We start from the raw sequence: 113,441 nt of genomic DNA, 5'->3' as shown, positions 1-113,441 counted from the left end.
AACTATATTCGTCACGCCGTCTCGGAAGCGGTGCGTGACCGCAGCATCAAAGATATTCAAAGCAATCAGAGCATCACCATTCCGCGCAAGGACATCGCCGAGCCTTCGTTCCGGCACGGCCCGGGCGGGCGGCGCGAAATGGTCCATCCCGGCAACGAGGATTACATTCGCGGCGACCGTATCGCGCGCCCGCAGGGCGGCGGAGGCGGTGGCGGCAGCCAGGCGAGCAACGAGGGCGAAGGTCAGGATGACTTCGTGTTCGAGCTCTCCCGCGAAGAATTCATGCAGTACTTCTTCGACGACCTCGAACTGCCGCGCCTCGTCAAAACCCATCTGATGGCGGTGCCCACGTGGAAGAGTATCCGCGCGGGCTGGGCGGCCGAAGGCACGCCCAATAATATCGACGTGGTGCGCTCGCTGCGCAGCGCGCTGGGCCGCCGTATCGCGCTGGGCGCGCCGCTCGTGAACGAGCTGCATGCGCTCGAAGAGCAGCTCGAAGCGCTGATGTCCGATACGACCGATCGCCGCGACGACATCAAGATTCTCGAAGACGAGATCCACCATCTGCGCGGGCGCATCTGGCGCATTCCGTTTATCGATCCATTCGATCTGCGTTACGTGAACCGCGTGAAGCAGCCGCAGCCGTCCAGCCAGGCCGTGATGTTCTGTCTGATGGATGTGTCCGGGTCGATGGACGAGCAGCGCAAGGATCTGTCCAAGCGCTTCTTCATCCTGCTGTACCTGTTCCTCAAGCGCAACTACGAGAAGATCGAGGTGGTGTTCATCCGTCACCACACGCGCGCCGAGGAAGTGGACGAAGACACCTTTTTCCATTCGACGGAAAGCGGCGGCACGGTGGTTTCGAGTGCGCTGGAACTGATGAAGAAGGTGATCGAGGACCGTTATTCGCCGAGCGAATGGAACATCTACGGCGCGCAGGCGTCCGACGGCGACAACTGGACCGACGATTCGCCGAAGTGCCGCAAGCTGCTTGCGGATGACATCCTGCCCAAGGTGCGCTATTTTGCCTATATTCAGGTGACGCCGGAGGAGCAGAATCTCTGGCTCGAATATGCGCAACTGGCGCTTTCCGAGCCGGCGCTCGCGATGAAGAAAGTCGACACGGCGGCGGATATCTACCCCGTGTTCCGGGAGCTTTTTGAAAAACAGGTAGAGCGATCATGACGACGCGACACCTGCACAACGAGGCGCGCGGCTATGAGCCGGAGCGCCGGAAAACGGGCGGCCGCGGAACCGGGCAGCATGGCGATCACGACGCCGCCGCCGGAATGGGGGGACATGACGCCGATCCCGCGCGCAGCGATGCGCCCGGGGCCGGCGGGCACGAGCTCCCTCCTGAGCGGCGGTTTGCGCAGAATAGGGAAGTGCATATGAACGTAGCCGATAGACGGCCGTTGCCGTGCCCATCCGACTGGACCTTCGATCTGATTGAAGAGTACGACACCCATATCTCGCATGTTGCAGAGCAATACGAACTGGACACTTACCCTATCCAGCTCGAATTGATCAGCGCCGAGCAGATGATGGATGCCTATGCCTCCGTCGGCATGCCGGTCAATTATCGCCACTGGTCGTTCGGCAAGCATTTTCTCTCCACGGAGAAAAGCTATCGCCGGGGCCAGATGGGTCTCGCTTACGAGATCGTCATCAACTCGAATCCCTGCATCGCGTATCTCATGGAAGAAAACACCATGACGATGCAGGCGCTCGTGATCGCGCACGCGGCTTACGGCCACAACTCGTTCTTCAAGGGCAACTATCTGTTCCGCCTCTGGACGGACGCGCACGCGATCGTCGATTACCTCGTCTACGCGAAGAATTACATCGCCGAATGCGAGGAGCGTTTTGGGCTCGATCGGGTGGAGGAACTGCTCGACTCGTGCCACGCGCTGATGAATTACGGCGTCGATCGTTACAAGCGCCCGCAAAAGCTTTCGCTCGAACGCGAGGCCGCGATGCGCCGCGAACGCGAGGCGTATCTGCAATCGCAGGTCAACGAACTCTGGCGCACGCTGCCGAAAACGCAGCAGCCGATCGCCGAAGAAACCGACGAACGCTATCCGCCCGAGCCGCAGGAAAACCTGCTGTATTTCGCGGAAAAGAACGCGCCGCTGCTGGAGCCCTGGGAGCGCGAAGTCATTCGCATCGTGCGCAAGGTGGGGCAGTATTTTTATCCGCAACGTCAGACTCAGGTGATGAACGAAGGCTGGGCGACCTTCTGGCATTACACGCTGCTCAACACGCTGTATGCGCAAGGCAAGCTGGAAGACGGCTTCATGATGGAGTTCCTGCATTCGCATAGCAATGTGGTCTATCAGCCGCCTGTCACCAAGCCTTACTACAGCGGGATCAATCCGTATGCGCTGGGCTTTTCGATGATGAGCGACATTCGCCGCATCTGCGAAAACCCCACCGACGAAGACCGCCGGTGGTTCCCGGAACTCGCGGGCAGTCCGTGGCTGAAGGCGCTGCACTACGCAATGCGCAATTTCAAGGACGAGAGCTTTGTTGCGCAGTATCTGTCGCCGCATCTGATCCGGGAAATGCGCCTCTTTTCCGTGCTCGACGACGATATGCGCGATGCGCTCGAAGTCTCGGCGATTCACGACGACAGCGGTTATCAGTACGTGCGTCAGGCGCTTTCGCGCCAGTACGACATGCATCATCGCGAGCCGAATATCCAGGTGTGGTCGGTGAATACGCGCGGCGACCGTAGCCTCACGCTGCGTCACTTCATGAGCGACAACCGCCACCTTTCCGGCGATACCGATGAAGTTTTGCGGCACATGGCGCGCCTCTGGCAGTTCGACGTGTATCTGGAGAGCGTCGATGAAAACGGCACGGTCAGGAAGCGCTATGACTGCCGTTACGTGCCGCCGGCGGTGAGGGTTTAACACTCACTCGCGTTCTCCCTGCGATGCGGTAACCGAAGGCCAGCCTGAGCGCTGGCCTTTTTTCTTGCTCGCGCTTTCAAGTGCCTTTTAGTCGGCGAGGCAGAAGGGGCCGCGCTAAGATACGTCGCTATTCGTGCTGTGTATTTTTCATCGAGGATTCACGGAGGAGACGTTGCGGATGCAAGAATCGAAAGGACGCTGCCATGGCGCTTGACCTGTTCAGAGGCGTGCGGCCGATCACGCGCGAAGGTGCATTGCGCGATGCCAAAGCGGGCGTGCTGCTCGCGTCGATGAATATCCCCCAGTTGCTTGGCTACGCGCGCATTGCGGGCATGCCTGCGGTGACCGGCATTTACACGGGCTTTTTGCCGCTGATTGCGTTTGCGTTGTTTGGCGCTTCGCGTCATCTGGTGGTGGCGGCCGATTCGGCCACGGCGACCATTTTCGCCAGCAAGCTCTCGACGATGGCCGCGCCCTCCAGCGCGGAATATGTCGCGCTGGCCGGCATGACGGCCTTGCTCACGGCCGCGATGCTCTTGCTCGCGCGCATCTTCAAACTGGGCTTTCTCGCGGACTTTCTCTCGCGCACCGTGCTGGTGGGTTTCCTCACCGGCGTGGGCATGCAGGTTGGCGTGGCGATGCTCGGCGATATGCTGGGCATTCCGTTTACCTCGCGGCGCACAGTGCTGCAGATCAAGCAGATCGTCCTGCAATTCAACACGATTCACTGGCAGCCGCTCGCCATTTCCGCTCTGGTCGTCGCGACGATTCTGCTTTTCAAACGTTTGAAGCCCGGCTGGCCGGTGCCTTTGCTTGCGGTCGTGGGCGGCATCGCAGCGAGTGCGAGCTTCGATTTCGCGGGCCACGGCATTGCCATTACAGGTCCGGTGGAAGGCGGTTTGCCGCATATCGACTTCCCCGGCGTGGGCTGGTTTCAGATGATCGATCTGCTGCAGGTGGCGGCGTCGTGCTTCGTCATCATCGTCGCGCAGAGTGCTGCGACGAGTCGCGCTTTCGCGGAAAAATACGGCGAACGTGTTGATGAAGACCGCAATCTGCTCGGTCTCGCAGCAGCGAATGCAACCGCCGCAATCAGCGGCGCTTTCGTGGTCAATGGCAGTCCTACGCAAACGGCAATGGGCGATCAGGCCGGTGCACGCAGCCAGTTTGCGCAGCTTGTATTTGCGGGCGTCGTGGTGGTCGTGTTGCTGTTTTTTAGCCGCTGGTTGCAGTATTTGCCGCGTTGTGTGCTGGCTGCGATCGTCTTCACGATTGCCGTGGGTCTCGTGCATATCGGCCAGTTGATCGACATGCGCGCGGAAAGCCGTGGCGAATTCCGGCTTGCCGTCGTGACGGCGATTTCGGTCGTGGTGATCGGCGTGGAGAACGGCATTCTGATTGCGATCGGGCTGTCCTTGCTGCGTCATGTCCGTCATAGCTATCGCCCGCATACGATGGTGCTGATGCCGAACGAGGCGGGCCGCTGGATGCCCATGCCCGCGCAAGCGGGGCAGATGACCGCGCCCGGTTTGATCGTTTACCGCTTTGGCGCAGACCTTTTCTACGCAAACGATCATTTTTTCGTCGACGATTTGCGGCGTTTGATCGACGGTGCGCCTGCGCCCGTGCGTTGGCTGGTGATCGATGCCGCAGCCATTACCGATGTCGATTATTCCGCGGGTCGTTCGGTCAACGAATTGTGTGAATCGCTGCGCAATAGCGGCGTGCACGTAATTTTCGGCCGCGTGAACCGCTATCTGCGCGCCGATATGGACCGCCACGGCATCACGCCCGTGATCGGCGCGGAAAACATCTACACGACCCTGCACGAGGCGCTCGCCGCCGTGCATCCCGAACTCGACGCGCACGCCGACGCCTGACACGCGCATCGAACCAATCCGCATAAATCCAGACGAGCGGCGGCGGCAAGGCCAGCCGCCGCTCTTGCGCGCCTACACGCAAACTACTTAAAAAGCTCCAGAAAAACCCTGATTGCCCGCGCGTTTTGGCGGCTGATATCGTGCGCCTCAAGCGCTGTGGAAGCGCTTCCACTCCAACCACCGGAAGGCCGGAACCATCGCGGCGCGCCTCGCGCTACGATGGACTGGCCAGACTTCGCGCAGGAGCATTCGTGACACACGATTCATCCGCTTCGCTGCATTCCGCCTCAACCGCCACGCTCGAAGACGACGCCTTCACGCCGTCGCCCGACTCCGCGCTCTGGCGCCGCGACTTCCTGCTCGGCGCGGCCACCGCCTCGTATCAGATCGAAGGCGCCGCAACCGAAGACGGCCGTCTGCCGTCGATCTGGGACACCTTCAGCGCCACGCCCGGCAAGGTGCTGGCCGGCGACACGGGCGCCGTCGCCTGCGATCACTATCACCGCTGGGCGGGCGATCTCGATCTGCTCAAGGAGCTGAATTTCGAGGCTTATCGCTTTTCGATCGCCTGGCCGCGCGTGATGGATGCGTCGGGCCGCCCGAACCCGAAAGGCATCGCGTTTTACAAGCGCCTGCTCGAACGCCTCAAAGAGCAGGGCATCCAGACCTTCGCGACGCTCTATCACTGGGACTTGCCGCAGCATCTGGAAGATCGCGGCGGCTGGCTCAATCGCGACACCGCCTACCGTTTCGCCGATTACGCCGATCTGATGAGCCGCGAACTGCGTGGTCTGGTCGATTCCTGGATGACGCTCAACGAGCCGTGGTGCTCGGCCTATCTGGGCTACGGCAACGGCCATCATGCGCCGGGCCTGGCGAACCCGCGTTATCCGACCCAGGCGATGCACCATCTGCTGCTCGGCCACGGTCTCGCGACGCAGGTGTTGCGCGCCAACGATGCGAAATCGGCCAAAGGCATCGTCGCGAACGTCGGGCGCGGCACGCCCAATTCGAACAGCGCAGCCGATATCACCGCCGCGCGCCGCTTCGAAGTGCAGCACAACGCGTGGATTCTCGATCCCTTGCTCAAGGGCGAATATCCGGCGGAACTGTTCGAACTCTGGCCGGGCACCGAGCCCTTGATTCTCGATGGCGATATGGAAACGATCGCCACGCCGCTCGATTTCCTCGGCATCAACTACTATTTCCGCACCAACGTGAAAAGCGACGGCGCGCACGGCTACACCGAAGTGCCGCTGCCCGATGTCGAGCGCACGCAGATGGGCTGGGAAGTTTACCCGGACGGCCTGCGCGATCTGCTGGTCGGCTTTCACGACACCTATGACAAGCTGCCGCCGGTCTACATCACCGAAAACGGCATGGCGTCGGACGATAGCGTGCAGGACGGCGAAGTCGTCGACGCGCAGCGCATCGCGTTTCTCAAGCGCCATCTGGCGGCCGTCGATGCGGCGATCAAAAAGGGCGTCGATATTCGCGGCTATTTCGTCTGGTCGCTGCTCGACAACTTCGAATGGGCCTTCGGCTACGAGCGGCGCTTTGGCGTCGTGCACGTGGATTACGACACGCAAAAGCGCACCAAAAAGCGCAGCGCCGAATTGATCGCGCGCTTTATCGCCGAGCGCAACGCACGCGAAGGCCATTAATCAGAGAACGGTATTAACCGTAATTGCAGTACCGGCTGCGCGCCGCGAGAATGCGTCAACAGGGGAAGTCACAAGCCGCAGGACCGCGCGCGCCAGCCACCCGTAACACCGCGATAGTTTGACTTCATGTACCCGCAGATAAAGCCGGCATAACCGGAGGAGACGTAATGAAGCAAAACGCACCTGTCCTGCGCGCCATCGCGGCCGCGCTGGCATTGGCCGGAGCGCTCGCCGCCCACGCCGCGGACGCGCCGCTCAAGGCCAATGTGATTCACTGGTGGACCTCGGGCGGCGAATCGGCTGCCATCAAGCAGTTCGCGCAAGCCTACGATCAGGCGGGCGGCCAGTGGGTCGACAACGCAATCGCGGGCGCCGACCAGGCGCGCGCCACGGCCATCAACCGCATCGTCGGCGGCGATCCGCCCACCGCCGCGCAATTCAATACGTCGAAGCAGTTTCACGACCTGATCGACCAGGGACTCCTGAATAATGTCGATGCGGTCGCCACGAAGGAAAACTGGAACGCCATCCTGCCGGATTCGGTGCTCAACCAGATCAAGGTCAATGGTCACTTCTACGCCGCGCCGGTCGATATTCACATGCAGGACTGGTTCTTCTACTCGAAGCCGGTATTCGCCAAAGCGGGCATCGCCAACGAGCCGAAGAGCATGGACGAACTGTTCAGCGATCTCGACAAACTCAAGGCAGCGGGCGTGATTCCGCTCGCGCTGGGCGGCCAGGCGTGGCAGGAAAAGATCACTTTCGATGCGATCTTCGCCGACATGGACCGCAATCTGTACATGAAGGTCTATCGCGATCGCGACGCCAATGCGGTCAATTCGCCGGCCTTCAAGAACGTGCTCGCCACCTTCAAGCGCCTGCATAACTACGTCGATTCCGGCTCGCCGGGCCGCAACTGGAACGATGCGACAGCGCTGGTGATTTCGGGCAAGGCCGGCATGCAGATCATGGGCGACTGGGCCAAGGGCGAGTTCTCGAACGCGAAGCAGGTTGCGGGCAAGGACTTCGGCTGCTTCCCGGGTTTTGCGAATTCGCCGTACATGATCGCGGGCGATGCCTTCGTGTTCCCGAAGACCGACAATCCGCAGGCCGTGAAGGCACAGCAACTGCTGGCGTCGGTGATGACATCGCCGAAAGCGCAGGCCGCGTTCAGCGAAAAGAAAGGCTCGATTCCGATTCGCCTCGACGTGGATACCGCCGGTTTCGACGTCTGCGCGAAGGAGGGCATGGCGATCATGAAGGACAAGACGCGTCAGTTGCCCAACCCGGAAATGCTGATTCCGCCCGATGTGCAGGGCTCGCTCCAGGACGTCATCACCAACTTCTGGAACAAGAACCAGTCGGTCGAGGACGCGCAGAAGGCGTTCGCCACGGCCATCAAGAGCTAGATGCCCATGTACGCGCTCAAGCTGGACGAAGCCAAACAACGGTCTAAACGGCAGGCGCGTGCAGTGCGCCCCATGCGGCGGCGCGTCTCGCTCGCCGCATGGATCGCGCTGCTGCCGATGGCGGCCACCGTCGTGTTCGCGTATCTGGGCACGATGTTGTGGACCGCACGCGTGTCGATGAGCTATTCGCGCTCGCTGCCGTCGAACACTTTCGCGGGCGTCACGCAGTATGTGCGCCTGTTCGAAACCGAACGCTGGATCGTGTCGCTGCAAAACCTGGCGATCTACGGCGTCTGCTTTATCGTCGCCTGTCTCGTGATCGGTTTGCTGCTGGCGATTTTCATCGATCAGCGCGTGGCCGCCGAAGGCGCGCTGCGCACGATCTTTCTCTATCCGTATGCCATGTCGTTCGTGGCGACCGGCCTGGTGTGGCAGTGGATTCTGAACCCTGAACTCGGCGTGCAGGCGGTGTTGCGGCACATGGGTTTCGAGCACGCGCAGTTCGACTGGATCGTTTCGCAACGCTTCGCGATCTATACGCTCGTGATCGCGACCGTCTGGCAGGCGTCGGGACTGGTGATGGCGCTGCTGCTCGCGGGCCTGCGCGGCATCGACGAAGAAATCTGGAAGGCCGCGCGCCTCGACGGCATTCCGCGCTGGCGCGTCTACGCGAGCATCGTCGTGCCGATGCTGAAAACGTCGATGTCCACCGCCTTCGTGCTGCTCTTCGTGATGGTCGTGAAGCTCTACGACGCCGTGGTCGCGATGACGCAAGGCGGTCCCGGCACGGCCAGCGAAGTGCCCGGCAAGTTCATCATGGATTATCTGTTCAACCGCGCGAATATCGGCCTGGCTTCGGCCGCGTCGATCGTGCTGCTCGCCACCGTGCTCGCGATTCTCGCGCCGGTGCTCTATGCGAGAAACCGCATGGCCAGCAAAGGAGAACGAGCATGAGCGCGCCGTTGACCGATTCATCCGGCGCCATTCCGCGCGTTAAACGCGCGACGCCTGGCACGAAAGGAAAACCCAGGCGCAGCCGTTTGACACCGGCCCGCCTGGGTATCTACGGATTCCTGATTATCGCCGCGTTGTTCTTCCTGTTACCGCTCTACGTGATGCTCGTCACGTCGGTCAAGCCGATGGAGGAAATCCGCCTCGGTCATCTGCTGGCATTGCCGCGCCATTTGACGCTTGCGCCGTGGCAGGACGCCTGGTCATCGGCGTGCACGGGGCTCGAATGCGCGGGCATTCGCGTGGGCTTCTGGAATTCCGTGCGCATCGTCGTGCCCAGCACGATCATCTCGATCGTCGTGGGTGCGGTGAACGGCTATGCGCTGTCGTTCTGGAAACCGCGCGGCGCGGGCCTGCTGTTCGCCGTGCTGCTCGCGGGCGCGTTCATTCCGGTGCAGGTGATGGTGTATCCGCTCGTGCGCGTGCTGGCGACCGTGCATCTGTTCAGTTCGCTGCCCGGCATCGTGGTGATCCACACGATCTTTGGCATGCCGGTGATGACGCTGCTGTTCCGCAATTACTATGCGTCGCTGCCGCAGGAACTGTTCAAGGCGGCGCGCATCGACGGCGGCGGCTTCTGGCGCATCTTCGCGCAATTGATGTTGCCGATGTCGGTGCCCATCATCGTGGTGGCGATCATCATGCAGGTCACGGGCATCTGGAACGACTACATTCTGGGCCTCGTCTTCGCCGGCACCCGCAATCTGCCGATGACCGTGCAGCTCAACAACATCATCAACACCACCACCGGCGAGCGGCTCTACAACGTCAACATGGCCGCGACGATCCTCACTTCGCTCGTGCCGCTGGCGATCTATTTCGTGTCGGGGCGCTGGTTCGTGCGCGGTATCGCGTCGGGCGCGGTGAAGGGCTAAATCAGGCACTAGGCGTAATACAAGCGAGACATTAGCGATGACGAACCTGGCAAACGTATCGGTGCGCAATCTGCGCATCGAGCTTGGCGCGAACACCGTGATCGAGGACCTCGACCTCGACGTGCGCGCGGGCGAATTCGTAGTGCTGCTCGGCCCTTCGGGTTGCGGCAAATCCACCTTGCTGCACAGCATCGCGGGCCTGATCGACGTGACGGACGGCAGCATCGAGATCGGCGGCGAGGACATGACCTGGGCCGACCCGAAAGATCGTGGCGTGGCGCTCGTGTTCCAGTCCTACGCGCTTTATCCGACCATGAACGTCGAGCGCAATATGTCGTTCGCCTTGCGCATCAACGGCACGCCCAGGCCGGAAATCGAGCGCCGCGTCAAACGCGCCGCCGACATGCTCCAGCTCGGCCCGCTGCTCGCGCGCCGTCCCGCGCAGCTCTCGGGCGGCCAGCGCCAGCGCGTGGCGATCGGCCGGGCGCTGGTGCGCGAAGCCGATGTGTTCCTGTTCGACGAACCGCTGTCGAATCTCGATGCCAAGCTGCGCACGGAACTGCGCCGCGAACTCAAGCAACTGCACCAGCAGCTAGGCGCGACGATGATCTACGTGACGCACGATCAGGTCGAAGCGATGACGCTCGCCACGCGCATGGCCGTGATGAAGGGCGGCGTGATCCAGCAGTTCGGCACGCCCGCCGAAGTCTATGCACGCCCGGAAAATCTGTTCGTGGCGACCTTCCTTGGCACGCCGCCGATGAACCTGTTGCGCGGCACGCTCGAAGCCGACGAAGGCAAGCTCTGGTTCCGCGGCCCGCAACTTTCCGTCGATGTCACGAATTACGCGTTCAAGGGCGCGCCAGATCTGACAAAGCCCTGCATACTGGGCGTGCGTCCCGAGGACGTGCGCGCGGGCGCGGGCGCGCGCGGTGATGCGCTGCAAGGTAAGGTCACCCTGCTGGAACCGATGGGTAATCATCGTGTGCTCTGGCTCGATTATCATGGCGCGCAGATCGCATCGATCGATCAGGACAAGGCGCCGCTCGCAGGCGGGGCGCCGGTGCCGTTCGAGATCGATGCATCGCAGGTATCGCTGTTCGACGAAGCGAACTCGGAGCGGCTGTAAGCAGGTCGCAAGCACGCTGCGACACGACAAAAAGACCAAGGGACGAACCAGACGTGGCAACCCTCAAAGACGTGGCAACACTCGCCGGCGTGGGCCTTTCCACCGCCTCGCGCGCGATCTCGGGCAAGGGTCCGGTATCGGCCGAGGCGGCCGCGCGCGTACAGGCGGCGATCGATCAGCTGAACTTCCGGCCATCGTCGATCGGCCGGGCGATGGCAACGCAGTCGCTCGGCATCATCGGCATCTTTGTGCCGACGTTCTTCGGCTCGTACTACGGCACGATACTCAAGGAAACCGATACCGAGCTGCGCGCGGTGCGCCGTCACGTGGTCGTGGCGACGGGCTGCGGCGAAGCCTCGCCGCGCGAGCAGGCGATTGAGGCGGTGCGCTTTCTGATCGGCCGCGATTGCGACGGCGTGGTGGTCATCAGCCACGATCTGCACGACGACGATCTGGGCATGCTGCACGCGCTGCATCCGCGCATGGCGTTTTTGAACCGCGCGTTCGACCAGTTGCCCGATGCATCGTTTTGCGCCGACCACTTTCACGGCGGCGAACTGGCGGCCCGCACGCTGATCGAGCACGGCCACCGCGAGATTGCGGCGATCGGCGGTACGGCGAGTTCCTCGGACAACCAGGCGCGTCTGGATGGTTTTTTCGCCGAACTCGAACGCCACGGCATCGAACGCGAGCGCGTGCCGCTCATCATGTCGGACTTCTCGCCCGAAGGCGGCTATGCGGCAGCGGGGCGGCTGCTCGATTCGAAACGGCGCTTCACGGGCCTGTTCTGCGCGAACGACACCATGGCGATGTCGGCGCTTGCGCGGCTGCAGCATGCGGGTATTTCGGTGCCGCGCGATGTGTCCGTGATCGGCTACGACGATGATTATTCGGCGGCCTATATGGCGCCTGCGCTCACATCCGTCCACATTCCCACGGCCGAACTCACGCGCAATGCCGTGCGCTGGCTGATCAACCAGTGCTACGGCACGGAGTGGGACATCGAACGGCGCTTCGACGTGAGCGTGACGATGCGCGCGTCGGTCGCGCAGGCGAACCCGGCGCGCACAAAGTAAAAAGCAAAACCCAGGCAAAGTCAGTACTGCAACGGCACGTGCCGATACGCGTAATCGGGTTCCACGTAGCCGTTCGGCTTCTGGCGGTGCGGCAGCTTGACCTTGTCGCGCGGCACCGCCTCATAAGGCACCTTGCTCAGCAGATGCGCGATGATGTTCAGGCGCGCGCGCTGCTTGTCGTCCGAGTGCACATAGAACCACGGCGCGAAATTCGTATCGGTTTTCTCGAACATCTCGTCGCGGGCGCGCGAGTAGTCGAACCAGCGATGGTAAGACTCCAGATCCATCGGCGAGAGTTTCCAGATCTTGCGCTCGTCGGTGATACGCGCTTCGAGGCGGCGCGTCTGTTCTTCCGGGCTGACTTCGAGCCAGTACTTGAGCAGGATGATGCCCGAGTGCACGATGGCGCGCTCGATCAACGGCACCGTGGTGAGAAACTCCTGCACCTGTTCTTCGGTGCAAAAACCCATCACGCGTTCGACGCCCGCACGGTTGTACCAGCTGCGGTCGAAGATCACGACTTCGCCCGCCGCAGGCAGATGCGGCAGATAGCGCTGGAAATACATCTGGCTCTTCTCGCGCTCGGTGGGCGCGGGCGTGGTCACGACGCGAAACACGCGCGGATTCACCCGTTCCGTGATGGCCTTGATGGTGCCGCCTTTGCCCGCGCCGTCACGGCCTTCGAACAGCACGCAGACTTTCGCGCCGCTTTTGACCACCCACTCCTGCATTTTCACGAGTTCCTCGTGCAGATGACGCAGCGTTTTCTCGTAGGCTTTGTCGCTGAGTTTGTCGTCGGGCTTGCCGTTGGGCTTCTCGTCAGATTTCGGCGCAACGTCTTTCGATGCCTTCTTCGTCTTAGTATCGGACATGGCGTTCCTTTCCATCGGACTGGTTGAGAGAGCATGCGGCGACGAAGCAGCCCGTGCCGCGCGCAAGTCGCAGGGTAGTCGACGTGTCTGCGCCGGAGCAACGCGATTCAGGCATCCGTCCGGCATACATCAAGGTAAGTGCAAAACATGTGCAAACGGACAAGGTCGCAGCTTGCACGGGGGATCGCGTAAAATCAGGCTCGTTCCCATCCCGCTTCGATCGTCATGTCCGCGGACTCATCCGTCCAACCTGCGCCCAAAAAAGAAGAAGGCGTCGCCGTCATCGACCGTGCGTGCGCCATCCTGTTTGCGTTCCGTCCCGAGGATAGCGCGCTCACGCTTGCCGAGCTTGCTGCGCGCACAGGGCTCTACAAGAGCACGCTGCTGCGCCTGGCCGGCGCGTTGATCCAGCATCGGCTGCTGCTGCGTCTGGACGATGGCCGCTACCAGCTCGGCCCGGCGACGTTCGCGCTGGGCGCGCTTTATCAACGCGGCCTGAATCTCGGCGATATCCTGCTGCCGCTGATGCGCGAACTGATGGAGAAAAGCGGGGAGAGCGTCTCGTTCTACGTGCGCGACAACGCGGTGCGCGTGTGCCTGCATCGCGTCGATTCGAAACATGTCGTGCGCCATCATGTGCGTGAAGGCGACGTGCTGCCGCTCGAAACCGGTTCGGGCGGGCGCGCGCTGCTCGCCTTCGGCGGCGAGCCGGGCGAGAGCCACGATCAGACGAGGCGCGATTTTTACTGCATGTCGGTGGGCGAGCGCGATCGGGAGACCTCGGGCGTATCGATGCCGGTGTTCGGCGTGCACGACACGCTGCGCGGCGTGCTCACGCTCGCGGGGCCGAGTTCGCGCATCGACCATGCATTCGTCGAGGCGAATCTCGATGCGCTATTCGATTGCGCCGCCCGCGCAACCGATGCGCTGGGCGGCGATTCGCGTGCGCTGCGCGCCGCGCAGCAGCGCGCGCGCGCCTGAACACGTTTAAGCGTCTGCAGAATCAGCGTTTGTTGTCGTTGTCGTGTTCGTTATCGCGCTGGAGATGACGCTCCGCCGGGCCGGTGTACGCGTAAGCCATCTGGCGCGGCATCGGTCCTTTATTGCGCTCGCCGCGGCCGCGCTGCTCCCATGCATGCGCGAGAATGCCCACCGCCCGCGACAGGCAGAACACACCTCGCGCAAGCTCGGGCGCAAAGCCCAGTTCGGCATAGATCACGGCGGTCGCGCCGTCGATATTCATCGGCACCGGCGTGTCCTTGCGCTTTTTCAGCAGCGCTTCGATACCGCGCGCGATCGCTGCATAACGTCCGCCGATCACGCCGCGTTCGACGCGGACATCGACCATTTCCAGCAGACGTCCCGCACGCGGATCGACCGGATGAAAGCGGTGCCCGAAACCCGGCAGATATTTGCCGTGTTCGGCGATAAAGGCATCGACGCCTTGTTCGACCGCGTCGTCCAGCGTGCTGCCCGCATCGATGCGCTCGCCGATCGCCGCGTAAAGCTCGACCGCCTGCTGGCCCGCGCCGCCATGCACATCGTCGAGCGCGTTGAGCGCCGACGCCATCGCGCCATTGAGCGGCAGCCCGCAACTCGTGGCGATACGCGAAATCGCAATCGACGGCGCGTGCGGGCCATGATCGACCGAGGCCACCAGCGCCGCTTCGAGCAGCGCGGCTTCGTCGTCGCTGGGCAGGTCGCCGCGCAGCATCAGCCAGATCATCTGCGGAAAACTCACGCGGCCGATCAGTTCCTGGATCGGGTAGCCGCGGACCTTGATCGAGCCCGGATGAATATCGATGATGGAGGTGCGCCAGTAGTCGGCGCACAGCGCGGCGAGGTCGGCGTTGCGGTTGTCTTGCGTCGTGGACATGTTCAGATCACTCCTTGCGCGCGCAACGTTTCCACCTGCGCGGCGTCGTAACCGAGTTGCGCGAGCGTTTCGCGCGTGTGAGCGCCCAGCGTGGGCGCGGGCGTGGTGGGCGCGGCATCGGCGTCGGACAGGCGCAGGCCGGCACGCGTGACGCGTTGACCCGCCTCGCCATGCGCAGGCGCGAATTCGCGCACGAAGCGCCGTTCGGCCAGATGCGGATGCGCCAGAACCTGCGGCACCGTGAGCACGCGGCCCACCGGCACGCCGCGCGCGAGCAGACGCGTTTCCCAGTTCGCGGCGCTATCGGCGGCGAGCGCGGCTTCGATATCGGCCTTGAGTTCGGCGCGATGCTGTTTGCGCAGATGGCGCGCGGCATAGCGTGCGTCTTGCGGCAGGTCCGGGCGGCCGATCACCTCGCACAGGCTCTCGAACTGACGCGTTTCGTTGGCGGCGATGTTGAGCAGGCCGTCGCCGGTTGCGAAGGTGCCGGAGGGCGCGGCGGTGAAGTTTTCGTTGCCCATCGGCGTGGGCTCGACGCCGGCGTTCAGATAGTTCGACACGGCCCAGCCCATGCTGGCCAGCGTCGATTCGAGCATCGACACGTCGAGCCGTCGGCCACGCCCGCTCGTGCGCGCATCGACCAGCGCCGCGCAGATGCCGAACGCAGCGGTGAGGCCGCCCACCGTATCCGAGACCGGATAACCCACGCGCAACGGCGCGCTTTCGGCATCGCCGGTCACGCTCATCACGCCCGCCATGCCCTGAATGATCTGATCGTAGGCAGGGCGGGGCGCCAGTTCGCCGCTATCGCCGAAACCGGAAATCGCGCAATACACCAGCCGCGGATTTGCTTCGGATAGCTGATCAAATCCCAAACCGAGGCGATCCATCACGCCGGGGCGGAAATTCTCGACCAGCACGTCGGCGTCCTTGACGAGTTCGAGCAGGATCGCCTTGCCGCGCGCGTCCTTGAGATTGAGCGTGATCGAGCGCTTGCCCGCATTCACGGCCACGAAGGACGCGCCCATATTGCGCGCGGCGGCGTCCTTGTCGGCGCCCAGACGGCGCGCGAGATCGCCGCCTTCGGGGTGCTCGACCTTGGTGACATCGGCGCCGAGCAGCGCGAGTTGATAGGCGCAGAACGGGCCCGCAAGCACGTTCGACAGATCGAGAACGCGTACTCCAGAGAGAGGCAACATCGTGATTCCAGCCTGTTTTTAAAGCATCAATGGGAAATTTCTTCGAGCGAGCGCTGCGTAGTGCGCGGGCCGAACAGGCCGATCGCCGCCATCACCATGACCATCGCGCCGGTGATCAGCGCGAAGACGCCCGGGACGCCGAAATGACGCAGCGCGAACGCAATCATGAAACCCGAGAACATCGCGGAAAGGCGCGACATCGAATAGACAAAGCCCACCGCCGTGGCGCGCATGCGCGTGGGAAAGAGTTCGACCTGATAGGCGTGATAGCCGACCGATAGCAGCGTGCCGCCCAGCGTGATGAGCACGCCGAGCAACATCAGCATCGCGGGCGCGGTCTGGAACGCGAACAGCGTGCCGAACACCGCAATGGCGAGCGCGGCCAGCACGATCAGCGTCTTGCGCTCGATGCGGTCGGCGATCGCCATGCCGATCAGCGGACCGAACGGATTCGACGCGGCAATCACGAAGGAATAGAGCAGGCTGTGCGTGACCGTCACGCCTTTGGAGACGAGCAGCGTCGGCACCCAGGAAGCGAAGCCATAGAAGCCGATCGCCTGAAACAGGTTGAAGACGAGCAGGGTGATCGTGCGGCGGCGATACGGCGGCTGCCAGAATTCGGCGAAACGCGCTTTGGCGGGCGTTGCGTGCGCCGTGCTTGCCGTATCGAAGGAAGGCGCGGGCAGCGCGCGGCCGTATTGCGCCTCGACTTTGGCTTCGAGTGTCGCGAGCACGCGTGCGGCTTCCTCGTAGCGTCCGCGCTGTGCGAGCCAGCGCGCGCTTTCGGGCACGCGGCGGCGAATCGCCCACGCAATCAGCGCACCGCACGCGCCGAACATCACGACCCAGCGCCAGCCGTCGAAACCGAGTGGCGTGCGCGGCACGAACCACCACGCGAGCAGCGCCACCGCTGGCACCGCCGTGTACTGCACGAGATGCACGAAGGCGAAGGCGCGCCCGCGCATGTGTTTGGGCACGAGTTCGCTCACATAGGTGTCGATGGTGACCAGTTCGATCCCCACGCCGATGCCCGCGATCAGACGCCAGAGGTTGATCGCCGGGGCGCTGGTCTGCATCGCCATGACAAACGTGGCCGCCGAATACCAGAGCAGCGAGGCCGTGAACATCGTGCGGCGGCCATAGCGGTCGGCGAGTCTCGTGAAGCAGAAGGTGCCGATAAAGAGGCCCGCGAACGAAGCCGCCACGAAGGCGCCAAGACCCGAAAAGCCGAAGAACGACGCCGTGGTGGTCGAATAAAGCCCGCTTTTGACGAGGCCCGGGCCGACGTAGGCCGTGAAGAACAGATCGTAGAACTCGAACCAGCCGCCCAGCGAGAGCAGCAGCACGAGCGACCAGACCGCGCGCGTGGCCGGCAGTCGGTCGATGCGCGCGTTGATCTGTGCCGCGGAGCTGGGCGCGGCGGCATCGCGAGGCGGCGCGTGGGTCGCGCGTAGCGGCAGACTGGACATGGTGGCGTCTCCTGAGCAGAAGCTGCGGCATGACGTCCGCAGTTCGCGTTGTGTGATGTGTCGTTGCGTTTCGGCGATCGTTCTATCTGGTAGAACGTCGTTCTATAAATCGCAAACGGATGATAACGCGAGGTTTTATCGACACCGACCAGGGGTTTTACGGAGCACCTCACCTGGCAACGCCATCGGCGTGAAGCTCGGCACGCAGTTCGACATGAAGCCCGACATGAAGCCCGCCACGCACCCGCGCGAGCGCGCGCATTCATGTGACGAAGTTTTGGGAACTGCTAAGCTCGGCGTTATGAAGCGTGCGCGACGCTGTGCGGCGTCGATGCGCTTCGCCGGCCGTCATCGCCGTCCGTGCAAAAGTGCATCGATGCAGGGAAGCACGGCGAGACAGGAGAACGAGGGAACGGCGGTCGGATCAAGCGATCTTTCAGTCAGGAGACGATGTGAATAAAAGAGTCTTCCCTGGAGTCAATCGGCGCGCGCTGCCTCGATTTAACGGCACGAAGTTATCGCTTTCGATGGGCGTGGCGCTGCTCGGCGCCGTCACGCTCGCGGGCTGCGCGCATCAGGAAACGTCGGGCGAGCGAGCGCCAGCGCAATCGAACGTGCCTTCGCCGCTCAACGATCTGGGCACCGACAGCACGGAGAACGGCGGCGCGTCGAGCGCGATCGATGCGCACGCAACCGATGCGCTCGATGCAATGGGCACGTATCTGCGCACCTTGCACGCGTTCGAAGTCGATGCCGATTCGGCCACCGACGCCGTGCTCGACAACGGCCAGAACGCCGCGCTGCTGCGCCATACAGTGCTCAAGGTCAAGCGCCCCGACCGTCTGCGCGCCGATATCACCGGCGATGGCAATGTGCGCGGCATCTTTTACGACGGCCGCCGCTTCACGATCTACAACCAGAAAAAGGGCTTTTACGCGCGACGCGATGCGCCGCCCACGCTCGACGGTCTGGTCCACGACCTGGCCGCGAACTGGCACATCGAAACACCGCTCGTCGATCTGTTTTACTGGGGCAACGGCAAATCGGACGATCTGGCGATTACGTCGGCGCAGACGATCGGCGTCGAGAAAGTCGATACGCGCAGTTGCACGCATTACGCCTACCGCCAGCAGGGCGTGGATTGGGAACTGTGGATCGAAGCGGGGCGCCGGCCGCTGCCGTGCAAGATGATCATCACCGATACGACCCAGACTTCGCGCCCGCGCCATGAAGTGACGTATCACTGGCGGCTGAATCCGGTGTTCGCGCCTTCGACGTTCGTGTTCCGGCCGCGTGCCGGCGCGCGCCAGATCGAGCTCCAGCCTGCCGACGCGACGTCGGGACAAACGTCCGATGTGGAGGCTCAATGATGCGCGGCCAGACTACGCAACGTGCAATCGCGGCGGCGCTGACGATGTCGATGGCGCTGGCCTCGGGTGAGGCGCTGGCGTTTCGCGGCATGGCGCGCACGAGCATCCATCCGATGGGCGGGAATTTTGGCGGCGGCGGGATGCATACGCGGCCTGGATTCAACGGCGGCGGCGAGCAGATGCATACGCGCCCAGGCGCCAATGGCGGTGGCGAGCAGTTTCATGGCGGACAACCGGGGCCTGGGCCGCAGCCCCATCCGCCGGGGCCTCAGCCGAATCCGAATCCCAATCCGCATCCGCCAGGGCCGCAACCTGGTCCTGGACCCGCGCCAGCACCGCATCCTCCTGGGCCAGGGCCTGGACCCGGCCCAGGCCCGGGTCCGGGACCGCATCCGCCCGGGCCGCCGCCACCTCCGCCGCCTTACTGGGGCGGCGGCTGGTACGTCGATCCGGTTGCCGCGGCGGTGACGGTCGGCGTGACGGCGGCCGTGGTCGGCTCGATGGTCGCGACGCTGCCGCCATCGTGCACGGCCGTCGTGGTCGGCGGCGCGACTTACGAGCAGTGCGGCGCGACCTGGTATCAGCCGCAGTATGTGGGCACGCAGGTGCAGTACGTCGTCGTGACAGCGCCTCGATAAACGCCGGGGCAGGGAAGCCGGCGGACGCGCGTCCGCCGGTGTAACGCGAGCACGAACAGGCGCCAACAAACGTGATCCGGCAACGATCACACGTCATCGGAATGAAAGCTTCGGACCCGCAGATCTCATAAACCGCAGCGCATCGCGGGGGCTTAAGCAAGCCTTAAGCAAGCGCCGACGAGACTGTCGGTCAGGTCCGAAAATGTATCCGATGTAATGAGAGCGATCTACGCAGATCTGAAACGTGCCCGCATGCGTCCGACGTCGAGTCGGGTCGCCGTGCTGCAGCTGTTTCACGAAAATCCGAACGAACACATGACCGCCGATCAGGTGTTCCGGCGCGTCCCGCCGGACACCGAGCAATGCAGCCTCGCGAGCGTCTACCGCGCGCTGGCGCAGTTGCTGGAGGCCGGGCTGATCACCAATGCGTGGATCGGCGAGCAACGCGTCGTGTATGAACTGAACCGTGGCACGCGCCATTCGCATCTGGTCTGCAACGACTGCGGCACGATCCGCGATATCGACGACAGCGAACTCGAGGCGCAGCACGCGACGATCGCAGCCGCGCGCGAATTCACGTACACGAGCGCGAGTCTGGTGATCTTCGGACGATGCGCGCATTGTGCGGCGGCGATCGAGGCTGGCGCGCGGCGCATTCCGGCGCGAGCCGTTGCGCATCGCATGGAATAAGGTGCGGGAGAAGCAAACCCAGCGCGGTTTGAAGGCGCTGGGACGCAGGGCGAGAGGCGGTTTGACGGCTTCATCGCCGTGTTTTTGTGATTTGACATAACATAAATTATCGAACTTTTATTTGAGGTAGCTAAGCCCTTCTTAGCCACCTCAAATCGCCGCAAATTTACTCCTTCGCGTAATTGAACTCCGGCATCGCCTTCAACGAAGACTTATCCGTCTGCAGCACGATCTGCTTGGCGCTGATCTGCAGATCGTTGAACGGCACGGCAACAAGATGTTTGCCCATGCCCAGAAAGCCGCCCACCGAAAGAATCGCAAACGCGCCGGCATTCGGCGACTCGAGCACGATATCGTCGATTTCGCCGATCTTGTTGCCGTTGTTGTCATACACGTCCGAGCCGACCAGTTTCGACGCTCTAAAACCCGTCCCGGACTGAACCGTTGCCAGGCGTTGCACGGCGATCGATTGCGGCGTGCCCTGGCCATAAGCGAGCGACGAACCGGCCAGGCCCGAAGCCGCGATCATCAGCGCAAACGCGAGCGAACTGGCGCGAGTTTTCATGATGTTTTCCCCCTCGACGATGGTTGTGGATGTTTGTCGTCCGAGCGTTGCCAGACTTCAAACACCCCAGAGCAAGCCACATGCCCGTCGCCGGTCGGACATGCTTTGCGCAACCGCCGTTCCAGCCACGGCACGCGCCTTGCAACCGACATTGGCACTCGCAGGCATCGCATCGTCAGGAGGATGCCTATGCCGCTCGCCTCGCCGCTTGCCTCGTTTGCCGCTATCCACGCGCATCTGCCCACCGAGGAGCCGCTCGATCCGCATCCCAAGCCGCCGCCGCCCTTGCCCGACGGCGACGTCCCTCCGCCTCCGCCGCTTGGCGATCCGCCCTCGGATGCGCCGCCGGAGCGCGCCTGGCATTGAAGCGCAGCGTATGCCTCAAAGTCCACGCCGCGCCACCGGCACGCCCGCGCCGCGTTCGCCCAGCAATTCGCGGCGCGAGCGCGTGAGCAGCAGCATGATCTGGTCGGGGTCGGCGGGTTTGGTGATGTGCCAGTCGAAGCCCGCCGCGACGGTCTTTTTGCGATCTTCTTCCTGTCCCCAGCCCGTTAGCGCCACGACCACCATCTCGGACGAATCGGGCATCGCGCGCAGCGCACGCGCCACGTCGTAACCGCTCAATCCCGGCATGCCGAGATCGAGCAGCACCGTCTGCGGACGAAACACCGCCGCGAGCGCCAGCGCCTCTTCGCCCGCGTGCGCCACGCGCACATCGTGGCCCGAGATCGACAGCAGCAACGCGAGGCTTTCCGCCGCGTCCCGGTTATCGTCGACAACGAGCACGCGGCGCGTGCTGCGCGCCGCGTCACCCGGCTCATCGGCCGCGACGCGCTCGGGCTGTGTCGGCACGACGATCGGCAGAATCACGCGGAATTCGCTGCCCAGATTCGCCCCGGCCGAGCGCGCGTGGATCGTGCCGCCGTGCAGCCGCACAAGCCCCTTCGAGAGCGCGAGGCCGATACCCAGCCCGCCTTCGGTACGCGTCGAGCGCGCGTCGATCTGCGAAAACATCGCGAACAGGCGCTCGTGCGCGTCGGGCGGCAGACCGATGCCGTCGTCCTTCACCGCGAGTTCGACCGAGTCGCCGGACACCGTGATCGTCAGTTCGATATGGCCGCCCGGATCGGTGTATTTCCCGGCGTTATTGAGCAGATTCGATACGACCTGGGCCAGCCGCAGCGCATCGGCGTCGATCAGCACATCGGGCAGCGGCGCATGCACGACAAGCGCGTGACGCTTGCGCTCCAGCAAGGGCCGCGACGCTTCCACGGCGGTCTGGATCACGCCCGCGAGACTCACCACGTCGCGGCGCAGCTCGAGCTTGCCGCAGGTGATGCGCGCGAGGTCGAGCAGATCGTCAAGCAGTCCCGACATATGCGTGACCTGACGGCGGATCACGTCGGTGGCCCACGCCAGCTGCCCGGGCGTGAGCGACGCCGAAGCCAGAATCGCCGCTGCGCTGCGGATCGGCGCAAGCGGGTTGCGCAGTTCGTGCGAGAGCGTGGCGAGAAACGCGTCCTTCTGATGATCGGCTTCTTCTAGCTGCTGACGCACGCGCACATGCGCCGAAATATCGCGGAAATAGCAGACCAGGCCGAACTGATCGTCGGGCAACGGCGTGCGGTGCACTTCCCATTCGTAGCATTCGCTGCCTTCGCGGTCGCGCCGCGCCTCGATGCGCTCGGGCGTGTGATACGGCTGCCCGGTTTCGAGCGTGCGCCGGAAAATATCGACGATTTCCTCGGCGTACGGCGCGTTCCAGACCCGCCGCATCACGGCGCTCACGTCCTCGCCGATCAATTCGGCCGCATCGCCGAAAAACGGCCGCGCGGCCGGATTCACTTCGCGTATGCGCAGGTCGCGATCGACCAGATAGACGCCCAGCGGCGCCTCGTTCATGAGCGTTTCGAATTGCGCGGTGCGCAGACGGATCGATTCCTGGGCGTCCTTGCGCTCGGTCACATCGGTCATCAGCACGGCGGCGCCTTCGGCCGCCGGATAGATGCGCGTCTCGAACCAGCGGCCCGTGTGGAGGCAGCGCGTTTCGAACTGGCGCGCCTCGCGCGCGACCAGCGCGGCTTGCAAGGCTTCGGCAAAACCGTTGGTCGCGGCTTCGGGACAGACATCGACGAGCCGTTGGCCAAGCGCCTGCGTCGCGGTTTTGCCGGCCAGTTCCAGAAAGCGCGGATTCACCAGCGTCAGCCGCGCGTCCTGATCGAGCAGGAAGAACTGATCCTGAATGCTCGAGAGCGCCAGTTCGAGCAGTTGTTCGTTGGCGCGGCGAATCTGCGTGCGTTCGAGCAGCGCGCCCACCCGCGCCGCCAGTTCGCGCGCGGAAAACGGCTTGACGAGATAGTCGTCGGCGCCGGCGTCGAGGCCTTCGAGGCGCGACTCTTCGCCCGCGCGCGCCGACAGCAGGATCACCGGCACGCCGCGCAAGGCCGCATCGCGGCGCACGTCGGCGAGCAGGCCGAAGCCGTCGAGGCGCGGCATCATCACGTCGGAAACGATCAGGTCGGGCCGATGGCGGCGCGCCATCTCCAGCGCCTGCACGCCGTCCGCGGCGAGATCGACCTGATAGGCGCTGGCGAGCAAAGTGCCGACATAGGCGCGCATATCGGCGTTATCGTCGACCAGCAGAATGCGCGAGCCGAAGGTCATCGCGAAACGCCGGTCGCGCAAGCCCGTGAACGCCGCGCTCGCCGCCGGTTCCGCCGGTTCCGCTGGTTCCATGCGCAGGCCGTCGGTTTCGCCGATGGCGGCTTTGTCCGCCGACGCCGCCTGGCCGTCCGCCTTCCCTACGCCTGGCGTGCCCAGCCAGCCTGCGGCCTCCGCCGCAAACGCGGCGGCAAAGTTCGACGCGCCTGGCGTGGCGGCGCGCAGATGCGCCGCATCCAGATGCGCGCTGCCAAGCGGCACGCTCACCGTGAAGCGCGACCCGTGCCCCGGCTCGCTCCACGCCTCGATGCGCCCGCCATGCAGCTTGACCAGTTCGTAGACCAGCGCGAGACCGATGCCCGAGCCTTCCTGCGTGCGCCCTTGCGTGCCCTCTACGCGATGAAAGCGCTCGAACAGGCGCGGCATTTCGTGGGCCGGAATTCCGCTGCCGCTGTCTTCGACCGTGAGCAGCGCATCCGCGCCATGACGCGCGAGACTCACGCCGATGCGCCCGGCCAGCGTGAACTTGAAGGCATTCGAGAGCAGATTCAGGACGATTTTTTCCCACATCTGCCGGTCGACATAGACCGCTTCGTCGAGCCGGCACTGCACGCGAAACGCCAGCCCGCCGCGCTCGATCGCCGACCGGAACGTGCTCGCCACGTCCTGGGTCAGGCGCGCCAGATCGGTCGGCTCGTAGCAGACGTCGATGCGCCCTGCTTCGATCCGCGCGAAATCGAGCAGCGAATTCACGAGGCGCAACAGCCGGTGACCGCTGCGGCGCGCGAGACGCAGCAAGGCCAGTTGCGCGGGATCGTGATTGGCGGCAACGAGATCGTCGAGCGGCGAAAGCATCAGCATGAGCGGCGTGCGCAGTTCGTGGCTGACGTTGGAGAAAAACGTGGTTTTGGCGCGATCGAGCGCGGCCAGTTGCTCGACGCGCCGACGTTCGTTTTCGACCGCGCGCGCCGCTTCGACAATGCTGCCCGCCTGCGCCGAGACCAGTTCGATAAAGCGGCGGTAATCGTCGTCGAATCGCAGCCGCGGGCTCAGACCCGCGACGAGAAAGCCGATACAGCCGTTCGCGTCAGCGGGCGCGGCGGAATCTGCACGACCGGTTGCACGCATCAAGGGCACGACGGCGGCGCGGCTCACCGGCTCGGGCCAGACCGAAGGCGCAGGCAGCAAGCCAGCGAGCGCGTCAGCCTCCAGCGGCGCGCCCGAGCGCGCGGCTTCGGCGAATGCGAGCCCGAGGGTGCCGGCATGCGCACCGTGCAGCGGCACATCAGCGGCGAGATGCGGAGAATCGGCGTGACTGGACGCCGTGCGGTGCGCGAGCGCGCCATCCTCGCCCAGCAGATAGAGCGCGACAAACGGCAGATCGTGCCGGTTGGCGTCGAGCGCGGCGACGATCTCGTCGCACGCACCCGCGACCGACTGCGCGCTGCGCGCCGCGCCCGACAGTTGCGCCACAGACGCAAGGCGACGTTCGGAGAGGATTCGCCGCGTGTCTTCGGTCACGACGCACAGCATGCCTTCGACCGCGCCGTCGTCGCCATGAACCGGGCCGTAGGAAAACGTGTGATACGTCTCTTCCTTGAAACCGTTGCGCTCGAGGAACAGCAGCAGGCTTTCGTCCCAGGTCGCTTCGCCGGTGGTGAGCACGTGCTGGATGCGCGAACCCGCCTCGGCCCACACTTCCGCCCAGACTTCGCGCGCGGGCAAGCCAATGAATTGCTGCTTGCCGCCGAGCGTCGGCCGGTAAGCGTCGTTGCAGAGAAACGTGAGATCGGGCCCGTAGGCGAGCCACATCGCGTAGCGCGAAGCGAGCATCAGGCGCACGACGCTCTTGAGGCTATGCGACCAGTTTGCGTAGGCGCCGAGCGGCGTGCCGGACCAGTCGAAAGCGCCGACGAGCGCGGCCATGCCCACGCCGGCGTCCAGCGGCTGCGTGCGCTGCTGGACGCCCTGCCCGACCGCCGCAATGGCCTCCTCCACGACAGTGCGGATGGCGTGCTGGCGCGCCTCGCTCCCGTCGTCGCGCTCTGCTTCACCGGTCATGAGGTCTCCCGTGGGGGCTGGGTCTGGCTTGCCGCCTGGTATGTCGCCTGGCCTGCTGCTGGGTTTGCCACATCGGTTTGCCGCATGGGTTCGCCGAATGGGTTCGCCACCATCAGTGCCCGTTGCGGACAGTGCCTCATAGCAGCAATTTGCGCGCCTGATGCCGATCCGTTCGAGAGTGCGCCCTGCCCGCGCGCCGTGTCAACGCTCCCGCACCCGCATTCCGAAGACGAATCGCTTGCGGCACATCGCTGCCGACGGGGGCGCCAGGAAGCGCGTCAGCCGCTACAATCGCGCACTGGCTGCGGCTGATTGCCTCAGGTGGGCGATCCGACCCCGCCGCACACCGCCCGCAGTCAAGCACAACACCGAGACAAACCCCGCATCAGTTCAGGCAACGCGTCATGGCCCGCATCGAGCTCCATTTTCCCGAAGACCAGTATTACTACTCGACCCACCTCACCGTGCGCGTCACCGATATCAACTCGGCCAATCACCTCGCGAACGATTCGATGATCTCGATGATTTCGGAGGCCCGCGCGCGCTTCCTGTTCGACGCCGGTATCGAGGACATGAAGGACGCGCACACGAGCATCATCGTCACGGATCTGGCGACCACCTACCGCGCCGAAGCCTATGCGCGCGACCAGTTGTGCTTCGAAGTCGGCATCATGGATTTCAACAAATACGGCGGCGACATCATTTTTCGCATCACGCGCCCCACGGACGGCGCGCTGATCGCGATGGCGAAATCGGGCTTCGTGTTTTTCGACTACGAGGCAAAGAAGGTCGTGCCGATGCCGAAGGCGTTCCGCGCGAAATTCCCCGAGGTCAATACGTTGGCCTGAGCGCTGGCTGGAACGCTGGCCTGAGCGCCAGCGTCATGCGTTTTCAGCGCGGCTGAAACGCAATCAGGGCCATGCCGGCGAGCGTGAACGCGATGCCGGCCCAATCCCACGGGCTCGGGCGGATCGCTTCAACGCCCCACAGCCAGAGAATCGCCACGAACACGTAGACGCCGCCATACGCGGCATACGTGCGACCGGCCGCGCTCGGGTGCAGCGTCAGCAGCCAGGCGAACAGCGCGAGCGATGCGGCCGCGGGCACCAACAACCAGACGCTCGCGCCTTCGCGCAGCCAGCGATACGGCAGATAGCAACCGACGATCTCGGCGAGCGCGGTGGCGACAAAGAGCAGAAACGTCTTCATGGGCGAGGTTCGATCCAGGGGCGCTCATGGTAACGCAGGCCATCGTTACACGTAAAAATCATCATCTATTGCGCATGGGATTTTTCACTCGCCGCAATCTGGAAGGCAGATTTTCTGTATTGCGGATGATTAAATGGTGAGCGTCGTTATTCATGTTTCAAAGCGACAAAATGAATAAATCCGGTTCCATTGCGTCGAATTACGTAAACGATTGCGAAGAATATCAACCTGCGTGTTGTCACTCACGCTGAATTCCTTTGCCCAACGTATGTTTTCGCTGTTATTTCCCGGCGGCAAAAAATCGCACTTCATCAATGCGATATTGCATTTATCGGTAAATGACAAATAATCGATTGGCGCAGTGCGCGCCTTGAATATCGATTATCGAAATATCAAAGGAAAAATCATGCGACACGCCGTTTATGCCCGCTATTTCGCCACGCTGTTATTCCTCGTTTCCGCGTTAATTCCCCCCGCCGCTTTCGCCGCCGATACCGCCTTGCCGCGCGTCGCCGTGCTCGCCACCGGCGGCACCATCGCCGGTCAGGCCGATGCGCGCGCGGCCAACGCCTACAACGCGGGCGCAGTGGGCGCCCAGCAACTCGTGCAGGCCGTGCCCGGCATCGAAAAACTCGCGCAACTGAGCACCGAACAGGTCGCCTCGATTGGCTCGCAGGACATGAACGACAAGGTCTGGTTCGCGCTGGCGCGGCGCATCCAGCAGATATTCGATCGCAACGAGGCCGATGCCGTCGTCATCACCCACGGCACGGACACGCTCGAAGAAACCGCCTTCTTCCTCGACAACGTACTGCACACCGACAAACCCGTCGTGCTGGTCGGCTCGATGCGGCCGTCCACGGCCACCAGCGCCGACGGCCCGAGCAATCTCTACGAAGCGGTGGAAGTGGCGGCGAGTCCTTCCGCGCGCGGGCGCGGCGTGATGGTCGTGCTCAACGACACGATCCAGTCGGCACGGGCGACGACCAAAACCAACACCACGAGCGTGCAGACCTTCGTGTCGCCCAACAGCGGGCCGATCGGTTATGTCGATCCGGCGAGCGTGCGCTTTCTCGCGCCGGCGTTCCAGCCAGATAGCCACAAGTACACCCTGCCCTCGGGCGAAGCGCTGCCGCGCGTTGCCATCGTCTACTCGCACGCGAATATGGACGGCGTGGAGATCGACAGCGCGATCGCCAGCAAGGCAAAGGGCATCGTGCTCGCGGGCGTCGGCGACGGCAATACGTCGAAGACGGCGCTGGATGCGCTCGAACGGGCCGCGAAACAGGGCATCGTCGTGGTGCGCGCGTCGCGCGTGGGATCGGGCTTCGTGAATCGCAATGTCGAGGTCAACGACGACCAGAACGGTTTCGTCGTTTCGCTCGATCTCAATGCGCAGAAGGCGCGCATTCTCACGCAACTGCTGATCGCGAACGGCATCACAGCGCCTGCGCAGGTGCAAAAGGCGTTCGCCGCGACCTGGTGATCGCGCGCGCGAAAAAACGGGCGGCATCGCGCCGCCCGCTCACATCGAAGGCTTGATCAGGGACGCTCGCCGCGCGCCAGACGCGTTTCGATTTCCGTAACCACAGGCAGCAGATCGGCCACGCTGTCGATCACGTAATGCGCGCCCGCCGCACGCAGACGCTCGACCGCCGCGGCACGGCGCAGCGCGAATTCGTCGGGCGCGAGCGCGTGCACTTCGTCCTCGGTCATGCCGAAGGCGTTGCCGCTCACCGCCACGCCCACGGCCCACGTGCCGCCGTTCAGACCTTCTTCGATGCCGACTTCGGTGTCGTCCACCTTGATCGCATCGCGTGCGAGCCACACGCCCAGCTGCGGCAGCGTGCGATAGATCATGTACGGCGACGGACGGCCTTCCGGCGTGTCGCCCGTGCAGACGATGCTGTCCGCCTCGAAGCCTTGCGCAGCCGCGCCCGGCACGATCTGATCGATGATTTCGCGCGTATAGCCCGTGGTGGAGCCGATGCGCACGCCATCGGCGCGCAGTTGCTTCGTCACGGCCGCGACGCCCGGAATCACGTCGCTGTACTGGGCGGCCACGGCGACGTTCTTCGGCACGAAGACGTCATAAACCGCGTCGATATCGGCTTCGCCCGGCAGATGGCCGTGGCGCGCCTGCCAGGCTTGGGCCACGCGCGGCAACGCCATCAGCGCGGCAATATGCGGACGCTTGGCCATGCCCATCGGACCGCGTGCCTCGTCGATCGTGATCGGCACGCCGAACTGCTCGAAGGTTTCGACGAAAGCGCCCATCGGCGCGCGCGAACCGTAGTCCACCACCGTGCCGGCCCAGTCGAAAATCACTGCCTTGACGTGTTTCATTTCCCTTTGTCCTTCGAATGACGCTACGTGTATCGATCAATCAGGCTGCCAGCGCCTCGCGGGCGTCCAGCGAAGCGTGTTCCGGCGCGCCGTCGGGCACGCCCAGGGTGCGCAGGGCCGTGCCGCAGGCTTCGACCACGCGGCGCATCACCGCTTCGTCGAGCGCGCCGATACAGCCGATGCGGAAGCTTTCGACGTTCGTGAGCTTGCCCGGATAGATGATGAAACCCTGCTCTTTCATCAGCTCGTAAAAGCGCGTGAAACTGAAGTTCGCATGCGCAGGCGAAAAGAACGTGACAATGATCGGCGAGCGCCAGTTTTGCGTGAGCAGCGGCTCGAAACCGAGCGCCTGCATGCCCGCCACCATCACATCGCGATTGCGCGTGTAGCGCGCGAGCCGCCCCGGCTGGCCGCCCTGTTCCGCATAGAGGCGCAACGCTTCGAGAAAGGCCGCCACGGCATGCGTCGGCGGCGTGAAGCGCCACTGGCCGGTGCGGTTCATCACGTCCCATTGATCGTGCAAATCGAGCGCGAGCGAGTGACTGACGCCCTTGGCCGCTTCCAGCGCGCTTTTCTTCGCGATCACGAAACCGAAGCCCGGCACGCCCTCGATACATTTATTCGCCGACGAAACGAACGCCTCGCACGGCAGCGTGCGCATATCGAGCGGCACGGCGCCGAACGCGCTCATCGAATCGATCAGCAGACGGCGGCCATGACGCGCGACCAGTTCGGCGATTTCCTCGACCGGATTGAGAATGCCCGAACTGGTTTCGCAATGAACGACCACGACATGCGTGATATCCGCGTGTTCGACGAGCAGTCGCTCCACATCGGCGGCGCGCGGCGGCAGGTAGTCGCCGGTGTCGTGCACCGTATGGCGGCGCCCCAGATAGCGCAGCGTGGTCGCGATGCGCTTGCCGTACGCGCCGTTGGCCAGCACCAGCACATGGCCGTCGCGCGGCACGAAGCTGCCGAGCATCGCTTCGACGCAGTAGCTGCCGCTGCCCTGCAAGGGCACGCAGTCGTAATCGAGATCCGTGGCGCCGGCGATCTCCAGCAACGCGGCGCGCAGGCGCGCGGTCATGGCGCGGAAATCGGTGTCCCACGATCCCCAGTCGCGCTGCATGGCGGCCTTGGTCGAAGCGGCCGTGGTCAGCGGGCCGGGGGTCAGCAGGTAAGGATCTGCGGCGGTGGTCATGCGGGCTGCTCCAGTCGGTGTTCAGCGTGATGGCGCTACGGTACTGGAACGGTGAGCATCGGTAAAATCGATATAATCGATGTCGATATCAGTAAAACTTATAGCAACGTAGAGGTCAGCCGCCATGCAATACGCGCAGCTTCGCGCCTTCCACGCCGTCGCCGAACACGGCGGCTTTTCGCGCGCCGCACAGGCGCTTTCGCTGACCCAGCCCGCCGTGTCCGACCACGTGCGGCGGCTGGAAGCCGATTTCGGCGTGAAGCTGTTCGAGCGCGCGCCGCGCGGCGTCGAGCTGACCGAACTCGGCCGCAGGCTCTATGCGGTGACGCGGCAGATGGTGGGCTGCGAGCGCGACGCGCGGCGGCTGCTGGAATCGGCGGGCGCGCTGGAATCGGGCGAACTGGCGCTGGTCGCCGATGCGCCCGATCTGGCGATCAAACTCGTCGGCGCGTTCCGGCGCCGTTTTCCGGGCGTGGTGGTGAAGCTCGGCATTGCGAACGCGACCGAATGTATGCGGCGCGTGCTGTCGAGCGAAGTCGACGCGGCGATTACCGCCGCGCATCAGGTGCATAGCCGCCTGCAGACGCGCGTGCTACGCGAGGAGCCGCTCGTGGCGGTCGTGCCCGCCGACAGCCCGGCCGCGAAAAAGCGCCGCATGACCTACGAGGAACTGGTGCGCGAACCGATGATCTTCCGCGAGGCGCACTCGGTCACGCAGCAACTGCTCGAAGCCGAACTGGTGCGCAAGGGGCTGCAGGTGCAGCCGGTGCTTTACGTGGATGGCCGCGAGGCGCTGCAGACCGCCATCGCGCAAGGCGTGGGCGCGGGCGTGATCGCGGGCGCGGAATTCGGCGAATCGCGGCGCATTCGCGCGATTCCGCTCGTGGATTGCCAGGTGCGTATGGTGGAGTCGCTCACGCGTCTGGCCGATTCCTCATCGTCCAATCTGCTCGACGCGCTGTTCGCGACGCCGCTCGACTAGGCGCTGCGCTCACGACACGACGCTCAGGACACGACAATATCCGCGCCCACTTCATGCAGCAGGTCGCGCAGCGTCTCCGCCTGATCCATACGCGCGCCGCGCCGCAGGTGAATGCGCAGCGCGTGACCCGCAATGCCGTCGATGGGCCGCGCGAGCCGCAGCTCCAGGGCGAGGCCAAGGCCTTCGGGGGCATCGGCTTCGGCGGGTTCGACCACACGCGGCGAAAAACAGGCGGTTTCGGACATGGCATGGACCTCGTCGGTAAAAGGCACGGTGCCATGCTAACCACGCGCGCGGGCCGCGCCAAACGAGAAATCCGCGTATGCAAATGAGTGCGCGGCGGGAGACCTTTGCGCCCGTCGGGCTATGCAGCACGCCTGAACGACATTCATTCCTGGCTCGGGTTTTGAGCGCGGTTTTTATCGCGTATTTTCCCGCCGAGTGTGCGCCGGGTTCAGCCCGTGCGTGGCACACTGGACACCTCTCTTCTTCGCTGCCGAGCGCCGGAAAATCGCTTCCGGGTCGACACTACGCGCCATGAATCGCCCATTCACCGATCGCCGCGAGGCGGGGCGTCAACTCGCCGCGCAACTCGTCGCGCCTTATGGCGGGCGGCGCGATGTGGTCGTGCTCGCATTGCCGCGCGGCGGCGTGCCGGTCGCGTTTGACGTGGCGCAAGCGCTGGGCGCGCCGCTCGACGTCTTGCCCGTGTGCAAGCTCGGCGTGCCGTGGCAACCCGAACTGGCGATGGGCGCCCTCTCCTCGAACGGCGCGCAATACGTGGACGAAGCGCTGATCCGCGAAGCCGGCGTGAGCGAGGCGCAATTGCAGAGCGCGCTGGCGCTCGCGCGCATCGAACTGGGGCGGCGCGAGGCGCGTTATCGCGGCGAGCGCGCGGCCGTGCCGGTAGCGGGCTGCGTGGCGCTGCTCATCGACGACGGCATGGCCACCGGCGCGTCGCTCAAGGCCGCTGCGCTGGCGCTGGCCTCGCTTGGACCCGCGCGCATCGTGGCCGCGCTGCCGGTTGCGCCTGCGGGCGCACGCGCGCGGCTGGACGGCACCGTCGACGATTTCGTCTGCGTGCAGACGCCCGCGTCGTTCATGAGCGTGGGCCAGTTCTACGCCGATTTCACTCAGGTCGATGACGAAACCGTGCGCGATCTGCTCGATCGCGCCGCGGCCGGCTCGTCAGACGAATCGCATTAGACGCGACCGCTCGACCTCGATCGTTGTGCGGGCATCGGCATTCAACGCACCGGGCTTGCCGCGTGTTCGCCCACCACGGTTTGCCACGGCCGCACGCGCCATGCTTTCACGAGCCCGGCCTGCACATAGGGATCGGCGTGCGCGAAGGCTTCGGCGGCGGCCGGGCTGTCTCCCTGGAACAGCAGCAGCGCATTGTCGACGGGATCGGCGATCGCGCCTGCGAGCAGCAATTCGCCGCGCTCCGCCGCCGCCCACGCGAGCGCGAGATGCGCGTGGCGATGTTCGGCGCGCCGGTCGAGGTAATCGTCGGCGAGTTCGTACATCAAGAGGTAATGCATGGCCTGTCTCCTTGTGCGTGCGATGCAGATAGATCGCATTGTGCCGTAGCGCACGTCAACCGAAGCGTGCGCCGGTCCGTTTTCAGGTTGGCTTTGCCATAATGGTTGCGGCGATGGGCAAGGATGTGACGAACCAGCGGCCTGCGCGCACGACTACCGACAATGTCGATATCCCATGGGAGTGAACGATGAAGATCCAATCCGTCATTGCTGCAATCGTGCTGGGCGGCGTGTTCGCCGCACCGGCGTTCGCACAGACCGCTGCTCCGGCCGCCGCTTCGGGCGCTGCCATGAATAGCCAGCAGTCGAAAATGAAGACCTGCAACACGCAGGCCGCCGACAAGAAAGGCGACGACCGCAAGGCCTTCATGAAGCAATGTCTGTCGGCAAGCGGCGCGGCCCCGGCCACCAAGATGACGCAACAGGAACGCATGAAGTCCTGCAACACGCAAGCCGCCGACAAGAAAGGCGACGACCGTAAAGCCTTCATGAAGACCTGCCTCTCGACCAAGAGCTGATTCGATGCCATCGGCATCCGCCAGGGATTCCTGATCAACCTGGCGAAGCATCGCGCAGTGCATCGGCAAACGACGCGCCCCGGCATTTTGCTGCGGCGCGTCGTTTTTTATGGTGTGGTTCGTGCAACGCGAACCGCCAGGACCTCGCGCCGGCGCGCCATTTTTCTCCTATGATGGCTCCAGCGGCCCCTTCCCTTATACGAAAACGTCTATCGCCATCGGGCCGACCTACACAGGCTGATCCTGCTTGATGCCATCGGCATCGAACGGAGGCGCAGATGGCATGGAGACACAAGAATCGCTGGTTTCGCCGCTGGATGCTGGTGATGGTGTTCTGGCTCGTGCCGGTGATGATCGTCGCGGTGCGCGAGATCCAGGAGGAAATGGCCTATAACCGCGCGGATCTGCAGCGCGCGCTCACCTCGTGGACCTTCACCGACGCCGAACGCAACGCCGGCGCCCCGCTGCACTGCCAGGGCACGCCCGGGAGCGCGGGCGCCTCGGCTTGCCCGCAGGCCGTGCTGGCCGAAAACGCCGCCGTCTGGCAAACCGCTCGCGACGAATACGCGCAACGCCGCATGACGCTCGTGCGCTATCTCTGGCATGCGTTTGTCGGTTACTGGGTCGTGCCGGCCGTCGGGCTGCTCGTGTTCGGCATCGTGATCGGCGCGATTCGCCGCGCGCTACGGCGCCCGCCGGCCGCCAAAATCGTGCCGGAACCCTGATTTTCCCCGCTCTCGTTTGCTTTCCTCCACCCCGCCAGGCCTTGCTGGTGGCGGCGCGCGGCCGCTGCGCGATTTCCGTGCCCGCTCCGAATGGTCATTTGAAAGCCTGTGCTATAACGACGAGGCTGATTCGTCATCGGCAGCGCCGCGGCGGTTCGGCTTTCCGGAAAACAGAACGGAGAACAACATGCAAGGACGTCGCTTCATCCTGAGAGCATCGGTTGCCATCGCACTCGCCAGTGCGGCTCTCGCAGGCTGCTCGACCACCGGCAGCACGCCACCCACCGATCAAACCAACGACGCGCGCCGCCAGTCGATCGACGCCAGCGTCGACGGCACGATGTCGCGCCTGTTCCAGACCGTGCCGGGCGCGCGCGAGCTGGTCGGCAAGGCGCGTGGCGTGCTGGTGTTCCCGCAGGTGATTCAGGCCGGTATCGGCATCGGTGGCGAGCACGGCGACGGCGCGTTGCGCGTCGGCGGCAGCACGGTGGGCTACTACAGCACGACGGGCGCGTCGGTGGGCGCGACGCTCGGCATGCAGTCGAAAGCCGTGGTGTATCTGTTCATGACCGAAGACGCGCTCGAGCGGCTGCGGACCTCGGAAGGCTGGTCGGTGGGCGGCGACGCCTCGGTGGCCGCCGTCAAGGTGGGCGCCAACGGCAAGATCGACACCACCACCGCCGTCAAACCCGTCGAAGTCTTCGTGCTGACCAACAGCGGGTTGATCGGCGATCTGTCGCTCGGCACCACCAAGATCACGCAACTGAAGCTGTAACGCGCTGCGGATCGACGTCCGCGCTCAGGTCGCGGACGTATCGATCACCTTGAAACGCGAACGCCGGTTCGCGCGAATCACCGCCTGATACGCCTCCACATACTGCTGCGCCATGCGATGCGAGGTGAAGCGTTCCTCGAAGCGGCGGCGCACACCGTCACGCGGCACGCGCGCGAGACGATTGATGGCGGCCACCGCGCCAATCTCGTCTTCGACGATAAAACCCGATACGCCGTCGTCCACCACTTCCGGCACCGCGCCGCGATTGAAGGCGATCACCGGCGTGCCGCAGGCCATCGCCTCGATCATCACCAGACCGAACGGCTCCGGCCAGTCGATCGGGAACAGCAGCGCATGGGCGCCCGAAAGAAACTCGGCTTTCTGGCTGTCGTTGATCTCGCCGACGAAATCGACGTTCGGCAATGCGAACAGCGGCTTGATCTCGCGCTCGAAATACTCGCGGTCGGCTTCGTCGACCTTGGCGGCGATGCGGATCGGCAGGCCGCAACGCTGGGCAATGCGGATCGCCGTATCGACGCGCTTTTCCGGCGAAATGCGCCCGAGAAACGCCAGATAGCGCTGCTCGACCGGCTGCGGCGTGTAGAGATTTTCGGGCAGGCCGTGATAGACCGTGCGCAGCCATTTGGCCTGCGGGATCGGCTGGCGCTGCGAGTTGGAGATCGAGATGACCGGCGCGGTGTTGAAGGTGTCGAACACCGGCTGCTGCTCGGGCAGATCCAGACGGCCATGCAGCGTGGTCACGAACGGCGTTTCCTGGCGCTTGAACACCGAAAACGAGTAGTAGTCCATATGGAAGTGCAGCACGTCGAACTGATCGGCCTGGCGGCGCACCAGTTCCATCAGCAGCATGTGCGGCGCCACGCGGTCGCGAATCGCGGGATCGAGACGCAGCGCGCGCGGCCAGACCGGTTCGAGCTTCGCGCTCGTGACGGAATCGCCGCTGGCGAACAGCGTCACGTCATGGCCGAGCTCGACCAGCGCCTCGGTGATGTACGACACGGCGCGTTCCGTGCCGCCATAGAGCTTGGGCGGGACCGATTCGGTCAGCGGAGCGATCTGCGCAATTCTCATCGGGGTGTCTCCAGTGTTCGGCAGCGATGCCTGGGCCCATCGGGTCAAGCAAACGGGTAACGCATGGGTAACACGTGAGTGACGCACATTGCGCGCCCGTTGCCTCGGGAACCTCGTGAGGCATTGTAAGCGAGGTGTCACAAAGCGCACACGCAGCGGGCGTTCCGGGGACCGAACGCGCCCGCTTTTGCTGGCGTACCAGCGATCCATTATTCGGCAATCGACGCCGCCTCGCCCCCGCTCTTGCAATTTTTCATACTGATTTACATGCGGATACAACGGCGCCCGGGCGAGCCATGCTCAGCGCGTCGGCCACTTCCATGCGGGCACGTCGAGGGAATCGGGATCGGCAAAGCTGGTGGCGCCCAGACGCCGCTCCAGCACGATCGACTGGCTGCCCGCTTCGCGCTCCAGCGCCGCCACGAGCCGCGCCGCGTGCGAGACGACCAGCACCTGCGATTGCGTCGACGCCCGCGCAATCAGGCGCGCGAGCGACGGCAGCAGATCGGGATGCAGGCTGGTTTCCGGCTCGTCGAGCACCAGCAGCGCGGGCGGACGCGGGCTCAGCAGCGCCGCTGCAAGCAGCAGATAGCGCAGCGTGCCGTCGGAAAGCTCCGCGCCGCGCAAGGGCCGCAACAGCCCTTCCTGGCGCAGCGCCACTTCGAACCGCCCTTCGTGATTGACGATCTCGACGCGCGCGCCCGGAAACGCATCGCCGATGGCGTTATCGAGCGCCGCGCCATCGCCGATCTCGCGGATCGTCTGCAAGGCCGCCGCCAGATTCGCGCCATCGTCGGCGAGTACGGGGGAATGCGTGCCGATCTGCACCTGGCGCGCGCTCGCGTGCTGGTCGGTGCGGAAGTGGTCGTAGAAGCGCCACGAGCGGATCTGCTCGCGCACCGCGATCATCTCGGGCGCGCTGCGCGGGTCGGCGTACTCGGTCATCATGCTGTCGAAACTCGCCACCGGCTGCGCGAGCGTGGACCATTCGCCGCGCCGGCCGTCTTCATCGTCGCGGATGCGGATCATCGGCCCCTGGCGATCCACCAGCAGCGCGGACGGACGCAGCACCGGCCCGCTCCAGATGCACTCGCGCTTGATGACCGGATCGAGCGAAAACTGCGAGGTGGACGCGGGCGGCGGCAAGCCCAGATCGATCGCGTAACCAAAGGTCTCGCCCGCAAAGCCGAGCTTGAGACTCACCGCGTCCTTGCGCACCGTGCCCTGCACTGCGTGCTCGCCCGCGGTCACGGCGCGCGAAAAGCGCTCGGGACCCGCCCAGAGCGTCGATTGCAGCCCGCCTTCGCGCGCCAGCGACGGAATCACGCCACCGCGCGCCGTGAGCGCGAGCAGACGCAGCGCGCGATAGAGATTGGATTTGCCGCTGCCGTTCGGACCGGTAATCACGTTGAGCGGTCCAAGCGGCACGATAAGCTCGCGCAGCGAGCGGTAATTGGCGATGGCGAGCGTGGTGAGCATGAGGCGTAGACGACGTGAATGACGGGCGGCGCGCTGGCCGAAGATCAACGCCGGATCATACGCAATCCTCTACGCCTCATCGCGCAAGCTGCGTCAACGCGGCTGCGGCACGCTCGCCAGATCGCGCAAGAAACGGTCGCGCCACACGCCCAGATCGTTGCGGCGCAGCGCCGCCATATTGGTTTCGTGGCGCTCCCGGCGCTCGGCGAGCGGCATCGCCAACGCGCGCTCCAGCGCTTCGGACATGCCCGTCGCGTCGTGCGGATTCACCAGCAGCGCGCCGCTCAGCTCCGCCGCCGCGCCCGCGAAAATCGACAGCACCAGCACGCCGGGATCGTCGGGATTCTGTGCGGCCACGTATTCCTTCGCGACCAGATTCATGCCGTCGTGCAGCGGCGTGACATAGCCGATCTGCGATTCGCGAAACAGCGACATCAGCTTCCAGCGGTCGTACTGCTGGCTCAGATAGCGGATCGGCGTGTAATCGAGGCCCGAATAGCGGCCATTGATGCGCCCGGCCTCGCGCTCCAGTTCCTCGCGGATCACCTTGTAGCTGGCCACATCCGAGCGCGTTGGCGGCGCGATCTGCACGAGCGTGACCTTGCCGCGCCATTCGGGCGAATGTTCGAGCAACTGTTCGAACGCGTGAAAGCGCTCGACCAGCCCCTTCGAATAATCGAGCCGATCCACGCTCATAATGAGCTTGCGCCCTTCGAGGCTCTGCTTGAGATCGAGCACATGCTGGCGGCTTTCGTAGCGCGCGGCCTGTTCGGCGATTTCGTCGGGAAACACGCCGATGCGATACACGCCCGTGCGCAGCTTGCGCCCGTAGGCTTCGATTTCGCCTTCGTGCTCGCCCTGCCGGCCCTTCTCGCCCGTCTTCTCGCCCGTCTTCTCACCCAGTTCGCGCACGACGCCGCGCGCCTCGCGCGCCATGTAGTCGTGAAACGCCTGCTGGTCGTTGCGGGTCTGGAAACCGAGCAGGTCGTAACAGCACAGCGATTTGACGAGTTCGTCGTGCGGCGGAATCGTCTGCAGCACCTGCGGCGACGGAAACGGAATATGCAGAAAGAAGCCGATGCGGTTGCGCAGGCCTTCCGAACGCAGCGCCTCCGCGAACGGAATCAGATGGTAGTCGTGGACCCAGATGATGTCGTCGGGCTCGATCAGCTTCATCAGCTTGTGGGCGAGCCACGCATTGACGCGTCGATAACCGGCGTATTCGTCGCGCTCGTAACGCGCCAGGTCGTTGCGATAGTGGAACACCGGCCAGAGCGTCGCGTTCGAAAACCCGCGGTAGTACTGGTCGTAATCCTTTTTCGTGAGGCCGACCGTCGCGAACGTCACCGCGCCTTCCTGCACGAGCGTGGGGCCGGCGTTGGCGACCGTCTCGCTCACCACATCGCCGCTCCAGCCGAACCACACCCCGCCCGCGTCCTTGAGCGCGCCGAACACGCCAACCGCCAGGCCGCCCGCCGAGCCTTTGGTTTCCGTGGGCGTCGCCACGCGGTTCGAGACGACTATCAGTCTGGCCATCGTTGCGCTCCTTCTTCTTTCATCTGCATGCTTCCTCTGTCTCTGTTATAGGTTCTGGGCGCGCACGGTGGGCAATCAACGTCCTGGGCGGTCCTCCAGCAAGGCTTCGGCTTCGCTCTCTTCGTGCTCGCTGCCTGCGCGCGTGCTGCTGCCCGCCACCGGGTCCGCCGCGGTATGCGCGGCGGTGCTCGAGGCCGGCGCAGCAGCCGGACGCCACGGCGGCATCGGACGCTGCGCGCCGCCCGCCTGAGCGCTCGTGCCGCCTGCGCCGAACCCATCGAACCCGCCGCCTTCGAGTTGCGCCGCGACCTCGGCGCGCGACTTCGGCAAGTACTCGGGATAGCGCGCGTTGACGAAATCGAGCAGCCCTTCGCGCACCCGGCAACGCAGATCCCAGTTCAGCCCCGAGTCCTGCGAGCTCACCAGCACGCGCAACTGCATCGCGCGCTCGTTCGCGTCCGTGACCTGCAGCACCTGCACGCGCTTGTCCCACTCCGGCGCATGCTCGACGATGCGCGCCAGTTCTTCGCGCAGCGGCGCGAGCGGCATGCGGTAATCGAGCCACAAAAACACCGTGCCGATGATCTGCGAACTGCTGCGCGTCCAGTTGGTGAACGGATTCTCGATAAACCACTGCAGCGGCACGATCAGCCGCCGCTGGTCCCAGATGCGCACCGACACATACGTGCCGGTGATTTCCTCGATCCGCCCCCACTCGCCCTGAATCACGACCACATCGTCGATACGGATCGGCTGCGAAATCGCAATCTGCAAACCCGCAATCAGATTGCCTAGCACGGGGCGTGCCGCGATACCGGCGACCAGACCGGCCACGCCCGCCGAGGCCAGCAGACTCGCCCCGATCTGCCGCACGCTCGGAAAGGTCATGAGCGCGGCGCCCACGCCCAGAATGACGATGAGGACCATCACCGTGCGCGCCAGCACACGCGCCTGCGTGTGGATACGGCGCGCTTCGAGGTTATCGGCGATATCGAGCGGATGCGCGGCGATGATGGCCTCGCCGATCGCCGCCGCGCAGCGCACCGAAAGCCACGTGATCGCGCCCACCAGCGCGAACGCGCACAGCTCGCGCAAGGTGCCGATAAAACGCAGCGTGTCGGGCGCCTGCCACCAGACGAACTCCAGCGCCATCACGGCCAGCAGCACGCGCGCGGGCTGATGGACATAGCGCACGCACACGCTCGCATGCGGATACGGCCGCGCGATCCTGCGCACCACGCGCGCGCCGATCCAGTGGATGCTCAGCGCAATCAAGAGCGCCAGCGCGCTGACGATCAGCGTGCCGGGCCAGGTTTGTAGTGGCGCGTCGGCGGCATCGGCCAGACGCGCGCTGAAGACGGAAAGGGAATCGAAGTTGGGCATCGGCGGCCAGTTCCTCCTGAACGTGACGGAATCGATGAAAACGAGGAAAAGATCGGAGCGGACGCGGCAGCGAAGTACGGCAATGCGCGTCAAAAAACGCCAAAGATTGCGGTGAACGCTATGGAAACAGCAGGCGCGAGGTCGTAAAAAACGTCCCGCAGGTGAATCGACTGAGGATTTCGCCGTTGGTTCAACGGCAGGTTCGAGTGCGGATAAAAGCGGCTGCACGGTCGTGCGTACAGCCGCCTGGACGCTCCAGCAGAGCATCCGAAGCGCGGACGGAAAGCCCGTCCGGCTCAAGACATGCGTTCAGCCAGTCAGATCAACTAGCGAGATTAACTAGCGAGATCAACTTCCCGTCTTGCAGGGAAACGCCTTCCCCAGACCCAGCGAAATCGCCGTGCTGGCGTTGTAGCCGGCCACGTTCGGGTTATCGGCGATGTATTTGCGCACGGCGTCGGTCAGTTGCGCCGAGCGCGCGTCCGCCGGCAGGCAGAAGTACTGGCCAACCCGCGGCCCGGTCGTGCCGCCGATTGCGTCGATGGTGTTGAAGATGCCGTCGGCGGCCCCTTCGATATAGGCCGCGCAGGCGCTACGCGAGGCCACGTCGGTCTTCGAGCAAAGGCGGTTGAGGTCGCTGGCGGTGAATGCGAAAGCCGAGAGCGGCAACATGAGCGCGCCGGCGCAGAACAGAGCCCGCAGCATGGTTCTCCTTGAATCGTCGTGTGGGGCGGCGCCCCCGCGCCGCTCGCCGCCCGCTGGTGCGAGCCGTTGGAGGCGTCGTCAGCAAGGGGCAATCCCGCTATTGTGCACTGTTTTCCGGGACAGCCGTGCGGCGCGCTGCGCGCGGCGCCATCTGCGCCGTCAAACGCGGGCTGCGAGCCTGGGCTCGAGCCCGTCCTGCGTGGTGATAATGAGCCGAATTATTGCGCGGCCTGACCCATGCGCGCCGACAGATCCTTGATCGCATCCGGCGCCTTGTACTGCTTGGCGAAATCGAGCGCGTTCATGCCGATCTGGTTCTTGGTCTGCAGATTCGCGCCATGGTCGAGCAGCAGCTTCGCGGTGGTCATATGGTCGCCGCGCGCGGCCATCATCAGCGGCGTGGTGCCGTTGGGCGACGGCGCGTTCACATCGGCCGAATAGCCGATCAGCAGCTTCGCCACGTCGTCGTTGCCGTTTGCAGCGGCGTAATGCAGCGGCGTCCAGCCCGGTTTATTGACGTTCGCGCCCTTGGTGATGAGCAGCTTGACGAGATCGACGTCGCCGTTGAGCGAGGCCAGCATCAGCGCGTTTTCGCCGGCCTTGTCTTCGATATTGATCTTGGTGTTCGGATTGTCGAGCAGCAGCGCGGCAACCTTGTCCGACTTTTCGCGCGCAGCCAGCACGAGCAGCGGCATGCCCTGGTCGTCGGTGGCGTTCGGGTCCTGGCCGTTGGCGATGTCCTTGGCGACGCCCTTGTCGTCGTCGAACTTCACGCCCTTCACGAGCGAGTCGATCGGCGCGGCATAGGCCGGCGCGCTCGCGAAGAAGGCGGCACCCATGCCGATGGCGAGCGCGGCAGCGAGGCTGCGCAGGCCGGCGGCGCGCGGTGCGGACGTGGCGTGGACGGTGGACGTCAGCGAATTCAGGTTCATGTCAGGCCTTTACGTTATTCGATATCTGATTGATAACAAACGAAATACAAGCAACATTGCCGGCACGCGGGCCGCTGCGGTCCCGTTTCAGACCGGAGCCGGAATCTTGAACAGCCGGAAAAAATTCTGCGTGGTAGCAGCGCCGAGTTCGGCGTCCGGCAATCCGCGTTGCTGGGCAATGTATCTTCCGACATGGCTTACGTACGCAGGTTCATTCGGTTTGCCGCGATACGGCACCGGCGCCAGATACGGCGAGTCCGTTTCGATCAGCAAACGCTCGATCGGCACGCGGCGCGCCACGTCCTGCACCTCGGTCGCGCTCTTGAACGTCACGATACCCGACAGCGAAATGTAAAAATTCTGGGCGATTGCGCGTTCGGCGATGGCCCACGGTTCCGTGAAGCAGTGCATCACGCCGCCTGGCACGCCCGCCTGCTCTTCTTCCATGATCCGCAGCGTGTCGTCGGAAGACGCGCGCGTGTGGATGATCAGCGGCTTGCCGGTCGCGTGCGCCGCGCGGATGTGATTGCGAAAACGCTCGCGCTGCCATTCCATATCGTCGATGGTGCGCTCGCCCAGCCGGTAGTAATCGAGCCCCGTTTCGCCGATCGCCACCACTTTCGGATGCTTCGCCAGTTCCACGAGATCGGCGACCGAGGGTTCCTGCACGTCTTCGTGGTCGGGATGCACGCCCACCGAGGCGTAGACGTTCTCGAAACGGCTGGCGATATCGAGCACCGAAGGCAGCGTCTCCAGATCGACCGAGACGCACAGCGCGTGCGTCACGTCCTGCGCGCGCATGTTCTCGAGCACCTCGGGCAGGCGGTCGGCCAGGCCCTCGAAATTGATGTGGCAATGCGAATCGACAAACATGGGCGGTCCTGCGAATAAAGACTGAAAACGACGAAAAAAACGGTGAAAAGCGCCGAGCCGCGCTCAGGCGAACATCTCACGATAGCCGAGAAAAAGCTCCTCGAACACGAGGCGCGCATTCAGCGGATGGTTCTCGACGGCGCGTTGCCGCGTCACGGTCTTGAGATAGCGCGCGAGTGCGGGCGCGTCGAGCTTCGCCGCGCAGCGCGCCAGCGCATCGGCCGATTGCGGGTAATAGCGCGGGCGTCCCGCCGTGCGTTCGGCGAGCAGATCGTAGGCCCAGCGTTGCAGCCAGCCCAGCACGAGCGGCACCGGCAGCTTTTGCAGCGTTTCGCCACAGGCGAAGGCGTCGCAGTTCGGGCCGGCAGCCAGTTGCGTGAGCGTCCAGTCGCGCAGCGTGCGGTTTTCGTCGCTGGCGAGCGCAAGCGCCGCGAGCGGCGCGCCGCCCGCTTCCGCGAGCAGACCGGCCGGATCGTCCACGCCCTGCTGCGCGAGCCACGCCTGCGCTTCCTGCGGCGCGGGCGTGCCCATCGGCCACTGGCGGCATCGGCTGATGATGGTGGGCAGCAAGCGGTCGATGCGCGCCGACACCAGCACGAACACCACGCTCGCAGGCGGCTCTTCGAGCGTCTTCAGCAGCGCGTTGGCGGCCGCGACGTTGAGCGCTTCCGCCGGATACAGCACGACCACGCGCGAGCCGCCGCGATGCGACCCCACGCTCGTGAAGTCCAGCAGCGCACGCACCTGCTCGATGCGGATTTCCTTGCTGGGCGTGCGCGTTTTCTTGCCTTCGTCGCCATCGGCCTTATCGGCCTTCGCGTCGCTTTCATCCGCGGCCGACGGGCCGACCAGACCGGCCAGCGCCTCGGGCACCACCACGCGGTAATCGGGGTGATTGCCCTGCGCGAACCAGGTGCAGGCGGGGCACGTCCCGCACGGCTGGCCGTCCGCGTGCGCCGCTTCGCACAGCAGCCCTTTGGCCAGATGCTGAGCGAACTGGAGCTTGCCGATGCCGGCCTGGCCGTGCAGCAGCAGCGCGTGCGGCCAGTGGCTGCGCAGTTGCTGGAGGCGCTGCCAGTCTCCGGTTTGCCAGGGATAGATCATGTGTCGAATCAACCAGTTAGGCGAATGAAGCCGCGTGTGAAGCCGTGTGTGGAGCCGCGTGACAGCGCGCTCAGAGCGTGCCGATCACCTGTTCGAGCTTGCGGCGGATGTCTTCGATGCTCTGCGACGAATCGACGATCGCAAAGCGGTACGGCGCTTCTTCGGCACGGCGCAGATACTCGGTGCGCGTACGCGTGAAAAACGCATCGGTTTCGCTTTCGAAGCGATCCGGCGCGCGCGCGGCGCCACGACGCTCGCTGGCGGTTTCCGGTTCGATATCGAACAGGATCGTCAGATCGGGCTGAAAGCCGCCCTGCACCCAGCGCTCCAGCGTTTCGAGCTTGTCGCGCGGCAGACCGCGCCCGCCGCCCTGGTAGGCGAAGGTCGCGTCGGTGAAGCGGTCGGACAGCACCCAGTCGCCGCGTGCGAGCGCCGGCTCGATCACGCGGGCCAGATGCTCGCGGCGCGCCGCGAACATCAGCAGCGCCTCGGTTTCGAGGTCCATCGGCTCGTTGAGCAGGATGTCGCGCAACTTCTCGCCCATCTCCGTGCCGCCCGGCTCGCGCGTCATGACGACCGTGCGGCCGGCGGCCGCGAGCTTCTGCTCGAGCTGTTCGCGAAACCAGGCCAGATGCGTGGTCTTGCCCGCACCGTCAATGCCTTCGAACGTGATGAATCGGCCCCGCGCCATTTAGTTACCCCGGATGTACTTATCGACGGCCTTGTTATGGTCGACGAGATTGTCAGAAAAAACGCTGCTGCCATCCCCGCGCGCCACGAAATAGAGCGCGGCGGTCGCGGCGGGATTGAGCGCCGCCTGTAGCGAGGCGGCGCCGGGCAGCGCGATTGGAGTCGGCGGCAGCCCGAGGCGCAGGTACGTATTGTAAAGAGTGTCGATCTGCAGATCGCGCTTGTGCAGACGCCCCATGTAGCTCTCGCCCATCCCGTAGATCACGGACGGATCGGTCTGCAGCGGCATGCCTACCTTCAGACGATTGGTGAACACCGCGGCCACCTGGGCGCGATCGCCCGCCTTGCCGGTTTCCTTTTCGACCAGCGACGCCAGCGTGAGCGCCTCGTAAGGCGACTTCAGCGGCAGACCCGGCGCGCGCGCGGCCCAGACTTCGTTCAGATGCGTCTGCATCACCTTGTAGGCGCGGCGGTAGACGTCGAGATCGCTCGAACCCTTGTCGAACAGATACGTATCCGGGAAGAACAGGCCTTCGCCGCTGCCCTGCGGTGCGGGCGGCGCGCCGATCGCGGCAAGCAGCTGCGCGTCGGTCATGGCGGCGGTGTCGTGGCTCAGCGCCGGATTGGCGTCGAGTTCCTGGCGCATATGTTTGAAGGTCCAGCCTTCGATGATGGTCGCGACATATTCGTTGACGTCGCCAAGCGCCATCTTCTGCAGCACTTCATAAGGCGTGATGCCCGCCTTGAACTCGTAATTGCCCGATTTGAGCTGGCTTTGCAGCCCGAGCACGCGCGTCATCAGCACGAACAACTGGGGCTGGACCGGTACGCCGCCGCGCCGCAACTGCGTGGTGACGCTGCGCACCGAACTGTGCGGCTTGATGGTGACGTCGAGCTGCTGGACGGCCAGCGGAATCGGCCGCGTGGCCCAATATGCAACGCCGCCCGCGGCGGCTGCGCCGAGCACGACGAGCGCTGCGCCCGCGGCAAGGCATTTCTTCAGGAGGGACATGGAAACATGACTCTGGGGGACCTCATATAATAACCGCTTGCCCTCGCTAAAGTCAGGATTGACTGTTCCCCGAATCCATGAACGCACCGCTCGCTCACGTAACCCCGGACGCCCCGTCCGCAGCCGATTTCGACGCCGTCCTCCAGGGCGGCGCCTACGCGATACTGCCGCAGTTCGGCGTGATCGACGCCAATGGCGACGACGCTGCCAGCTTCCTGCACGGCCAGCTCACCAACGACGTCCAGCATCTCGATGTCGCGGGCGCGCGCCTCGCCGGCTACTGCTCGGCCAAAGGCCGCCTGCTCGCCTCGTTTCTCACCTGGAAAAGCGGCGAAACGATCCGCCTGATGCTTTCGAAGGACGTGCAGGCCAGCGTGCAAAAGCGCCTGTCGATGTTCGTGCTGCGCGCCAAAGCCAAACTCACCGACGATACCGACAAGCTGCTCGTGGTCGGTCTGGCCGGTGACGTGCGCGGCGCGCTGGCGCGCGTGTTCGACGCGCTGCCCGATGGCGTGCACGTGAAAGTGGACGATCCGGCCGGTACGCTGATCCGCCTGCCCGATGCGGCTGGCCGTCTGCGCTATCTGTGGGTTGGCCCGAAGGAAGCCGTCGAGGCGAAACTCGCCACGCTCGAAGGCGAACTCAAGGCCGTGCCGTCCACGGTGTGGGACTGGCTCGACATCCGCGCGGGCGAGCCGCGCATCACCCAGGCGGTCAGCGAACAGTTCGTCCCGCAGATGGTGAACTACGACGTGCTCGGCGGCGTGAACTTCAAGAAAGGCTGCTATCCGGGCCAGGAAGTGGTCGCGCGCAGCCAGTATCGCGGCACCATCAAGCGCCGCACGGCCCTGGCGAGCGTCGCGGCCGGTCTCGACGCCGCGCATGCGGGCGTCGAACTGTTCCACTCGGATGATCCGGGCCAGCCCTGCGGCATGATCGTGAACGCAGCGGCCGCGCCGGAAGGCCTCGTCGATCTGCTCGCCGAGATCAAGCTGGCGGCGCTCGAATCGGGCAGCGTGCATCTGGGTTCGGCCGAAGGCCCGGCGCTGCGCATCCTGCCGCTGCCCTACGCGCTGCCCACGGAAGTCTGAGTTTTTGACGGCGGTATCACTCGTGCGCCGGGCGCGCTTTACAGCTTGCCCGCGCACGGGTTGGTTCGCGCAAAAAAATAGCCATCGAGGAGACCGCGCGCGATGTGCCTGATCGTTTTTGACTGGCGGCCGCGCGCAAGCGACGGCGCGCTCTTCACGCTCGCGGCCAACCGCGACGAATTCCTGCGCCGTACCGCCGCACCGCTGCAATGGTGGGACGACGCGCCCGACGTGCTGGCGGGCCGCGATCTGGTCGGTGGCGGCACGTGGCTCGGCATGACGCGCGGCGGGCGCTTCGCCGCCCTCACCAATTACCGCGCGCCGCATGAAATGCGCCCCGACGCGCCCACGCGCGGCACGCTGGTCTCGCGCTGGCTGACCGGCGCGCCCGATCTCGCCGATACCCCGCTCGGTTATCTCGAAGCCGTGGCGCGCGACGGCGACATGTACAACGGCTTCAATCTGGTGATCGGCGACTGGACGCGGCGCGAACTCGCCTGGTACTGCAATCGCGGCGAGCGTGTGCCCACGCTGCTGCCCGAAGGCACCCACGGGATTTCCAACGCCGTGCTCGATACGCCCTGGCCCAAGCTCGTGCACAAGCGCGCCGAACTCGCGCAGCAGGTCGCGAACGGTCCAGAGGTTCCGCTAGATCAGTTGATCGACATGATGCGCGACCCGCGCATCGCACCCGACGCCGACTTGCCCGCCACCGGCATTCCGCTGGAGCGCGAGCGCGCGCTTTCAGCGGCGTTTATCGATACACCCGACTACGGCACGCGCGGCACCACGGCGCTGCGCGTGCGCGTGAACGGCGATCGGCTCGATGTGCAAACCTGCGAGCGCAGCGACGACGATGGCTCGCATCGCATCAAGCGTCCGGGCGGCTTCGAGCGCCGCGAACGCTATACGGTGAACGCGACCGTCGCCAGTTTCGATCAAGCCTGAACGACTACGCCGCGCGCTCGAACGCTTCTACCAGCGCCTGCGCGGCGTCGCCTTGCGCGCGCCGCGCTTCGTCCACGAAAGCGCCCAGCTTGAAGAACTCGTGGACCATGCCGTCGTAGTGCACGAGCGTCACATCGTTGCCGGCGGCGCGCAGCTTCTGCGCATACGCAACACCTTCATCGACGAGCGGATCGAACTCCGCCACCGCGATCCACGCGGGCGGCACGCCATGAAAATCGGGCGCGCCGCGCGTACCGTCGAGCGGCGCGAAACGCCAGTCCTCGCGATCGGACGCATCGCGCACGTAATGATTGAAGAACCACTGGATCGTGGGCGCTTCCAGCAGATAACCTTGCGCCAGACGCCGATGCGACTGCGTTTGCTGATGGCTGTCCGTGCCCGGATAGATCAGCATTTGCAGCCGCGGCGCGATGCCCGCGTCGCGTGCGAGCACGGCGCACACCGTCGCGAGCGTGCCGCCCGCGCTGTCGCCGCCTACGGCCAGGCGCGCCGGATCGATCGCGAATTCGGCAGCATGCGCGTGCAGCCACGCGTATGCGTCGAAGGCGTCGTTCACTGCGGTGGGGAAACGGTGCTCCGGCGCGAGCCGGTAATCGACCGACAGCACCGCGCAACGCGCGTCGCGCGCGAACATGCGGCACAGCGCGTCGTGCGTATCGACGCTGCCGACCGTGAAGCCGCCGCCGTGAAAATACACCAGCGCCGGCAACGGCTCGGACCATTGCGGCTCGGCGGGCTGATAAAGCCGTGCGCGGATCGTCGCGCCATCGCGCACCGGCACATCGATATCTTCGACCGAATGCATCGGCGCGGCAGGAATCTCCAGCACCGATGCGCTCTTTTCGTAAGCTGCGCGTGCCGCCTGCGGCGTGAGTTCGTGATACGGCTTGCGGCCCGCGCGGGCCACCATGTCGAGAACGAGCGCGATCTTCGCGTTGAGCGGCATAGGCTTACGGTGAGTCCAGTCTGAACGCTGCTACGCGCGCGCCTCCTTGACTTCGGGCTTGAGCGAGAGCGGATCGGTGGGATTGCGCAGCGTCTCGATATCTTCGTGACGCAGCTTGACCGAAGCGAGTATGCCCGGATGCGTGAGGATATAAAAGCGGCCGTCGCGCACGGCATCGAAGGTGGCCTTGGCGACGTCGTCGGGCGTGAGGCGGCCCGAGCGCACCGCGCGCTGCAGTTGCAGATCGGCGGCCTGCTGCGAGCGCGTGGGCGGCGCGTCGTTGCGCAGATCGTCGGGACGGCTGCGCTCGGCGTGGGCGATGCCGGTCGGCACGAAGGCCGGACACAGCAGCGAACAACTGACCTGCGTGCCCACATTTCTCAGGTCGTGATAGAGCGTTTCGGTCAACGCCACCACCGCGTGCTTGGAGGCGTTATAAACGGCCATCGCCGATGGCGCGAGCAGCCCGGCCACCGAAGCCGTATTGACGATATGCGCGCGCTCGCCCTGCGCGAGCATTGCGGGCGTGAAGCTGCGCACGCCGTTGGCCACGCCCATCACGTTGACGCCGAACACCCAGTCCCAGTCCTTCGCGCTGCTTTCCCACACGAAGCCGCCCGTGCCCACGCCCGCGTTGTTGAAGAGCAGATGAACCTTGCCGTAGGTATCGAGCGTGGCCTTGGCGAGCGCATCGACTTGCGCCGGATCGCGCACATCGGTACGCACGCCGATCGCCTCGGCGCCCTGCTCGCGCATCGTGGTCACGACGGCGTCGAGCGCGTCGGCATCGACATCGGCGAGCACGAGCTTCATGCCGAGCGCCGCGGCCTGTTGCGCGAACGCGCGGCCAAAACCGCTGGCGGCGCCGGTGATGACGGCCACGCGGCCTTCGAACTGGAACGGATCGGACATCGCGTCTCCTTGTGATTGGTTAGCACTACATAGGCAATAAAAAGAACAAGCCGGCGTATCCGGCCGACCTGTTCCGTGCGCGCTGCGTCAGATCAGCTTGACGAGCTGCTTGCCGAAGTTCTGCCCCTTGAGCATGCCGAGGAATGCGCTGGGCGCGTTTTCCAGGCCTTCGGCCACGGTCTCGCGATAAACCAGCTTTTTCTGCGCGACAAGGCCGCCGAGTTCGGACAGCGCCTTCGCCCACACATCCATATGTTCGGAGACGATAAAGCCCTGCACCAGCAGACGCTGCGTGAGGATCAGTTGCGGATACTTGAGCGGCACCGGCTCGCCGTCGTAGCCCGCGATCATGCCGCACACGGCGATGCGGCCGAACGCGTTCATGCGGGCGAGCGTGGCGTCGAGCACCGCGCCGCCGACGTTCTCGAAGTAGCCGTCCACGCCGTCGGGCGTCGCGTTCTTGAGATCCTGATAGAGATTGCCGGCCTTGTAGTCGACGCAGGCGTCGAAGCCCAATTCTTCCACCACATAGCGGCATTTTTCCGCGCCGCCCGCGATACCCACCGCACGGCAGCCCGCGCGCTTGGCCAGTTGACCGACGACGCTACCCACCGCGCCGCTGGCTGCGCTCACCACCACGGTCTGCCCGGCCTGCGGCGCGATGATGCCGTTCAGGCCATACCAGGCGGTCACGCCCGGCATGCCGACCGGCCCGAGATACGCGGACAGCGGCACGTGCGTCGTATCGACGACATGCATATCGCTGCCGTCCGAGGTGCCGAATTCCTGCCAGCCGGCCATGCCGACCACCTTGTCGCCCACCTTGAACTTCGGGTTCAGCGATTCGACCACTTCGCCCGAGGTCCCGCCGATCATCACGGCATCGAGCGGTTGCGGCGCGGCGTAGGACTTGCTGTCGCTCATGCGCCCGCGCATATACGGGTCGAGCGAGAGCCAGTGATTGCGCACGCGCACCTGACCCTGCGCGAGCGGCGCGAGCGGCGTTTCGACGAGACGGAAGTTATCGACGCTGGCAACGCCTTCGGGGCGCGACGCGAGCAGGATCTGGCGATTGGTCTGGGTCATGGGATCGGTGATGGAAAGCGCGGCGCTTGCCGCGCGGTTTGGAAACGGAACGAACGCGCGGCTCAGCCGTCGCTCGGGCCAGGCGTGGCGTCGGGGTCGCTGCGCAGGCGCTGGCGCACGACGTCGCGGCCCACGGCCAGACGCCGCATGTACTTGAACGTGCCGAGCGCCTTGGCGACGAAATGGCCTTCGCTATCGCGGATCTCGCCTTCGCAATAGGCCATCGTGGTCGAGCGGTGCAGCACGCGGCCGAACGCGCGCAATTCGCCGCGCCCGGGCTGCATGAAGTTCACTTTCATTTCGACGGTGACGACGCCCACGCCATCGCCAGCCACGCTGCGCGCGGCCATGGCCAGCGCGATATCGGCGAGCGTCATGGTCACGCCGCCGTGCACGACCTGCCACGTATTCATGTGGCGCGGCGCGAGCGTCAGCAGCACTTCGCTTGCGCCGTCGCGCGCGCTCACGAGTTGCGCGCCCAGTTCATCGACGAACGGGCTTTCGATCGTGGGCGGCGGGTTTGCGGATTGCGTATCGACAGTCATGGCGGGCATCACGCGTTGTAATCGACGCACTGGCGCGTCTCGACCACGCGCTTCGCGAAGTCTTTGACCTTCTGATGCTCGGGGTGAACCTGGTAGGCGTCGAGTGCGGCCTTATCGGCGAAATCGGAGACGAGCACGAGGTCGTAAGTCGATTCGAGGCCCTCGCCTGCGAGACCCACTTCGAGATGGAGCGTGCCGGGCACGAGATCGCGGCAACCTTCGAGCAGCGTGCGGAACTTCGCGACGTTTTCCGCGCGCGACGCGCCTTCGGCCGATTCCTTGAGCTTCCACATCACGATATGACGAATCACGTAATCACCTTTTCTGTCTGACTTGAACGGAAACCGCGCCATCGAGGCGCGAAACTGCCGTCATCATAACCGCGCATAGCGCGAGGCGAAGGCCATGGCTTCAGCGTCCCTGCGCCGCGAGGCGATGCGCAATCGCACCGATGCGCGCCAGCGCGGCATCGGCGCTTTGCGGGTCGGGACCCGGACAACTGATGCGGATAAACCGGTCGAATCGGCCCGAATTCGAGAACACCGTACCGGGCATGATGCGGATGCGTTCGGCCAATGCGGCGTCGAAGAGCGCCATCGACTCGACGCCTTTCGGCAACTCGATCCAGAACGCCATGCCGCCGGCCGGCGGCGTGAAGCGCGTGCCGTCGGGAAACCCAGCGCCGATGCCCTGCGCCATGCGCGCGCGTTGCAGCGCAAGGCGTTCGCGCAAGCGGCGCAGATGGCGTTCGTGCGCCTGGCTCTGCAAAAATTCGGCGAGCACCGCTTGCGACAGCGGCTCGTTCAGGCGCGACTGCGCGAACTTGAGCATCGCGATGCGCGAATGCCAGCGGCCGCCCGCCATCCAGCCCACCCGCATGCCAGGCGCAAGCGTCTTGTTGAACGACGTGCAATGGATCACGACACCCTGCGTGTCCCAGGACTTGAGCGCGCGCGGCGGCGTTTCGCTTTCCACCAGTTCGCGATACGGATCGTCCTCGATCACGGCCACGCCCGCCTGCGCGCATAGCTCGACGATGCGCTGCTTGTGCGCGTCGGGCATCACGCAGCCCAGCGGATTCTGCAGATGCGGCACCACCACCAGCGCTTTCACGCCCGCCTGCTGGCGCAGCGCGAAATCGAGCGCGTCGACCGACAAACCAGTGGTCGGGCTCGCGGGAATTTCGAGTGCGCGCAGGCCGAGGCTTTCGAGCACCTGCAACAGCCCGTAGAAACACGGCGATTCGACGGCGACCGTATCGCCGGGCTGCGTGACGGCGCGCAGCGCGAGATTGACGGCCTCGATGCCGCCGTGGGTCATGACGATCTCGTCGGGATGGACGGTGAAGCCAGCGGCGAGCGCGCGGCGAGCGATCACGGCGCGCAGACGCGGATCGCCGCGCTCGTGGCCGGGCGAAGTCAGCAGATCGGGCCGATGGCGCAGCGTGCGCACGGCGATCTTCTGCAGCGCTTCGCCGGGAAAGAGCGCGTCGGCGGCGGTGACGCCGCCCAGATTGAGCGCATCCGGCACCTGCTGCCAGCGCGCGACGAGCGCCGAAATATTCGCGTGAATGCCGACGAATTGCGCCACGAACTGCGGTTCGGCGGCGCTTTCCTGCCAGTTGGGCTCGCGCGCGGCAGGCAGCGTGCTGGCCGTGGCGCGCACGAAATAACCCGCGCGCGGACGCGCCTCGATCAGCGCTTCGCGCTCCAGCACGCGATAGCTTTCGGTGGCCGTGGCGAGGCTGACGTCGTGCTGGCGCATGAAGGCGCGCATCGACGGCATGCGGTCGCCGGGACGCAGCACGCCGCTTTCGATACTGCGCCGGTAATGTCCGGCCAGTTGCCGGTAGAGAGGCTGGTCGGAGACGTTCATCGATCGATGATGCCAGAGGCGCGACGTACCGCGACAGATACACGCCAGCGCCGATTGCACCGGTACAGCCCGCGCCGCGCGTGCGCTGTAGCGCAACGATTGGCCCCGCCCTGCGGCTGTTGCGGCTGAGCGCGCATCCCTAAGCTGGGAGCCTGACTTCGCTTCACCGACCGGATATCGACCATGCACGACTCGTCACGCTCCGAAAATTGCGTTCCCGCTCTCCAGACCCGCCCCATCGCGCTGACGCGCGGCGCGCGCCACGCCCTCGTATTGCGGCGCGGTGCGGCGATCGTGGCGGTGGAGGGGGAACTGCTCATCAGCTATCGCGATCGGGCGCTTGCTTCGCTCGGCCAGCTTGCGCCCGAACAGACGCTGCTTGTGCATGAAGGCGAGCGCTATATCGCCAGCGAACGCAACCACTATGCGATCCGCGCGGCGCAGCCGCATGGCGCGCGTCTGCTGGTGCAGGCGCCGCCGCAAACTGCGCTCATCGCCTGGATAACGATGGCGGCTCGCCTGCTGCGAGCGGGCGCGTGGCTGCGCGCCCGCTCGCCGCGAAGCGATATCGCCTCGCGTTAGGCCTTAGACGACTTCGAACAGGCCCGCTGCGCCCTGCCCGCCGCCGATACACATCGTCACGACGACGAACTTCGCGCCACGGCGCTTGCCTTCGATCAGCGCATGGCCCGTGAGACGCGCGCCCGACACGCCATACGGGTGACCGACCGCGATCGCGCCGCCGTTCACGTTGAGGCGATCGGCGGGAATGCCGAGCTTGTCGCGGCAATACAGCACCTGCACGGCGAACGCTTCGTTCAGTTCCCACAGGCCGATGTCCTCGACCTTCAGGCCTGCCTGCTTGAGCAGTTTGGGCACTGCGAACACCGGGCCGATACCCATTTCGTCCGGCTCGCAGCCAGCCACCGCGAAGCCGCGGAAGATGCCGAGCGGCTGCAGGCCTTCGCGCTCCGCCACCTTGGCGTTCATCACCACGCAGGCGCTCGCGCCATCCGAGAACTGGCTGGCGTTGCCCGCCGTGATCACGCCGCCGGGCATCGCCGTGCGGATCTTCGACACGCCTTCGAGCGTGGTGTCGCCGCGAATGCCTTCGTCGGCGGAAATCGTCACTTCCTTCGTGACCAGCTGGCCCGTGGCCTTGTCGCCGACACCGGCGAGCACCGTCATCGGCACGATTTCGTCGTTGAAGAGACCGGCGGCCTGAGCGGCCGCTGCGCGCAGTTGCGACTGCACGCCGTACTCGTCCTGACGGTCGCGCGAAATCTCGTAGCGCTTCGCGACGTTTTCGGCCGTCTGCAGCATGCTCCAGTAGATTTCCGGCTTGTGCTGGTTGAGCCAGCCTTCGGCCATCATGTGGCGGTTCATCTCGTTCTGCACGCACGAGATCGACTCCACGCCGCCTGCCACGAACACATCGCCCTCACCGGCGATCACGCGTTGCGCGGCCAGCGCAATGGTTTGCAGTCCCGACGAACAGAAGCGGTTCACCGTCATGCCCGGCACCGAAACCGGCAGGCCTGCGCGCAGCGCGATCTGGCGCGCGATATTGGCGCCCGTCGCGCCTTCGGGATTGGCGCAGCCCATGATCACGTCTTCGATGCGCGCGGGGTCGATCTTCGCGCGCTCGACGGCGGCTTGCGTGACATGGCCACCGAGCGTGGCGCCATGCGTCATGTTGAAAGCGCCCTTCCAGGATTTGGCGAGGGCCGTGCGGGCAGTCGAAACGATTACGGCGTCAGTCATGCGTGTCTCCAGCAGAATTTTGGATGCTGCGAATAGTGTCGAATCCAGACATCAGACCATCATCAGAATGGCGATCAAACCGTGCCCGCGAGCACGTCGGCCGACTGCGCGCGCTTCACGCCCGCCGCCTGCAGCTGCTCCCACGCGGCGGCGAGCGACCCGTTCAGGTCGATGGCGCGCGAGGCGTCTTCGATCAGCACGGTTTCGAAGCCGGCAGCGCGCGCATCGAGCGCGGACCACGCGACGCAATAGTCGGTCGCAAGGCCGCAGCAGTAGACGCGCTTCGCGCCGGTCTCGCGCAGATAACCCGCAAGACCCGTGGGCGTCGTGCGATCGGCTTCGAGAAACGCCGAGTAGCTGTCGACATCCGCGTGATGGCCTTTGCGGATCAGCGCGCGGGCGTGCGGCACGTCGAGATCGCGATGCAGCGCGGCGCCTTCGGTGCCCTGCACGCAGTGCGTGGGCCACAACACCTGCTCGCCGTAAGGCAGCGAGAGGGTTTCGAAAGGCGTGCGTTGACCATGATCGCCGGCATGATTCGCCGCAAACGACACATGCTCCGCCGGGTGCCAGTCCTGCGTGAGCACCACATGCCTGAAGCCCTGCGCGAGCCGGTTGGCAACCGGCACGACTTCGTCGCCCCGCGCGACGGCCAGCGCCCCGCCCGGCATGAAGTCGTATTGCAGGTCGATCAACAGGAGCACGTCGTCTGCGCTTCTCATGATGTCCGTCCGATGTTGAACTGGTCAGATGTTCAGTTGAACGAGCCGCCCTCGTCGGCCAGCCGGGCGAGCGACGCCGCGATGTCCCACGCGTCGCCGTTCGGCTGGGCGGCGTAGCGGCGGATGGCGCGCGCCACGTTGTAGAGGCCGACGGTATCCGCGTAGAGCATCGGGCCGCCGCGCCACAGCGGGAAGCCGTAGCCCGTGAGATAAACCATGTCGACGTCCGAAGCCTTCGACGCGATGCCTTCTTCGACGATCTTCGCGCCTTCGTTCGCCAGCGCGAACACCAGACGTTCGACGATTTCGTCGTCGCTGATCTTGCGGCGCCCGGTGCCCGCTTCCTTCGAATACGCGACGATCATGTCGTCCACGAACTTCGAAGGCAGTGCGTTGCGCTCGCCGGCCTTGTAGTCGTACCAGCCCGCGCCGGTCTTCTGGCCGAAGCGGCCCGTCTCGCAGAGGCGGTCGGCGATCTTCGAATACTTGAGGTCCGGCTGTTCCTGATAGCGGCGCTTGCGGATCGCCCAGCCGATGTCGTTGCCCGCGAGGTCGCTCATGCGGAACGGCCCCATCGCGAAACCGAACTTCTCGATCGCGCGATCGACCTGCGCCGGCAGCGCGCCTTCTTCGAGCATATAGAGCGCCTGGCGCACGTACTGTTCGATCATGCGATTGCCGATAAAGCCATCGCACACGCCCGATACCACCGCCGTCTTGCGGATCTTCTTCGCGACCTGCATGACCGTGGCGAGCACGTCCTTGGCCGTGTCCTTGCCGCGCACGACTTCGAGCAGCTTCATCACATTGGCCGGGCTGAAGAAGTGCAGACCGACCACGTCCTGCGGACGCTTCGTGAACGCGGCGATCTTGTCGACGTCGAGCGTCGAGGTGTTCGAGGCGAGAATCGCGCCAGGCTTGGCGACTTCATCGAGGCGCTTGAACACCTGCTCTTTCACGCCGAGTTCTTCGAACACGGCTTCGATGATGAGGTCGGCCTGCTTGAGGTCGTCATAGGACAGCGTCGGGCTGATCAGCGCCATGCGCGCTTCGACCTTCTCCTGCGTGAGCTTGCCCTTCTTGACCTGCGCTTCGTAGTTCTTGCGGATCGTGGCGAGGCCGCGATCGAGCGCTTCCTGCTTCGTTTCCAGCAGCGTGACCGGCACGCCCGCGTTGAGGAAGTTCATGGTGATGCCGCCGCCCATGGTGCCCGCGCCGATCACCGCGATCTTCTGGATATCGCGCGTGGGCGTGCCCGACGGCACATCGGGAATCTTGCTCGCCGCGCGTTCGCCGAAGAAGGCGTGGCGCAGCGCGTGCGATTCGGGCGTCTGCACGAGTTCGACGAAACATTCGCGCTCGTAGGCGAGGCCCTTGTCGAAGCCCTGCTTCACACCTGCGGCGATCGCATCGATGCACTTCACCGGCGCCGGATAGTTCTTCGACATCGCGCCCACGGTGTTGCGCGAGAACTGCAGGAAGCCTTCGGCGTTCGGATGCTCGATCTTGCGGTGGCGCACGAGCGGATGCGGGCCTTGCTTGTCGGCGGCCTTGCGCGCGAAGGCGACGGCTTCGGTCAGCAGATCGCCTTCGATCATCGCGTCGAACAGGCCCGATTTCGCGAGCTTTTCGCTGGGCACCGGCGCGCCGCTGACGATCATGTTGAGCGCGGCTTCGAGGCCGATGGCGCGCGGCAGACGCTGCGTGCCGCCCGCGCCCGGCAGAATGCCGAGCTTGACTTCGGGCAGCGCGATCTGCGCGCCCGGTGCCGCCACGCGGTAATGCGCGCCAAGCGCCAGTTCCAGGCCGCCGCCCATCGCCACGCTGTGGATCGCGGCCACGACGGGCTTGGCGCTTTTTTCCACTTCGTTGATGACGGTGTGGAGCGTGGGTTCCTGGGTCGCCTTCGGCGTGTTGAATTCGGTGATGTCGGCGCCGCCCGAGAAGGCTTTGCCCGCGCCCGTGATGACGATGGCCGTCACCGCGGGATCGCTGTTGGCGCGCGCCAGACCCTCGACGATGCCGGTGCGGGTCGAATGACCCAGGCCGTTGACGGGCGGATTGTTGAGCGTGATGACGGCGACGCCGTCGCGAGTCGTGTAAATCACTGCCGCGTTGTCCACTACCATTTGCCTGCCTCCATGCATGCGGGCCGCGTTGTGCGTCGCCGGCTTCATTGTCCGACATTCCCGGTCAGCAGGCAGAATACCGAAAAAAGTACGCTCGTTCCATTTTTTTCTTGCTGCAGTGCATCGGGGTTTGTACCGAGGCGGCAAAAAAGGCGAAAAAAAAACGCAGCCAGAGGCTGCGCCGGAGAAAGGGTTGAAACGGTTTTAATCGCGCAAAGCGGCGGATTTCGGCTGGCCGTCGGCGCCGCCGCCCGTGGCTTTGGCGAGATCGAGCGGCTCCATCGGGCATTGCTCCGCCGCCGCGAGCGCCGTCGGCAGGATGTGGTCGCGGAACTGCTCGCGCAGCTTGAGCTTTTGCAGCTTGCCTGTGGCCGTATGCGGCAAGGCGTCGACGAACACCACATCGTCGGGCAGCCACCATTTCACGACCTTGCCGTCGAAAAAGGCCAGCAGGGCTTCGCGCGTAAGCTCGGCGCCGGGCTTTTTCACCGCGACGATCAGCGGGCGCTCGGTCCAGCGCGGATGCGCGCAGGCGATGCAGGCCGCTTCCGCGACCGCCGGATGCGCCACCGCGATGTTCTCCAGTTCGATCGAACTGATCCACTCGCCGCCCGACTTGATCACGTCCTTGCTGCGGTCGGTGATATGCAGGAAGCCATCGGGGTCGATGGTCGCGACATCGCCGGTCGGAAACCAGCCGTCGACTAAAGGCGTTCCCGCTTCCTGCCTGAAGTAACGGTCGATCACCCACGGCCCGCGCACATGCAGATCGCCGAACGCCACGCCGTCCCACGGCAGCTCGCGCCCATCCTCGCCGACGATTTTCATATCGACGCCGAAAATCACACGCCCCTGCTTTTCCAGCAGCGCGCGCTGTTGCGCGGGCGGGCGCTGCGCCTGCTCCCAGTTGAGCTTCGCGAGCGTGCCGAGCGGCGACATCTCCGTCATGCCCCACGCGTGAATCACCTCCACGCCGTAATCGTCTTCATAGGTGCGGATCATCGCGGGCGGACACGCCGAGCCGCCGATCACCGTGCGATTGAGCGTCGAAAACTTCACGCCCGCGTCGCGCATATACGTGAGCAGGCCGAGCCAGACGGTCGGCACGCCTGCCGAACAGGTCACGCCTTCGGCTTCCATCAACTCATAGAGCGATTTGCCGTCGAGATCCTTGCCGGGCAGCACGAGCTTGGTGCCGTTGAGCGGCGCGGCGTGCGGAATGCCCCAGGCGTTGACGTGGAACATCGGCACGACCGGCAGCAAGGCATCGCGCGCCGATAACCCGATCGAATCGGGCAACGAAGCCGCATAGGCGTGCAGCACGGAAGATCGATGCGTATAGAGCGCGCCCTTCGGATTGCCCGTGGTGCCCGAGGTGTAGCAGAGGTTCGAGGCGCTGCGCTCGTCCAGCAGCGGCCATTCGTATTCGCCGTTGCGGGCGGCCAGCAGCGTTTCGTAGCAGAGCACCGGCGTGTGCATCTCGGGCCGATGCGCCTCGTCGCACAAGGCGATCCAGCCGCGCACCTGCGGACACTGCGGTGCAAGCGTATCGACGAGCGCCGCGAACGTCGTATCGAAGAGGACATAAGCGTCCTCTGCATGATTGACGATCCACGCGATCTGCTCGGTAAAAAGGCGCGGATTGATCGTGTGACACACGGCGCCGAAGCCCGTCACGCCGAAGTACGCCTCCATATGCCGATAACCGTTCCACGCCAGCGTCCCCACGCGCTCGCCGGGCTGCACGTCCAGCGCGATCAGCGCCTGCGCAAGCTGCTTCGAACGGACCTCGCATTCTCGATACGTGTAGCGATGAATATCGCCTTCGATACGCCGCGAAACGATCTGGGCGTTGGCGTGATGGCGCGCCGCATGCGCAATCAGCGATGACACCAGCAGCGGCACGTCCATCATCTGGCCCAGCAGCGGTGCGGTCATGGTCGGCGGTCTCCTCGACTCGGATGTCTGGATGCTCGTTTGTGATTGTGTACGGCCAGGCAGACAGCTTATTGACGGCGTGTTCTCAGGTTCCAGACTGGATTACATGACCCGCGGCAATGTCCTGCACGCCAGCGGGCGCGGACTTACAATATCGGCTATTCAACAGGCGCTCAACATGTCGTTTTCACCAGGCCCGAATTCCTCTCCCAGCGATTCCCAAGTGACACAGACCGCCACGAACCTGCCGGCCAGCGGCCCGCTCGCCGACTTCGAACGCGCGCTCACCGCGCCGCGCGACGACAACTTCGCGGCGCTCGGCGCCACCTTCTACACGCGCCTGCCCGGCGCGCCGCTGCCCGCGCCGTATAGCGTCGGCTACTCGCCCGAAACGGCCGCGCTGCTCGGACTCGATGCCGATGCCGTGCGCGATCCCGCGTTCGCCGCGTTTTTCAGCGGCAACTTCACGCGCGAGCGTTCGCCCTCGGCGATGTCGTTCGCTTCGGTGTATTCGGGGCATCAATTCGGCGTGTGGGCGGGCCAGCTCGGTGACGGCCGCGCGCTGATGCTCGGCGAGGTCGAACACGCCGGCCTGCGCCACGAAGTCCAGCTCAAGGGCGCGGGACGCACGCCCTACTCGCGCATGGGCGATGGCCGCGCGGTGCTGCGTTCGTCGATCCGCGAATTTTTGTGCTCCGAGGCGATGCATCACCTCGGCATTCCGACCACGCGCGCGCTGGCCGTGACGGGCTCCGATCAGGCGGTGCGCCGCGAGGAACTGGAAACCGCCGCGGTCGTCACGCGCGTGTCGCCCAGCTTCGTGCGCTTTGGCCACTTCGAGCACTTCTATTCGCAGGACAACGTCGAGGCGCTGCAAAAGCTCGCCGATCACGTGATCGACCGCTTCTATCCGCAACTGCGCGAAGCCGACGATCCGTATCTCGCGCTGCTCGATCAGGCCGTGCAAACCACGGCGGCGCTGATGGTCGACTGGCAGGCCGTGGGCTTTTGCCATGGCGTGATGAACACCGACAACATGTCGATTCTCGGTCTCACGATCGATTACGGCCCGTTCGGTTTCATCGACGGTTTCGACGCGAACCACATCTGCAATCACTCGGATTCGCAAGGCCGCTACGCCTATCGCGCGCAGCCGCAGATCGGCTACTGGAATCTCTTTTGCCTCGCGCAGGCGCTGCTGCCGCTGTTCGGCATGCACTACGAGATCGCCGACGACAAAACCCGCGGCGAGCGCTGCGTGGCCGACGCGCAAGGCGTGCTCGAACGCTTCAAGGGCCATTTCGCGCCCGCGCTCGAAGCGCGTATGCGCGCGAAGCTCGGCCTCGAACACGCACGCGAAGGCGACGACCAGCTCGCCAATCGCCTGTTCGAGATCATGCATGCGAACCGCGCCGATTTCACGCTGACGTTCCGCAATCTCGCCAACGTGTCGAAGCTCGATGCGCAAAACGATACGACGGTGCGCGATCTGTTCCTCGATCGTCCCGCCTTCGACGCCTGGGCCGCCGATTACCGCGCGCGCCTCGCCCACGAAACGCGCGACGACGCCGCGCGCGCCGCCGCGATGAACCGCGTGAACCCGAAGTTCGTGCTGCGCAACCATCTCGCGCAGACGGCGATCGAGCGCGCGGCGCAGAAGGACTTCAGCGAAGTCGAGCGCCTTGCCAACGTGCTCAAGCGCCCCTTCGACGAGCAGCCGGAGAACGCCAGCTACGCGGCGCTGCCGCCCGCGTGGGCCAGCTCGCTCGAAGTCAGTTGCTCTTCGTAAGCTCGGCCCCATATAGACCATCTTCCACCCAGAGGAACCCCGACATGAGCCAGGACGACCACAACTCCGACGCCTACCCCGGCCACAAGAGCGACGCCGAATGGCGCGAGCAGCTCGATGCGACCCAGTACCAGGTCACGCGCCACGCGGCCACCGAGCGCGCCTTCACCGGCAAGTACTGGGACCACACCGAGCGCGGCATCTACGACTGCGTCTGCTGCGGCACGCCGCTATTCGAATCGGATACGAAATTCGACGCCGGCTGCGGCTGGCCGAGCTATTTCCGCCCGATCGACGGCGAGGTGATCGAAGAGCGCACGGACCGCACGCACGGCATGCTGCGCATCGAAGTGCGCTGCAAGAATTGCGGCGCGCACCTGGGCCACGTGTTCGAAGACGGTCCGGCCCCGACGGGCCTTCGGTATTGCATCAATTCGGCTGCGCTACAATTCGAGCCCAAGTAACGCGGGCAGGCACGCGTTCTCGTTGTTGAGCGCGTGTCGCCTTACCGCGTCGCGCCCTTTTTGCGGCTCTTTTTGCGGACTCCAGGCCGATAATGAAATTTCTGTTTGATCTGTTCCCGATCATCCTGTTCTTCGTTGCCTTCAAGCTGTGGGGCATCTTCACGGCCACGACCGTGGCCATCGTCGCGACGCTCGTGCAGATCGCCTGGGTGGCGTTCCGCCATCGCAAGGTCGATCCGATGCTGTGGCTGTCGCTGGGCATCGTCGTCGTGTTCGGCGGCGCCACGCTGATCCTGCACGACGAAACCTTCATCAAGTGGAAGCCCACGGTGCTGTACTGGGCCTTCTCGGTCGTGCTGCTGGTCTCGCAGGTGGCGTTCGGCAAGAACCTCATCGAAGCGATGATGGGCAAGCAGATCAGTCTGCCGCAACGCGTCTGGACGCAGCTGAACTTCGTCTGGTCGATCTTCTTTGCGCTGCTGGGCATGCTCAATCTGTTCGTCGCCTTCCACTTCTCCACGGATGCGTGGGTCGACTTCAAGCTGTTTGGCGCGACCGGCATCCTGGTCGTGTTCATCGTCGGCCAGAGCCTCTGGCTGTCGCGTCACATGAAGGAAGAAGAATGAGCGATGACTTTCTCAACGCCAGCGCAGCGCAACGTCTCGCGCTGATCGAAACGCGCCTCACGGCAGCGCTCGCGCCGGTCGATTCGATCGTCGTGCGCGACGACAGCGCGCTGCACGCGGGCCATGCCGGCGCGTCGGCGGGCGGTCATTTTCATGTCACGATCGTTGCGCCCGCATTCATGGGGAAAGCCCGCGTGGCAAGGCATCGCATGGTGTATGATGCGCTGGCCGAAGCCATGCAGCGCGGCATTCACGCGCTTGCGATCACCGCGCTCACGCCCGAAGAAGCCGCAGCGCTGCCCCCGATGTCGCGGTAGGCCCCACACTTTTGATTCGCCCTGTTAGGATTTTTCGATGACCTTGAAGAAAACCCGTCTCTGGGTGTTGCTGGCTGCGTTCGCGGCGGCTCCCGCCTTTGCGCAGAATGTCGCCGTCGTGAACGGCACGCCGATCCCGACGTCGCGCGCCCACGCGCTGATCGCCCAGGTCGTGGCGCAAGGCCAGCAAGACACGCCGGACCTGGAAAAGGCCGTGCGTGAAGAGCTGATCAACCGCGAAGTGCTGATGCAGGCCGCCGCACGTCAGGGCATCCCGAATCGTCCGGACGTGAAGGCACAACTGGCGATGGCGCAACAGCAGGTCATCCTGCACGCGTGGATCGAGGACTTCCTCAAGAACAACCAGCCGTCCGACGCCGACATCAAGGCGATGTACGACAAGGTCACGCAAGGCGCAGGCGGCAAGGAATATCACCTGCACCACATCCTCGTGGCCGACGAACAGCAGGCGAAGGACCTGATCGCAAAGATCAAGGCCGGCGCAAGCTTCGAAGACCTCGCGAAGCAGTACTCGAAGGACCCGGGTTCGGCGAAGAACGGCGGCGACCTCGACTGGTCGGACCCGAAGGCTTACGTGCCGGAATTCGCTGCGGCCGCAACCTCGCTGCAAAAAGGCCAGGTCACCGATACGCCGGTGCATACGCAGTTCGGCTGGCACATCATCCGTGTCGACGACATCCGCGCAATCGCACCGCCGCCGCTCGAGCAGGTTCGCCCGCAGATCGTCCAGCAACTCCAGCAGGAAAAGCTGCTCGCGTTCGAAAAGCAACTGCGCGCGCAAGCGAAGATCCAGTAAGACTGCCCCGCAGTCCTGCTTCGATAAAAACCCCGCGACCTGTTCAGGCGCGGGGTTTTTTCATGCTGGCGGATTCAGCTCGTAGCTCGTGCTGCGCCCGCCCCCATCACACTTGCGCAGCACGCCTCGCGCGACGAGATCGTTGATATCGCGCAGCGCCGTATCGGACGAGCATTTGGCCATCGCCGCCCATTTGCCGCTGGTGAGCTTGCCGTCGAAACCGTCGAGCATGCGGTTCACGACCTTGGCCTGCCGCTCGTTGAACTGCGCATCGGCCCATTGATGCCAGAAGCGCGCCTTGACGAGCACCGCATCGAGCGTGATCTGCGCGTGATCGACCGCGCGATGCAGGGTGTCGAGAAACCAGCGCAGCCACCCAGTCACGTCCATCGACTGCTTCTGCGTGCGTTCGAGAATCTCGTAATACGCCTTGCGCTCGCGCTGGATCTGCGCCGACAAACTGTAGAAACGCTGCGAGCTGCCATCCGCGCGCGCCAGCAGCAGATCTCCGATCGCGCGCGCGACGCGGCCGTTACCGTCATCGAACGGGTGCAAGGTGACGAACCACAGATGTCCGAGGCCGGCCTTGATCAAGGCCGGCATCTGGGCAGGCGCGTTGACCCAGTCGAGAAAGCGCTGCAATTCGGCTTCCAGACGTGGCGCGGGCGGCGCTTCGAAGTGCACACGCTGACGCCCGATCGGCCCGGAGACCACCTGCATCGGGCCCGTGACGTCATCGCGCCAGGCGCCGACCGTGATGCGCGATAGCCCCGCGTAACCGGTGGGAAACAAGGCCGCGTGCCAGCCGAACAGGCGCTCGCGCGTGATGGGCTGGCGGCTGTTCGCCGTTGCGTCGAGCACCATCTCGACCACGCCTTCCACGTGCCGGTCCACGGGCGCGAGTGCACCGATATCCACGCCCAGACGCCGCGCGATCGACGAGCGCACCGACGCCACGTTCAGCCGCTCGCCTTCGATTTCGCTGGTTTTCAGGACGTCTTCGGTGAGCGCCGCAAGGCTCGCCTGATCGCGCAGACGCAGGCCGACATCGGCCAGACGGCCCATCAGCACGCCCTGGGCGCGGCTGGCTTCGGCCATAGGTTCGGCGAGCGCCGCCATGTCGAAGCGCCATGCCGGCCAGTCGCCGGCTTGCCAGATGTAGGTGTATTCGCCGCTATTCATGCGGTGATTATGACGCGGATTCGCCGCAGGCACAAATTAATCACCGCATATTGTGCGGTGATTAATATCCGTATTCGCCGCACATCCTCGCCGCACGCCCAAACAAAAACCCCGGTCACGCCCGCCGTAGCGGACCTGACCGGGGTTTCCGGTGCGCGCAGCCGCCGTTTCAGGCGGCCATGCCGGACCTTAGCCCACCCACTTGCGTGCGTTCTGGAACACGCGCAGCCACGGGCTGGCTTCGCCCCAGCCTTCCGGGTGCCAGCTCATCGTCACGGTGCGGTGCACGCGCTCCATGTGCGGCATCAGCACGGTGAAGCGGCCGTCGGCGGTCGTGACCGAGGTGATACCTTGCGGCGAACCGTTCGGGTTGAACGGATAGCCTTCGGTCGCCTGACCACGGTGATCGACGTAACGCATTGCAATGGCGGCCTTCGTGATGTCGCCCTGCTGCGAGAAGTCCGCGAAACCTTCGCCGTGCGCCACCGCGACCGGAATGCGCGAGCCTTCCATGCCGCTGAAGAAGATCGACGGCGAGCTTTGCACTTCGACCAGCGAGTAGCGCGCTTCGAACTGCTCCGACTTGTTGCGCGTGAACTTCGGCCAGGCTTCTGCGCCCGGGATCATCGACGCCAGGCTCGAGAGCATCTGGCAACCGTTACAGATACCCAGTGCGAAGGTGTCCTCGCGCCCGAAGAACGCCGTGAACATGTCCGCGAGTTGCGCGTTGAAGCGGATCGTCTTGGCCCAGCCTTCGCCCGCGCCCAGCACGTCGCCGTACGAGAAGCCGCCGCAGGCGACTGCGCCCGCGAAATCGGCCAGCGTGGCGCGGCCTTCCAGCAGGTCGCTCATGTGGACGTCGTGCGCGTCGAAACCGGCGCGGTCGAACGCATACGCGGTTTCGAGGTGCGAGTTCACGCCCTGCTCGCGCAGGATCGCCACGCGCGGACGCGCGCCCGTGTTGACGAACGGCGCGGCCACATCGGCGGCGGCGTCGAACGTGAGAACCGGTTGCATGCCCGGATCGGCGGCGTCGAGCAGCGCGTCGTATTCGGCGTCGGCGCAGGCCGGGTTGTCGCGCAGACGCGCGATACGCCAGCTCACTTCGCTCCACACGCGCTGCAGTTCGGCGCGCGGGGCTTCGTAGATGCGCTTGGCGTCGCGGTAGATCTCGATCGAGTCGCGGTTGTTGAGCGAGCCGATCACGTGCGAGCAGACCGACAGGTTGTGCTCGCGCAGCACCGCCATCACGGCGTCGCGCTGCGTGGCCGCAACCTGGATCACGGCGCCCAGTTCTTCCGAGAACAGCGCGCGCAGCGTGCGGTCGTCACGGCGGCCGCTGGTCTGCTTCGCCCAGTCCTTGGCGTCGCCGAAGTCCGTGCCGTGCTCGCCGTCGAGCGTGAGCATGTCCACGTTCAGCGACACGCCCGTGTGGCCCGCAAACGCCATTTCGCAGACCGTCGCCCACAGGCCGCCGTCCGAGCGATCGTGGTAGGCGAGCACCTGCTCGTTGGCGTTGAGCTTCTGGATCGCGTTGAAGAACTGCTTGAGGTCTTCGGCGTTATCGACGTCAGGTGCGTCGTCGCCAACCTGCTGCGTAACCTGCGCGAAAATCGAGCCGCCCATGCGGTTCTTGCCGCGGCCGAGGTCGATCGAGATCAGCACCGACTCGCCCGCTTCGTCGATACGGCGCAGTTGCGGCGTCAGGTGACGGCGCACGTCTTCGACCGGCGCGAACGCCGAAATGATCAACGAAACCGGCGCGACCACTTCCTTCGCCACGCCTTCTTCGTTCCACTTCGTACGCATCGACAGCGAATCCTTGCCGACCGGAATGCCGATACCCAGCGCCGGGCACAGTTCCATGCCGATCGCCTTCACGGTGTCGTAGAGCGCGGCGTCTTCGCCCGGTGCGCCGCACGCGGCCATCCAGTTGGCGGAGAGCTTGAGCTTGTCGAGCGACGCGATGGGTGCGCTGGCGATGTTGGTGATCGCCTCGCCCACGGCCATGCGGCCCGATGCGGGCGCGTTGATGACGGCCAGCGGCGTGCGCTCGGCCATCGTCATCGCTTCGCCCTTGAAGCCGGCGTAGTCGAGTGCGGTGATCGCGCAATCGGCGACCGGCACCTGCCACGGGCCGACCATCTGGTCGCGCACGTTCATGCCGCCCACCGAGCGGTCGCCGATGGTGATCAGGAACGACTTGCTGCCGACCGTCGGGTGACGCAGCACGCTCTTCGCGACTTCGTCGAGCGCGATGCCCGTGACGTCGACCGGCACGAGCGGCGTGCTCGCGTGTTCGACGTTGCGGTGCATGCGCGGCGGCTTGCCGAGCAGGATGTCCATCGGCATGTCGACGGGCTGGTGACCGCCGTTGGCGGCGAGCGCCTGCTCGTCGGTGTCGATCAGCTTGAGTTCGCGTTCCGCGGTGGCCACGCCCACGACCGCGAACGGGCAGCGCTCACGCGCGCAGATCGCTTCGAAAGCGGGCAGATCGGCCGGGGCAATCGCCAGGACATAACGTTCCTGCGACTCGTTCGACCAGATTTCGCGCGGCGACAGACCCGACTCTTCGAGCTGCACCTTGCGCAGTTCGAAACGCGCGCCTTTATCGGCACCGTCGACGAGTTCCGGAAAAGCGTTCGACAGACCGCCCGCGCCCACGTCATGGATGCTCAGGATCGGATTGCCTTCGCCCAGCTGCCAGCACGAATTGATGACTTCCTGCGCGCGACGCTCGATTTCCGGGTTGCCGCGCTGGACCGAGTCGAAGTCGAGTTCGGCGGTGTTGGTGCCGGTGGCCATCGAGCTGGCCGCGCCGCCGCCCATGCCGATGCGCATGCCCGGGCCGCCGATCTGGATCAGCAGCGAGCCGGCCGGCAGGTCGTGCTTGTGCGTGTGCTGGTCGCTGATGTTGCCGATACCGCCGGCGATCATGATCGGCTTGTGGTAGCCGCGCACGGTGCCCGCGACGTTCTGCTCGTAGACGCGGAAGTAGCCGCCGAGGTTCGAACGGCCGAATTCGTTGTTGAACGCGGCGCCGCCGAGCGGGCCGTCGATCATGATTTCCAGCGGCGAAGCGATGCGGTCCGGACGGCCGTAGGTGCCGTGCTGATCGGCCGGATTGCGGTGCGCGAGCGGCACAGCGGCGTCGCGGGCGTTTTCCCACGATTCGCGTGCGTCCGGCAGGTCGAGGTTCGACACCGTGAAGCCCGTGAGGCCCGACTTCGGACGCGCGCCGCGGCCCGTGGCGCCTTCGTCGCGGATTTCGCCGCCTGCGCCCGTGGCCGCGCCGGCGAACGGCGAGATCGCGGTCGGGTGGTTGTGCGTTTCCACCTTCATCAGCGTGTGCGTGAGTTCGGTGTGGCGGCCGTACTGCTCGCCCGGCACGCCGTCGCCGCTCTTGCGCGGGAACCAGCGTTCGGCCACCGCGCCCTGCATGATCGACGAGTTGTCCGAATACGCGACGATGGTGCCTTGCGGGCTGATCTTTTCGGTGTTGCGGATCATCGCGAACAGCGACAGATCCTGATCCTGACCGTCGATCGTCCAGCTCGCGTTGAAGATCTTGTGACGGCAGTGTTCGCTGTTGGCCTGCGCGAACATCATCAGTTCGACGTCGGTCGGGTTGCGGCCGAGCTTCGTGAAGTTCTCGACGAGGTAGTCGATTTCGTCGTCGGCGAGCGCGAGGCCCAGTTCGCCGTTGGCCGTTTCCAGCGCCGCGCGGCCGTGGCCGAGCACGTCGACGGTCTGCATTGGGCGCGCCGGCAGTTCATCGAACAGATGCAGCGCCGCGTCACGCGACGGCGCCAGGCTTTCGGTCATGCGGTCGTGCAGCGCGGCGGCAACCTGCGCGTGCGCCTCGTCCGACAGCGTCTTCTTGCCGCCCAGCAGGCCGCTCTTGAGGATCACGGTGTACTCGACGCCGCGCTCGATGCGGCGCACCTGTTCGAGGCCGCAGTGATGGGCGATGTCGGAGGCCTTCGAGGCCCACGGCGACACCGTGCCGAAGCGCGGCACCACCATGAAGGTCACCGCGCTGCCGCGCTCCTGCGGGGCCGCGAACGGCGCGCCGTAGTGCATCAGCGCTTCGATCTTTGCGCTGTCGTCAGCGGAGAGCGGCGTGGCCGAATTGACGAAGTGCAGATACTGGCCGTGCACGCCGACGATATTGGCGTCGATACGCTGAAGCGTCTCGAGCAGGCGGGTCTGACGGAAGTCGGAGAGGGCCGAAGCACCGGGGAAACACGAGAAGTGGGCCATGGACTGGGGCGTTGCGTCGAAGTTACATCGCGGCTTCGCCTCGCGCGGTTGCGTCGCAAGGTGGCGATGCGTCGCGCGGGGCTGTGGCGACGGTCAGGCGAAGGGAGACCGCGATTATAACCCGGAAGCCCCCTTCCGACCGCCCTGGCGGCGGTTCGAAGGCGTTATCCAAAGCACGTCCGTGCGCCTTTTCGCGATACGGGAAATGCGAGCACCTTATATTCACGCTGCATCGCCGATATTTTTGCGATGCCATGGCGGTCCGGGAAGGCGGTCGCAGGCGCGCCGGCGCTGCCACGCGCATGGCGATTCGCCCCGATTGGCTGCTATGATTGCGCGTTTCACCCGATCGGCGCGGTACCTGCGCGCCGCACGTCTCACCCTCTTCGGCAGAGCGCCTCGACCCCGACAGTCGAGGGCGCACGGCCTGCCTGCAGATCGAATCATCATGGATGTCATCGTCATTGGCGGCGGAATCGCCGGCGTCGCCACCGCCTACCAGTTACGCGCGGCGGGCCATCGCGTCTGCGTGGTCGAGCGCCACGCCACCGTCGCGCAGGGCGCGACCTACGGTCATAGCGGCGTCGTGCTGCCTTCGCCGCTCGACGTCTGGTTCGGCCCTACCTTCCTGCGCAACGGCCGGCAATCGTCGGGCGGGGTGATCAGCAAGACCGGCTTCACGGGCCAGGCGCGCGCGTTCGTCAAGCGGCTCGCCACGCTGCATGGCTCCGAGGCATTCGCGCAACGCTATGCGCTGCTGCGTCCGCTGATCGAATCCGCGCAGACCGCGCTCGAAGACATCGAAGCCCGCTTCCAGCTCGAATACGAGCAGCGCGAAGGCCTGCTCTATCTCGTGCGCGCCACCGACGAGTGGTCGCTCAATCAGCCCGCGCTGGAATTGCTGCGCCGTTTCGAGACGCCGCATCACGTGCTCACGCCGCACGAGTGCGTGGCCGCCGAACACACGATTCCCGCCGATCCGCCGTTCGCCGGCGCGGTGCGCTTCGATCAGGCGCGCATCGCCAATTGCCCGCTGTTCGTCAAGCAGCTCAAGCAGACGCTCGATACGCTCGGCGGCGTGCAGTTCGAAACCGGACGCACGGTCAGTGCGATCCGCGTCGAAAACCAGCGTGCGGCGGTCGAGCTCGCGCCGCGCCCGGACGAAAGCGGCAAGCAGCGCGACGTCGAAGTGATTTCCGCCGACGCCGTGGTGGTCGCCGCGGGCGCGGAAACGCTCAAACTGCTGGCGCCGCTCGGCATCAAACTGCCGTTCTATCCGGTGCGCGTGCATACGCTCAACGCGCCGGTCGCACACGAGGAATGCGTGCCGCACTCGACGCTGATCGACGCGGCGCGGCGCATCGTCGTCACGCGCACGAACCACCGCCTGCGCATCGCGGGCGGCGCGGTGCTCCAGCGCGCCCGGCAACTCGAGGAAGCGCTGCCGGAAGCGCTCACCGAAGAAGCGCTCGCCCTGCTCGGCGAAGCCTCGCGCGACTGGGCGCCGGGCGCCGCGCGCATTTCGGCGGCGCTCGCTTGGGAAGGCATGAAACTGCTTTCCGCCGATGGCCTGCCGGCCGTAGGCGGCGTCGGCCATCCGCGCCTTTTCGTGAATGCGGGTCATGGACCGGCTGGCTGGGCGCTGGCGCTGGGTTCGGCCCGCCTGATCGCCGCCGAGCTTTCCGGCACGCCACCGGAACTGCCGCCGGAGACCGTCAAGGCGCTCTGGCCTGGGCGCAGCTAAGGCCACTGTCATATGACGCCGTCGGGCCATTGCGGCCCGATGGCCCGATGGCGGCTTCACTCGGGTATCGTTGCACTGTCGAATTTCCGCATCCGTCGCCGCCTTGCGCGGCCGGCCTCGCCACCATGACAGACGCCACGCCCGTTCATCCTTCTCTCGTCAATCCGCAAGGCCGCACGCTGGCGCTGTTCACCGTCGCGCAATTGCGCGAGCGCGAACACGCTGCGCAGGCCGCACTGCCCGCCCACACGCTGATGGCGCGCGCCGGTGCCGCCGCCGCCCACTTTCTGCGCGAACAGATCCTGCATGCGCCTTCTGCAGCCAGCGCGCAGCCCGTGTGGTTCGCGGCCGGTCCGGGCAATAACGGCGGCGATGCGCTCGTGGCCGCCGCCGCGCTGGCGCGTGCGGGCATCGCCTGCGAAGTCTGCATGCCCGTCGATGTGAAACCCGACGACGCACGCTGGGCGCTCGCCGAAGCGCGCGCGGCGGGCGTGCCGATTACCGCCGCGCCGCCCGCCTCTTTCGACGGCTACGGCTGGCTGGTGGATGGCTTATTCGGCATTGGCCTCGCACGCGCGCTCGACGGCGTGTTCGGCGAACTGGCCGAACGTTTGTCGGCACGCACGCGCAGCCACGGCCGCGTGCTCGCGCTCGACGTGCCAAGCGGTCTCGATAGCGATACCGGCAATCGGATCGGCAACGGCGCGGCGGTGCGCGCGAGCCATACGATCACCTTCATCGGCGCCAAGCCTGGGCTTTATACCGGCGCGGGGCGCGATTACGCGGGCGCTGTCTGCGTGGCGCCGATCGGCATCGAAAACGATGTGCCGCTGCAGAGCGCTGAAATCGCGCTGCTGAACTCGCCCACGCTGTTCGGGCCTGCCATGCCCGCGCGCGATTTCGCGACCCACAAGGGCAGCTTCGGCACACTGGCTGTGATTGGCGGCGATACCGGCATGTGCGGCGCGCCGATCCTCGCGGCGCGCGCCGCGCTGCTCGCGGGCGCGGGCAAGGTGCATGTGGGCTTTCTCGGCAGCGATGCGCCGCCCTACGACGCGCCCCATCCCGAACTGATGCTGCACCACGCGGGCAAACTCGCGCTCGATACGATGAGCGCGGTGGCTGCGGGCTGCGGCATGGGCGGCAGCGCATCCGCGCGACAACTCGTCGAGCGCATTCTGCGACTCGACACCGCCGTGTTGCTCGACGCCGATGCCTTGAATCTGATCGCCCGCGACGACGCGCTGGCGGCCCACGTGAACGACCACGCGCGCACGCGCGGCGCGCCTTGCGTGCTTACACCGCATCCGCTCGAAGCCGCGCGCCTGCTCGACGCCGATACGGCTTCGGTGCAACGCGATCGACTCGCATCGGCGCGCACGCTGGCATCGCGTTATCAGGCCGTCGTGGTGCTCAAAGGCAGCGGCACGGTCATCGCCGCACCCGACGGCCGCCTCGCGATCAACCCGACCGGCAACGCCGCGCTCGCCACCGGCGGCACCGGCGACGTGCTGGGCGGCCTGATCGGCGCCTTGCTCGCGCAGCGTCTGCCCGCCTTCGAAGCGGCGCTCGCGGGCGTCTATCTGCACGGTCTCGCCGCCGATGCACTCGTTGCGCAGGGCGACGGGCCTGCGGGTCTCGCTGCCGGCGAACTCGCGCCGATGGTCCGGCGCCTGATGAACCGGCTCTTTTACGCTCCGAAAGATTGAAAACCGGCCACATACTGGGCAAAAACCGGCCCAAACCACGGCACACCGTTTGCTAACGTATCGACGATTCCGTTAGCACAGCCGGGCCGCTGCGCAGCTTCGCTTATGCCCGCTATACTGATCTTTCGCGCGCCGCCCACCGGTGGTGCGCTTCCCCGCAGCGCGTGACGCGCGCGTCGGCCTGACCGGCTGACGCCGTCCGCCGCCTTCCATTCGTTTTCCCTCGCTAGACGAACATGACGAATCTGCTCCCTGCCTGGTCCGCGCTACAGACGCATTACGAACAGATCCGCGATGAAAAAATGCGCGACTGGTTCGCACCCGCCAACGATTCCGCGCCGACCCGCGCCGAACGCTATACGTATGCGGGCGGCGGTCTTGCAGCCGATTTTTCGAAGAACCGCATCAACGACGCCACGCTGAAGCTGCTGGTGCAGCTCGCGCGCGAAGCCGGCGTCGAAAAACGCCGCGACGCGATGTTCGCCGGCGAAGTCGTCAACCCGACCGAAGGCCGCGCCGCGCTGCACACCGCACTGCGCGCGACCGAAGCGAACGCACCGTTCCACGCCCAGATCCTCGCGGAAAAAGCGAAGATGGCGAAGTTCGCCGATGCCGTGCGCGATGGCGCATGGACCGGCTACACCGGCAAGCGCATCCGCCACGTGGTGAATATCGGCATCGGCGGCTCGGATCTCGGCCCGAAGATGGTCGTGCACGCGCTCCAGCATCTGGAAACGCCCGAGATCGAATCGCACTTCGTCTCGAACGTCGACGGCGCCGATCTCTGGCGCGTGATCGAAAACATCGATCCCGAAGAAACGCTGGCGATCATCGTCTCGAAGACCTTCACGACGCTCGAAACCATGACGAACGCGCGCTCGATGCGCGACTGGTTCGTCAAGCACGGCTGCCCGGAAGATGCGCTCGCGAAGCACTTCGTCGGCGTTTCGGCGAATCCCACCGAAGTCGTCAAGTTCGGCATCGCCGAGGAAAACGTCTTCGAGATGTGGGACTGGGTGGGCGGACGTTATTCGCTGTGGTCGGCCGTGGGTCTGTCGATCATGATCGCGATCGGGCCGCAGCAGTTCGACGAACTGCTCGCGGGCGCGCACGACATGGACGAGCACTTCCGCACCGCGCCGCTCGAAAAGAATCTGCCGGTGCTGCTCGGCATGATCGGCATCTGGTATCGCAACTTCTTCGGCTCGCAGAGCTATCTGGTTGCTCCGTACTCCGAAGCATTGCATTATCTGCCGTCGTATCTGCAGCAGTTGGAGATGGAGAGCAACGGCAAGCAGGCGCGTCTGGACGGCAAGTTCGTCGATTACGCGACTTCGGCCATCACCTGGGGCGAGCCGGGCACGAACGGCCAGCACGCGTTCTTCCAGATGCTGCACCAGGGCACGACGATCGTGCCGATCGACTTTATCGCCGTGCTCACGCCCGAGCATCCGCTCGCCGATCACCATCCCAAGCTGCTCGCCAACTGCTTCGCGCAGAGCGAGGCCATGATGCTCGGCCGCACGGAAGAAGAGGCGAAGAAGATCGCCGGACCGGACAAGCCCGAACTCGTGCCGCACATCATGTTCCCCGGCAACCGCCCGACCACGACGCTGCTCGTCGACGCGCTCACGGCGCGATCGCTGGGCGCGCTGATCGCGCTCTACGAGCATAAGGTGCTGGTGCAGGCTTCGGTGTGGAACATCAACCCGTTCGACCAGTGGGGCGTGGAACTGGGCAAGATCCTCGGCAAGGTCGTGGAAGCCGATCTGACGGCCGCGAGCGGCGATGTGAAAGCGCACGATTCGTCCACGAGCGCGCTGATCGCGCGTGCACGTGCGGCGCTTAAAAGTTGAACTGAAGTTTCGCTGATGTAGAAAAGGCGTGCGCGGTGCGAACCGGGCACGCCTTGTTTTTTGGCGATCGCGTTTGCGGCGGTGCTGAGGCTAGCGACCCGCTTCGATATGATCGCGCGCGTCTTCGGGGCCGTCGGCGTGCAGCGTGTTCGGCACGCGCCGGCCCGCTTCGATCGTCACCACGGTGTCGCAGCGGCGCGCGAGATCGATGTCGTGCGTGACCAGCACGAGCGTCGCGCCATTGGCGCGGTTGAGTTCGAACATCAGGTCGATGACGGCGTGCCCCGTGGCGGCGTCGAGGCTGCCGGTGGGTTCATCGGCGAACAGAACGGACGGATGCGTCACGAAGGCGCGTGCGAGCGCCACGCGCTGCTGCTCGCCGCCCGAGAGCAGCTTGGGATAGTGGCTCGTGCGCTGCCCCAGACCCACGCGCTCGAGCAACGCACGCGCACGCGTGAAAGCCTCGCGCGTGCTCAAACCGCCCTGCAGTTCGAGCGGCAGCGCGACGTTCTCCAATGCGGTAAGGTGCGGCATCAGCTGGAACGACTGGAACACGAAACCGACCGCGCCGTTACGTAACCCAGCGCGCCGATCTTCGGCCATGCCGGTAAGCTCGTGTCCAAGCAGACGAACCGAGCCCGCGCTCGCGCTGTCCAAACCGGCCAGCAGGCCAAGCAAGGTGGACTTGCCCGAACCCGATGCACCGACGATCGCCACGTTGCTGCCCGCGTGCACGCTCATGTCGATACCGTCGAGGATCGTCAGTTCGCCGGTCGCGTCCGTGACGCGCTTGCTCAAACCCCGTACTTCGATGACTGGATCGCTATTCATTCGCACATGATGACATCAGGATTAGCCGTCAGGAAACACGTCTCTGGGCGCCTCGCGCCGCTCGCCGCGCTGGCGCTGCTTACCGCAATTGCCCTGCCCTGCGCCGCGCCGGATGCGGCTTATGCTGCCACCGCAACGGATACGCAACCGGCTGCGGCCAAACCCGTGATCGCGGTGCTAGGCGACAGTCTGTCCGCCGAATACGGCCTGCCGCGCGATACGGGCTGGGTGGCCCTGCTGCGCCAGCGCCTGAGCAGCGAGCGAATCGATTATAGCGTCGCCAATGCCAGCATCAGCGGCGACACGACCAGTGGCGGCCTCGCCCGCCTGCCGCTCGTGATGCAGCGCATGAAGCCATCGGTCGTGATCGTCGAACTGGGCGCGAACGACGCCTTGCGTGGCGTACCGCTTGCCACTACCGGGAGCAATCTGCGCGCCATCATCGCCCAGATCCGCCAGGGACACGCGCAACCGGTGCTGATCGGCATGTACGTGCCGCCCAACTACGGCCCCGACTACACCCAGAAGTTTCACGAGCTCTACGGCCAGTTGTCGAAAGAGCTGCACGTGCCGCTGGTGCCGTTCCTGCTCGCCGGTCTCGCCGATAAACCCGATCTCTTCCAGGCCGACCAGATGCATCCCACCCAGCAGGCACAGCCTTTGCTCCTCGACAACGTGTGGCCGACGCTCAAGCCGCTGCTTGGCAGCAGCGCGCAGCGCTAGCAGACACGCAGGACGCAGTTGCACGCGGCTGGGCGTAGTCTGGGATGCGATGCGCCGGGATGTCAGGCGCGCTGTCGATCCGGTTTGATCCGGTGCCGGGCGTCGCGCATCCGGTCACATTTTTTTGCGCCGGACGAGAAACCTTCGTCCAATCTCAGATTGACCCTGACTGGAGGGATAAAACGTGAAATATTTACCTCTTATTGTCGTAACGGCAGCCCTTGCTGCCTGCGCCAATCAGCCGATGCCTAGCGGCGCCCAATCAGTCGGCACTAGCCAGCAACCGCCGACGGCCGTTGCCCAGTGCATCGCCAAGAAGTGGGCCGACAAGTCGCAGCAGCAAGTCGTCTCGCAAAGCGTGATGGCGAACGATCAGGCCGTGGACGTCTATGTGCCGGGCCAACAGCCGCCTAACGGCGCAGCCGCAACGGTGCGCCCGGCGTGGAACGCCAATGCCAAGACCTGGGTGGGCTTCCGTTCGGGCGGCGGCGCGGGTGCCGATGCCACGAGCGATATCAGCGCCTGCCTCTGAGCTTGAGTTCTCGCGCGCCGCACTTTTTTGCAGCGCGCAAAAGCAAAACGCCCCGCAGATTGCGGGGCGTTTTCATTTGAAGCTTGAAGCGATGGCGGTGCTTACTGGCCGTCGCCGTCGCTTTGCTGGTTCGACGCGCCAAGCGTGCCGTAGAACTTGACCTTCGAGCGCTCGCGCAGCGCATCGAGATACGCCTGCGTCTGCGACTGGCCACCGACGCCAGCAAGTTGCTGCTGCGCTGCCGCGAGACGCTGACCATCGGCCGCCGGGCCGTTCGTCACGCTGTTCACGCGATAGATCGCGTAACCGTCGTTGCCGAGATCCACGCCCACGTAAGCGGGCAGCTTCTGCGCATCGGCCTTGAACACAGCGGACAGCGCGCTGGGCGGCAGGCCTTGTGCGTCGTTGCGCGACACCTTGAGCGCCGACGAGAAACCATCGGTCGACTTCGACTTCTGCAGTTCGGCCAGCTTTGCTTCGCCGTCCTTGCGCGCCATCTCGCCAGCCTGCTGCGCGACCACCTTCTGGCGCACGGCATCCTTGACCGCGGCGAACGCCGGCACCGCTGCAGCCTGGAAGTTCGTCACGTGCGCCGAGATCAGCGTGTTGTTGCCCACCTCGATCGCCTGCGTGTTGTTGTGCTGGTTCACCGAATCGGTCGCGAACACGGCTGCAAGGAACTTCGCGTTGTTCAGCGGGCTATCCTGCGGCAGCGTGGCGTTGGGCTTCGGCGTGACCGTGGCGGTCTGGATCGTCAGCTTGTACTTGTCGGCGGCCGGCTGCAGACTCTTGGCCTGTTCGTAGACCGTCGAGGTAAAGCCATCGGCTGCATCCGCGAGCAGCTTGGCTGCCTGCTGCGTCTTCACGTCGTTGAGGATCTGGCCCTTCACGTCGTCGAAAGGCTTCGTCACGGACGGCTTGATGTCGGTGACCTTGACGATGTGATAGCCGAAGTCCGACTGGATCACGTCGCTGATTTCGTCCTTCTTCAGCTTGAAGACGGCGTCGTCGAAGGCCTGACCGCCTGCGATCATGCCCGGACCGAAGTAGCCCAGATCGCCGCCCTTCGCGGCCGAACCCGGGTCCTGCGAATCCTTCTGCGCGAGCTGCGCGAACTGGTCCGGGTGCGCCTTCACTTCGGCGAGGATCTGCTCGGCCTTCTGCTTCGCGGCAGCGCGGTCAGCTGCGCTCGCATCCTTCGCAACCGTGATCAGGATGTGACTCGCGCGCACTTCTTCCTGCGACTTGTAGTGCGCGATGTTGTCGTCGTAATACTTCTTGAGATCGGCGTCGCTCGGGTTGACCGAAGCCGCAGCCGTCGCCGCCGACAGCACCAGATACTGGATCTGCGCCGTAGCGGGCGTAGCGAAGTCGTTCTTGTGCGCGTCGTAATAAGCCTGCAGTTGCGCGTCGGTCGGCTGGACCTTCGGCGCGTAGTCGCTGGCATGGAACGCGAGACCTTGCACTTCGCGCTGCTGCTCCGACAGACCCGTCAGTTGCTGCGCAAGCGCCTTCGACGTGAACGCGCTGTTCACCAGCGCCGCGGGCAGTTGCTGCATCGCGAGGCTGTAACGCACGCGCTCGTCGTACTGCTCGGGCGTCATGCCCTGCATGGCGAGCAACTGCTTGTATTTGTCGAGATCGATCGAACCGTCGGGGTTCTTCAGCGACGAGATGATCGGATCGGCCAGCAGCGTGCGGCGCACCGCTTCGTCCGAAGCCGTCAGGTGCAGACGCTGCACTTCATCGGCGAGAACGCGTTGCTGGATCAGACCGTCGAGGATGTCCTTGCGATGTTGCGGCGTGTCGAACATGCTGGCATCGAACTGCGCGCCCATGATCTGGCGCGCCTGATCCATCTGCTGACGCGCAGCGTTGTCGTACTCGACACGGGTGATCTTGTGACCGTTGACGCTGGCGACGTTCGCGCTTTCGTCAAAGAAGCCGCGGAAACCTTGAATACCGACGAAGCCGAGACCTGGCAGAATCACCAGCATCAGCATCAGCATCATCAGTCGTTTGTGATTGCGGAAAAAGTCGAGCATGCGTGACCAAGCGTTGAAGGGCGCCAAAAAACAGAACGCCCGATCTTACATCAGCAGACAACAAAAAAGGCGAACCGGAGTTCGCCTTCTTGCTGTACTGCTGGAGTATTCCTGGCGGAGCGGACGGGACTCGAACCCGCGACCCCCGGCGTGACAGGCCGGTATTCTAACCAACTGAACTACCGCTCCGTGCGGTTTGTTGCGCCATCTGCCACCGCTGCGTAGTGCACCGTGTGCATCGCGCGGCTGGCAATCTGAAACTGTGGTGGGTGCTGAGAGGCTCGAACTCCCGACCTACGCCTTGTAAGGGCGCCGCTCTACCAACTGAGCTAAGCACCCAGCTTCAGATTTTTCGCTGCCGTGTTTCTCAAGCAGCGAGCCCGCTAGTTTAGCGCATCTTTCAGCGCTTTGCCAGGCCTGAATTTAGGAATTTTTGCAGCCTTGATTTTGATGGCGTCGCCGGTGCGCGGATTGCGTCCCGTGCGCGCCGCGCGCTTGCCGACCGCAAAGGTGCCGAAACCCACCAGCGTGACCGAGCCACCCTTCTTCAGCGTGACTTTGACGCCGTTGATCACGGCGTCGAGCGCGCGGCCCGCCGCCGCTTTCGAAATATCGGCCTGCTGTGCAATGTGATCGATCAAATCCGTTTTATTCATTCCGGTCCCCGAGGATGGTGTGGTCATTCGTGGCAGCGCACTGCGTAGCCGCGCGCCTTAAGGAACATCGTTTATTGATCTTGCCGGTCCTGCGGCCACGGCCTGAAGCCGAAGCCCGCTCATTTAACGAAGCCGATTAATACGTGTCAAGCCGGGTTCAGCCTGATGCGACGGGGCTTTGGAAGAAGTCTTCGAATCGATACGACACGTTTGCAGCCTTGGCAGCCATAAGGCCGCAACGTCAACGAATCTCACACGCAGGTCTGGAAACCCGCTGAAAAACAAAAAGCCCGCGGACATGCCGCGGGCTTTGGGGTACTGCAAGCCGGCACGAACCGCGCGAGGCGCGGCCCGTCATCGACTTAGTGTTTCACGACTTCCGGCGTGCCGGGTTCTTTCGATTCGACCACGGGCGCCTTCGCGTCCTCGGCCTTCACCTCTTCTTCCGGCAGCGGCTGCGGTGCACGTTCGAGCGCCAGTTCGAGCACCTTGTCGATCCAGCGGACCGGCACGATTTCGATGGCGTTCTTCACGTTGTCCGGAATCTCGGTCAGATCCTTGACATTCTCTTCAGGAATCAGCACGAGCTTGATGCCGCCGCGATGCGCTGCAAGCAGCTTTTCCTTCAGCCCGCCGATCGGCAGCACTTCGCCGCGCAGCGTGATTTCACCCGTCATCGCGACGTCGGCGCGCACCGGAATACCCGTGAGCACGGACACCAGCGCCGTGGTCATCGCACCGCCTGCGGACGGACCGTCCTTCGGCGTCGCGCCTTCCGGCACGTGAATATGGATGTCCTGCTTCTCGAACGCTTCGTCCTTGATACCAAGGCGACGCGAACGCGAACGCACCACCGAGCGAGCCGCTTCGACCGATTCCTTCATGACGTCGCCGAGCGAACCCGTGCGGATCACATTGCCCTTGCCAGGCATGACCGCCGCTTCGATCGTCAGCAGATCGCCGCCGACTTCCGTCCACGCAAGGCCCGTGACCTGACCAACCTGGTTTTCCTTCGCAGCCAGACCGAAGTCGTACTTGCGCACGCCAAGGAACGTGTCGAGGTTGGCGCTGTCCACCGTGACTGCCTTGTCGGCCTTCTTCAGCAGCAGCATCTTCACGACCTTGCGGCAGATCTTCGACACTTCGCGCTCGAGCGAACGCACGCCCGCTTCACGCGTGTAGTAGCGAATGATGTCGCGGATCGCGCCTTCGGCCACTTCGATCTCGGTCGGCTTCAGCCCGTTGTTCTTCTTCTGCTTCGGCAGGAGATAACGCTGGGCGATGCTGACCTTCTCGTCTTCCGTGTAACCCGAGAGACGGATGACTTCCATCCGGTCGAGCAGCGGCGGCGGAATGTTCAGCGAGTTCGACGTGGCGACGAACATCACATCGGAGAGGTCGAAATCGACTTCGATGTAGTGGTCGGCGAACGTGTGGTTCTGTTCCGGGTCGAGCACTTCGAGCAGCGCCGACGACGGATCGCCGCGGAAATCCATACCCATCTTGTCGACTTCGTCGAGCAGGAAGAGCGGATTGCGCACGCCGACCTTGGTCAGGCTCTGCAGGATCTTCCCCGGCATCGAACCGATGTACGTACGACGATGGCCGCGAATTTCGGCTTCGTCACGCACACCACCCAGCGCCATACGCACGAACTTGCGGTTCGTTGCGCGCGCAATCGACTGCCCAAGCGAGGTCTTGCCGACGCCCGGAGGCCCAACGAGGCACAGGATAGGCGCCTTGACCTTGTCCACGCGTTGCTGGACCGCGAGATACTCGAGAATGCGTTCCTTCACTTTCTCGAGACCGTAGTGGTCTTCGTCGAGCACGGATTCGGCATTCGAGAGGTCGTTGTTGACCTTGCTCTTCTTGCGCCACGGCAGGCCGATCAGCGTGTCGATGTAGTTGCGCACGACGGTGGCTTCAGCCGACATCGGCGACATCAGCTTGAGCTTCTTGAGCTCGGCGTCAGCCTTCTTCTTGGCTTCCTTCGGCATGCGCGCGGCAGTGATGCGCTTCTCGAGTTCTTCGAGATCGGCACCCTCTTCGCCTTCGCCCAGTTCCTTCTGGATCGCCTTGACCTGTTCGTTCAGGTAGTACTCGCGCTGGCTCTTCTCCATCTGGCGCTTGACGCGGCCACGGATGCGCTTTTCGACCTGCAGGATGTCGATTTCGGCTTCGAGCTGGGCGAGCAGATGCTCCAGACGCTCCACGACCGGGAACATCTCGAGGATATGCTGCTTCTGGTCGAGCTTGAGCGGCAGGTGTGCGGCGATGGTGTCAGCAAGACGACCGGCTTCGTCGATACCCGACAGCGAGGTCAGGATCTCCGGCGGGATCTTCTTGTTGAGCTTCACGTACTGGTCGAACTGCGAGACGATCGCACGGCGCAGCGCTTCGGTTTCAGCGCTATCGGCGTGGTCCGGCTCGAGCGGCATGACTTCGCACGAGAACTGCGTTTCCTGCTCTTCGATCGAGAGCGTCTTCGCACGCTGCAAACCTTCCACGAGCACCTTCACGGTGCCGTCGGGCAGCTTGAGCATTTGCAGGATGTTGGCGATACATCCCACTTCGTACATGTCTTTTTCGGTCGGCTCATCCTTTGCGGCAGTCTTCTGCGCGACGAGCATGATGTGCTTGCCGCCTTCCATTGCCGCTTCGAGGGCCTTGATCGATTTCGGCCGGCCCACGAAAAGGGGAATCACCATATGCGGGAAGACTACGACATCGCGCAGCGGCAGCAGCGGGAGCGTGGTGCGTTCCGGCGGGAGGAGTTGGGTTCCTGACATTTCATTTCCCCATGAGTGGAATCAATTGTTCGGTAAGTGAGGCCTGAAAAACCGATTACAAGCCTCGCGCGTGTGGGAAAAGTTCAGTGACTCCAAAAAAGGTGCGCCATCGACCACAAGATAAACGAAAAAGCCGTTCATCTCAGTGTATGAACGGCTTTTTCCCGGAACTCTTTAGCCGATCACCCGCATCAGTTCGACCCAGCGACTTTAGGCGCGTCTTCGTAAATCAGAAGCGGCTTGCCGTCGCCATCAATCACGTTGTCGTCGATGATGACCTTGCTCACGCCCTTCATGGTCGGCAGCTCGTACATGACGTCGAGCAATGCCTGTTCCAGGATCGAACGCAGGCCACGGGCCCCGGTCTTGCGGCGGATCGCCTTGCGGGCGACAGCCTGCAGCGCGGCCGGGCGGATTTCCAGTTCCACGCGCTCCATGTTGAAGAGCTTGTGATACTGCTTGACGAGCGCATTCTTCGGCTCGACCAGAATCTTCATGAGCGCGGCTTCGTCGAGCTTGCCGAGCGTGGCGACCACCGGCAGACGGCCGATCAGTTCGGGAATCAGACCGAACTTGATCAGATCTTCCGGTTCCGTCTCGCGCAGCACTTCGCCCGTGTCGCGTTCCTGCTTGCTCTTCACACTCGCGCCAAAACCGATACCGGTTTTTTCCGTGCGATCCGTGATGACCTTTTCCAGACCGTCGAACGCGCCGCCGCAGATGAACAGGATGTTGGTCGTATCGACCTGAATGAAATCCTGGTTCGGATGCTTGCGGCCGCCCTGCGGAGGCACCGACGCCATCGTGCCTTCGACGAGCTTGAGCAGCGCCTGCTGCACGCCTTCGCCCGACACGTCGCGCGTAATCGACGGGTTGTCCGACTTGCGGCTGATCTTGTCGATTTCGTCGATGTAGACGATGCCGCGCTGGGCCTTGTCGACTTCGTAATTGCAGTTCTGCAGCAGCTTCTGGATGATGTTCTCGACATCCTCACCCACATAACCGGCTTCGGTCAGCGTGGTGGCGTCCGCGATCACGAACGGCACGTTCAGAAGGCGCGCGAGCGTCTGCGCGAGCAGCGTCTTGCCCGAACCCGTAGGCCCGATCAGCAGGATGTTGCTCTTCGAGAGTTCGACTTCGTCTTTCTTGTCGAGATGCTTCAGACGCTTGTAGTGGTTGTACACCGCCACTGCGAGAATCTTCTTCGCGCGTTCCTGGCCGATCACGTACTGGTCGAGGATGTCGCGGATCTCCTGCGGGCTCGGCAGGTCCGAGCGCGACAGCGCCGCGTCGATACCCGCACCGGCGGCTTCGTCGCGAATGATCTCGTTGCACAGGTCGATACATTCATCGCAGATGAACACCGACGGGCCAGCGATCAATTTCTTGACCTCATGCTGGCTTTTGCCGCAAAACGAGCAATACAACAGCTTCTCGCTGTTAGAACCTTTTTTGTCCGCCATGGATAGATGAGCCTCCGGACACTCTGTTACAGATAATACGCCGTTTCCCCTGGCCCGGCCGGGGGTGCGTTAACCGCTTGCTGTGACGGCGTTGGGGCCGCAGGCCGCGAAGCGCGTTTGCTGATTATTTCACATGGTCCGCACGCGCGTGCCTATCCCTTTTTTCACGGGGTTAAGTCACGCTGCATACGCGTTTCCGGCGCTTTTTTGACGCCGGAAACGCGTGCCGGATCAGGGACGCTTGTGGAGCACCTGATCGACGAGGCCGTACGCCTGCGCGTCGTCGCCGGACATGAAGTTGTCGCGGTCGGTGTCGCGCGCAATGCGCTCGACCGGCTGACCGGTATGGTGCGAGAGCAACTGGTTCAGACGTTCCTTCAGGTACAGAATTTCACGCGCCTGGATTTCGATATCCGACGCCTGGCCACGCGCGCCGCCCAGCGGCTGGTGAATCATCACGCGCGAGTTCGGCAGCGCGAAACGCTTGCCCTTCTCGCCCGCTGCCAGCAGGAACGCGCCCATCGAGGCCGCGAGGCCCATGCAAAGGGTCGAAACGTTCGGCTTGATGAACTGCATCGTGTCGTAAATCGCCATACCGGCCGAGACCGAGCCGCCCGGGCTGTTGATGTACAGGCTGATGTCCTTGTCCGGGTTCTCGCTTTCGAGGAACAGGAGCTGGGCGACAACGAGGTTCGCGGTCTGGTCGTTCACTTCGCCGACCAGGAACACCACGCGCTCTTTCAGCAGGCGCGAATAGATGTCATACGAACGCTCGCCGCGGCCGCTCGTCTCGACGACGATCGGCACGAGGCCGAGCGCCTGCGGTTCGAGGTCGCGCGAGGCGTGGGAGGTCAACGTGTCCAGCGATTGAGCGCGAATGGTCATGCGGTGCATCCTTGTCTGGAAGAGTTGTTCTGGTTACGCAGGTCAAACAAAGTAAGCCTGAAATACCGGAATGGCGACGGACCCTGCAGAAATCAACCCTAACGCGTGTGTGGCCAAATTCTGCGGATACAAAAACGGCGTGCTGGCCGTCGGTCGCTCCGACAGCCGGCACGCCGTAGCGGGCAGATTTAAGCCTGCGCCGTTGCGCTTGCCAGTTCTTCGAAGCTCACTTGCTTGTCCGTCACCTTGGCCTTGCCGATCACGAAGTCAACGACGTTCGATTCGACGACGTACGCTTCCATTTCGGCCAGACGCTGCTGGTTCGAATAATACCAGCGCACGACTTCCTTCGGGTCTTCGTAGCTTTTCGCGAATTCGTCGACTTCAGCGCGGATCTGTTCCGGCTTCGCTTCGAGGTTGTTCGCCTTCACCAGCTCGGCCAGCACGAGGCCCAGCTTGACGCGGCGCTCGGCTTGTTCCTTGAACATTTCGGCCGGGATCGGTGCGTCCTTGGCGTTGGGCACGCCGCGCTGTTCCAGATCGGCACGCGCCATTTCGACGAGGCGCTGCTGGTCCTGTTCGATCAGTGCGTTCGGCACGTCGAGTTCGGCGATCTTCAGCAGGGCGTCCATCACCTGGTTCTTGACGATAGCCTGGGTGCGACGCTTGGCTTCGCGCTCGAGGTTGTCCTTGATTTCGGCGCGCATTTTCACGAGGTCGCCGTCGGCGATGCCGAGCGACTTGGCGAATTCACCGTCGATTTCCGGCAGGTGCGCCCATTCGATCAGTTGCATCGTGATCGTGAACTTCGCGGTCTTACCTGCGACGTCCTTGCCGTGGTAGTCCTCGGGGAATGCCAGGTCGAATTCGCGCGACTCGCCCTGCTTCAGGCCAAGCGCTGCCTTTTCGAATTCCGGCAGCATGCGGCCTTCGCCCAGCACGAATGCGAAGCCTTCAGCCGTGCCGCCCGGGAATGCGACGTCGTCGATCTTGCCGACGAAGTCGACCGTCACGCGGTCGCCTTCCTTGGCTGCCGTGTCTGCGCCGCCGTCACCGTGCTCGCCGGCTTCGCCGCGTGCATGGTAGTGGACGCGCTGCTTGCGCAGGATGTCCAGCGTGCGGTCGATTTCCGCTTCGCTGATGGTCGTGGTCGTGCGCTCGATTTCGGCGCTGGCGACGTCGCCCAGCTTCACTTCCGGGTAGACCTCGAAGGTCGCGTCGAAAGCGTAATCGCCTTCAGCAGCTTCGGCCTTCGGCGCGAAGCTCGGCTGGCCTGCAACGCGCAGGTTTTCCGTGCGGCTGATATCGAAGAATTCCTTGCCAACCTTGTCGCTCAGGACTTCGGCTTCCACCTGGCCCGAGTACTGTTGCGTGACCATCTTGAGCGGCACCTTGCCCGGGCGGAAACCCGGCATGCGCACGTTCTTCGCGAGTTGGCGGATGCGCGAATCGACTTCTTTCTGCACGGCGTCCTTCGGCAGGGAAATCGTCACGCGGCGTTCGAGCTTGCCGAGGTTTTCAACAACGTTAGCCATGGCTTCAATCGTCCTAAAATTGTTCGAGCGTATCAGTAATCTTTGCTGCCGCAGTCCGATGGGAAAATCCGCATCGCTTGCGTCTCGCTTGTGCCTCGTCGGCGTCGCTTGCCGGTCGATCCTGACCAACAAGCGCTCTCTAACCGGATAAAGCGCTTTTCGCAGCATTCGGCGGCAATCGTCCGCCCTGCCCGCGCGGCACGCCGAGGCGTTGAAGCGGGCTTTCGCGGACGCTGCCCGCTGGGCGGCGCCCTTTTCCGGGAGCCGCGAGACCCGGCCCGTTCCGAATCGGCCCGACAGGCCAAAAAGGACGGTTTGCGGTGCGGTTCCGTCAAAAGAGCCGAGTATTTTAGCAAACTATTGCCCGACCCAAATGGAATTGCCGTTCGGACGCGGAAAAGGCCTATGAACCGGCCCGTTTTCGGTCTAAAACGGGCCGGTTTGGCCTGCGTTTGTACCGTGCCGCGCCTCTAGCGGAACGCCATAACCCGGCTGTTCGCGATGCGCGCTATCGCGCTTCGGGTATCCAGCGCGCCCCTCGCGGCTGGTAAGCTAACGCTCGCGCCGGACGCCCCGCCGGCCGCAGCCGCCATCACTACTCTTCCAGTCGAGACACCATGCCTAACCAGACGTTTGCTGACGCACCCGTCGTCGTCATCGCTCCCGATTCATTCAAAGGCTCGCTCAGCGCGGATGGGGTCGCCGCCGCGATCGCCGATGGCATCCGCCGCGCCCGTCCCGATGCCGAAATCCGCATCTGCCCGATGGCCGATGGCGGCGAAGGCACGCTCGACGCCATGCTGAGCGTCGGCGGCGAGCGCCGCACGCTCAATGTCGAAGGCGCCGCCGGCGCGCACCGCGATGCGCTCGTCGGCCTGCTGCACGACGGCAGCGCGATCGTCGAAACCGCCGAGATCGTCGGCATTACCGATACGGTCGGCATGGGCGTGCCGGTCGCTGCGCGCAGCACGCGCGGCATGGGCGCGGCCGTGCGCGCGCTGCTGGACGAAGGCGTGCGCCGTTTTTTTGTCGCGCTCGGCGGCAGCAGCACCAACGATGGCGGCGCCGGACTGCTGGTCGGCCTCGGCCTGCAACTGTTCGATGCGACGGGAAGCGCGCTCGAACCCACGCCGCAAGCGCTGGCTCGCGTAGCGCGCGTGGATGTCTCCGGCCTCGACCCGCGGCTGGCCGAAGCCACCTTCATCGCCATGTCGGATGTGGACAATCCGCTCACGGGCGATCATGGCGCCACCGCCGTGTTCGGTCCGCAAAAAGGCGTGAAAGCCGAGGAAGTCGCGACGATTGACGCAGCGCTCGGCCATTTCGCCGATCTGCTCGAAGCCGCGCTGAATCGCCAGGCGCGCCATGAAGCAGGCGCGGGCGCGGCGGGCGGGTTGGGCTTTGCGCTGCGCATGCTGGGCGCGAGCTTCGAACCGGGCGCCGAAGTCGTTGCGCGCACCATCGGTCTCGACACTGCACTCGCGGGCGCGCACTGGCTCATCACCGGCGAAGGCCGTTCGGACGTGCAGACGCTGCACGGCAAGGCGCCCTTTATCGCCTGCCGCCACGCGCAGGCCGCGGGTGTGCCGGCTACGCTGCTTTCGGGCGCAGTCGATTCCAGCGCGCTGCCGCGTCTTGGCGAGCACTTCAGCGGTTGCTTCTCGCCCGCGCCGGGCCCGATCACGCTCGAAACCGCGATCCGCGACGCCGCCGTGCTGCTCGCGAACGAGGCCGAACAGCTCACGCGCCTGCGATACGGCTCGCGCGCAGCGTAAGTTCATCGCAAGGCCGCCACCTTCGCGCCACACCTGCGCCACCTTCGCGCCGCACACGAATCCGCTCGAATCGTCAGACTTTTTCGTGTGCGCGCGCAACCAGTTTTGCAGTAAGCGATTAATAGATTCGCATGCTCCGGCTTGCGCGCGCCAGCACGCACGTTGAGGGTTCATGCGCGTTGACCCGCGCGCTGGTTGCGGCAACAATCACGGTGAGCGCGACACGATCGCGCATACCTCACGCGACCAGACCAGGACGACCATGAAGGAAAGCAAAGCCGGACTCGAACAATTTCTGACCTATCGGCTCCATGTCCTGAACAAGCTCTCCGAACGCGGTGCCAGCGAGCGCTATCAGGACAAGCTCGGCATCACGCTGCCGGAAGCTCGCCTGATCGCTGCTGTCGGCGCATTCGGCCCGTTTTCGGTGATGGAGCTTGCGCGTCACGCGAATCTCGACAAGAGCCAGGCCAGCCGCGCAGCCGAAGCGCTGATGCGCCGTGGACTCATGCAGCGCAACGCGAGCGAGGAAGACGGACGCCTCGTGCTCGTCTCGCTGACGGCCGACGGACGCGCCCTCTACCGCAAGGTCATGCCGATCGCACGCAAGTGGAACGTCGATCTGTTCGCAATCCTTGACGACAAGGAGCGCGAGCTGCTCAACCGTGCACTGGAAAAGGTCATCGCGGCGGCACAGGAAGAACTCTGAGGCAGCGCAGTCGATAACTGAAACTGATGGGCAGACGCATCGCGCCGGATGCCCGCAGTCTGCTGCCGACGCAAAAACAAAAAGGCCACGTACCGTCAAGTACGTGGCCTTTGTCTTTACTAGCCTGGTGCGTGAGGCCAGCACCGTACCCCCAGCATTTACAGGGCTTTCCGGGATTCATGGGGAATTTTTGGGGAGAGGTCGGCGGAAATTTCCCCAGACCTCAACCGTTGCGAGCGCAACGGATTAGCGGGCTTCTAAGCGGTTCGAGCGTGCGACGCACAGGCGTGCGTGCGTCATCGACCGCGAAGCCGTCAGCGAGCCGGAAAACGGCCCTGCCGACGATTTCTCAGACTTATTGAAGGCGCGCATTCGCGAGCGCAGCCGGATCGGCCTTCCCTTCCGCGAAGAACTGCGCGAACTTCGCATCGACTTCGGCGCGGATCATCGCGCGAAGCTTGTCTTCGTCAGCGACGCTATCCAGGCGGCGCGCAACCTCGCGCAACAGGTCCGCCGTGCTCAACGCTTCCAGCGCCGAAGCAAGCGGCGCGGACGCGTCTACAGGCGCAAACTGCCCTGCGATCTTCGAATAACCCTGTGCCGCTAGTTCGTCCCACAGCGGCGGAATCTTGCTCACCACATTCATGCCGGTAATCTTCCGGCGCATGTCTGGCGGGATCAATTCGTTCTGCGCCTGGCGGATCGCTTCGAGTGGCGTACCCTTGAACAAGTCGCATTCTTTGATCGAGTAAGACCGTTCGGCCAACGCGCGCCACTGTGCCGCGCTCCAGACCTTGTTCTGGTTCTTCTCCTGCATTCCCTCACCTCGTCACAACGAATAAAACAGCGCGGCCCCAATGATCGCGCCCACCACTACCCCGCCCACACATTCCGCACAAAGCAGCCCTTCGATTGCTCGCTTCAGCATTCCTTACCCCGCCCAATCTATCAGATTTTCCGTTGCAGACGTTCGATGCAGGTTGCGAATGTTCGCCTTACGTTGCATTGACGTTGCGCTAGGTTGCGGAGAATAACACCGTCAGCCGATTTAGGTTGCATTGACGTTGCAAATAAATCTCTTGACGTTGCATTTGGGTTGCACATAAGATTCGACTCACATTGCAGCGACGTTGCAACGGTTGTGCGAAGGTTGCGGGGTAGTGGCGTTCTCTAGCATGTAGGTTGCAGCTAGAATCAACGGTCCACTACATAGGGAAATGAAATGTCTCTGAAGAAGAAACTAGACAGCCTTGCGGCCCCGCAGAAGGAACCTAAACAGTCGTTGTCTTCGTTGGTTCGCGAAAACCTCGTGGACATAGAAGCGACGATTGCGCGGGGCGTGCCACTAGAAGCGATTCGTCAAACGCTCGAAGAGTCGATGAATGGCGAAGAAGTGAAGATCGAATCGCTGCGTTCTGCTTTGTCGCGTGCTCGGGACGACCGGGACGGCAAAGACAGACCTAAGAGCAAGGGAACGAAGAAGAAGACAGAAGCGAAGGCGGCGGACGCTGGACTAGTCAGCCGCGCGACGGTTCCGGTTGTGGAACCTAAGCAAATGGACGAAGCGCCCCCGGCGAATCAGTCACTAAGCCAAACGCTGCGCGAATTCGACCAACGGAACGAAAGTCCGTATGCCGTCGCGCGGCGGAAATTTGAGAACGGAACAGGAAAGACATGATCTTCATGACATTGCAGTTTGCTGGCGTTGTAGGTAAATCGACCATCGCGGAATACGTATTGCGTCCGCGCATGCCGCAAGCTGCATTCATCGCGGTTGAGTCCATCAATTCGAGCGCTTCGGATTTGAGCGCTGACGAAATCCAGAAATTTCGCGGCGAACAAATCGTCAAGATTCTGGATTCGATCGAATTCGCGGACGGTAACGCAATCGTGGATATCGGCAGTTCAAACGTCGAAGCGTTTCTTAAAAAGCTGCCCGACCATCCCGACATTTTCGAAAATGTGCATCGCTACATCGTTCCAGTAACGCCGGATAAGAAAGTCCAGAAAGATGCATTGCGAACGGTTACCGCACTTTCTGCACTAGGCGTTGAACGAAACAAGATTATCTTGCTTCCGAATCACATTAAAGAATCGGTAGAAGAAGATTTGTCCGCCGAATTCTTGAAACAGGTTTCAGGCGAAAAGAAAGCGCGAATCAACGAAGCGATGTTTATCAAGCATCGCGAGATTTTCGAATTCCTTTTCGAATTCGGCGGATCGCTCGAAGAACTGCGCGAAAACCGCATGGCCTACAAAGACGAAGCGCGCAAGCTGAAAGCGGCTGATCCTGATTCGACCGAAGCGCGAACGTTTATGACGATGGGAACGCATGGCGGGACGGCTGGCGTTGTCATCCCCGAACTGGACCGAATCTTCGCGTACCTTGTCGGCGCGTGAACGTGCTCCAGCGATTGGGTGAGCGGTAGGACGCACATATAAGAAGCTCTCTGCCTTCCGCTGCCCAGGCGTCCTGCTAGTCATCCTGCGCGATGACGAAAGCAAGCGCGTTGCAATCTTTGACGTGCGGGCGCAACGCCTCATTCGCTAGGACGACCGCCTGGCGTGGCTTTGAGGCGGCTTCCGTACATTAGCAAAGTTACGATCTCTGAAGGCACATTAGCAAAGCTAACGTGCCATAACTGTAGCGAACGCTTACAATTTCATTCGTGGGGTTGATAAATCGTGGTTATTCAGGGCATAAACCCTGTTGATAACGCACGCCTTTTCGCCCAGGTTTTTAAGAGTTTTTATCCAACTTTTGCGGTATTTTTATTGAAGAATTAAGTTTCTCTGAATATGTAGCAGGCATTGAATTCTTTGTGTATGATGCGCTGACTTACAAATTATTACGAAACGCTGGACATTTTTTGCGCGTTGCAGTAAGGCCGTTAAATCCGCTTTAACGAAAGCCCCCCGTCAGCGGGGGCGCTTCCAAAAAAATAATATCGACCATATGAAGTCACTGATTTTGATTACGGCGTTGTTTGCCGGGACGGCGCACGCCCACACTGCGATTAACTGCGACGATTTCGCGAAAGTCGGTTTTGAAACGGCAACCGCTCGCGATGCGGGCTATTCGGAATGGGACGTTAAAAATCCCGCCTGGACTTCGGACGCGATGAATCACGGCGCGAACTATCCAGCGCTGCGCTCGCTGTTCGTTGACGTGTACGAAGACGAAGGATTGAAGAAGGCATCACCGGATATCGTCAAGCGCGCGGCCCTGAAGTCGTGCCAGGACTACAACGCGAAGAGCTGAGAACACGTCTAGACGTCCAGACATAACCCCAGAAATGGGATCGGTTCCACGAATTAGACGAATTACTCTAATGAAGAAAGTCATAGCGCTGTTGCTCGCTTCATCGCTGACGGGCTGCGCCAGTTGGTGCGAAGGGTCGGCACATGAAGAAGGTTGCAAGAAGGTTGTAGCGGTCACAGACGTGGTTCTAGTGACGGCTGCGGTTGTCGGTCTGGCCGTCCTCGCGGGTAAGAGCGGCGGCGGCGGTAACGACAACCACCCTTGCGACTATTCGTGGCAAACGGCGGCGGACGGTTCGCGTTGTGGTGGTCGTGCGGCGGATATGCGCCCTGGTGGTCGGTAATTAAGGAAAGCGGAAATGATGAACAAATTTGTACGCGCTGCGTTTGTCGCAGCAATCGCAACCGGCGCAACGCTCGCGAACGCGACCCCGGTCGAAGGAATGACGAAGGAACAGACCGTGCAAGCCTGCCGAATCATCGGAGATATGTTCCATGCGGTCGCGATTGATCGTGACTTGGGAAAATCCGAACCTGACGAAATCGAATCAGTAAAGAACGCAGCCGCAAAGAACCATTCCGCGAAGGCATTCAGCGATGCAGTTATGACGGCGGTTACGACCGTTTACGAGGATATGGATTTCGCATCGCTCAATGCGAACCAGATTCGAGCACGCGCGGTCACGAACTGCATTACGAACAGCCAATCGAACTAAAGGCAACCCGCCTAAGCACCTGGTCGGGTTCCTACAAAGGTCTAAAAAAGTGGTTAAACGAATCCTATCCGGCGCGGCCTTCCTCGCGGTCGCGTCGCATGCTCTAGCCGTTCCCATTGCGCTCGATCCCGACTGGAAGGTGATTTATGGATCGGGCAACGAAGCGGTACGGCTGAAGCTAAGTAGCGTAGTCAGCACCACGCAAGAAGGCACTAGGCACGCACTGATAGACACCCCTGCGAGACCAGGCGGACGCGCCACGAATATCCAGTATGCGCTTTCCGTCAGTTGCAGATGGCACGCAATGACTCCGTACTACGCGACTTTCTATCAAGGTCCATTTGTGATTGGAAGTACGGAAATGGACGGTCAACTAGTCTGGAAAGCGAGCGACAGCCGCAGCGCTGCGCGAACCGTCGCAGCAGTTTGTAAAGCCGAATTGCACTAACAAGGTCTGTAAAAGGATTGCCCGCTATGGAAACTCAAATCGTTGACCTGTTGCTATCGCATAAGGCACAGCGCGAATTGCTCGAAACCCTCAAAGCGGGCAATGATAATTCCTATCAACGCGGTTTCGATATCGTTGTCCGCGCACGATGCGCAACCGAACAGCGCAATCCGGAAACCGAAGGATCGCGCGCCCAGCTTCTGCGGATCGCAATGGAACTTCTGCGAAATTATCCGCGCGCGGGGAGGCTCGAAATTCTCGCGATGATGATTAGCAAGTATGAAGACTTGCGCCCCGTCCAGTTTCCGCAATTGATCTACAAGCGCCCCAACGGCGATTCGTGGAATTTCTGGAACGGGTTCTGGGCTGCGTGCCGCACGCCAGAAGGCGCGAATGGAACATTCTAAAAAATCAATCGTTGGCGCGGCTGTCTGGTCGCTGGTGGTTGTCGTGCTGTTCTGCGTGCAAGTGATCGCGCTCGGATATTTCGCGCCAACCGCAATCGCCAAGTACCGCAAACGTGACGGGGTTCGATTGATTGGTTTCGTCAACGTCGTTACCGGCTGGACAGGGATCGGCTGGATCGTATGCCTGTTTTGGTCACTGTGCGGATTAGCCGAAATCTACTGAAGGAATCGCCCTAAACACTGGAGAACTGGAAATGCAACTTGACCTAAACGAAATCCCAATGGACAAAATCCTGGCGGGGTTAGTCGATAGGCCGGACGTTCTAAGAGAACTTCGCAATATTTCCCTAGAAAAGATTCTGGATATCGACACGGCAGGAAACCTTGACGAAGTTATGCGAAACGCGCTCGCGTCAAATGACCTGCTTCAAATGCATGAAGCCGTATTCGTTTACGCGCTAACGCTGGGGCTGAAGTTTGTACGGCAATCGGCAGAATACGAGCGCAAGAAGTTCTGCAACGCATTGCGGTTTGATGGACGCGACGCATACAAGAAGATTCTGCGAACCATCATTGCATCTGGAATGCCCCTGTGATTGTCAAATGTGTCGGTAAAAAACGGTGCGCGACTGTACCACGCGCTGTCGATTTTTAGCCGATTCTCCTAACTTGCAAGTTGAAAACATGACGAACGACCAATTCCCAGCCGTGGAAGTCTCCCCGCTTGAAATGGCGATCCTTTTGGATACACGCGAGCAACAAGACGAATATTTTCGCCAGGCACTCGCGTCCGACGATACCCGTAATTTTGTGACCGCGCTCACTGTCGCCGCTATGGGGTTCGGGACTAAAAAAATCGCCGATGAAATCGGAATCAAACCGTCCGACTTTCGCGCGGTATTGGAAGACGACTATTTGGGACCGGACAAGCGCCAAATCCTGATTCGTGCGTTGCTGGGTATCGCGATGGACAAGAAGGAAGCCGCGTGACAGATGAAATGACGTTCGGCAACCGCGAAGAAAAGCGGCTACTCAACACACCGGGCGGACTGAAGGAATTGTTAGAGCGCTCGCGAGCAATCCAGGAAGATCGCGAAGCCGCCATTGTCTCGGGAGCCATGCGAGCACGGCGTGCTAACGAAGCAACGATCTTGCTCGAAGCGTTCGCGTCTGGCGATGACGAAGCCGTAACCGACGCGATTTATGTAATCGCGCGCGAACGTCTTGTAGATCAAGTCGGAGAGAAGCCGGATTGGGATTCGTGCGTGTACGCGGTCGCTGCCGTGGCGATTCGTGAGAACCCGCTTTTTTCTGAAGTAATGGCATCGCTGCAAGCGCTGGGATTCGAACTGACTGTAAAGATTAAAGAATGAAAAGAACGATTGTAGGAAGCGCCGCCCTGGCGCTGGCCGTCGCAGCATGCGGCGGAAACGGTAACAGCGACGAACCCACGCCCGATCTGGGCGCGCCGGTTGTGTCGAGTCTGAAACAGATTCCTGAAGGATTCTATACCGGGGCCGTCACTTCTAAGTTTGTGGGCGATCCTGCATATCTCCTGGTTCGCCCGGATGGCACCGCGTGGGCGCTTACGGCGATTGGCGTAGACCTAGACGTTGAATCCGAACGCTTCGCGATTCGTCCGACGCTTAAGGACGGCGTCATTGCAGGCACCGCTCGCGCATACGGCGAAAATGAATTTGTAGCCTATGGCGTTGATGGATACGACAACAAAGAATATCCGCCGATCTATCAAGGTATGCCGTCCATTGCCGTGACCGGCAAATATGACAGCGCAACGAAAACCGTTTCAATGAACCTCGCGGCGGTCGGTCCCGTCAGCTTCGATGTTACGCCTGCAAACCCTGCGGACTTTGACTACAACACACCGGCAAAGGCTTCCGACATTGCGGGAACCTGGCAATTGTGGAACGCGGGCGAAATGAACGTCAGCAGTTTGACCGTCGCAGCGGACGGCACGATATCAGGAACGCAACCCGGCAAGGCGTGGCAATTCAACCCCAAGGACGGCACATACGGCGGTACTGATACGGCAACACCATGCAGCGTAAGCGGTTATATCAGGCCCAGCGCGGACGGAAAGAACCTCTTTGACGTACATATGGTGTACACGGGCGAAACCTGCGTCCATCCTGGCGAAACTGCATCAGGCGTCGCGATCTATCAGACGCTACCCGCTGGAACGATTCTCAACGATCCGACCGTGTACCACCGCTTATGGATCGCTGCGGAAGATGACTTGGGAACAGGATTTAGCGCAACGATGACTGGCCTTCGATGAAATCCCCCTTTGGGACTCGCGGTGCGCGCTTTAACTGGCTGAAGCCAGTCACATATCCCCTGCTTCTAGGGTACCTGGCGATTCTCGGCATTAACCTAGTTTTGGGCGCAATCGTGGGCGATGCGCTCGATAACCACGATCGACAATGAAGGAGATGAAATGACTGAAGCGAAAGCGTTTTTCGAAATCGCAAACCGCCAATACAAGGAATTCAACGAAGAAGCGAAACGCGTCTGCGTGAAACCCGAATGGACCTACGAAGAAGCCGACTTCGAGAAATCGACCTTCCGCATATCTGGCCGTGAAATTGACATCGTGCTGCGCGACGCGAGCGGTAAGCAAGTGTGGGATATGAAACTATGGGATACGACACCGAAGTAACGGGAACTACTCGCCTAGCGCGCGGCGCGCAACCTCTGCCGTGCTGCGTTCCCGATTGAACACGAACCCGCCACGACGGGGCTTAATAAGGTCTGAAATAGTGTCTACTCAAGAAGTCCCCTCGCAGTCGATTCATGAGCAGGTAGTAGCGCTCGAAGCACAGCTTGCCACCCTGAAGCGCATGCAAGCGGTCGAGCAAATCCGCGCGCTGATAGAAGCCCATGATCTGGGCGACACCTTCAAGGAAGTGAAGGCAAACGCGAGCGCACCGAAGAAGCTGCATTACCGGAATCCGGCAAACGGAGAAGTAGTAGCGGTCGGCAGTGGCCGCAAACCCAAATGGCTCGCGGACATGGACGAAGCCGAACGCGAGAAACACCGCTGCGAAGCCCCTGCCGAAGCCTGAATCAATCGCACCGAACCCGCCCTAGGCGGGTTTTTGAGATATCGAAGACCGCGCGCCAAATTGGATAAATATTTTACGCCCCAAGCAATGATTGAAAAGTGCGTCGCTGGAATGGTCGCGCACCTGCCGTATAACCTATGGAAATTCTTGGACCCTTGCGCGGGCGATGGCCGGTGGTTGCCACACCTGGGACGCGCCTTTCCACATTCGAACCTGCAAGCATTCGACATTGCGCCCGACCATCCCCGCGTGGCGCAAATGGACTTCCTTACCCAAACCGATCCGCTATGCACGATAGTTGACGTAATCGTGAGCAATCCGCCGTTCGGCAAATCGCTTTCGCTTGCGCACAAGGTATTCAACCGCGCCGCCGAATACGAACCGCAATTCATTTGCGTTCTGGTCCCGCGTAGCTTCGGAACCCGGCTGACCTCGCTTCGCCAGTTGAGCACCGAATACACGCGCGTCGCATCCGTTGACATGCCGTCCATGCACTTTGAGCGCAAAGACGGTCACCGATACGGGGAAGAATTCTGTCCCCTGCAATGTACGTTCCAAATCTGGCGCAGACAGCCGCGTAAGCCGTTGCCCGATTTCGAGATGGACGAATGCACCGACGCGGACGGAAAGCCCGTCAAGGTGCGTTACCGCGCTTCCAGGCATGGATACATCCTCATGCGACCGTCGAATAACAAGGATTACCCAGACGCGCGATTCGAAGACGGGGAATTCATCGCTGGTAGTTCCGACGAATTGCCAGTGCGCGAACGCTTCCAGGATATCCCTGGCTTCTTCGCGAGCATGGCGGAAAACGTCCGCAGTATCGTTACACATGGCCCGAACGCTGGCCGTGTGGTCGATTTCGATCCTGACAATGATCGCGCGTCAATGCGTCAATTTATCTGGGCACCAGGCTATATGCACGACCGCATTGCGCTGATCGAGCAATCGGCATTCGCGAAATACCTGGAAGCGAGCGGCAACCCTCGAACGCCGTCCCTTAGTTCCGAAGAGATTATCGAATGCATTGATTCGGCACTGGACGGCATGAAGGCCGGTCACCAACAATTCGCCCGCCAAGTCTTTAAGGCTTACAGCCTGCTCTAACATGATCGCATGGCACTACACCACCGCCCAATGCTTTCGCGGTATCGAGGAAACAGGCGGGTTGCTCCCTTCTGCGCCACACATGCTAGACGCGGAAAAGCCCCTACTCTGGTTTTCTGTCAATCAGCATTGGGAACAGTCTGCGCGACGCGGCTGGACTGAGAACGGAAAGCGCCGCCTGTTGAGCCTTGAGGAAATGATTCTTCACTTCGGCGCGCTCTATAGGTTTGGCATGCACGAACTGCGCACAGCGATTGGCGAACGTCAGATTCGCAGGCTGGGAAGAATCCGCCCTGGGACGTGGGATCAAATGATTAAGAACGCGCTGGCTATGGGGAGCGACCCGAACGAATGGCGCGCATGCAGTGCGTTCGTGCCGATTGGATATGTACAGGTCCAGGTCTTGAAGAATTTGCAAACCGGCTGGGAACCCGCCCGATAACGAAAAAAACCCCGCACAGGCTCTCACCGGGCGGGGTTCTGTACTTCTAAGACCTGGATTGCTGGAACGCTGATCCTGTAAGGCAAACGAACGCGGCGCTGCGCTTGCGTCCGTAGCTCGCGCGCTTCGCGCACGAAACGCCTTCAAGATAAAACAATCTGAAAGCCTATATTCTGCCATTTGGTGAGTCTCAGGATAAGATTCTCCCAGGGGGCGATTAGAAAATCTCCCCTGGTTCTTATCCTGACAACTCACCAAATGCCCTTCGTGCTATGCACGTCTGCCATTCGGAGCCGCCCAGGAATCACAGCCGCCGCGTAAAGCGCTGTGACTTGGCAAGTTATCGGCCTAACGCAAAGCCGCCGATACCCGTCTTGCCCCACCCGATACCGGGATCGCTACACAGTCCAGTAGGCTCCCCGCATGCGGTTTGCTATTCAGTCCTGTGCGCCATCAGCGTATATCGAATGACCCTCACGTTTGGCCTATGTATCACTGGTAGGCCCGTCAGAATATTCGCCACCGGTTCACCCTGCCGAATATTCCTAGCCGAATTACTCGGCACATTCTATTTACTGCCCGTTTTCGATTTCTGACGGATATCGGGAAAAATTCTTCGTTCGTGGTCTGTGAATAATCCGTAACAACTTCGGCGCGTGATTTCCTCAAGTCCGCGATCAAGTTTTTAAAACGCACCGTAAATAACGTGTACCGAAACTTGAGAAGGAAATCTTCACCATGCGCCCGATGACGAAAGACAAGACTGTCCATCGCATGAATCTGGACATGCCGCCCGAAATGTTCGCTGAAGTGCGCGCGCACTGCGAAGCGGTAGACCTGACGTTTTCGCAGTATGTGCGTCGCCTAATTCGAGCGGACAAGGCGCGCGGAACGTTCGGACAGATTGACGCCCCCGCAGCCGCGCCGCAAGCGCCCACCACCGAACAGAAGGCACGCTATGAATACATCTAACGCGAAGCCCGCACAGCCCCGCAAGACGGCCTTCGAAGCCTATTTGCAATCCCGGTTCGGTCGCGACGCTGCGAACCTCACACAGGCCCAACGCGCGCGCTGTTACGCAAAATACGAATCAATCCTTCGCCTTGCAGCTCCCGTTTGAGATACACCCGTATGACTACAGCCCTTACCCTCGCAACTATCCCCGAAATGAACAGCATGCAAATTGCTGAATTGCTCGGATCGCGCCATTCTGACGTAAAGCGCTCGCTTGAACGCCTTGCCGAAAAGTCTGTAATCTCACTTCCGCCAATGGCGCAAGTCAAAATCCAGCGCGAGCGGCGCGCGGAAGCGGTCGAAGTGTATGTCTTCGCGGGCGAACAAGGCGAACGCGATAGCATTATCCTGGTTGCGCAACTCTCGCCAGAATTTACGGCGCGCCTGGTGGATAGCTGGCGCGAAATGAAAGAACAGCTTGCCACGCCCGCACTGCCGAAAAACTACATCGAAGCGCTCGAAGCGCATCTTGCGTCAGAGAAGCGCGCGGAACAGCTTGCCATTGCGAACGCTGCGAAGGACGCGCAAATCGAGCGCGACAAACCGAAGGTGCAATTCGCGGAAGACTTCCAGCATTCCGACGTGGTTGTAACTCTGTCGCAAATGGCGAACCTGTGCGGGGTCGGACGCAAGACGTTTATTTCCTGGCTGCGCCGGGACAAGATTTTCCAGAAACAGCGCTGCGCGCCGTATCAGCAATATATCGACCGGGATTTTTTCGACGTGAAGGAAGATATCTATCACGATGACGCTGGCCGGGCGCATCCGACACTGACGGCGCGTGTAACCATCGCCGGTCAAGCCTGGCTGAAAAATCTTTATCGCGCGGAAATCGAAACGCACCTGGCCGCGAAGCGTCCGAAGCGCCGCGCCGTTGCTGTCGAAGATGACGCAGAGTAACCGGCTTATTTGGGGTGGTGAAACGCCGCCCCACCACAAAGGAAACGTATGGATATCTTCAAGAAACCCGGCCCCGCGCTGCAATCCCTGATCGACAAGCAACGCGCCGCGAAGCGCGAGCAAGAAGCCGAAGCGAAACCCGCAGCACCGCAGTAAATAGAGTGTGGAAGTTGCTAAGGTTCCATGTTCTGTAGTCTCCAAAGAAAACCCCGCACGGCGCGAAGCTGTGCGGGGTTTTCTACTTTGTGCGCCACGCTTGAATATTACGGCGCATTACAGGAAGTCGACGCGCTATCATGGCCGCTCAATCGCTGGCTCCACTGTCGGCGGTTTGATCGTTAGCCCCCTGCCGCCCTGGCTTGGGGGCTTTTTTTCGAGTAGTTCGGTCGCACTGTAGAAACCTGCATATTCGCCCCGCCTGTGAGAACAGCGCGGGGCTTTTTTCGTCAACCGGGTTGCCTAACAAATGCGGGCAATATCGGAAAACCAATCACCTTTGACGCTATTTCAATCCAAGCACGCCCGCCATTGCTCAGGTAAGAATCCTTCACCCTCACCAATGCCAAGTCATACACCGTTCCGGGGTCTGCAACCGGCAGAATAGCCAGACGCGACGATTTGACTTTCCGGCTCGCGGATTCGGGCACCAACGCAACCCCCATTCCGGCAACCACCATAGAGACAATTAAATCAAGGTGCGCGCTGCGTCCCACCACGTTAGGCCGATAACCATGCTTCGCGCACAGTTGGTCTATCAGTTCGTTGACTTTGAAATCTTCTGAAAACCCAATGAACGGTTCGCCTGAAAGTTCGCCCAAGCTTACCTGATGCTTCGCAGCTAGAAGATGATCCTTCGCGCACAACAGCACAAGCCGGTCATTGCCGAATGGTTGAGTTATCGCCCAATCATCTTGAATCGGCAACATCGCTGCTGCAATCTCGATATCGCCATTCGCCAACGCGCCGCGCGCCTGGTTCGTGCCGTATTCAGTAATCAGAAGCTGGATGCCTGGATATTTGCGCCGCAATTCGGTAATGACGCTTCCGAAGAACGTTGCGCCAGTCATGTGCGGCAAACCTACCCGTAACACTCCCTTCGCCATTGACCGCAAGTCGCGTAACTCGCTCAGAAGGTTCTCAGACTGGCGAAGGATCAAGGTTGCGTGGCGATAGAAAACGCCACCTTCTGGGGTCAACGTTACGCCCTTGGGTTCGCGTATCAGCAGTTGCGCGCCGGCTTCTTCCTCAAGTGAAGAAATCGCGCGACTTATCGCCGGTTGCGTGACGTGCAAAACGTCGCTTGCGCGCCGAAATCCATTCTGGCGCACGACTTCCACAAAATACCTCAAGCCCCGCAAGTCCATACAATCCCCCTGATACCGAATCGGCATCACGCCGATGCAAAAACGTCACTTCGATTATAGGCAGATATCGCCCATACTTGCTTCCAGCTTCACAAGAGCTATCGGGGTGAAAGGCTCGCTTACCGCAGCCGGTTTCATCGCTTGTTAGACGTTCTCACGAGGAACAGCAAGGCAGGCTTCCGCAACCTATCCCACAAGGAAAATGCAATGGCTATCCTGCCCGTTGATAAAGCAGCGCCCCGCCGTGGTGCGGAAGTTCTCCTGGACGTACTTCAATCGGAAGGCGTGGAATACATTTTCGGCAATCCGGGTACGACGGAACTGCCCCTGATGGACGCCCTTCTAAATTTCCCCGACGTTAGCTACGTCCTGGCGCTGCAAGAGGCTTCCGCAGTCGCAATGGCAGACGGATACGCACAAGCCGCCAAACGCCCCGCCTTCCTCAACCTGCACACGGCAGGCGGTCTGGGGCACGGGTTCGGAAACCTTCTGAACGCCGCTGTATCCGGTACGCCGCTGGTAGTGACTGCCGGTCAACAGGATTTGCGCCACACCGTCACTGATCCGCTTTTGTTTGATGACTTGGTGCGTATCGCATCGCCTGCCGTTAAATGGGCGCGCGAAGTGACAAGCCCCAAGCAATTGCCAATCTTTCTCCGCCGTGCATTCAACGATGCGAGCGCAGCGCCCAGCGGTCCCGTATTCCTTTCGCTCCCTATGGACGTGATGGACGAAGTTTCCGTCGTCGATAGCGGCGAACCCTCAGTAATCGACCATGCGGTCGTGGGCGGCTCGCTCCCGGCGCTTGCCCAGGCACTGGCAGGGATCGCACCCGGAAAACTCGCAATCATTGCGGGCGACGAAATCCATTCGAGCGAAGCAGCCGCCGAAGTGGTTGCCGTGGCCGAAATGCTCGGCGCGCCGGTCTATGGATCGTCCTGGCCTTCACGTATTCCGTTTCCTACGTCGCACCCCCTATGGGCGGGCAACTTTCCCACAACGGCGAAGGGAATCGCGTCTTGCCTATCACGCTTTGATGCGATCTTTGCGCTGGGCGGAAAGTCGCTGATTACGATTCTGTATTCGGAAGGGTCCGCAGTTCCGCACAACTGCGCGGTCTATCAACTGTCCGCAGACGTGCGCGACCTTGGGCGCACCTATTCGACCAAGCTTTCTGTAGTGGGCCATATTCAGGCGTCCTTGGGGGCGTTGCTGCCTCACCTGAAGGAATCGACCGCAACCCGGCGCGAAGCCTATAGCGGTCTTCTGACGGATGCTATCGCCGGTAAGGCGGCACAACGCAAGAACCTGTTTGCGCTGGCAACCGAACAATACAACGAACCGGTAATCACGCCGCTGGTTGCCGCTTGTGAGGCGTTGCGCGCCATTGGGCCGAACGTGCCTATCGTTGACGAAGCAATCGCCACGTCGCGCCATACGCGTGCTTTCCTCAACTCTGACAACCCGAACCAATATTCCTTCCTTCGCGGTGGCGCATTGGGCTGGGGTATGCCTGCCGCTGTAGGTTGCTCGCTGGGTATTGGACGCGCGCCGGTTGTCTGTCTCGTGGGCGATGGCGCGGCAATGTATTCGCCTCAAGCCCTCTGGACGGCTGCGCATGAAAACTTGCCGGTCACGTTTATCGTGATGAACAACCGCGAATACAACGTACTGAAGAATTTTATGCGCTCGCAAAGTGAGTACGTATCCGCCCAGACGGGCAATTTCATTGCTATGGACATGGAACGGCCCGCTATTGACTATGTGGCGCTGGGAACGTCTATGGGCGTCACTGCACGGCGCATAGAGCGTGCGGGCGATATCGCCCCTGCCGTGGAAGCGGCACTTGCGAGCGGACGCCCGAACCTGATCGAAATTGCAATCAGCGTCGAGTGAATCGTCGCCATATTGCCGCTCCAAGCCAAAACAAATTTACGAAACATTACAGGCGTCCGGCTCGCTAAGATTGCTCCCGAATCGCTGATCATCGTCAGCGATTTGAGCATCAAGGTCTTTCCCCTGGTGGAACATCACCGGGGGGCTATTAACTTTGATACCCGCAGTTGTATGTGTCGCTTTGTGGCTTTGCAGTAGTAACACGCATATGGTTTCAGCCCGCCTTCGTTTTAACGTTGGCGGGCTTTTTTTCATCTTGAGTCTGAATAATTACCACACATTACAGACCTTCGTGCACCTAAGATATCCCTTCGAATCGCTGCCGAATACAGCGATTCGTTATCGTCGGATGCTCTCTCGCTTCCCCGGCGCGGGGCGTCCTTTTTCACCTCCTGGTGAATTCCGATCTCTTGCGGAATTGCTTTGATGAAGTTTTCCCGTCTTCCTACTCGAAGACGGGCCTTTTTTTAAACGTATTAAGTGAGTTGCAGAGTTTTTACCACTATGCTAGTATTCAGTGTTCACTTAACATCACGAACAGAGAATGACCGTTCCACTCGATAACACCACCGCCGTTCTGCGGCAACGTTTCGGCGCATGGCTCAGAGAGAAGCGCGACGAAGTTGGCATGACTCAGAATGAAATGTGCGTCGAACTGGACTACAGCCAACCGGCCATGATTTCCCAGGTCGAGCGCGGATCGTCAGCCCTACCCGAACATGACATGCTGACGTGGGCGGCGCTGTTGAGAATTCCTCGCGAAGAATTTACGCGGACATATCTGTATTACTGCCGCCCCTTCGTGTACGAAGCAATGTTCAAACTCAATCCATTTCAGCAGCAAGGGTTAGCGCGGCCCGCGAAGACCATCGCGCCGCGTCCGAAGAAAAGCGCCCTTTCAAAAATCTGACTTGTGAAGTAATCTCAGCACTCGAAAGCATAACAAACCAAGAAAAAGAGAATAGACCGTGAAACTCAAGATTGCACTTGCTGCCCTTCCCGTCCTGTTTGGTTGTGCCACTCAACAGGCTTTGATGACTGAAACGCCGTCCGGTCACCCGGAAGTCACGTTTGAACGCGCCACGCTCACGGACGTGCAAAACGCACTCATTGCGCGCTGCTCTCAAATCGGGGGCATGGTATCGGAACAAAACACAAATACCGTGACTTGCTCGGGCCAGTTGCAGGGGCAACAGGCGGTTATGGCTCAATTGCTTTTGGGTAATTCGTATTCGACTACGCCCGTCCGTAAGGTTCGCTTTGTAATGGATGCGAACGGCGATAGCGTGCATGTAGTCGCGTTCGATTGGGTCGAAACGACAATGGCAATGGGCCAGGTGCATAGTGCGGAAATGTCGAGCAACAATAGCCGTAACGCGCTACAGGAATCGCTGGACCGCCTCAAAGGCAAGTTTGAGGACGCGCACCCCAAGCCGAAGCACGAAACGGTCGCAGGCGACGTAATCCACGTAACGGCCTATATGTGCTCCTCGTATGACCAGGCGGGCGCTGGAAACCGCGTCAAGCACTATCAGAAAGGCGATTCGTTGACGGTCTACGCACGCAATACGATCTATGACCGGATTTCCGCGAACGGCGCGCCGCAGGAATGGATTGTTGACGGTTCATGCACCCAATAACGAATATGAAAAAAATTCTGACGGTAACCGCCCTCGCGATCTTCGCAACCGCTGCGCATGCGAAAACGTACTCTAAAGAGGAAATTGAAAACGCTGTATGCGTGGACGTGGGTGACTACGCATACGCGGCGGCGACAGATCGCGACAACGGCGAGTATGAGGCGGACGAATTGCAACGCGTTGAAGAAAACGGTCATACGCAGAAACTGAGTCCGTCGGTTATCAAAGGCTATCAGACTGTTGTCAGGCGAGTTTACGAGGAAAAGCAATTCCAGGACGTTACACCCAAGGAAGCACGTTTCATAGAGGTGAATGACTGCCACGCCCGCCTCGCACAGAAAAAATAAAAACACTAGAGAGAAAAAATGCAAAACATCGGAATTTGCTTAATGCTTTTCGGCCCGCTCGCAATGTTGATCGGGTTGATTCGCCCTAGCACTTTTGCCCGCAAAGGCAAACCGGCACCGTCACGAATGAAGGCAGTTTTGGTTAGCTTCGGCGTGGCGATGCTTGGCGCTATGATTTTTAATTCGACGCTTCCGCATACGCCCGCGCCTGTGAAGGCCGCAGCAAGCAACGCGGAATCCGCGTCTTCATCGGCGGCGGTTCCGGCAGTTGCGGAAGCTTCAAGCGCGCCCACGGAACCGGAAAGCGCATGGTCATATGATGAGCGCCACGACGAAATGACGGGAAAGCCGATCCAGTTCGCCACCGCTTCCGCGAATGAAACGCTCGATTTCGATTTCCCGTATAACGGCGGTTCAACAGCGACACTTCAGTTACGGAAGCACCCCAGGTTTGGGACAGACGTAATCTTGAGCGTCAGTAAAGGACAATTCGTCTGCGGCGTCGAAGCCTGTAGCGTGTTGGTCCGATTTGACGACAAGCCGCCGCAGCGCTTCACCGCGAATCAGCCAGCGGACTATAGTTCAACGAGTCTTTTTATCTCCCCCGCACGTTCCTTCATTGCGAGCGCGCGCAAGGCAAAACGTGTAGTCATTGAAGCCGCCTTCTATCAGGCGGGTAATCGGCACATGACATTTCCGGTTGCAGGCTTGAACTGGAAGTAACGCACAAAAGAAAAGCCCCGCCTGTTGCCAGCGCGGGGCTTTTTCATTTCAGCGTAACGCCATTCTCGCGCGCTACCTGGTCGGCGGTCTTGCGACCGGTACAAACCGCTTCTTCAGCTTCGCGCCTGCGAGCCAAACCAGGAATGACCTGGAGTCGCCCAGCAATGCGGCCCTTGTCGTATTCCAGAAGCTTCGCGCACGCCGCGTCAATCTGGCCGCTGCGGATCAAACCCGGCAACGATCCACTAAGGAACGTTCCCGCGCCCATGTTGTGCCACGCGTCAACGAACATCGCCTTCTGATCGGGTTCGAGTCGCACGCCTGGAAATGCCTTGTCGAACTGCGCTTCCTCAGTCGTCAAATCCCGCGCCGTGATATCCAGACATTCCGCGTCCGTATACGTCGCCTGTGTGATCTTCCCCATTGCGTCCGTATGACCGGCGCAAACGGTCTTGATTCCAACCGGATCGCGATATACGGTCGTCTTCCAACCCTCGAATCCGACCGTGAAAGGCAACGCGAGCGCAACCGCAGCGCTCACGCCTAGGCGCGCAATCCGCGCCTTGTCGAGCGCTGGCATTATCCGCCGCCCACGGTATGGGATTTCGCTTCCGCTTCCTGTGCTGCCGCCAGGCGGTTATAGGTATTTAGCGTTTGCTGCTTGTAGTAAAGATGCGCCGCGCAAGTGATTATGGCCGTCCCGATTGCGACCACAACGCCCCAATCCTGAAGGGTCAAACCTGCAACCGTCGAAGCGAACGCCGCAACATATGAAGTAATCGTTACTCTCATGTCTCCCCCTGCTTCCATTTTTTAATACCCCGTAACGTCAAAAATCAGCCAGGAACCGGACAAGTTGCCGATAGCGTCATAACCGCCATCACCGCCGCCACCGTCCGCGCCACTGCGCGCCGTGTATCCAGTAACGAAGGTTTCGCCACTGAAGTAACCCGCCGCGAAGCGACCGGACAGCGAGTCAGTATCCGAACCCCGTCCGTCGATATCCCAATAGGAACCGGACGCGATTTGAACCGCCGCATGCGTGCGCGAACTGTCGAAGCTGTACGAACCCGCCCACGGGCAAACCCAGCCCTGATTACCCGCATACGCTGGGGGCGTGCTGCCGCCTGGTTCCGTCATGTCTACCCGGCCAACGATCCGCGCATAGTGCAAATCGGAATCGAACGTCTTCACGCCTGCCGCGTTGTAAATCTTCACCAGGCCATTCCCGCCGATTGCGTTCGGCACGGCAAAAACCCAATACTGAAAAGATGCGGGGTCGGTCGTGCGGAATAGAAAGACGGTTTGACCGCCGTTCGTGTAGCGCTCCACCGCAACCGGAGTCCCCGAACGAACGCCAACCAACGGATACGCGCCCGCATCATTGTTGATATAGATTCGAGCGATTGCCCCGCGTGACGGGTAATCGCCTGGGTAATAGTCGGTTGCGTCCGTTGTCGTGTAGCCGGTCGTCACCGTGCCCGATGACTGCACCGCCATATTCTGGTAACTGTCATCGAGCAAGCGCGAACCGGAATCGTTGATAATTTTTATGTAGGCCATTCGTCAATACTCGCCATAAACCAGGATCGCGCTTCCTTCGAAGATATTCCAGGAAACCACATTTCCACTAACGGACGCTTGCGCGCTCACCACTACCGACGAATCAGCATGCAGTGACGCCCACGCGGTTCCCCCGTCGAGCACCGGAACCGCAATCGAACCTGTACCGGAAACAGCCACAGCGCCGATAAAGCGCGTAAGACGGTTCGATAGATCAACCTGTAAAGAACCGTCCGCGTTATAAAGTCTGAAATAAGCCATTAGCCCGTCGCGTTAATGTCGATACGCAAAGTGCCGTTTCCGTCAAACATCGCGATTCGGTTGTTTGTGATTTCCATGCGAGCGTTACCGCCGCCTGTCCCGTAAATGTAGAAGTTGCCGGACTTGTCCAGTAACCAAGCCGGGTTACCCTGCGAATTGATCGAAGTCGATTTGATCTGTCCGCCGATCATTGCATCGACAATCGTTCCGTTCTGGATAAACGCGCTGTTGATAAACGTCTGTCCGCCCTGGATCGCGAACGGCGAATTCGCGTTGTTGGTCGATCCGTCATCAATGACCACAAACTTTTGAGCGGATACGACCATTTCAGATTGGCCGGAACCGTCCGCCTGTAGCTCGAACCCTGCCGCGTATGACGTGCCGCCGCTTGTGGTCTGCACGCGTACCGAATACGTCGCATTGACCTTGCCGCTCAAATCCGCGTAGGACTGCGAAAGAGTTTGGACAGCGCTAGAAGCGTCCCCTGCCGTTGCCTGCACTGTGTCGATACGTTCGCCCAACGCAGTGTCTGCGGTCGTGTAAGCGCTCTGTACACTCTGCACGGCTGCGGACAGGTCGTCAGCCGTCTTCGCCTGAAGCGTTGTAATGTCGCTGGCCAGCGCGCTATCTGCGTCCGCTCGCGCGGTTGCTTCGTCCGAAATCTGCGCGGCAATGTCGGTATTAACTTTCGCTTCCAGGTCGGAAAGCTGGGAAGCTGTCGCCTGGTCTGCGTCCGCTCGCGCGCTCGCTTCCTGCTGAATCTGTGCGGAAAGCGTATCGTTATCGGTTTGGAACGTCGCCTGTAGCGCGGTAATCTGCTCTGACAGTGCGCTATCCGCGTCCGCTCGCGCCTGCGCTTCAGTGACGATTGATGCGGCCGCATTCGAAGCATCGTTGACGGCGGCCGCCAACCCGTCGATACGCTGGGATAGTGCAAGGTCCGCGCCTTCGTACTGCGACTGGATAGAGACAGCGCCAACGTATACGCCGTCATCGCCAGCCCATACCCCGTCATCCCCGGCCAACTCTGGGAAGACCTCGCCCATTAGTTCGCCAACGTCCGTAGTCAACCCGGCAAGGTCGGCATTCTGGATAGCCTGGATTTCTTCCTGGAGAGTATCCCAATCAATGTCGCCTAGACCGTTCAAATCGGTCTGAAGCTGCCCCACCTGATCTGTAAGGCCCGGAATCTGTTGGATCGGCGCGAGCAACGAACCCGCCACTTCGTCAGCCGTCGCGCTCGCGATCTGATTCAGGATATCGCTTGCGCTGCTGCTCGATTGACCATTGACGCCCGCACCGTCTGGATACCACGCGCCAATGTTGCCGCTGCGATCTACCAGGCGCGCCCAGAAGAAAAGCGACTGGCCCGCAGCCAATCCCAGCAAGTGCGCCGCGTTCGTGGGATACGCGTAATTGCTAAGTGTGGTTGCGTCAGCAATCGAAGCCGTTTTGCTGTAGCAAATTTCCGTATAAGCTGAATCGTTCGCGGAACCGTCAGCGGGGAATCCCCAATCCAGTTCAATCGCGAATACCTGATTCGTCGAAGCATTCAGGAACGACACTACAGGCGGCGCGCCGGTCTTCCCTGCCAGTGTCGTAGGGTCGGACGTTGTAGGGATCGACGTTGCGCCCAGGCTGTTGATTGCCCTTACGCGGGCTTCGTACAGCCCGCTATAGACGCCTTGAACGTCAACCGAAGTCCCAGCGAGTGCCGAACCTGCCGTAACCCATTGGCCGTTATCCTTGCGCCACTCAACAGAGAACGTCACAGCATTGGCCGGACGGTCCCATGCAATCGTCATCGTGTTGTACTGGATACCCTGATCCAATACGAGATTCGATGAAATCGTAACGGCGGTCGGCGGCGCTTGTGTCGAAGGCGGAATGACTGTCACGGGTCGCGTTTGAATCTGCGCGCCGTTGTCGATCAAGTCATATTTGCCGGGTTCGTGCGTAACCGCCGTAACCTCGTAGCTGATCTGCCCGTTATCGTCACTTTCCGCGATATCGGTCACGCGAAAAAGCTGTGATACCAGGTCGGTCGATTCGATCATCCAGACCGCGCCAGGCACGCCCACGTCATCAAACGCGGTCGTAACCGTGATCGTGCTTCCGTCGAACGAATCTACCGTGCGCTGTTCTGCCAAGCCGGTAGGCATGATTACAGACAGCGTGTCACCGACTTTGACGGTTGCCGCCTTGTCGAGCACAACGGTTGTATCCGTCATCGACTTGATACGACCGCCGAAGCGTCGCCCGGCCTTGTAGGCGTCAGCGATTGCGATTACATCGCCAGGCGAACACAGGATGCCGTCCAGACCAACCGAAAAGGTTACGGTCTGGGTTTCGAGTCGCGACGTTGCGAGCGTCCAGTTTGCCAGGCGGCGCGCCTGCCCTTGCGACGTGCAACCAAAGGCCGTAATAGCCGCTTTAACCAGACCGTAACGCGCTAGGCCGTCATCGTCCTGGACATACTCAACAGCCGCTTTACCCTGGTTCGCTGGGTCATTCCAGCTAATCTGTGCTGCGGTATAGCGTGACTTACGTTCCGAACCGGCATAGGTGAATTTGCCGTCAATGACGTTCGCCTGTGTATATACGAAGCTGGGGTCCATCGGCATATCAGCCGACGCAACCACGCTACCCGCGCCCCAATACGCCTGTCCGCGAAAGATACCGGCGATATCCTGCAAGACCTTGAACGCGTCAGCCTGCGACGTGATAGCAACGTTGCAGGTGAAGCGCGGTTCTGTGCCGCCCTTCAGGTCGTCTACTTCCTCATCACAGTATTGCGCGATTTCGTACAGCGACCATTTGTCGAGCGAACTAGCGTCAATAAACTTGCCACCGCCGAAGCGATCGTTCTGCACCAGGTCATAGAAGATCCAAGCCGGATTATTCGTCCAACCCGGAACGAAGGTTCCGTCCCATGTTCCTGTGTACGTCCGATTGTCCGCGTTGTAATTCGACGGGATAGAGACAATGCGACCGCGCACATAATATGCACGAGTGGGAACGTTGCTGAACGTCTTCGCGTCGAACTGCATCCCCACAAGCGCACTATTCGGATAGCGCAGCTTCTTATCAATAATCTCTGTGATCGCTTCGATATTGACCGTATCGGAGATATACGAATTGTGCGCGTTTGGCGTGACGCGTCGCACGCGGACAAGCCATCCGGTTGTGGCCGTGGGAAGATCAACGCGGATCGAGCGTTCGTAAAGCGAAGTAGTCTTGCCGTCGAATGCGCCCGTTACGACTTCGCTGTATGATCCGCCGTCCGTCGCAAGGTCGATTGCGTATTCAATGCGGTAACCGGTAATGTCGCCGGTCGAAGTGTTGGTCTGTTCGAGCGCCGGAACCCCGAACCGGATACGCACGGCGGACAGCGAAAGATTCGATACTTCCTGCACCCAAGGATCATCGCTAGTCAGCGCGACACCGATAGATGTTTCATTTTCTACGGACGGAAACCCAGACAAATATTCCTGGTCAACCGTACCCGTTCGCGTATCGACGGAATAATTCTGAAAATTTACTGTGCCGTCGCTGTTGAGAATCGGCGTTCCGTCAAACGTGACGGATTGAAGCCCATTAACCAGGCCAACAATCTCGCCTTCGCTGATTACATCGAGCACGCGCGCATACGCGATTGAATGCAGGCTATCGGGCGATTCGACACCACCACCGCCGCCGCTGCTGCCTCCGCCGCCTGCGCCTTGAATTCTTTCTAGTCTCATGTTTGGTCTTCCGCGTAAATCCCGCTGCTGACTACCTGCGAACCGCACCAGGTTTCGCCATAGATCAACGGAACGGGATTCCCCTGTGCCGTGCTGTTTACTGCGCCATTGAAGTAATACGACTGGCCGTCATCGGCGCTTGTGCTGCTCAATCCGCCCATTTGTGGCGATAGCATTTGCACCACGCCGCCCAGCGCCATACCGACACCGGAACTCAACAGCGCCATAGAGACAGTCGGCCCCAGACCGGGAATGAAATAGCTCGCGGCAATCAAGACCGCGCCTAGAATCGTTTGGAACAAACCGGCCTGCTTCGAACCAGAAAGAACCGGCGCGATTCGGATTACGTCTTGACCGGCTGGGAACGGCAATTCGTCGCGCGTTACGTTGGTCTTGCCCCGGAACACCGCGAACGTAAGCCCGTCTTCTCGCGAGCGAAGAAGAAACTTCTTGAAGCCGGGAATCACCACGCCCAGCGCGCGGATTGCTTCCCCTGCGGAATTAACGGCTAGTTTGTGCTCGCGCCCGAACTGCTTCCCAAGCACGCCATACAATCGAATCGTTCGCAGCATCTTTTATCCTTCGTACCGTAGAACGGTTATGAGACAGTCGCGCCACATCCCGCCGAACAAGGCGCGAACTGAAAGGCGGCTGTGCATGTGGTGAATGAATCGGCCTTCGCCGGTATAGATTCCGGCGTGATTGGGCACACCGTTTTTTGAGCGAATCTGCATTAGCAGTACGTCGCCTGGCTCTAGCTGGGCATTGCGCCCAACGTCAACGAAGCCCGCTTTCTTGTAGTTGTCGAGATACAGGGAGCTATGCCCGTCTTCCCACCACCTATCGCAGCGCTCGAAATCAGGGAGAGTCACACCCCGTTCTAGCTGGTAGTAGTCGCGGATAATCGCGTAACAGTCATGCACGCCATGCACGAACTGACGACCGATAAGCGGCGCGAGAAAGCCGGTCTTGCCGAACTCGCACCAATCGTCAATTCCGATTGATCCGTCTGGCTGCACGCCCAGCGAACAAATGATCCATAGATCAATGTCCGAACGTTCGCATACGGCTTTATCTGCGGCGCTAGGACGGGCTGACGCGCCCGGATGCGAATGCACTACTGCCCTAATCTCCCCAACGTCTTCCGCGTCCGCATAATCGGTCGCAGCGATAGAGAAGAATTCTTCCGGCTTCTCAGCGACGTTCTGACATGGCAAATAGCGTTCGTGGCCGTCAACGCTGACAATGAAGCCGCAACACTCGCGCGGGTATTCCGCGATTGCATGCGCGGCAATCGCTTCTTTCGTTTCTGGGGTCATCGTGCAACCCCATTACGAAATCACGTCAGAAAGGAAACCACCCCAGGGAAGCGGGTTGTCAGCACCGAACCGGGCTTCACAACTCGAAAGACGGTATCCGCAGCGATCCTGCGCGGGATCGTCAACGGCGTTATCTTTCGCGTCAAAGTAGGTCGTACCGTTCCACCCGCAATCCGCGCCCTTGTACGTCCATTGGCACGCGCCAACGATCTGACGCGCGGGAATCTGCTGTCCGCCGAAGTCGAGCGGAGAAGCCAGGTTAAAGGAAATGAAGTTTCCGGTTTGTTCCTGGCTCTTTTGCTCTACGCGCCAAATCTCCAAAGGCAATTCGGCGGTAGGGTCTGCCGTTGCGTTCCCGTCTGGGAAGTTGGCCGCATCGAGATACTTCTTTAACGTGCGACGGCGGCGCACGGTCGCGCCTGCCAGGTCATCGAGCACGATACAAAGCGCTGAAATCGTGCCGTTGATATCGGCAACGCTCAGGGACGGGGTAGGCTGCGAAGCGTCAGAAGTCCGCTTAAACCCCGTCGCCTGGATAGGCCAGGCTTTGTATTCGTTACCCTGCCAATAGATCGACGGGTTTTGCAAGTGCCCATGAAACCGCAGCACGTCCCCGCCGATGTTGGCTGCGTCTAGCTCGAATAATTCGATTAGTGATCCTACAGATAGCTGCTGAATGTCACCTGTAATCGCCATAAGATACCCCCTTTGGCGAAAAGATTTTTGTTAGAAATACAGACCTACAGCCGCGCGCGATTACGGTAGTTCGTAAATCGTTAGCTTCGTCAACGTCGAACCCGCATTAGTAGCGAACTGATCGCCTGTGTCTTGCCACGCTGCAAAGGTGTAAGAAACGCCCGCCGTCAGGTTGAAAACTCCTGCCAGATGCAACATGCGAGTCTGAGGGTCTGTGATGTACGTCCAGACCTGCGAAGCGCCATTCATGATCGAAATTTGTGCGTATCCGGTCGTAATCACGCCAGACAGCGTACAAAGGAAGTCAATCGAATATGGCCCCGTTCGCTTGGGCGTGAAAGAACCCGCAGAAGCG

The 113,441-nt window shown here is 62.6% G+C and carries 108 protein-coding genes and 2 tRNA genes (2 of these 110 cut by a window edge); 57 read left to right on the top strand and 53 right to left on the bottom strand.

Going from position 1 to position 113,441, the window contains the following annotated elements:
* From G3N59_RS05990 to G3N59_RS05950, 9 genes are all read left to right on the top strand, one after another.
* A protein-coding gene (locus tag G3N59_RS05990) for a YeaH/YhbH family protein (RefSeq protein WP_205981644.1) crosses the window boundary here: on the top strand, positions 1–1,185 show its 3' portion. 84 nt of this gene lie to the left of the window's left edge; only the last 1,185 of its 1,269 coding nucleotides appear in the window; the start codon falls outside the window, past its left edge; it ends in the stop codon at positions 1,183–1,185.
* Complete coding sequence (locus tag G3N59_RS05985; RefSeq protein ID WP_205981643.1) at positions 1,182–2,915, top strand: SpoVR family protein; 1,734 nt, start codon at positions 1,182–1,184, stop codon at positions 2,913–2,915. The genes G3N59_RS05990 and G3N59_RS05985 overlap by 4 nt, the downstream gene beginning before the upstream one ends.
* A gap of 203 nt (positions 2,916–3,118) precedes the next feature.
* Positions 3,119–4,795, top strand: coding sequence for a SulP family inorganic anion transporter (locus G3N59_RS05980; protein ID WP_205981642.1), 1,677 nt, complete (start codon positions 3,119–3,121; stop codon positions 4,793–4,795).
* A gap of 275 nt (positions 4,796–5,070) precedes the next feature.
* Entirely contained in the window at positions 5,071–6,459 is a 1,389-nt protein-coding gene (locus tag G3N59_RS05975) for a GH1 family beta-glucosidase (protein WP_241023235.1), read from the top strand.
* 167 nt (positions 6,460–6,626) lie between these two features.
* On the top strand, positions 6,627–7,868 hold the full coding sequence (locus G3N59_RS05970; RefSeq protein WP_205981640.1) for an ABC transporter substrate-binding protein: 1,242 nt from the start codon (positions 6,627–6,629) through the stop codon (positions 7,866–7,868).
* A 6-nt stretch (positions 7,869–7,874) separates the two neighbouring features.
* The gene (locus G3N59_RS05965; RefSeq protein WP_205981639.1) at positions 7,875–8,822 is read left to right on the top strand and encodes a sugar ABC transporter permease; all 948 of its coding nucleotides are present in this window, start codon (positions 7,875–7,877) and stop codon (positions 8,820–8,822) included.
* Positions 8,819–9,754 (top strand): carbohydrate ABC transporter permease, encoded by a 936-nt coding sequence (locus G3N59_RS05960; RefSeq protein WP_205981638.1) that lies wholly within the window; start codon positions 8,819–8,821, stop codon positions 9,752–9,754. The genes G3N59_RS05965 and G3N59_RS05960 overlap by 4 nt, the downstream gene beginning before the upstream one ends.
* 37 nt (positions 9,755–9,791) lie before the next feature.
* Positions 9,792–10,883, top strand: coding sequence for an ABC transporter ATP-binding protein (locus G3N59_RS05955; RefSeq protein ID WP_205981637.1), 1,092 nt, complete (start codon positions 9,792–9,794; stop codon positions 10,881–10,883).
* A 53-nt stretch (positions 10,884–10,936) separates the two neighbouring features.
* Positions 10,937–11,959, top strand: coding sequence for a substrate-binding domain-containing protein (locus tag G3N59_RS05950; protein WP_205981636.1), 1,023 nt, complete (start codon positions 10,937–10,939; stop codon positions 11,957–11,959).
* A 20-nt stretch (positions 11,960–11,979) separates the two neighbouring features.
* Here G3N59_RS05950 and ppk2 read toward each other — a convergent pair whose 3' ends face one another.
* Positions 11,980–12,831 (bottom strand): polyphosphate kinase 2, encoded by an 852-nt coding sequence (gene ppk2 / locus G3N59_RS05945; protein ID WP_205981635.1) that lies wholly within the window; start codon positions 12,829–12,831, stop codon positions 11,980–11,982.
* Between the two features lie 225 nt (positions 12,832–13,056).
* Here ppk2 and G3N59_RS05940 point away from each other — a divergent pair, with 225 nt between their 5' ends.
* Positions 13,057–13,812: an IclR family transcriptional regulator gene (locus G3N59_RS05940; RefSeq protein ID WP_205981634.1), complete on the top strand. Its 756-nt coding sequence runs from the start codon at positions 13,057–13,059 to the stop codon at positions 13,810–13,812.
* A gap of 22 nt (positions 13,813–13,834) precedes the next feature.
* On the opposite strand, the gene G3N59_RS05935 is transcribed toward G3N59_RS05940, so the two are convergent.
* From G3N59_RS05935 to G3N59_RS05925, 3 genes are read right to left on the bottom strand one after another with little or no spacing between them, the layout of a single operon-like run.
* Positions 13,835–14,707: a citryl-CoA lyase gene (locus G3N59_RS05935; RefSeq protein ID WP_205981633.1), complete on the bottom strand. Its 873-nt coding sequence runs from the start codon at positions 14,705–14,707 to the stop codon at positions 13,835–13,837.
* Between the two features lie 2 nt (positions 14,708–14,709).
* A complete protein-coding gene (locus tag G3N59_RS05930) occupies positions 14,710–15,906 on the bottom strand; it encodes a CoA transferase (RefSeq protein ID WP_205981632.1) in 1,197 nt (398 codons plus the stop codon).
* A 26-nt stretch (positions 15,907–15,932) separates the two neighbouring features.
* Entirely contained in the window at positions 15,933–17,375 is a 1,443-nt protein-coding gene (locus G3N59_RS05925) for an MFS transporter (RefSeq protein WP_205981631.1), read from the bottom strand.
* Between the two features lie 452 nt (positions 17,376–17,827).
* Between G3N59_RS05925 and G3N59_RS05920 the strand changes: the two genes are divergently transcribed.
* The 3 genes from G3N59_RS05920 (at position 17,828) to G3N59_RS05910 (ending at position 20,073) form a co-directional block, all read left to right on the top strand.
* Positions 17,828–18,745, top strand: coding sequence for a DUF2092 domain-containing protein (locus tag G3N59_RS05920; protein WP_205981630.1), 918 nt, complete (start codon positions 17,828–17,830; stop codon positions 18,743–18,745).
* Positions 18,745–19,383, top strand: a complete 639-nt coding sequence (locus tag G3N59_RS36915; RefSeq protein ID WP_241023219.1) for a DUF6515 family protein — start codon at positions 18,745–18,747, stop codon at positions 19,381–19,383. Before G3N59_RS05920 ends, G3N59_RS36915 begins: the two co-directional genes overlap by 1 nt.
* A 252-nt stretch (positions 19,384–19,635) precedes the next feature.
* The gene (locus tag G3N59_RS05910) at positions 19,636–20,073 is read left to right on the top strand and encodes a Fur family transcriptional regulator (protein WP_241023218.1); all 438 of its coding nucleotides are present in this window, start codon (positions 19,636–19,638) and stop codon (positions 20,071–20,073) included.
* A gap of 166 nt (positions 20,074–20,239) precedes the next feature.
* Here the strand turns inward: G3N59_RS05910 and G3N59_RS05905 are convergent, their stop codons facing one another.
* Positions 20,240–20,638, bottom strand: coding sequence for a PRC-barrel domain-containing protein (locus G3N59_RS05905; RefSeq protein WP_241023217.1), 399 nt, complete (start codon positions 20,636–20,638; stop codon positions 20,240–20,242).
* 189 nt (positions 20,639–20,827) lie between these two features.
* Here G3N59_RS05905 and G3N59_RS37260 point away from each other — a divergent pair, with 189 nt between their 5' ends.
* Positions 20,828–21,004, top strand: a complete 177-nt coding sequence (locus G3N59_RS37260; protein WP_277397896.1) for a hypothetical protein — start codon at positions 20,828–20,830, stop codon at positions 21,002–21,004.
* 15 nt (positions 21,005–21,019) lie between these two features.
* Here the strand turns inward: G3N59_RS37260 and G3N59_RS05895 are convergent, their stop codons facing one another.
* A complete protein-coding gene (locus G3N59_RS05895; protein WP_205981627.1) occupies positions 21,020–25,360 on the bottom strand; it encodes an ATP-binding protein in 4,341 nt (1,446 codons plus the stop codon).
* 404 nt (positions 25,361–25,764) lie between these two features.
* Here G3N59_RS05895 and G3N59_RS05890 point away from each other — a divergent pair, with 404 nt between their 5' ends.
* A complete protein-coding gene (locus G3N59_RS05890) occupies positions 25,765–26,208 on the top strand; it encodes a thioesterase family protein (RefSeq protein ID WP_205981626.1) in 444 nt (147 codons plus the stop codon).
* 43 nt (positions 26,209–26,251) lie between these two features.
* Here the strand turns inward: G3N59_RS05890 and G3N59_RS05885 are convergent, their stop codons facing one another.
* Positions 26,252–26,569 (bottom strand): YnfA family protein, encoded by a 318-nt coding sequence (locus G3N59_RS05885; protein WP_205981625.1) that lies wholly within the window; start codon positions 26,567–26,569, stop codon positions 26,252–26,254.
* 406 nt (positions 26,570–26,975) lie between these two features.
* On the opposite strand from G3N59_RS05885, the gene G3N59_RS05880 reads away from it, so the two are divergent.
* On the top strand, positions 26,976–28,055 hold the full coding sequence (locus G3N59_RS05880; protein WP_205981624.1) for an asparaginase: 1,080 nt from the start codon (positions 26,976–26,978) through the stop codon (positions 28,053–28,055).
* Between the two features lie 56 nt (positions 28,056–28,111).
* On the opposite strand, the gene phnX is transcribed toward G3N59_RS05880, so the two are convergent.
* Together phnX and G3N59_RS05870 are read right to left on the bottom strand one after the other, a co-directional pair.
* A complete protein-coding gene (gene phnX, locus G3N59_RS05875; protein ID WP_205981623.1) occupies positions 28,112–28,915 on the bottom strand; it encodes a phosphonoacetaldehyde hydrolase in 804 nt (267 codons plus the stop codon).
* A 40-nt stretch (positions 28,916–28,955) separates the two neighbouring features.
* Positions 28,956–30,116 (bottom strand): 2-aminoethylphosphonate--pyruvate transaminase, encoded by a 1,161-nt coding sequence (locus G3N59_RS05870; RefSeq protein WP_205981622.1) that lies wholly within the window; start codon positions 30,114–30,116, stop codon positions 28,956–28,958.
* A gap of 124 nt (positions 30,117–30,240) precedes the next feature.
* Between G3N59_RS05870 and G3N59_RS05865 the strand changes: the two genes are divergently transcribed.
* Positions 30,241–31,098: a LysR substrate-binding domain-containing protein gene (locus G3N59_RS05865; RefSeq protein WP_205981621.1), complete on the top strand. Its 858-nt coding sequence runs from the start codon at positions 30,241–30,243 to the stop codon at positions 31,096–31,098.
* A 23-nt stretch (positions 31,099–31,121) separates the two neighbouring features.
* On the opposite strand, the gene G3N59_RS05860 is transcribed toward G3N59_RS05865, so the two are convergent.
* Complete coding sequence (locus tag G3N59_RS05860) at positions 31,122–31,343, bottom strand: hypothetical protein (RefSeq protein ID WP_205981620.1); 222 nt, start codon at positions 31,341–31,343, stop codon at positions 31,122–31,124.
* A 292-nt stretch (positions 31,344–31,635) separates the two neighbouring features.
* Here G3N59_RS05860 and G3N59_RS05855 point away from each other — a divergent pair, with 292 nt between their 5' ends.
* Positions 31,636–32,304, top strand: coding sequence for a phosphoribosyltransferase family protein (locus tag G3N59_RS05855; RefSeq protein ID WP_205981619.1), 669 nt, complete (start codon positions 31,636–31,638; stop codon positions 32,302–32,304).
* A gap of 41 nt (positions 32,305–32,345) precedes the next feature.
* Here G3N59_RS05855 and G3N59_RS05850 read toward each other — a convergent pair whose 3' ends face one another.
* Positions 32,346–32,642 carry a YciI-like protein gene (locus tag G3N59_RS05850; protein ID WP_205981618.1) on the bottom strand — a complete coding sequence of 99 codons (297 nt, stop codon included), beginning with the start codon at positions 32,640–32,642 and terminating at the stop codon, positions 32,346–32,348.
* A 188-nt stretch (positions 32,643–32,830) separates the two neighbouring features.
* On the opposite strand from G3N59_RS05850, the gene G3N59_RS05845 reads away from it, so the two are divergent.
* The 3 genes from G3N59_RS05845 (at position 32,831) to G3N59_RS05835 (ending at position 34,660) form a co-directional block, all read left to right on the top strand.
* Positions 32,831–33,160 (top strand): PsiF family protein, encoded by a 330-nt coding sequence (locus G3N59_RS05845; protein WP_205981617.1) that lies wholly within the window; start codon positions 32,831–32,833, stop codon positions 33,158–33,160.
* 278 nt (positions 33,161–33,438) lie between these two features.
* The gene (locus G3N59_RS05840) at positions 33,439–33,885 is read left to right on the top strand and encodes a hypothetical protein (protein ID WP_205981616.1); all 447 of its coding nucleotides are present in this window, start codon (positions 33,439–33,441) and stop codon (positions 33,883–33,885) included.
* A gap of 187 nt (positions 33,886–34,072) precedes the next feature.
* The gene (locus tag G3N59_RS05835) at positions 34,073–34,660 is read left to right on the top strand and encodes a YSC84-related protein (RefSeq protein ID WP_205981615.1); all 588 of its coding nucleotides are present in this window, start codon (positions 34,073–34,075) and stop codon (positions 34,658–34,660) included.
* A gap of 24 nt (positions 34,661–34,684) precedes the next feature.
* Here G3N59_RS05835 and G3N59_RS05830 read toward each other — a convergent pair whose 3' ends face one another.
* The 10 genes from G3N59_RS05830 to mltG form a co-directional block, all read right to left on the bottom strand.
* Positions 34,685–35,752, bottom strand: a complete 1,068-nt coding sequence (locus G3N59_RS05830) for a glycosyltransferase family 4 protein (RefSeq protein WP_205981614.1) — start codon at positions 35,750–35,752, stop codon at positions 34,685–34,687.
* A gap of 300 nt (positions 35,753–36,052) precedes the next feature.
* Positions 36,053–37,231, bottom strand: coding sequence for an AAA family ATPase (locus G3N59_RS05825; protein ID WP_205981613.1), 1,179 nt, complete (start codon positions 37,229–37,231; stop codon positions 36,053–36,055).
* Between the two features lie 93 nt (positions 37,232–37,324).
* Positions 37,325–38,767 carry an alpha,alpha-trehalose-phosphate synthase (UDP-forming) gene (otsA, locus tag G3N59_RS05820; RefSeq protein ID WP_205981612.1) on the bottom strand — a complete coding sequence of 481 codons (1,443 nt, stop codon included), beginning with the start codon at positions 38,765–38,767 and terminating at the stop codon, positions 37,325–37,327.
* 75 nt (positions 38,768–38,842) lie between these two features.
* Positions 38,843–40,150 (bottom strand): mechanosensitive ion channel domain-containing protein, encoded by a 1,308-nt coding sequence (locus G3N59_RS05815; protein WP_205981611.1) that lies wholly within the window; start codon positions 40,148–40,150, stop codon positions 38,843–38,845.
* A 348-nt stretch (positions 40,151–40,498) separates the two neighbouring features.
* Complete coding sequence (locus tag G3N59_RS05810) at positions 40,499–40,855, bottom strand: Rap1a/Tai family immunity protein (RefSeq protein ID WP_205981610.1); 357 nt, start codon at positions 40,853–40,855, stop codon at positions 40,499–40,501.
* Positions 40,856–41,073: 218 nt separating this feature from the next.
* Positions 41,074–41,694 carry an ankyrin repeat domain-containing protein gene (locus G3N59_RS05805; RefSeq protein WP_241023233.1) on the bottom strand — a complete coding sequence of 207 codons (621 nt, stop codon included), beginning with the start codon at positions 41,692–41,694 and terminating at the stop codon, positions 41,074–41,076.
* 180 nt (positions 41,695–41,874) lie between these two features.
* Entirely contained in the window at positions 41,875–42,660 is a 786-nt protein-coding gene (locus tag G3N59_RS05800) for a TatD family hydrolase (RefSeq protein WP_205981608.1), read from the bottom strand.
* Between the two features lie 63 nt (positions 42,661–42,723).
* A complete protein-coding gene (locus G3N59_RS05795) occupies positions 42,724–43,764 on the bottom strand; it encodes a DNA polymerase III subunit delta' (RefSeq protein ID WP_205981607.1) in 1,041 nt (346 codons plus the stop codon).
* A gap of 70 nt (positions 43,765–43,834) precedes the next feature.
* Positions 43,835–44,455: a dTMP kinase gene (tmk, locus tag G3N59_RS05790; RefSeq protein ID WP_205981606.1), complete on the bottom strand. Its 621-nt coding sequence runs from the start codon at positions 44,453–44,455 to the stop codon at positions 43,835–43,837.
* Entirely contained in the window at positions 44,456–45,466 is a 1,011-nt protein-coding gene (gene mltG, locus G3N59_RS05785; RefSeq protein ID WP_205981605.1) for an endolytic transglycosylase MltG, read from the bottom strand.
* Between the two features lie 77 nt (positions 45,467–45,543).
* Between mltG and G3N59_RS05780 the strand changes: the two genes are divergently transcribed.
* Both G3N59_RS05780 and G3N59_RS05775 read left to right on the top strand, forming a co-directional pair.
* Positions 45,544–46,557 carry a folate-binding protein YgfZ gene (locus G3N59_RS05780; RefSeq protein WP_205981604.1) on the top strand — a complete coding sequence of 338 codons (1,014 nt, stop codon included), beginning with the start codon at positions 45,544–45,546 and terminating at the stop codon, positions 46,555–46,557.
* Positions 46,558–46,659: 102 nt separating this feature from the next.
* Complete coding sequence (locus G3N59_RS05775; RefSeq protein WP_205981603.1) at positions 46,660–47,505, top strand: NRDE family protein; 846 nt, start codon at positions 46,660–46,662, stop codon at positions 47,503–47,505.
* A gap of 4 nt (positions 47,506–47,509) precedes the next feature.
* On the opposite strand, the gene G3N59_RS05770 is transcribed toward G3N59_RS05775, so the two are convergent.
* From G3N59_RS05770 to G3N59_RS05745, 6 genes are all read right to left on the bottom strand, one after another.
* Positions 47,510–48,472 carry an alpha/beta hydrolase gene (locus G3N59_RS05770; RefSeq protein WP_205981602.1) on the bottom strand — a complete coding sequence of 321 codons (963 nt, stop codon included), beginning with the start codon at positions 48,470–48,472 and terminating at the stop codon, positions 47,510–47,512.
* A gap of 30 nt (positions 48,473–48,502) precedes the next feature.
* A complete protein-coding gene (locus tag G3N59_RS05765) occupies positions 48,503–49,384 on the bottom strand; it encodes an SDR family oxidoreductase (RefSeq protein ID WP_205981601.1) in 882 nt (293 codons plus the stop codon).
* An 87-nt stretch (positions 49,385–49,471) separates the two neighbouring features.
* Positions 49,472–50,470, bottom strand: a complete 999-nt coding sequence (locus G3N59_RS05760; RefSeq protein ID WP_205981600.1) for an NADP-dependent oxidoreductase — start codon at positions 50,468–50,470, stop codon at positions 49,472–49,474.
* Between the two features lie 62 nt (positions 50,471–50,532).
* A complete protein-coding gene (locus G3N59_RS05755; protein ID WP_205981599.1) occupies positions 50,533–51,015 on the bottom strand; it encodes a PaaI family thioesterase in 483 nt (160 codons plus the stop codon).
* An 8-nt stretch (positions 51,016–51,023) separates the two neighbouring features.
* Positions 51,024–51,326: a Dabb family protein gene (locus G3N59_RS05750; protein ID WP_205981598.1), complete on the bottom strand. Its 303-nt coding sequence runs from the start codon at positions 51,324–51,326 to the stop codon at positions 51,024–51,026.
* A gap of 100 nt (positions 51,327–51,426) precedes the next feature.
* Positions 51,427–52,890, bottom strand: a complete 1,464-nt coding sequence (locus G3N59_RS05745) for a PLP-dependent aminotransferase family protein (protein WP_205981597.1) — start codon at positions 52,888–52,890, stop codon at positions 51,427–51,429.
* A gap of 183 nt (positions 52,891–53,073) precedes the next feature.
* On the opposite strand from G3N59_RS05745, the gene G3N59_RS05740 reads away from it, so the two are divergent.
* Complete coding sequence (locus G3N59_RS05740; RefSeq protein ID WP_205981596.1) at positions 53,074–53,472, top strand: hypothetical protein; 399 nt, start codon at positions 53,074–53,076, stop codon at positions 53,470–53,472.
* 3 nt (positions 53,473–53,475) lie between these two features.
* Here the strand turns inward: G3N59_RS05740 and G3N59_RS05735 are convergent, their stop codons facing one another.
* The 4 genes from G3N59_RS05735 to G3N59_RS05720 all read right to left on the bottom strand — a co-directional run bounded on the left by G3N59_RS05735 (position 53,476) and on the right by G3N59_RS05720 (position 59,443).
* Positions 53,476–54,654, bottom strand: coding sequence for an acetyl-CoA C-acyltransferase (locus tag G3N59_RS05735; RefSeq protein ID WP_205981595.1), 1,179 nt, complete (start codon positions 54,652–54,654; stop codon positions 53,476–53,478).
* A gap of 74 nt (positions 54,655–54,728) precedes the next feature.
* Complete coding sequence (pncA, locus tag G3N59_RS05730) at positions 54,729–55,376, bottom strand: bifunctional nicotinamidase/pyrazinamidase (RefSeq protein WP_205981594.1); 648 nt, start codon at positions 55,374–55,376, stop codon at positions 54,729–54,731.
* A gap of 32 nt (positions 55,377–55,408) precedes the next feature.
* Positions 55,409–57,505: a 3-hydroxyacyl-CoA dehydrogenase NAD-binding domain-containing protein gene (locus G3N59_RS05725; protein WP_241023215.1), complete on the bottom strand. Its 2,097-nt coding sequence runs from the start codon at positions 57,503–57,505 to the stop codon at positions 55,409–55,411.
* Positions 57,506–57,709: 204 nt separating this feature from the next.
* Positions 57,710–59,443, bottom strand: a complete 1,734-nt coding sequence (locus G3N59_RS05720; RefSeq protein ID WP_205981592.1) for a 3-(methylthio)propionyl-CoA ligase — start codon at positions 59,441–59,443, stop codon at positions 57,710–57,712.
* A gap of 178 nt (positions 59,444–59,621) precedes the next feature.
* Here G3N59_RS05720 and G3N59_RS05715 point away from each other — a divergent pair, with 178 nt between their 5' ends.
* From G3N59_RS05715 to G3N59_RS05695, 5 genes are all read left to right on the top strand, one after another.
* Positions 59,622–61,232 carry a protein adenylyltransferase SelO gene (locus tag G3N59_RS05715; protein ID WP_241023214.1) on the top strand — a complete coding sequence of 537 codons (1,611 nt, stop codon included), beginning with the start codon at positions 59,622–59,624 and terminating at the stop codon, positions 61,230–61,232.
* A 44-nt stretch (positions 61,233–61,276) separates the two neighbouring features.
* Complete coding sequence (gene msrB, locus G3N59_RS05710) at positions 61,277–61,696, top strand: peptide-methionine (R)-S-oxide reductase MsrB (protein ID WP_205981590.1); 420 nt, start codon at positions 61,277–61,279, stop codon at positions 61,694–61,696.
* A 92-nt stretch (positions 61,697–61,788) separates the two neighbouring features.
* Positions 61,789–62,322 carry a septation protein A gene (locus G3N59_RS05705; RefSeq protein ID WP_205981589.1) on the top strand — a complete coding sequence of 178 codons (534 nt, stop codon included), beginning with the start codon at positions 61,789–61,791 and terminating at the stop codon, positions 62,320–62,322.
* Positions 62,319–62,639: a BolA family protein gene (locus G3N59_RS05700; RefSeq protein ID WP_205981588.1), complete on the top strand. Its 321-nt coding sequence runs from the start codon at positions 62,319–62,321 to the stop codon at positions 62,637–62,639. The genes G3N59_RS05705 and G3N59_RS05700 overlap by 4 nt, the downstream gene beginning before the upstream one ends.
* A 37-nt stretch (positions 62,640–62,676) precedes the next feature.
* On the top strand, positions 62,677–63,456 hold the full coding sequence (locus tag G3N59_RS05695) for a peptidylprolyl isomerase (RefSeq protein ID WP_205981587.1): 780 nt from the start codon (positions 62,677–62,679) through the stop codon (positions 63,454–63,456).
* Positions 63,457–63,516: 60 nt separating this feature from the next.
* Here G3N59_RS05695 and G3N59_RS05690 read toward each other — a convergent pair whose 3' ends face one another.
* Both G3N59_RS05690 and purL read right to left on the bottom strand, forming a co-directional pair.
* Positions 63,517–64,638 carry a Fic family protein gene (locus G3N59_RS05690; RefSeq protein ID WP_205981586.1) on the bottom strand — a complete coding sequence of 374 codons (1,122 nt, stop codon included), beginning with the start codon at positions 64,636–64,638 and terminating at the stop codon, positions 63,517–63,519.
* 189 nt (positions 64,639–64,827) lie between these two features.
* Entirely contained in the window at positions 64,828–68,901 is a 4,074-nt protein-coding gene (purL, locus tag G3N59_RS05685) for a phosphoribosylformylglycinamidine synthase (RefSeq protein ID WP_205981585.1), read from the bottom strand.
* A gap of 448 nt (positions 68,902–69,349) precedes the next feature.
* Between purL and G3N59_RS05680 the strand changes: the two genes are divergently transcribed.
* The 3 genes from G3N59_RS05680 (at position 69,350) to pgi (ending at position 74,210) form a co-directional block, all read left to right on the top strand.
* Positions 69,350–70,645 (top strand): FAD-dependent oxidoreductase, encoded by a 1,296-nt coding sequence (locus G3N59_RS05680; protein ID WP_205981584.1) that lies wholly within the window; start codon positions 69,350–69,352, stop codon positions 70,643–70,645.
* Between the two features lie 125 nt (positions 70,646–70,770).
* Positions 70,771–72,354, top strand: a complete 1,584-nt coding sequence (locus tag G3N59_RS05675; protein WP_205981893.1) for an NAD(P)H-hydrate dehydratase — start codon at positions 70,771–70,773, stop codon at positions 72,352–72,354.
* A 236-nt stretch (positions 72,355–72,590) separates the two neighbouring features.
* The gene (gene pgi / locus G3N59_RS05670) at positions 72,591–74,210 is read left to right on the top strand and encodes a glucose-6-phosphate isomerase (protein WP_205981583.1); all 1,620 of its coding nucleotides are present in this window, start codon (positions 72,591–72,593) and stop codon (positions 74,208–74,210) included.
* Between the two features lie 90 nt (positions 74,211–74,300).
* Here pgi and G3N59_RS05665 read toward each other — a convergent pair whose 3' ends face one another.
* Positions 74,301–75,041, bottom strand: a complete 741-nt coding sequence (locus G3N59_RS05665) for an ABC transporter ATP-binding protein (protein WP_241023213.1) — start codon at positions 75,039–75,041, stop codon at positions 74,301–74,303.
* 6 nt (positions 75,042–75,047) lie between these two features.
* Here G3N59_RS05665 and G3N59_RS05660 point away from each other — a divergent pair, with 6 nt between their 5' ends.
* Both G3N59_RS05660 and G3N59_RS05655 read left to right on the top strand, forming a co-directional pair.
* Positions 75,048–75,764, top strand: a complete 717-nt coding sequence (locus tag G3N59_RS05660; RefSeq protein WP_241023212.1) for an arylesterase — start codon at positions 75,048–75,050, stop codon at positions 75,762–75,764.
* A gap of 184 nt (positions 75,765–75,948) precedes the next feature.
* Positions 75,949–76,296: a hypothetical protein gene (locus tag G3N59_RS05655; RefSeq protein ID WP_205981581.1), complete on the top strand. Its 348-nt coding sequence runs from the start codon at positions 75,949–75,951 to the stop codon at positions 76,294–76,296.
* A gap of 101 nt (positions 76,297–76,397) precedes the next feature.
* Here G3N59_RS05655 and G3N59_RS05650 read toward each other — a convergent pair whose 3' ends face one another.
* From G3N59_RS05650 to tig, 8 genes are all read right to left on the bottom strand, one after another.
* Positions 76,398–78,341: a SurA N-terminal domain-containing protein gene (locus G3N59_RS05650; protein ID WP_205981580.1), complete on the bottom strand. Its 1,944-nt coding sequence runs from the start codon at positions 78,339–78,341 to the stop codon at positions 76,398–76,400.
* A 112-nt stretch (positions 78,342–78,453) separates the two neighbouring features.
* Positions 78,454–78,530, bottom strand: a tRNA-Asp gene (locus G3N59_RS05645).
* 74 nt (positions 78,531–78,604) lie between these two features.
* Positions 78,605–78,680, bottom strand: a tRNA-Val gene (locus tag G3N59_RS05640).
* A 44-nt stretch (positions 78,681–78,724) separates the two neighbouring features.
* A complete protein-coding gene (locus G3N59_RS05635; RefSeq protein ID WP_205981891.1) occupies positions 78,725–78,997 on the bottom strand; it encodes an HU family DNA-binding protein in 273 nt (90 codons plus the stop codon).
* Between the two features lie 362 nt (positions 78,998–79,359).
* The gene (gene lon, locus G3N59_RS05630) at positions 79,360–81,786 is read right to left on the bottom strand and encodes an endopeptidase La (protein WP_205981579.1); all 2,427 of its coding nucleotides are present in this window, start codon (positions 81,784–81,786) and stop codon (positions 79,360–79,362) included.
* A gap of 191 nt (positions 81,787–81,977) precedes the next feature.
* Positions 81,978–83,249, bottom strand: a complete 1,272-nt coding sequence (clpX, locus tag G3N59_RS05625) for an ATP-dependent Clp protease ATP-binding subunit ClpX (protein WP_205981578.1) — start codon at positions 83,247–83,249, stop codon at positions 81,978–81,980.
* Positions 83,250–83,480: 231 nt separating this feature from the next.
* Positions 83,481–84,134, bottom strand: a complete 654-nt coding sequence (gene clpP, locus G3N59_RS05620) for an ATP-dependent Clp endopeptidase proteolytic subunit ClpP (RefSeq protein ID WP_027814661.1) — start codon at positions 84,132–84,134, stop codon at positions 83,481–83,483.
* Positions 84,135–84,322: 188 nt separating this feature from the next.
* The gene (gene tig / locus G3N59_RS05615; protein ID WP_205981577.1) at positions 84,323–85,669 is read right to left on the bottom strand and encodes a trigger factor; all 1,347 of its coding nucleotides are present in this window, start codon (positions 85,667–85,669) and stop codon (positions 84,323–84,325) included.
* A gap of 617 nt (positions 85,670–86,286) precedes the next feature.
* Between tig and G3N59_RS05610 the strand changes: the two genes are divergently transcribed.
* Together G3N59_RS05610 and G3N59_RS05605 are read left to right on the top strand one after the other, a co-directional pair.
* Positions 86,287–87,444, top strand: a complete 1,158-nt coding sequence (locus G3N59_RS05610; RefSeq protein WP_205981576.1) for a glycerate kinase — start codon at positions 86,287–86,289, stop codon at positions 87,442–87,444.
* A gap of 262 nt (positions 87,445–87,706) precedes the next feature.
* On the top strand, positions 87,707–88,153 hold the full coding sequence (locus G3N59_RS05605) for a MarR family transcriptional regulator (RefSeq protein ID WP_205981575.1): 447 nt from the start codon (positions 87,707–87,709) through the stop codon (positions 88,151–88,153).
* A 355-nt stretch (positions 88,154–88,508) separates the two neighbouring features.
* On the opposite strand, the gene G3N59_RS05600 is transcribed toward G3N59_RS05605, so the two are convergent.
* Complete coding sequence (locus G3N59_RS05600; protein ID WP_205981574.1) at positions 88,509–88,970, bottom strand: hypothetical protein; 462 nt, start codon at positions 88,968–88,970, stop codon at positions 88,509–88,511.
* 405 nt (positions 88,971–89,375) lie between these two features.
* On the opposite strand from G3N59_RS05600, the gene G3N59_RS05595 reads away from it, so the two are divergent.
* From G3N59_RS05595 to G3N59_RS05520, 16 genes are all read left to right on the top strand, one after another.
* Positions 89,376–89,831, top strand: a complete 456-nt coding sequence (locus G3N59_RS05595) for a hypothetical protein (protein WP_205981573.1) — start codon at positions 89,376–89,378, stop codon at positions 89,829–89,831.
* Positions 89,828–90,553: a hypothetical protein gene (locus G3N59_RS05590; protein WP_205981572.1), complete on the top strand. Its 726-nt coding sequence runs from the start codon at positions 89,828–89,830 to the stop codon at positions 90,551–90,553. Before G3N59_RS05595 ends, G3N59_RS05590 begins: the two co-directional genes overlap by 4 nt.
* A 556-nt stretch (positions 90,554–91,109) precedes the next feature.
* Positions 91,110–91,415 carry a hypothetical protein gene (locus G3N59_RS05585; RefSeq protein WP_205981571.1) on the top strand — a complete coding sequence of 102 codons (306 nt, stop codon included), beginning with the start codon at positions 91,110–91,112 and terminating at the stop codon, positions 91,413–91,415.
* Between the two features lie 358 nt (positions 91,416–91,773).
* Positions 91,774–92,130, top strand: coding sequence for a hypothetical protein (locus G3N59_RS05580; RefSeq protein WP_205981570.1), 357 nt, complete (start codon positions 91,774–91,776; stop codon positions 92,128–92,130).
* Between the two features lie 474 nt (positions 92,131–92,604).
* On the top strand, positions 92,605–92,985 hold the full coding sequence (locus G3N59_RS05575; protein ID WP_205981569.1) for a hypothetical protein: 381 nt from the start codon (positions 92,605–92,607) through the stop codon (positions 92,983–92,985).
* Complete coding sequence (locus G3N59_RS05570) at positions 92,972–93,208, top strand: superinfection immunity protein (protein ID WP_205981568.1); 237 nt, start codon at positions 92,972–92,974, stop codon at positions 93,206–93,208. Before G3N59_RS05575 ends, G3N59_RS05570 begins: the two co-directional genes overlap by 14 nt.
* 58 nt (positions 93,209–93,266) lie before the next feature.
* Complete coding sequence (locus G3N59_RS05565) at positions 93,267–93,581, top strand: hypothetical protein (RefSeq protein ID WP_205981567.1); 315 nt, start codon at positions 93,267–93,269, stop codon at positions 93,579–93,581.
* An 88-nt stretch (positions 93,582–93,669) separates the two neighbouring features.
* On the top strand, positions 93,670–93,975 hold the full coding sequence (locus tag G3N59_RS05560) for a hypothetical protein (RefSeq protein ID WP_205981566.1): 306 nt from the start codon (positions 93,670–93,672) through the stop codon (positions 93,973–93,975).
* Positions 93,972–94,358 (top strand): hypothetical protein, encoded by a 387-nt coding sequence (locus G3N59_RS05555; protein WP_205981565.1) that lies wholly within the window; start codon positions 93,972–93,974, stop codon positions 94,356–94,358. Before G3N59_RS05560 ends, G3N59_RS05555 begins: the two co-directional genes overlap by 4 nt.
* A complete protein-coding gene (locus G3N59_RS05550) occupies positions 94,355–95,284 on the top strand; it encodes a hypothetical protein (RefSeq protein ID WP_205981564.1) in 930 nt (309 codons plus the stop codon). The genes G3N59_RS05555 and G3N59_RS05550 overlap by 4 nt, the downstream gene beginning before the upstream one ends.
* 159 nt (positions 95,285–95,443) lie before the next feature.
* The gene (locus G3N59_RS05545) at positions 95,444–95,665 is read left to right on the top strand and encodes a hypothetical protein (RefSeq protein ID WP_205981563.1); all 222 of its coding nucleotides are present in this window, start codon (positions 95,444–95,446) and stop codon (positions 95,663–95,665) included.
* Positions 95,666–95,765: 100 nt separating this feature from the next.
* Positions 95,766–96,071, top strand: coding sequence for an H-NS histone family protein (locus tag G3N59_RS37255; RefSeq protein WP_205981562.1), 306 nt, complete (start codon positions 95,766–95,768; stop codon positions 96,069–96,071).
* Positions 96,072–96,131: 60 nt separating this feature from the next.
* Complete coding sequence (locus G3N59_RS05535; protein WP_205981561.1) at positions 96,132–97,178, top strand: class I SAM-dependent methyltransferase; 1,047 nt, start codon at positions 96,132–96,134, stop codon at positions 97,176–97,178.
* Position 97,179: 1 nt separating this feature from the next.
* On the top strand, positions 97,180–97,620 hold the full coding sequence (locus G3N59_RS05530) for a hypothetical protein (RefSeq protein WP_205981560.1): 441 nt from the start codon (positions 97,180–97,182) through the stop codon (positions 97,618–97,620).
* A 738-nt stretch (positions 97,621–98,358) separates the two neighbouring features.
* Positions 98,359–98,592: a hypothetical protein gene (locus tag G3N59_RS05525; protein WP_205981559.1), complete on the top strand. Its 234-nt coding sequence runs from the start codon at positions 98,359–98,361 to the stop codon at positions 98,590–98,592.
* Positions 98,593–98,796: 204 nt separating this feature from the next.
* The gene (locus G3N59_RS05520) at positions 98,797–99,534 is read left to right on the top strand and encodes a phage antirepressor KilAC domain-containing protein (RefSeq protein ID WP_205981558.1); all 738 of its coding nucleotides are present in this window, start codon (positions 98,797–98,799) and stop codon (positions 99,532–99,534) included.
* Positions 99,535–99,980: 446 nt separating this feature from the next.
* Here G3N59_RS05520 and G3N59_RS05515 read toward each other — a convergent pair whose 3' ends face one another.
* Positions 99,981–100,898 (bottom strand): LysR substrate-binding domain-containing protein, encoded by a 918-nt coding sequence (locus tag G3N59_RS05515; protein WP_241023210.1) that lies wholly within the window; start codon positions 100,896–100,898, stop codon positions 99,981–99,983.
* Between the two features lie 207 nt (positions 100,899–101,105).
* On the opposite strand from G3N59_RS05515, the gene G3N59_RS05510 reads away from it, so the two are divergent.
* The 5 genes from G3N59_RS05510 (at position 101,106) to G3N59_RS05490 (ending at position 105,504) form a co-directional block, all read left to right on the top strand.
* Positions 101,106–102,794, top strand: a complete 1,689-nt coding sequence (locus G3N59_RS05510; RefSeq protein ID WP_205981556.1) for a thiamine pyrophosphate-binding protein — start codon at positions 101,106–101,108, stop codon at positions 102,792–102,794.
* A gap of 544 nt (positions 102,795–103,338) precedes the next feature.
* Entirely contained in the window at positions 103,339–103,704 is a 366-nt protein-coding gene (locus tag G3N59_RS05505; protein WP_205981555.1) for a helix-turn-helix transcriptional regulator, read from the top strand.
* Between the two features lie 58 nt (positions 103,705–103,762).
* On the top strand, positions 103,763–104,434 hold the full coding sequence (locus tag G3N59_RS05500) for a hypothetical protein (protein WP_205981554.1): 672 nt from the start codon (positions 103,763–103,765) through the stop codon (positions 104,432–104,434).
* A 5-nt stretch (positions 104,435–104,439) separates the two neighbouring features.
* Positions 104,440–104,781 carry a hypothetical protein gene (locus G3N59_RS05495; RefSeq protein ID WP_205981553.1) on the top strand — a complete coding sequence of 114 codons (342 nt, stop codon included), beginning with the start codon at positions 104,440–104,442 and terminating at the stop codon, positions 104,779–104,781.
* Positions 104,782–104,799: 18 nt separating this feature from the next.
* Positions 104,800–105,504: a hypothetical protein gene (locus tag G3N59_RS05490; protein ID WP_205981552.1), complete on the top strand. Its 705-nt coding sequence runs from the start codon at positions 104,800–104,802 to the stop codon at positions 105,502–105,504.
* A gap of 43 nt (positions 105,505–105,547) precedes the next feature.
* Here G3N59_RS05490 and G3N59_RS05485 read toward each other — a convergent pair whose 3' ends face one another.
* The 9 genes in view from G3N59_RS05485 to G3N59_RS05445 are tightly spaced (at most 60 nt apart) and all read right to left on the bottom strand, a layout consistent with a single transcriptional unit that may run on beyond the window.
* Complete coding sequence (locus G3N59_RS05485; protein ID WP_205981551.1) at positions 105,548–106,084, bottom strand: glycoside hydrolase family protein; 537 nt, start codon at positions 106,082–106,084, stop codon at positions 105,548–105,550.
* Entirely contained in the window at positions 106,084–106,296 is a 213-nt protein-coding gene (locus tag G3N59_RS05480) for an HP1 family phage holin (RefSeq protein ID WP_205981550.1), read from the bottom strand. Before G3N59_RS05480 ends, G3N59_RS05485 begins: the two co-directional genes overlap by 1 nt.
* Before the next feature lie 21 nt (positions 106,297–106,317).
* On the bottom strand, positions 106,318–107,067 hold the full coding sequence (locus G3N59_RS05475) for a hypothetical protein (RefSeq protein ID WP_205981549.1): 750 nt from the start codon (positions 107,065–107,067) through the stop codon (positions 106,318–106,320).
* A 3-nt stretch (positions 107,068–107,070) separates the two neighbouring features.
* Positions 107,071–107,328: a hypothetical protein gene (locus G3N59_RS05470; protein ID WP_205981548.1), complete on the bottom strand. Its 258-nt coding sequence runs from the start codon at positions 107,326–107,328 to the stop codon at positions 107,071–107,073.
* On the bottom strand, positions 107,328–111,071 hold the full coding sequence (locus G3N59_RS05465) for a phage tail protein (protein WP_205981547.1): 3,744 nt from the start codon (positions 111,069–111,071) through the stop codon (positions 107,328–107,330). Before G3N59_RS05465 ends, G3N59_RS05470 begins: the two co-directional genes overlap by 1 nt.
* Positions 111,068–111,643, bottom strand: coding sequence for a tail assembly protein (locus tag G3N59_RS05460; RefSeq protein WP_205981546.1), 576 nt, complete (start codon positions 111,641–111,643; stop codon positions 111,068–111,070). Before G3N59_RS05460 ends, G3N59_RS05465 begins: the two co-directional genes overlap by 4 nt.
* Before the next feature lie 3 nt (positions 111,644–111,646).
* On the bottom strand, positions 111,647–112,390 hold the full coding sequence (locus G3N59_RS05455; RefSeq protein WP_205981545.1) for a C40 family peptidase: 744 nt from the start codon (positions 112,388–112,390) through the stop codon (positions 111,647–111,649).
* A gap of 12 nt (positions 112,391–112,402) precedes the next feature.
* Entirely contained in the window at positions 112,403–113,086 is a 684-nt protein-coding gene (locus G3N59_RS05450) for a phage minor tail protein L (RefSeq protein WP_205981544.1), read from the bottom strand.
* A 60-nt stretch (positions 113,087–113,146) separates the two neighbouring features.
* Positions 113,147–113,441: the 3' end of a hypothetical protein gene (locus tag G3N59_RS05445; RefSeq protein ID WP_205981543.1), read on the bottom strand. The gene runs 2,234 nt beyond the window's last position; the window shows 295 of its 2,529 coding nt (coding positions 2,235–2,529); the start codon falls outside the window, past its right edge; it ends in the stop codon at positions 113,147–113,149.

This window comes from Paraburkholderia sp. Ac-20340, assembly GCF_017104965.1.
GTDB lineage: Bacteria > Pseudomonadota > Gammaproteobacteria > Burkholderiales > Burkholderiaceae > Paraburkholderia.
This window is presented reverse-complemented; position numbering and strand designations above follow the sequence as displayed.

Excerpts from the sequence above, each read along its gene's own strand:
- G3N59_RS05910 (WP_241023218.1), top strand. The coding sequence starts at position 19,636 with ATGCGTCCGACGTCGAGTCGGGTCGCCGTGCTGCAGCTGTTTCACGAA.
- G3N59_RS05600 (WP_205981574.1), bottom strand. The coding sequence starts at position 88,970 with ATGCAGGAGAAGAACCAGAACAAGGTCTGGAGCGCGGCACAGTGGCGC.
- G3N59_RS05760 (WP_205981600.1), bottom strand. The coding sequence starts at position 50,470 with ATGACCCAGACCAATCGCCAGATCCTGCTCGCGTCGCGCCCCGAAGGC.
- G3N59_RS05955 (WP_205981637.1), top strand. The coding sequence starts at position 9,792 with ATGACGAACCTGGCAAACGTATCGGTGCGCAATCTGCGCATCGAGCTT.
- G3N59_RS05725 (WP_241023215.1), bottom strand. The coding sequence starts at position 57,505 with ATGGTAGTGGACAACGCGGCAGTGATTTACACGACTCGCGACGGCGTC.
- G3N59_RS05530 (WP_205981560.1), top strand. The coding sequence starts at position 97,180 with ATGATCGCATGGCACTACACCACCGCCCAATGCTTTCGCGGTATCGAG.
- G3N59_RS05830 (WP_205981614.1), bottom strand. The coding sequence starts at position 35,752 with ATGAGAATTGCGCAGATCGCTCCGCTGACCGAATCGGTCCCGCCCAAG.
- G3N59_RS05455 (WP_205981545.1), bottom strand. The coding sequence starts at position 112,390 with ATGACCCCAGAAACGAAAGAAGCGATTGCCGCGCATGCAATCGCGGAA.
- clpP (WP_027814661.1), bottom strand. The coding sequence starts at position 84,134 with ATGACCATTCGCGCTCAATCGCTGGACACGTTGACCTCCCACGCCTCG.
- G3N59_RS05605 (WP_205981575.1), top strand. The coding sequence starts at position 87,707 with ATGAAGGAAAGCAAAGCCGGACTCGAACAATTTCTGACCTATCGGCTC.
- G3N59_RS36915 (WP_241023219.1), top strand. The coding sequence starts at position 18,745 with ATGCGCGGCCAGACTACGCAACGTGCAATCGCGGCGGCGCTGACGATG.
- G3N59_RS05825 (WP_205981613.1), bottom strand. The coding sequence starts at position 37,231 with ATGCTCACCACGCTCGCCATCGCCAATTACCGCTCGCTGCGCGAGCTT.
- G3N59_RS05865 (WP_205981621.1), top strand. The coding sequence starts at position 30,241 with ATGCAATACGCGCAGCTTCGCGCCTTCCACGCCGTCGCCGAACACGGC.
- G3N59_RS05735 (WP_205981595.1), bottom strand. The coding sequence starts at position 54,654 with ATGACTGACGCCGTAATCGTTTCGACTGCCCGCACGGCCCTCGCCAAA.
- G3N59_RS05840 (WP_205981616.1), top strand. The coding sequence starts at position 33,439 with ATGGCATGGAGACACAAGAATCGCTGGTTTCGCCGCTGGATGCTGGTG.
- G3N59_RS05965 (WP_205981639.1), top strand. The coding sequence starts at position 7,875 with ATGTACGCGCTCAAGCTGGACGAAGCCAAACAACGGTCTAAACGGCAG.
- G3N59_RS05810 (WP_205981610.1), bottom strand. The coding sequence starts at position 40,855 with ATGCTGCGGGCTCTGTTCTGCGCCGGCGCGCTCATGTTGCCGCTCTCG.
- tig (WP_205981577.1), bottom strand. The coding sequence starts at position 85,669 with ATGGCTAACGTTGTTGAAAACCTCGGCAAGCTCGAACGCCGCGTGACG.
- phnX (WP_205981623.1), bottom strand. The coding sequence starts at position 28,915 with ATGAAACACGTCAAGGCAGTGATTTTCGACTGGGCCGGCACGGTGGTG.
- otsA (WP_205981612.1), bottom strand. The coding sequence starts at position 38,767 with ATGGCCAGACTGATAGTCGTCTCGAACCGCGTGGCGACGCCCACGGAA.
- G3N59_RS05890 (WP_205981626.1), top strand. The coding sequence starts at position 25,765 with ATGGCCCGCATCGAGCTCCATTTTCCCGAAGACCAGTATTACTACTCG.
- G3N59_RS37260 (WP_277397896.1), top strand. The coding sequence starts at position 20,828 with ATGCCGCTCGCCTCGCCGCTTGCCTCGTTTGCCGCTATCCACGCGCAT.
- G3N59_RS05720 (WP_205981592.1), bottom strand. The coding sequence starts at position 59,443 with ATGACCGCACCGCTGCTGGGCCAGATGATGGACGTGCCGCTGCTGGTG.
- G3N59_RS05525 (WP_205981559.1), top strand. The coding sequence starts at position 98,359 with ATGCGCCCGATGACGAAAGACAAGACTGTCCATCGCATGAATCTGGAC.
- G3N59_RS05715 (WP_241023214.1), top strand. The coding sequence starts at position 59,622 with ATGTCGTTTTCACCAGGCCCGAATTCCTCTCCCAGCGATTCCCAAGTG.
- G3N59_RS05515 (WP_241023210.1), bottom strand. The coding sequence starts at position 100,898 with ATGGACTTGCGGGGCTTGAGGTATTTTGTGGAAGTCGTGCGCCAGAAT.
- G3N59_RS05450 (WP_205981544.1), bottom strand. The coding sequence starts at position 113,086 with ATGGCGATTACAGGTGACATTCAGCAGCTATCTGTAGGATCACTAATC.
- G3N59_RS05680 (WP_205981584.1), top strand. The coding sequence starts at position 69,350 with ATGGATGTCATCGTCATTGGCGGCGGAATCGCCGGCGTCGCCACCGCC.
- G3N59_RS05780 (WP_205981604.1), top strand. The coding sequence starts at position 45,544 with ATGAACGCACCGCTCGCTCACGTAACCCCGGACGCCCCGTCCGCAGCC.
- G3N59_RS05485 (WP_205981551.1), bottom strand. The coding sequence starts at position 106,084 with ATGCCAGCGCTCGACAAGGCGCGGATTGCGCGCCTAGGCGTGAGCGCT.
- G3N59_RS05815 (WP_205981611.1), bottom strand. The coding sequence starts at position 40,150 with ATGCCCAACTTCGATTCCCTTTCCGTCTTCAGCGCGCGTCTGGCCGAT.
- ppk2 (WP_205981635.1), bottom strand. The coding sequence starts at position 12,831 with ATGTCCGATACTAAGACGAAGAAGGCATCGAAAGACGTTGCGCCGAAA.
- G3N59_RS05545 (WP_205981563.1), top strand. The coding sequence starts at position 95,444 with ATGACTGAAGCGAAAGCGTTTTTCGAAATCGCAAACCGCCAATACAAG.
- G3N59_RS05690 (WP_205981586.1), bottom strand. The coding sequence starts at position 64,638 with ATGAATAGCGGCGAATACACCTACATCTGGCAAGCCGGCGACTGGCCG.
- G3N59_RS05460 (WP_205981546.1), bottom strand. The coding sequence starts at position 111,643 with ATGCTGCGAACGATTCGATTGTATGGCGTGCTTGGGAAGCAGTTCGGG.
- G3N59_RS05480 (WP_205981550.1), bottom strand. The coding sequence starts at position 106,296 with ATGAGAGTAACGATTACTTCATATGTTGCGGCGTTCGCTTCGACGGTT.
- G3N59_RS05795 (WP_205981607.1), bottom strand. The coding sequence starts at position 43,764 with ATGATCTATCCCTGGCAAACCGGAGACTGGCAGCGCCTCCAGCAACTG.
- G3N59_RS05970 (WP_205981640.1), top strand. The coding sequence starts at position 6,627 with ATGAAGCAAAACGCACCTGTCCTGCGCGCCATCGCGGCCGCGCTGGCA.
- tmk (WP_205981606.1), bottom strand. The coding sequence starts at position 44,455 with ATGGCGCGGGGCCGATTCATCACGTTCGAAGGCATTGACGGTGCGGGC.
- G3N59_RS05590 (WP_205981572.1), top strand. The coding sequence starts at position 89,828 with ATGATCTTCATGACATTGCAGTTTGCTGGCGTTGTAGGTAAATCGACC.
- G3N59_RS05940 (WP_205981634.1), top strand. The coding sequence starts at position 13,057 with ATGTCCGCGGACTCATCCGTCCAACCTGCGCCCAAAAAAGAAGAAGGC.
- G3N59_RS05675 (WP_205981893.1), top strand. The coding sequence starts at position 70,771 with ATGACAGACGCCACGCCCGTTCATCCTTCTCTCGTCAATCCGCAAGGC.
- pncA (WP_205981594.1), bottom strand. The coding sequence starts at position 55,376 with ATGAGAAGCGCAGACGACGTGCTCCTGTTGATCGACCTGCAATACGAC.
- G3N59_RS05935 (WP_205981633.1), bottom strand. The coding sequence starts at position 14,707 with ATGTCCACGACGCAAGACAACCGCAACGCCGACCTCGCCGCGCTGTGC.
- G3N59_RS05495 (WP_205981553.1), top strand. The coding sequence starts at position 104,440 with ATGAAAAAAATTCTGACGGTAACCGCCCTCGCGATCTTCGCAACCGCT.
- G3N59_RS05660 (WP_241023212.1), top strand. The coding sequence starts at position 75,048 with ATGATGACATCAGGATTAGCCGTCAGGAAACACGTCTCTGGGCGCCTC.
- G3N59_RS05850 (WP_205981618.1), bottom strand. The coding sequence starts at position 32,642 with ATGCATTACCTCTTGATGTACGAACTCGCCGACGATTACCTCGACCGG.
- G3N59_RS05845 (WP_205981617.1), top strand. The coding sequence starts at position 32,831 with ATGAAGATCCAATCCGTCATTGCTGCAATCGTGCTGGGCGGCGTGTTC.
- G3N59_RS05470 (WP_205981548.1), bottom strand. The coding sequence starts at position 107,328 with ATGGCTTATTTCAGACTTTATAACGCGGACGGTTCTTTACAGGTTGAT.
- mltG (WP_205981605.1), bottom strand. The coding sequence starts at position 45,466 with ATGTCCCTCCTGAAGAAATGCCTTGCCGCGGGCGCAGCGCTCGTCGTG.
- G3N59_RS05980 (WP_205981642.1), top strand. The coding sequence starts at position 3,119 with ATGGCGCTTGACCTGTTCAGAGGCGTGCGGCCGATCACGCGCGAAGGT.
- G3N59_RS05665 (WP_241023213.1), bottom strand. The coding sequence starts at position 75,041 with ATGAATAGCGATCCAGTCATCGAAGTACGGGGTTTGAGCAAGCGCGTC.
- G3N59_RS05835 (WP_205981615.1), top strand. The coding sequence starts at position 34,073 with ATGCAAGGACGTCGCTTCATCCTGAGAGCATCGGTTGCCATCGCACTC.
- lon (WP_205981579.1), bottom strand. The coding sequence starts at position 81,786 with ATGTCAGGAACCCAACTCCTCCCGCCGGAACGCACCACGCTCCCGCTG.
- G3N59_RS05885 (WP_205981625.1), bottom strand. The coding sequence starts at position 26,569 with ATGAAGACGTTTCTGCTCTTTGTCGCCACCGCGCTCGCCGAGATCGTC.
- G3N59_RS05520 (WP_205981558.1), top strand. The coding sequence starts at position 98,797 with ATGCAAATTGCTGAATTGCTCGGATCGCGCCATTCTGACGTAAAGCGC.
- G3N59_RS05765 (WP_205981601.1), bottom strand. The coding sequence starts at position 49,384 with ATGTCCGATCCGTTCCAGTTCGAAGGCCGCGTGGCCGTCATCACCGGC.
- G3N59_RS05550 (WP_205981564.1), top strand. The coding sequence starts at position 94,355 with ATGAAAAGAACGATTGTAGGAAGCGCCGCCCTGGCGCTGGCCGTCGCA.
- G3N59_RS05490 (WP_205981552.1), top strand. The coding sequence starts at position 104,800 with ATGCAAAACATCGGAATTTGCTTAATGCTTTTCGGCCCGCTCGCAATG.
- pgi (WP_205981583.1), top strand. The coding sequence starts at position 72,591 with ATGACGAATCTGCTCCCTGCCTGGTCCGCGCTACAGACGCATTACGAA.
- G3N59_RS05755 (WP_205981599.1), bottom strand. The coding sequence starts at position 51,015 with ATGACTGTCGATACGCAATCCGCAAACCCGCCGCCCACGATCGAAAGC.
- G3N59_RS05705 (WP_205981589.1), top strand. The coding sequence starts at position 61,789 with ATGAAATTTCTGTTTGATCTGTTCCCGATCATCCTGTTCTTCGTTGCC.
- G3N59_RS05610 (WP_205981576.1), top strand. The coding sequence starts at position 86,287 with ATGCCTAACCAGACGTTTGCTGACGCACCCGTCGTCGTCATCGCTCCC.
- G3N59_RS05855 (WP_205981619.1), top strand. The coding sequence starts at position 31,636 with ATGAATCGCCCATTCACCGATCGCCGCGAGGCGGGGCGTCAACTCGCC.
- G3N59_RS05740 (WP_205981596.1), top strand. The coding sequence starts at position 53,074 with ATGCACGACTCGTCACGCTCCGAAAATTGCGTTCCCGCTCTCCAGACC.
- G3N59_RS05930 (WP_205981632.1), bottom strand. The coding sequence starts at position 15,906 with ATGTTGCCTCTCTCTGGAGTACGCGTTCTCGATCTGTCGAACGTGCTT.
- G3N59_RS05585 (WP_205981571.1), top strand. The coding sequence starts at position 91,110 with ATGAAGTCACTGATTTTGATTACGGCGTTGTTTGCCGGGACGGCGCAC.
- purL (WP_205981585.1), bottom strand. The coding sequence starts at position 68,901 with ATGGCCCACTTCTCGTGTTTCCCCGGTGCTTCGGCCCTCTCCGACTTC.
- G3N59_RS05870 (WP_205981622.1), bottom strand. The coding sequence starts at position 30,116 with ATGACCACCGCCGCAGATCCTTACCTGCTGACCCCCGGCCCGCTGACC.
- G3N59_RS05650 (WP_205981580.1), bottom strand. The coding sequence starts at position 78,341 with ATGCTCGACTTTTTCCGCAATCACAAACGACTGATGATGCTGATGCTG.
- G3N59_RS05510 (WP_205981556.1), top strand. The coding sequence starts at position 101,106 with ATGGCTATCCTGCCCGTTGATAAAGCAGCGCCCCGCCGTGGTGCGGAA.
- G3N59_RS05575 (WP_205981569.1), top strand. The coding sequence starts at position 92,605 with ATGGAAACTCAAATCGTTGACCTGTTGCTATCGCATAAGGCACAGCGC.
- G3N59_RS05860 (WP_205981620.1), bottom strand. The coding sequence starts at position 31,343 with ATGTCCGAAACCGCCTGTTTTTCGCCGCGTGTGGTCGAACCCGCCGAA.
- G3N59_RS05505 (WP_205981555.1), top strand. The coding sequence starts at position 103,339 with ATGACCGTTCCACTCGATAACACCACCGCCGTTCTGCGGCAACGTTTC.
- G3N59_RS05700 (WP_205981588.1), top strand. The coding sequence starts at position 62,319 with ATGAGCGATGACTTTCTCAACGCCAGCGCAGCGCAACGTCTCGCGCTG.
- G3N59_RS05925 (WP_205981631.1), bottom strand. The coding sequence starts at position 17,375 with ATGTCCAGTCTGCCGCTACGCGCGACCCACGCGCCGCCTCGCGATGCC.
- G3N59_RS05465 (WP_205981547.1), bottom strand. The coding sequence starts at position 111,071 with ATGAGACTAGAAAGAATTCAAGGCGCAGGCGGCGGAGGCAGCAGCGGC.
- G3N59_RS05770 (WP_205981602.1), bottom strand. The coding sequence starts at position 48,472 with ATGCCGCTCAACGCGAAGATCGCGCTCGTTCTCGACATGGTGGCCCGC.
- G3N59_RS05695 (WP_205981587.1), top strand. The coding sequence starts at position 62,677 with ATGACCTTGAAGAAAACCCGTCTCTGGGTGTTGCTGGCTGCGTTCGCG.
- G3N59_RS05895 (WP_205981627.1), bottom strand. The coding sequence starts at position 25,360 with ATGACCGGTGAAGCAGAGCGCGACGACGGGAGCGAGGCGCGCCAGCAC.
- G3N59_RS05560 (WP_205981566.1), top strand. The coding sequence starts at position 93,670 with ATGACGAACGACCAATTCCCAGCCGTGGAAGTCTCCCCGCTTGAAATG.
- G3N59_RS05905 (WP_241023217.1), bottom strand. The coding sequence starts at position 20,638 with ATGAAAACTCGCGCCAGTTCGCTCGCGTTTGCGCTGATGATCGCGGCT.
- G3N59_RS05775 (WP_205981603.1), top strand. The coding sequence starts at position 46,660 with ATGTGCCTGATCGTTTTTGACTGGCGGCCGCGCGCAAGCGACGGCGCG.
- G3N59_RS05475 (WP_205981549.1), bottom strand. The coding sequence starts at position 107,067 with ATGGCCTACATAAAAATTATCAACGATTCCGGTTCGCGCTTGCTCGAT.
- G3N59_RS05565 (WP_205981567.1), top strand. The coding sequence starts at position 93,267 with ATGGACAAAATCCTGGCGGGGTTAGTCGATAGGCCGGACGTTCTAAGA.
- G3N59_RS05635 (WP_205981891.1), bottom strand. The coding sequence starts at position 78,997 with ATGAATAAAACGGATTTGATCGATCACATTGCACAGCAGGCCGATATT.
- G3N59_RS05745 (WP_205981597.1), bottom strand. The coding sequence starts at position 52,890 with ATGAACGTCTCCGACCAGCCTCTCTACCGGCAACTGGCCGGACATTAC.
- G3N59_RS05805 (WP_241023233.1), bottom strand. The coding sequence starts at position 41,694 with ATGGGTGCCGCCTTCTTCGCGAGCGCGCCGGCCTATGCCGCGCCGATC.
- G3N59_RS05570 (WP_205981568.1), top strand. The coding sequence starts at position 92,972 with ATGGAACATTCTAAAAAATCAATCGTTGGCGCGGCTGTCTGGTCGCTG.
- G3N59_RS05880 (WP_205981624.1), top strand. The coding sequence starts at position 26,976 with ATGCGACACGCCGTTTATGCCCGCTATTTCGCCACGCTGTTATTCCTC.
- G3N59_RS05580 (WP_205981570.1), top strand. The coding sequence starts at position 91,774 with ATGATGAACAAATTTGTACGCGCTGCGTTTGTCGCAGCAATCGCAACC.
- G3N59_RS05800 (WP_205981608.1), bottom strand. The coding sequence starts at position 42,660 with ATGTTTGTCGATTCGCATTGCCACATCAATTTCGAGGGCCTGGCCGAC.
- G3N59_RS05985 (WP_205981643.1), top strand. The coding sequence starts at position 1,182 with ATGACGACGCGACACCTGCACAACGAGGCGCGCGGCTATGAGCCGGAG.
- msrB (WP_205981590.1), top strand. The coding sequence starts at position 61,277 with ATGAGCCAGGACGACCACAACTCCGACGCCTACCCCGGCCACAAGAGC.
- G3N59_RS05595 (WP_205981573.1), top strand. The coding sequence starts at position 89,376 with ATGTCTCTGAAGAAGAAACTAGACAGCCTTGCGGCCCCGCAGAAGGAA.
- G3N59_RS05960 (WP_205981638.1), top strand. The coding sequence starts at position 8,819 with ATGAGCGCGCCGTTGACCGATTCATCCGGCGCCATTCCGCGCGTTAAA.
- clpX (WP_205981578.1), bottom strand. The coding sequence starts at position 83,249 with ATGGCGGACAAAAAAGGTTCTAACAGCGAGAAGCTGTTGTATTGCTCG.